This is a genomic window from Nocardioides terrae (assembly GCF_900112345.1).
Lineage (GTDB): Bacteria > Actinomycetota > Actinomycetes > Propionibacteriales > Nocardioidaceae > Nocardioides > Nocardioides terrae.
In genome coordinates, this window is sequence record NZ_FOLB01000009.1 from 55,362 (window position 1) to 169,859 (window position 114,498).

The 114,498-nt window shown below is 72.8% G+C and carries 100 protein-coding genes, 1 tRNA gene, 1 other RNA gene and 1 pseudogene (2 of these 103 running past the window's edge); 35 read left to right on the forward strand and 68 right to left on the reverse strand.

The features are described 5' to 3' along the window. Positions 1-915 carry the 5' portion of a zinc-dependent alcohol dehydrogenase gene (locus BM236_RS12860; RefSeq protein ID WP_091124421.1) on the reverse strand. It extends 234 nt beyond the left edge of the window, so 915 of the gene's 1,149 nt are visible here — the first part of the coding sequence; its start codon is at positions 913-915; its stop codon lies beyond the left edge, outside the window. Between the two features lie 262 nt (positions 916-1,177). Here BM236_RS12860 and BM236_RS12865 point away from each other — a divergent pair, with 262 nt between their 5' ends. Beyond that, entirely contained in the window at positions 1,178-1,906 is a 729-nt protein-coding gene (locus tag BM236_RS12865; protein WP_091124423.1) for a DUF3159 domain-containing protein, read from the forward strand. Positions 1,907-1,932: 26 nt separating this feature from the next. Here BM236_RS12865 and soxR read toward each other — a convergent pair whose 3' ends face one another. Further along, positions 1,933-2,421 (reverse strand): redox-sensitive transcriptional activator SoxR, encoded by a 489-nt coding sequence (soxR, locus tag BM236_RS12870; RefSeq protein WP_091124426.1) that lies wholly within the window; start codon positions 2,419-2,421, stop codon positions 1,933-1,935. A gap of 57 nt (positions 2,422-2,478) precedes the next feature. Between soxR and BM236_RS12875 the strand changes: the two genes are divergently transcribed. The 4 genes from BM236_RS12875 (at position 2,479) to BM236_RS12890 (ending at position 7,783) form a co-directional block, all read left to right on the forward strand. Continuing rightward, complete coding sequence (locus tag BM236_RS12875) at positions 2,479-3,177, forward strand: SDR family NAD(P)-dependent oxidoreductase (protein WP_091124428.1); 699 nt, start codon at positions 2,479-2,481, stop codon at positions 3,175-3,177. Continuing rightward, positions 3,174-4,244: an S-adenosylmethionine:tRNA ribosyltransferase-isomerase gene (locus BM236_RS12880; RefSeq protein ID WP_091124430.1), complete on the forward strand. Its 1,071-nt coding sequence runs from the start codon at positions 3,174-3,176 to the stop codon at positions 4,242-4,244. The genes BM236_RS12875 and BM236_RS12880 overlap by 4 nt, the downstream gene beginning before the upstream one ends. A gap of 129 nt (positions 4,245-4,373) precedes the next feature. Then, positions 4,374-5,861 (forward strand): aldehyde dehydrogenase family protein, encoded by a 1,488-nt coding sequence (locus BM236_RS12885; RefSeq protein ID WP_091124432.1) that lies wholly within the window; start codon positions 4,374-4,376, stop codon positions 5,859-5,861. Between the two features lie 134 nt (positions 5,862-5,995). Beyond that, positions 5,996-7,783: a putative bifunctional diguanylate cyclase/phosphodiesterase gene (locus BM236_RS12890; protein WP_139230107.1), complete on the forward strand. Its 1,788-nt coding sequence runs from the start codon at positions 5,996-5,998 to the stop codon at positions 7,781-7,783. Here the strand turns inward: BM236_RS12890 and BM236_RS12895 are convergent. From BM236_RS12895 to selD, 17 genes are all read right to left on the reverse strand, one after another. Continuing rightward, a complete protein-coding gene (locus BM236_RS12895; protein ID WP_091124436.1) occupies positions 7,732-8,145 on the reverse strand; it encodes a hypothetical protein in 414 nt (137 codons plus the stop codon). The two genes, BM236_RS12890 and BM236_RS12895, sit on opposite strands and share 52 nt — an antisense overlap. Before the next feature lie 71 nt (positions 8,146-8,216). Then, on the reverse strand, positions 8,217-8,747 hold the full coding sequence (locus BM236_RS12900; protein WP_091124439.1) for a DUF4334 domain-containing protein: 531 nt from the start codon (positions 8,745-8,747) through the stop codon (positions 8,217-8,219). Between the two features lie 2 nt (positions 8,748-8,749). Next, a complete protein-coding gene (locus BM236_RS12905; RefSeq protein ID WP_091124441.1) occupies positions 8,750-9,589 on the reverse strand; it encodes a slipin family protein in 840 nt (279 codons plus the stop codon). 101 nt (positions 9,590-9,690) lie between these two features. Continuing rightward, complete coding sequence (locus BM236_RS12910) at positions 9,691-13,149, reverse strand: indolepyruvate ferredoxin oxidoreductase family protein (RefSeq protein WP_091124444.1); 3,459 nt, start codon at positions 13,147-13,149, stop codon at positions 9,691-9,693. Between the two features lie 209 nt (positions 13,150-13,358). Beyond that, positions 13,359-14,462, reverse strand: coding sequence for an enolase C-terminal domain-like protein (locus BM236_RS12915; RefSeq protein WP_091124446.1), 1,104 nt, complete (start codon positions 14,460-14,462; stop codon positions 13,359-13,361). A 22-nt stretch (positions 14,463-14,484) separates the two neighbouring features. Next, entirely contained in the window at positions 14,485-16,272 is a 1,788-nt protein-coding gene (locus BM236_RS12920) for a thiamine pyrophosphate-requiring protein (RefSeq protein WP_091124448.1), read from the reverse strand. Further along, positions 16,269-19,214, reverse strand: coding sequence for an FAD-binding and (Fe-S)-binding domain-containing protein (locus BM236_RS12925; RefSeq protein WP_091124450.1), 2,946 nt, complete (start codon positions 19,212-19,214; stop codon positions 16,269-16,271). The genes BM236_RS12920 and BM236_RS12925 overlap by 4 nt, the downstream gene beginning before the upstream one ends. Next, positions 19,214-20,224, reverse strand: coding sequence for an SDR family oxidoreductase (locus BM236_RS12930; protein WP_091124452.1), 1,011 nt, complete (start codon positions 20,222-20,224; stop codon positions 19,214-19,216). The genes BM236_RS12925 and BM236_RS12930 overlap by 1 nt, the downstream gene beginning before the upstream one ends. Positions 20,225-20,361: 137 nt before the next feature. Then, a complete protein-coding gene (locus tag BM236_RS12935) occupies positions 20,362-21,123 on the reverse strand; it encodes an adenosylcobinamide-GDP ribazoletransferase (protein ID WP_091124454.1) in 762 nt (253 codons plus the stop codon). A gap of 9 nt (positions 21,124-21,132) precedes the next feature. Beyond that, positions 21,133-22,170, reverse strand: coding sequence for a nicotinate-nucleotide--dimethylbenzimidazole phosphoribosyltransferase (gene cobT / locus BM236_RS12940; protein WP_091124456.1), 1,038 nt, complete (start codon positions 22,168-22,170; stop codon positions 21,133-21,135). A gap of 39 nt (positions 22,171-22,209) precedes the next feature. Continuing rightward, positions 22,210-22,614, reverse strand: coding sequence for a ChaB family protein (locus BM236_RS12945; protein ID WP_091124459.1), 405 nt, complete (start codon positions 22,612-22,614; stop codon positions 22,210-22,212). 43 nt (positions 22,615-22,657) lie between these two features. Next, positions 22,658-23,134 carry a hypothetical protein gene (locus tag BM236_RS12950; RefSeq protein WP_091124461.1) on the reverse strand — a complete coding sequence of 159 codons (477 nt, stop codon included), beginning with the start codon at positions 23,132-23,134 and terminating at the stop codon, positions 22,658-22,660. A 26-nt stretch (positions 23,135-23,160) separates the two neighbouring features. Then, the gene (locus BM236_RS12955) at positions 23,161-25,194 is read right to left on the reverse strand and encodes a spermine/spermidine synthase domain-containing protein (protein ID WP_091124463.1); all 2,034 of its coding nucleotides are present in this window, start codon (positions 25,192-25,194) and stop codon (positions 23,161-23,163) included. A gap of 145 nt (positions 25,195-25,339) precedes the next feature. Continuing rightward, entirely contained in the window at positions 25,340-27,250 is a 1,911-nt protein-coding gene (locus BM236_RS12960; protein WP_091124465.1) for a potassium transporter Kup, read from the reverse strand. Between the two features lie 28 nt (positions 27,251-27,278). Further along, positions 27,279-28,760, reverse strand: a complete 1,482-nt coding sequence (locus tag BM236_RS12965) for an MFS transporter (protein WP_091124468.1) — start codon at positions 28,758-28,760, stop codon at positions 27,279-27,281. Position 28,761: 1 nt separating this feature from the next. After that, positions 28,762-29,046 carry a hypothetical protein gene (locus tag BM236_RS12970; protein WP_091124469.1) on the reverse strand — a complete coding sequence of 95 codons (285 nt, stop codon included), beginning with the start codon at positions 29,044-29,046 and terminating at the stop codon, positions 28,762-28,764. An 85-nt stretch (positions 29,047-29,131) separates the two neighbouring features. Then, entirely contained in the window at positions 29,132-30,124 is a 993-nt protein-coding gene (gene selD, locus BM236_RS12975) for a selenide, water dikinase SelD (protein WP_091124471.1), read from the reverse strand. A 41-nt stretch (positions 30,125-30,165) separates the two neighbouring features. On the opposite strand from selD, the gene BM236_RS12980 reads away from it, so the two are divergent. Further along, a complete protein-coding gene (locus BM236_RS12980; protein WP_091124473.1) occupies positions 30,166-30,774 on the forward strand; it encodes a flavodoxin family protein in 609 nt (202 codons plus the stop codon). Here BM236_RS12980 and nrfD read toward each other — a convergent pair. The 4 genes and pseudogenes from nrfD to BM236_RS19650 form a co-directional block, all read right to left on the reverse strand. Further along, entirely contained in the window at positions 30,759-31,709 is a 951-nt protein-coding gene (gene nrfD, locus BM236_RS12985) for an NrfD/PsrC family molybdoenzyme membrane anchor subunit (protein ID WP_217645329.1), read from the reverse strand. The genes BM236_RS12980 and nrfD overlap by 16 nt on opposite strands. A 3-nt stretch (positions 31,710-31,712) precedes the next feature. After that, positions 31,713-32,642: a 4Fe-4S dicluster domain-containing protein gene (locus BM236_RS12990; protein WP_091124474.1), complete on the reverse strand. Its 930-nt coding sequence runs from the start codon at positions 32,640-32,642 to the stop codon at positions 31,713-31,715. Next, positions 32,639-35,323 (reverse strand): annotated as a pseudogene (fdh, locus tag BM236_RS12995) (formate dehydrogenase); the annotation flags it as partial. The pseudogene fdh and the gene BM236_RS12990, both read right to left, overlap by 4 nt. A 12-nt stretch (positions 35,324-35,335) precedes the next feature. After that, positions 35,336-35,893, reverse strand: coding sequence for a dehydrogenase (locus BM236_RS19650; protein ID WP_217645331.1), 558 nt, complete (start codon positions 35,891-35,893; stop codon positions 35,336-35,338). 69 nt (positions 35,894-35,962) lie between these two features. On the opposite strand from BM236_RS19650, the gene BM236_RS13005 reads away from it, so the two are divergent. Continuing rightward, positions 35,963-36,057 (forward strand) — tRNA-Sec (locus BM236_RS13005). A 36-nt stretch (positions 36,058-36,093) separates the two neighbouring features. Further along, positions 36,094-36,621, forward strand: a complete 528-nt coding sequence (locus BM236_RS13010) for a DUF1990 domain-containing protein (protein ID WP_091124480.1) — start codon at positions 36,094-36,096, stop codon at positions 36,619-36,621. Between the two features lie 8 nt (positions 36,622-36,629). On the opposite strand, the gene BM236_RS13015 is transcribed toward BM236_RS13010, so the two are convergent. Then, a complete protein-coding gene (locus tag BM236_RS13015) occupies positions 36,630-37,106 on the reverse strand; it encodes a hypothetical protein (RefSeq protein ID WP_091124482.1) in 477 nt (158 codons plus the stop codon). 144 nt (positions 37,107-37,250) lie between these two features. Further along, entirely contained in the window at positions 37,251-38,357 is a 1,107-nt protein-coding gene (locus BM236_RS13020; RefSeq protein WP_175507679.1) for a threonine aldolase family protein, read from the reverse strand. Positions 38,358-38,454: 97 nt separating this feature from the next. Here BM236_RS13020 and selA point away from each other — a divergent pair, with 97 nt between their 5' ends. The 3 genes from selA (at position 38,455) to BM236_RS13035 (ending at position 41,838) form a co-directional block, all read left to right on the forward strand. Continuing rightward, a complete protein-coding gene (selA, locus tag BM236_RS13025; protein ID WP_091124487.1) occupies positions 38,455-39,783 on the forward strand; it encodes an L-seryl-tRNA(Sec) selenium transferase in 1,329 nt (442 codons plus the stop codon). Then, positions 39,783-41,513, forward strand: coding sequence for a selenocysteine-specific translation elongation factor (locus BM236_RS13030; RefSeq protein ID WP_091124490.1), 1,731 nt, complete (start codon positions 39,783-39,785; stop codon positions 41,511-41,513). The genes selA and BM236_RS13030 overlap by 1 nt, the downstream gene beginning before the upstream one ends. 82 nt (positions 41,514-41,595) lie before the next feature. After that, the gene (locus BM236_RS13035) at positions 41,596-41,838 is read left to right on the forward strand and encodes a DUF6458 family protein (protein ID WP_091124493.1); all 243 of its coding nucleotides are present in this window, start codon (positions 41,596-41,598) and stop codon (positions 41,836-41,838) included. Positions 41,839-41,908: 70 nt separating this feature from the next. Here the strand turns inward: BM236_RS13035 and BM236_RS13040 are convergent, their stop codons facing one another. From BM236_RS13040 to BM236_RS13070, 7 genes are all read right to left on the reverse strand, one after another. Then, positions 41,909-45,418, reverse strand: coding sequence for an ATP-binding protein (locus tag BM236_RS13040; RefSeq protein ID WP_091124496.1), 3,510 nt, complete (start codon positions 45,416-45,418; stop codon positions 41,909-41,911). Continuing rightward, positions 45,415-46,161 (reverse strand): DUF4194 domain-containing protein, encoded by a 747-nt coding sequence (locus tag BM236_RS13045; RefSeq protein ID WP_245750315.1) that lies wholly within the window; start codon positions 46,159-46,161, stop codon positions 45,415-45,417. Before BM236_RS13045 ends, BM236_RS13040 begins: the two co-directional genes overlap by 4 nt. After that, on the reverse strand, positions 46,158-47,663 hold the full coding sequence (locus BM236_RS13050; RefSeq protein WP_091124498.1) for a DUF3375 domain-containing protein: 1,506 nt from the start codon (positions 47,661-47,663) through the stop codon (positions 46,158-46,160). Before BM236_RS13050 ends, BM236_RS13045 begins: the two co-directional genes overlap by 4 nt. A gap of 135 nt (positions 47,664-47,798) precedes the next feature. After that, positions 47,799-50,216, reverse strand: coding sequence for a beta-xylosidase/alpha-l-arabinosidase (locus tag BM236_RS13055; RefSeq protein ID WP_245750316.1), 2,418 nt, complete (start codon positions 50,214-50,216; stop codon positions 47,799-47,801). Between the two features lie 31 nt (positions 50,217-50,247). Beyond that, complete coding sequence (locus BM236_RS13060; protein ID WP_091124500.1) at positions 50,248-51,114, reverse strand: carbohydrate ABC transporter permease; 867 nt, start codon at positions 51,112-51,114, stop codon at positions 50,248-50,250. Continuing rightward, positions 51,111-52,127 (reverse strand): carbohydrate ABC transporter permease, encoded by a 1,017-nt coding sequence (locus tag BM236_RS13065; protein WP_245750317.1) that lies wholly within the window; start codon positions 52,125-52,127, stop codon positions 51,111-51,113. The genes BM236_RS13060 and BM236_RS13065 overlap by 4 nt, the downstream gene beginning before the upstream one ends. A gap of 11 nt (positions 52,128-52,138) precedes the next feature. Further along, a complete protein-coding gene (locus BM236_RS13070) occupies positions 52,139-53,458 on the reverse strand; it encodes an extracellular solute-binding protein (RefSeq protein WP_091124505.1) in 1,320 nt (439 codons plus the stop codon). A gap of 148 nt (positions 53,459-53,606) precedes the next feature. Between BM236_RS13070 and BM236_RS13075 the strand changes: the two genes are divergently transcribed. Continuing rightward, a complete protein-coding gene (locus tag BM236_RS13075) occupies positions 53,607-54,644 on the forward strand; it encodes a LacI family DNA-binding transcriptional regulator (protein WP_245750318.1) in 1,038 nt (345 codons plus the stop codon). Positions 54,645-54,653: 9 nt separating this feature from the next. Here the strand turns inward: BM236_RS13075 and BM236_RS13080 are convergent, their stop codons facing one another. The 11 genes from BM236_RS13080 to BM236_RS13130 form a co-directional block, all read right to left on the reverse strand. After that, positions 54,654-57,401, reverse strand: coding sequence for a DEAD/DEAH box helicase (locus BM236_RS13080; protein ID WP_245750319.1), 2,748 nt, complete (start codon positions 57,399-57,401; stop codon positions 54,654-54,656). Further along, on the reverse strand, positions 57,398-60,388 hold the full coding sequence (locus BM236_RS13085) for a bifunctional [glutamine synthetase] adenylyltransferase/[glutamine synthetase]-adenylyl-L-tyrosine phosphorylase (protein ID WP_091124510.1): 2,991 nt from the start codon (positions 60,386-60,388) through the stop codon (positions 57,398-57,400). The genes BM236_RS13080 and BM236_RS13085 overlap by 4 nt, the downstream gene beginning before the upstream one ends. 36 nt (positions 60,389-60,424) lie before the next feature. Then, positions 60,425-61,768, reverse strand: coding sequence for a glutamine synthetase family protein (locus BM236_RS13090; RefSeq protein ID WP_091124514.1), 1,344 nt, complete (start codon positions 61,766-61,768; stop codon positions 60,425-60,427). Between the two features lie 21 nt (positions 61,769-61,789). Next, positions 61,790-62,533, reverse strand: a complete 744-nt coding sequence (locus tag BM236_RS13095) for a hypothetical protein (RefSeq protein WP_091124517.1) — start codon at positions 62,531-62,533, stop codon at positions 61,790-61,792. Continuing rightward, positions 62,530-63,189, reverse strand: a complete 660-nt coding sequence (locus BM236_RS13100; protein ID WP_091124520.1) for a SatD family protein — start codon at positions 63,187-63,189, stop codon at positions 62,530-62,532. Before BM236_RS13100 ends, BM236_RS13095 begins: the two co-directional genes overlap by 4 nt. Positions 63,190-63,246: 57 nt before the next feature. Further along, positions 63,247-64,770 (reverse strand): UxaA family hydrolase, encoded by a 1,524-nt coding sequence (locus tag BM236_RS13105; RefSeq protein WP_091124522.1) that lies wholly within the window; start codon positions 64,768-64,770, stop codon positions 63,247-63,249. Further along, on the reverse strand, positions 64,767-65,690 hold the full coding sequence (locus BM236_RS13110; protein ID WP_091124524.1) for a sugar kinase: 924 nt from the start codon (positions 65,688-65,690) through the stop codon (positions 64,767-64,769). The genes BM236_RS13105 and BM236_RS13110 overlap by 4 nt, the downstream gene beginning before the upstream one ends. Next, positions 65,687-66,577, reverse strand: coding sequence for an ABC transporter permease (locus BM236_RS13115; RefSeq protein ID WP_217645332.1), 891 nt, complete (start codon positions 66,575-66,577; stop codon positions 65,687-65,689). The genes BM236_RS13110 and BM236_RS13115 overlap by 4 nt, the downstream gene beginning before the upstream one ends. Beyond that, positions 66,577-67,485, reverse strand: coding sequence for an ABC transporter permease (locus BM236_RS13120; RefSeq protein ID WP_091124526.1), 909 nt, complete (start codon positions 67,483-67,485; stop codon positions 66,577-66,579). Before BM236_RS13120 ends, BM236_RS13115 begins: the two co-directional genes overlap by 1 nt. Beyond that, entirely contained in the window at positions 67,482-68,618 is a 1,137-nt protein-coding gene (locus tag BM236_RS13125; protein WP_217645333.1) for an ABC transporter ATP-binding protein, read from the reverse strand. Before BM236_RS13125 ends, BM236_RS13120 begins: the two co-directional genes overlap by 4 nt. Before the next feature lie 68 nt (positions 68,619-68,686). After that, a complete protein-coding gene (locus BM236_RS13130) occupies positions 68,687-69,901 on the reverse strand; it encodes an ABC transporter substrate-binding protein (RefSeq protein ID WP_091124532.1) in 1,215 nt (404 codons plus the stop codon). A 197-nt stretch (positions 69,902-70,098) separates the two neighbouring features. Here BM236_RS13130 and BM236_RS13135 point away from each other — a divergent pair, with 197 nt between their 5' ends. From BM236_RS13135 to manD, 4 genes are read left to right on the forward strand one after another with little or no spacing between them, the layout of a single operon-like run. Further along, positions 70,099-71,232, forward strand: a complete 1,134-nt coding sequence (locus tag BM236_RS13135) for a LacI family DNA-binding transcriptional regulator (RefSeq protein ID WP_091124533.1) — start codon at positions 70,099-70,101, stop codon at positions 71,230-71,232. Positions 71,233-71,251: 19 nt separating this feature from the next. Beyond that, on the forward strand, positions 71,252-72,664 hold the full coding sequence (gene uxaC, locus BM236_RS13140; protein ID WP_091124536.1) for a glucuronate isomerase: 1,413 nt from the start codon (positions 71,252-71,254) through the stop codon (positions 72,662-72,664). Further along, positions 72,664-74,013, forward strand: coding sequence for a mannitol dehydrogenase family protein (locus tag BM236_RS13145; RefSeq protein WP_091124538.1), 1,350 nt, complete (start codon positions 72,664-72,666; stop codon positions 74,011-74,013). Before uxaC ends, BM236_RS13145 begins: the two co-directional genes overlap by 1 nt. After that, complete coding sequence (gene manD / locus BM236_RS13150) at positions 74,010-75,230, forward strand: D-mannonate dehydratase ManD (RefSeq protein WP_091124540.1); 1,221 nt, start codon at positions 74,010-74,012, stop codon at positions 75,228-75,230. Before BM236_RS13145 ends, manD begins: the two co-directional genes overlap by 4 nt. A gap of 27 nt (positions 75,231-75,257) precedes the next feature. Here the strand turns inward: manD and BM236_RS13155 are convergent, their stop codons facing one another. Next, positions 75,258-76,193, reverse strand: coding sequence for an AraC family transcriptional regulator (locus BM236_RS13155; protein ID WP_091124541.1), 936 nt, complete (start codon positions 76,191-76,193; stop codon positions 75,258-75,260). A gap of 82 nt (positions 76,194-76,275) precedes the next feature. On the opposite strand from BM236_RS13155, the gene BM236_RS13160 reads away from it, so the two are divergent. Beyond that, complete coding sequence (locus tag BM236_RS13160; protein WP_091124544.1) at positions 76,276-76,728, forward strand: anthrone oxygenase family protein; 453 nt, start codon at positions 76,276-76,278, stop codon at positions 76,726-76,728. 5 nt (positions 76,729-76,733) lie between these two features. Here the strand turns inward: BM236_RS13160 and BM236_RS13165 are convergent, their stop codons facing one another. Next, a complete protein-coding gene (locus BM236_RS13165) occupies positions 76,734-78,773 on the reverse strand; it encodes an NAD(+) synthase (RefSeq protein WP_091124547.1) in 2,040 nt (679 codons plus the stop codon). 141 nt (positions 78,774-78,914) lie between these two features. On the opposite strand from BM236_RS13165, the gene panB reads away from it, so the two are divergent. The 6 genes from panB to BM236_RS13195 all read left to right on the forward strand — a co-directional run bounded on the left by panB (position 78,915) and on the right by BM236_RS13195 (position 84,497). Beyond that, positions 78,915-79,766: a 3-methyl-2-oxobutanoate hydroxymethyltransferase gene (gene panB / locus BM236_RS13170; RefSeq protein ID WP_091124549.1), complete on the forward strand. Its 852-nt coding sequence runs from the start codon at positions 78,915-78,917 to the stop codon at positions 79,764-79,766. 23 nt (positions 79,767-79,789) lie between these two features. Further along, on the forward strand, positions 79,790-80,911 hold the full coding sequence (locus BM236_RS13175) for a PQQ-dependent sugar dehydrogenase (RefSeq protein ID WP_091124551.1): 1,122 nt from the start codon (positions 79,790-79,792) through the stop codon (positions 80,909-80,911). Positions 80,912-81,014: 103 nt separating this feature from the next. Further along, positions 81,015-81,944 (forward strand): ABC transporter ATP-binding protein, encoded by a 930-nt coding sequence (locus BM236_RS13180; RefSeq protein WP_091124554.1) that lies wholly within the window; start codon positions 81,015-81,017, stop codon positions 81,942-81,944. Further along, complete coding sequence (locus tag BM236_RS13185) at positions 81,941-82,771, forward strand: ABC transporter permease (RefSeq protein WP_245750320.1); 831 nt, start codon at positions 81,941-81,943, stop codon at positions 82,769-82,771. Before BM236_RS13180 ends, BM236_RS13185 begins: the two co-directional genes overlap by 4 nt. 14 nt (positions 82,772-82,785) lie before the next feature. Continuing rightward, positions 82,786-83,883, forward strand: a complete 1,098-nt coding sequence (locus BM236_RS13190; protein ID WP_091124557.1) for a sensor histidine kinase — start codon at positions 82,786-82,788, stop codon at positions 83,881-83,883. Beyond that, positions 83,880-84,497, forward strand: a complete 618-nt coding sequence (locus BM236_RS13195; protein WP_091124559.1) for a response regulator transcription factor — start codon at positions 83,880-83,882, stop codon at positions 84,495-84,497. Before BM236_RS13190 ends, BM236_RS13195 begins: the two co-directional genes overlap by 4 nt. A 192-nt stretch (positions 84,498-84,689) precedes the next feature. On the opposite strand, the gene BM236_RS13200 is transcribed toward BM236_RS13195, so the two are convergent. Together BM236_RS13200 and BM236_RS13205 are read right to left on the reverse strand one after the other, a co-directional pair. Next, positions 84,690-84,890: a hypothetical protein gene (locus BM236_RS13200; protein WP_091124561.1), complete on the reverse strand. Its 201-nt coding sequence runs from the start codon at positions 84,888-84,890 to the stop codon at positions 84,690-84,692. Positions 84,891-84,899: 9 nt separating this feature from the next. Then, positions 84,900-85,325, reverse strand: a complete 426-nt coding sequence (locus BM236_RS13205) for a tetratricopeptide repeat protein (RefSeq protein ID WP_091124563.1) — start codon at positions 85,323-85,325, stop codon at positions 84,900-84,902. 144 nt (positions 85,326-85,469) lie between these two features. Between BM236_RS13205 and rnpB the strand changes: the two genes are divergently transcribed. Further along, positions 85,470-85,836, forward strand: an RNA gene (rnpB, locus tag BM236_RS13210) — RNase P RNA component class A. An 85-nt stretch (positions 85,837-85,921) separates the two neighbouring features. Here the strand turns inward: rnpB and BM236_RS13215 are convergent. After that, the gene (locus BM236_RS13215; protein ID WP_091124565.1) at positions 85,922-86,539 is read right to left on the reverse strand and encodes an NADPH-dependent F420 reductase; all 618 of its coding nucleotides are present in this window, start codon (positions 86,537-86,539) and stop codon (positions 85,922-85,924) included. A 133-nt stretch (positions 86,540-86,672) separates the two neighbouring features. Here BM236_RS13215 and BM236_RS13220 point away from each other — a divergent pair, with 133 nt between their 5' ends. Next, positions 86,673-87,329, forward strand: coding sequence for a TetR/AcrR family transcriptional regulator (locus tag BM236_RS13220; RefSeq protein WP_091124567.1), 657 nt, complete (start codon positions 86,673-86,675; stop codon positions 87,327-87,329). Positions 87,330-87,386: 57 nt separating this feature from the next. Here BM236_RS13220 and BM236_RS13225 read toward each other — a convergent pair whose 3' ends face one another. The 5 genes from BM236_RS13225 to BM236_RS19520 form a co-directional block, all read right to left on the reverse strand. Next, a complete protein-coding gene (locus BM236_RS13225) occupies positions 87,387-88,022 on the reverse strand; it encodes a cytochrome b/b6 domain-containing protein (RefSeq protein WP_091124569.1) in 636 nt (211 codons plus the stop codon). Continuing rightward, a complete protein-coding gene (locus tag BM236_RS13230; RefSeq protein ID WP_091124571.1) occupies positions 88,015-88,701 on the reverse strand; it encodes a molybdopterin-dependent oxidoreductase in 687 nt (228 codons plus the stop codon). The genes BM236_RS13225 and BM236_RS13230 overlap by 8 nt, the downstream gene beginning before the upstream one ends. Positions 88,702-88,832: 131 nt before the next feature. Then, a complete protein-coding gene (locus tag BM236_RS13235) occupies positions 88,833-90,128 on the reverse strand; it encodes an RNA polymerase sigma factor (protein WP_091124573.1) in 1,296 nt (431 codons plus the stop codon). Positions 90,129-90,150: 22 nt separating this feature from the next. After that, a complete protein-coding gene (locus BM236_RS13240) occupies positions 90,151-90,525 on the reverse strand; it encodes a YciI family protein (protein ID WP_091124726.1) in 375 nt (124 codons plus the stop codon). Between the two features lie 133 nt (positions 90,526-90,658). Further along, on the reverse strand, positions 90,659-90,781 hold the full coding sequence (locus tag BM236_RS19520) for a hypothetical protein (RefSeq protein WP_281247658.1): 123 nt from the start codon (positions 90,779-90,781) through the stop codon (positions 90,659-90,661). A gap of 82 nt (positions 90,782-90,863) precedes the next feature. Here BM236_RS19520 and arfB point away from each other — a divergent pair, with 82 nt between their 5' ends. After that, positions 90,864-91,319 carry an alternative ribosome rescue aminoacyl-tRNA hydrolase ArfB gene (arfB, locus tag BM236_RS13245; RefSeq protein ID WP_091124575.1) on the forward strand — a complete coding sequence of 152 codons (456 nt, stop codon included), beginning with the start codon at positions 90,864-90,866 and terminating at the stop codon, positions 91,317-91,319. A gap of 36 nt (positions 91,320-91,355) precedes the next feature. On the opposite strand, the gene BM236_RS19030 is transcribed toward arfB, so the two are convergent. Next, positions 91,356-92,258, reverse strand: a complete 903-nt coding sequence (locus BM236_RS19030; RefSeq protein ID WP_245750321.1) for an AraC family transcriptional regulator — start codon at positions 92,256-92,258, stop codon at positions 91,356-91,358. Between the two features lie 110 nt (positions 92,259-92,368). Here BM236_RS19030 and BM236_RS13260 point away from each other — a divergent pair, with 110 nt between their 5' ends. Next, positions 92,369-93,085 (forward strand): class I SAM-dependent methyltransferase, encoded by a 717-nt coding sequence (locus tag BM236_RS13260; RefSeq protein WP_091124580.1) that lies wholly within the window; start codon positions 92,369-92,371, stop codon positions 93,083-93,085. A 48-nt stretch (positions 93,086-93,133) separates the two neighbouring features. Beyond that, a complete protein-coding gene (locus BM236_RS13265) occupies positions 93,134-94,618 on the forward strand; it encodes a lipase family protein (RefSeq protein WP_091124583.1) in 1,485 nt (494 codons plus the stop codon). 63 nt (positions 94,619-94,681) lie between these two features. On the opposite strand, the gene BM236_RS13270 is transcribed toward BM236_RS13265, so the two are convergent. Genes BM236_RS13270 through BM236_RS13280 form a run of 3 tightly spaced genes read right to left on the reverse strand, consistent with a single transcriptional unit; the run spans position 94,682 to position 97,647 of the window. Next, positions 94,682-95,122 carry a hypothetical protein gene (locus BM236_RS13270; RefSeq protein WP_091124584.1) on the reverse strand — a complete coding sequence of 147 codons (441 nt, stop codon included), beginning with the start codon at positions 95,120-95,122 and terminating at the stop codon, positions 94,682-94,684. Then, entirely contained in the window at positions 95,119-95,343 is a 225-nt protein-coding gene (locus tag BM236_RS13275; RefSeq protein WP_091124732.1) for a hypothetical protein, read from the reverse strand. Before BM236_RS13275 ends, BM236_RS13270 begins: the two co-directional genes overlap by 4 nt. Before the next feature lie 51 nt (positions 95,344-95,394). Beyond that, positions 95,395-97,647 carry a glycoside hydrolase family 15 protein gene (locus BM236_RS13280; RefSeq protein WP_091124587.1) on the reverse strand — a complete coding sequence of 751 codons (2,253 nt, stop codon included), beginning with the start codon at positions 97,645-97,647 and terminating at the stop codon, positions 95,395-95,397. 127 nt (positions 97,648-97,774) lie between these two features. Between BM236_RS13280 and BM236_RS13285 the strand changes: the two genes are divergently transcribed. The 3 genes from BM236_RS13285 (at position 97,775) to BM236_RS13295 (ending at position 99,558) form a co-directional block, all read left to right on the forward strand. Further along, on the forward strand, positions 97,775-98,629 hold the full coding sequence (locus BM236_RS13285; protein ID WP_091124589.1) for an oxygenase MpaB family protein: 855 nt from the start codon (positions 97,775-97,777) through the stop codon (positions 98,627-98,629). 61 nt (positions 98,630-98,690) lie between these two features. Next, positions 98,691-98,927 (forward strand): hypothetical protein, encoded by a 237-nt coding sequence (locus tag BM236_RS13290; protein WP_091124592.1) that lies wholly within the window; start codon positions 98,691-98,693, stop codon positions 98,925-98,927. 76 nt (positions 98,928-99,003) lie between these two features. After that, the gene (locus BM236_RS13295) at positions 99,004-99,558 is read left to right on the forward strand and encodes a M50 family metallopeptidase (RefSeq protein WP_091124594.1); all 555 of its coding nucleotides are present in this window, start codon (positions 99,004-99,006) and stop codon (positions 99,556-99,558) included. 80 nt (positions 99,559-99,638) lie between these two features. Here the strand turns inward: BM236_RS13295 and BM236_RS13300 are convergent, their stop codons facing one another. From BM236_RS13300 to BM236_RS13315, 4 genes are read right to left on the reverse strand one after another with little or no spacing between them, the layout of a single operon-like run. Then, complete coding sequence (locus BM236_RS13300; protein ID WP_091124596.1) at positions 99,639-100,145, reverse strand: class III extradiol ring-cleavage dioxygenase family protein; 507 nt, start codon at positions 100,143-100,145, stop codon at positions 99,639-99,641. After that, entirely contained in the window at positions 100,142-101,005 is an 864-nt protein-coding gene (gene folP / locus BM236_RS13305) for a dihydropteroate synthase (protein WP_091124598.1), read from the reverse strand. Before folP ends, BM236_RS13300 begins: the two co-directional genes overlap by 4 nt. Continuing rightward, positions 101,002-101,943, reverse strand: a complete 942-nt coding sequence (locus BM236_RS13310) for a glucosyl-3-phosphoglycerate synthase (protein ID WP_091124600.1) — start codon at positions 101,941-101,943, stop codon at positions 101,002-101,004. The genes folP and BM236_RS13310 overlap by 4 nt, the downstream gene beginning before the upstream one ends. Before the next feature lie 42 nt (positions 101,944-101,985). Beyond that, on the reverse strand, positions 101,986-102,462 hold the full coding sequence (locus tag BM236_RS13315; protein WP_245750322.1) for a flavin reductase family protein: 477 nt from the start codon (positions 102,460-102,462) through the stop codon (positions 101,986-101,988). Positions 102,463-102,544: 82 nt separating this feature from the next. Here BM236_RS13315 and BM236_RS13320 point away from each other — a divergent pair, with 82 nt between their 5' ends. Beyond that, on the forward strand, positions 102,545-103,363 hold the full coding sequence (locus BM236_RS13320; RefSeq protein WP_245750323.1) for a sulfurtransferase: 819 nt from the start codon (positions 102,545-102,547) through the stop codon (positions 103,361-103,363). A gap of 16 nt (positions 103,364-103,379) precedes the next feature. Here BM236_RS13320 and BM236_RS13325 read toward each other — a convergent pair whose 3' ends face one another. Then, positions 103,380-104,840 carry an RNB domain-containing ribonuclease gene (locus BM236_RS13325; protein WP_091124608.1) on the reverse strand — a complete coding sequence of 487 codons (1,461 nt, stop codon included), beginning with the start codon at positions 104,838-104,840 and terminating at the stop codon, positions 103,380-103,382. Between the two features lie 24 nt (positions 104,841-104,864). On the opposite strand from BM236_RS13325, the gene yaaA reads away from it, so the two are divergent. Further along, positions 104,865-105,638 (forward strand): peroxide stress protein YaaA, encoded by a 774-nt coding sequence (yaaA, locus tag BM236_RS13330; protein WP_245750324.1) that lies wholly within the window; start codon positions 104,865-104,867, stop codon positions 105,636-105,638. A 285-nt stretch (positions 105,639-105,923) separates the two neighbouring features. Continuing rightward, on the forward strand, positions 105,924-106,814 hold the full coding sequence (locus BM236_RS13335; protein ID WP_245750325.1) for a DUF559 domain-containing protein: 891 nt from the start codon (positions 105,924-105,926) through the stop codon (positions 106,812-106,814). Between the two features lie 112 nt (positions 106,815-106,926). Here BM236_RS13335 and BM236_RS13340 read toward each other — a convergent pair whose 3' ends face one another. The 3 genes from BM236_RS13340 to BM236_RS13350 are packed head-to-tail and all read right to left on the reverse strand — an operon-like array spanning position 106,927 to position 109,687. After that, a complete protein-coding gene (locus BM236_RS13340) occupies positions 106,927-108,108 on the reverse strand; it encodes a bifunctional RNase H/acid phosphatase (RefSeq protein ID WP_091124614.1) in 1,182 nt (393 codons plus the stop codon). Then, a complete protein-coding gene (locus BM236_RS13345) occupies positions 108,105-108,884 on the reverse strand; it encodes a zinc ribbon domain-containing protein (RefSeq protein ID WP_245750326.1) in 780 nt (259 codons plus the stop codon). The genes BM236_RS13340 and BM236_RS13345 overlap by 4 nt, the downstream gene beginning before the upstream one ends. Further along, complete coding sequence (locus BM236_RS13350) at positions 108,866-109,687, reverse strand: Nif3-like dinuclear metal center hexameric protein (RefSeq protein ID WP_091124616.1); 822 nt, start codon at positions 109,685-109,687, stop codon at positions 108,866-108,868. Before BM236_RS13350 ends, BM236_RS13345 begins: the two co-directional genes overlap by 19 nt. A 139-nt stretch (positions 109,688-109,826) precedes the next feature. On the opposite strand from BM236_RS13350, the gene BM236_RS13355 reads away from it, so the two are divergent. Further along, complete coding sequence (locus BM236_RS13355; protein ID WP_091124619.1) at positions 109,827-111,605, forward strand: hypothetical protein; 1,779 nt, start codon at positions 109,827-109,829, stop codon at positions 111,603-111,605. Here the strand turns inward: BM236_RS13355 and BM236_RS13360 are convergent. From BM236_RS13360 to BM236_RS13370, 3 genes are all read right to left on the reverse strand, one after another. After that, the gene (locus tag BM236_RS13360) at positions 111,598-113,130 is read right to left on the reverse strand and encodes an AMP-binding protein (RefSeq protein ID WP_091124622.1); all 1,533 of its coding nucleotides are present in this window, start codon (positions 113,128-113,130) and stop codon (positions 111,598-111,600) included. The genes BM236_RS13355 and BM236_RS13360 overlap by 8 nt on opposite strands. 85 nt (positions 113,131-113,215) lie before the next feature. Then, positions 113,216-114,394 (reverse strand): PP2C family protein-serine/threonine phosphatase, encoded by a 1,179-nt coding sequence (locus BM236_RS13365; RefSeq protein WP_091124624.1) that lies wholly within the window; start codon positions 114,392-114,394, stop codon positions 113,216-113,218. Next, positions 114,391-114,498, reverse strand: partial view of an alpha/beta fold hydrolase gene (locus tag BM236_RS13370; RefSeq protein ID WP_091124626.1) — the final stretch only. It continues 708 nt past the right edge of the window; only the last 108 of its 816 coding nucleotides appear in the window; the start codon falls outside the window, past its right edge; the stop codon is at positions 114,391-114,393. The genes BM236_RS13365 and BM236_RS13370 overlap by 4 nt, the downstream gene beginning before the upstream one ends.

Below are 114,498 nucleotides of genomic sequence, written 5' to 3' on the forward strand. Positions count from 1 at the left end.
GAAGATCGGACCGTAGGCGCCCATCACCGAGACGGTACCGCCCTTCCGGACGCTGTCGATGGCCCAGTTCAGGGCGGTCGGGGACCCGCCCTGCATCTTCAGCTTGGTGCCTGTCACCAGCTGGGTCAGGTTGCCGTCGGCCTCGGCGCCCACCGCGTCGATCACCACGTCGGCACCGAGGTAGTCGGTCTCCTTCTTGAGCCGGACCACCACATCGGGCGTCTCCCGGAAGCTGATGGTCTCCGCGTAGGCGAAGGTGCGCGCCTTCTCCAGGCGCTCCGGGACCTGGTCGACCACGATCACGCGGCCGGCGCCCATCAGCCACGCCGAGCGGGCGGCGTAGAGGCCCACGGGGCCCGCGCCGAGGACGACGACGGTGTCCCCCTCGCGGATGTCGCCCAGCTGGGCGCCGAAGTAGCCGGTGGCGAGCGCGTCGGTCAGCAGGACGGCGTCCTCGTCCTCCATCCAGTCCGGGATCACGGCCGGCCCGACGTCGGCGAACGGCACCCGCACGAACTCGGCCTGCCCGCCGTCGTACCCGCCGCAGGTGTGCGAGTAGCCGTAGATGCCGCCCACGGCGGTGGCGTTCGGGTTCACGTTGTGGCAGTTGGAGTAGAGCCCGCGCGCGCAGAAGTAGCAGGACCCGCAGTAGACGTTGAACGGCACCATCACCCGGTCGCCGACCTTCAGGTTCTGCACGGAGCCGCCGACCTCGTGGACGACCCCGATGAACTCGTGGCCGAACGTGTGGCCGACCCGCGTGTCCGGCATCATCCCGTGGTAGAGGTGCAGATCGGACCCGCAGATCGCGGCCAGCTTGACCTGGATGATCGCATCGTTGGGGTGCTCGATGCGCGGCATCGGCTTCTCCTCGACACGGATGCGGTAGGGCCCGCGGTAGACCATCGCTCGCATGGCGGAACTCCCTCAACCTCGGTGATCGAGGAGACCTCCAGCTCCTCGGCATGTGGATCGAGCAGCCGGTACCCCGGCACGGGTGGTGCCGACACGGCGCGTCCGCGTCCGTGTGTCAGTGCTTCGGCCTCTGGCCCACCTGGGCCCCGGGCCTGGCCCGAACTGACCAGGTCACCCGAGCCGAGATCGGGTGCCGGACGGGGATGGTGGTCGCTCACGATGAAGGTGGCACCCTTGGGCCACCGTCTCGGAGGAGCATCGCTTGATCATCCGCCCCGTCCTCGTGTCCGGCGCGACACCACCTGTCGTCGTCGACGAGCCGGCCGTCATCCACCTCGGCCGCCTCCGCTCGGTCCTGGTCCACGGCCTGCTGCTCGTGGGCGAGGTCGTCGTGATCCCGGGCGCGCTCCTCTACGCGCTCGTCGTCGCCGGCCACCCCATGCTCGGGCTGGTCTCGGTCCTCCTCTGGCGGGTCGGCTGCATCGGCACCCGGCTCGGTGGGGGCTCCCGCGTGCCCGCGACCTGCTGGCTGGCCTTCGGACTCTTCCTGACCCGGACCGTGGCCGGGCTGGTCGGCTCCTCGGTCGGCCTCTACCTGCTCGTGCCGACCGTCCTGTGCGCCGCCCAGGGGCTCTTCTTCCTCGGGTCCTCGCTGACGAAGCGGCCCGCGATGATGCGGCTCGCGACCGACTACGCCGGCCAGGTCCCGGACCACCCGGGCCTGCGGCGCCTCTTCGCCCAGCTCTCCAGCATCTGGGGCGGGGTCCACCTCGTCTGCGCCTGCGCCGGCGCCTGGGCGATCACGCTCTCCACCTCGCAGGCGGTCGCGCTCACCAGCGGGCTCGGCGTCGCCTGCACCGTCACGTCCATCGGCGGCTGCGTCGGCTGGGGCGTGTGGCGAGCGGCCCGGATCCCGGGCCTGCGCATCGTGTGCGGCGAGCGGCCGGTCGCGTCTCCCCCTCGGGTGGACGTGCTCCCGGCGGCCGCCTGACGCTGCACCACGGGTCAACCCCGGGGTCAGGTCGGTCCGGTCTCCCGGCGGCGCGGCAGCGGATCGCGGCGCAGCAGCCGCGGGAGGTACGCCGCCCCCTCACCGCTGCCCGCGGCGACGTCTCCGGGGTTGGCGATGCCGCAGTGCTTGAGGGACAGGCAGCCGCACCCGATGCACGAGTCGAGTCCGTCGCGCAGCCGCTCGAGCGCCGCCATCTGCTCGTCCAGCCGGTTCCGCCAGTGCCGGGAGATCCGGTGCCAGTCCGACTTCGTCGGGGTCCGCTCCGCAGGCAGGCTGTCGAGCTCGGCGCGGATCTCCTCCAGGCTCAGGCCGATGTTGCTCGCCGCCCGGATGAAGGCCAGTCGCCGCAGCACGCTGCGCCGGAACGTGCGCTGGCCGCCGGGCGACCGCTCGGCCCTGATCAGCCCCTGGCTCTCGTAGTAGCGCAGGGCCGACGCCGCGAAGCCGCTGCGTCGGGACACCTCCCCCATCGGGATGCGGTCCTGGGCGTCCATGAGATTTCTCCGATCGACCCTTGAACTCAAGTTCACTTGAACTTGAAGCATAGGCGCATGACCTCGATCCAAGGAACCCCAGTGGCCGTCGTGACCGGCGGCTCCGCCGGCCTCGGCCTGGCCCTCATCCGCCACCTCACCCAGAACGGCTGGCACGTCGTCACGGACGCGCGCGACGGGGAGCGGCTGACCGCCGCCGTCGCGGCCCTTCCCCGCGTGGCCGCCGTCGTCGGCGACGTGCGTGACCCCCGGCACCAGGAGCAGCTCGCAGCGGAGGTACGCCGGCACGGCCGGCTCGACCTCCTCGTCCACAACGCCAGCAAGCTCGGCCCGATGCTGCCGTTGGCCGACGTCCTACCTGGACAGCTCGAGGAGGTCCTCGCCACCAACGTGCTCGCCCCGCTCGCGCTCACCCGGCGCCTGCTCCCCCAGCTGCGCGGGGCCGGCGGCTCCCTCGTGGGCATCTCCAGCGACGCCGCCGTCGAGCACTACCCGACCTGGGGCACGTACGCCGCCAGCAAGGCGGCCCTCGACCACCTGGTCCTCACCCTGGCCGCGGAGAACGGCCTGCGCGGGTACGCCGTCGACCCGGGCGACCTCCGCACGGCGATGCACCAGCGGGCCTTCCCCGGCGAGGACATCTCCGACCGCCCGCTGCCCGAGACCGTCGTCCCGCACCTGCTCGCGCTGGTCACCGGAGGCGGCCCCTCCGGGCGCTACCGCGTCGCCGACCTCGTCGCGGAGGTCGCCCGATGACGCTCCTCTCCGAGCAGCCGGCCATCCGGTTCCCGGCTCCTGACGACACCACCGCCCCGGCACCTGCCGAATGGCGCGGGTACGCCCGCGACGAGGTGAGGCTGCTCGTCGCCGACCGCACCGGCGTCGTGCACACCCGCTTCCGCAGCATCGCCGACCACCTCGACCGCGGCGACCTGCTCGTCGTCAACGACTCCGCGACCGAGCCACGCGAGCTCGACGCGGTCCTCAGCGGACGGGGACCGGTCGTCCTCCACCTCGCCGACCGGCTGCGTGACGGTGAGTGGGCGGTGGAGCTGCGGACGGCTCCGGACGCCCGCCGCGCGGTGCTCGACGCGGGCGAGGGCGACGTGGTCACGGCCGCGGGCCTGCGACTGACGCTCACGGCGGCGTACCCGGACCGTCCCTCCTCGCCGACCGGGCGCGGGAACCGGCTCTGGCGTGCCACGGTCGCCGGCGACGTCGCTGCAGCGATACGGCAGCACGGGCGACCGATCGCCTACGGCTACCTGGACCGGCGCTACCCCCTCGACGCCTACCAGTCGGTCTTCGGCGTGCGGCCGGGTAGCGCGGAGATGCCGTCGGCGGCGCGGCCGTTCACGGCGGACCTGGTCGCCACCCTCGTTGCACGGGGCGTCCAGATCGCACCCGTCACGCTGCACACCGGGGTCTCCTCCCAGGAGGCGGGCGAGGCGCCGGCACCGGAGTGGTTCGAGGTGACCGCGACCACCGCCCGGATCGTGCGCGAGACCAAGAGCGCCGGCGGACGGGTGGTCGCGGTCGGGACGACGGTCACCCGCGCGTTGGAGTCCGCGGTCGTCCGCCGCGGGCGCACCGGCACCACGGTGCGGGCCGCGCGCGGGTGGACCGACCGGGTGGTCACCCCGCGGCAGCCGCCTGTCGTCGTCGACGGCCTGATCACCGGCTGGCACGACCCGCACGCCTCGCACCTCCTGCTCGTGGAGGCGGTCGCCGGCCGGGCGCTCACCCAGCGCGCCTACGACGAGGCGGTCGCCGCCGGCTACCTCTGGCACGAGTTCGGCGACGCCGCCCTGCTGCTGCCCTGACCCCCGGTCACCGGCCGGGAGATCGGCCCTTCCCGAGGATCTCGCCGGCACACCCTCCCCAGCACGTGCGCGGCGACATACCCTCGGCGTGACCGGTGAGGAGCCGGCGCCGGGCGAGAGGACGCAGCCATGACCAGCGCACAGACGGACCGCAGCGTACGGACGGGACTGTTCATCGGAGGCGAGGAGCGCTTCACCGGCGCGGTCCTCGAGATCGTCGACCCGGCCAGGCCCGGCATCGTCGTCGGCGAGGCTGCCGCAGCGTCACCGGGCGACGTCGCGGATGCGGTGGCGGCAGCGAAGGGCGCCTATCCGGGCTGGGCGGCCCTGTCCGTGCGGGAGCGGGCCGACGCCATGGCCGCGGCGATCGCCGACATCGCCGCCGACCGCGACACCGACGCCGAGATCCTGTCCCAGGAGAACGGCAAGGTCCGGATGGAGGCGTGGGTCGACGCCCTGGTCTTCGAGATCCGGTGGCAGCTCGCGCTCGCGCTGGCCGACGAGGTCGAGGAGGGCAAGGTGCTCGAGCCGGCGCCGGGCATCCCGGTGACGACACAGGTGAGCCACCAGCCGCTCGGCGTGGTCACGATCATCGTCCCGTTCAACTGGCCGATCGCGATCCTCGGCGCCTCCCTGCCGCACGCGCTCCTCGCGGGCAACGCCGTCATCGTGAAGCCGCCGCCCTCCGCCCCGCTCGCGACCAGCCGGGTGGTGCAGCGCGTCGCCGAGAAGCTCCCGCCGGGCGTGCTCAACGTGGTGAACGGCCGCGACGAGGACATGAGCGGCCTCATCCAGAGCACCGACGTCGCGAAGGTGTGCTTCACCGGCAGCGTCAACGGCGGCAAGCGGATCATGGAGATGGCAGCGAGGACGCTGACCCGGGTGACGCTCGAGCTCGGCGGCAACGACGCGGCGATCTTCACCGAGGACGCCGTGCTCGACGACAAGCACCTGGACCGGCTCTTCGCGGCGGTCTACGACACCACCGGACAGATCTGCATGAACGCCAAGCGGGTCTACGTCCACCGCTCCCGGATGCAGGAGCTCGTCGCGGGGCTGGAGAGCCGGCTGGCGCAGGTGCGGCTCGGCCACGGCCTCGACGAAGGCACCACCATGGGACCGCTCCACCAGAGCGCCCAGAAGGCCTTCGTCGACGAGATCGTCCAGGAGGCCAAGGACGCCGGCGCCGACGTACGCGAGTTCGGAGAGCTGCCCGGCGGCAAGCTCGCGGGCGGCAACTTCGTGCGCCCGGCGATCGTGGTCGATCCCGACCCCGGCCTGCGGGTCGTCACCCAGGAACAGTTCGGCCCGGTGATCCCGGTCCTGCCCTTCGACACCGAGGAGGAGGCCATCGCCGCGGCGAACGACAGCTGGGGCGGCCTCTGCGGCTCGGTGTGGACGGCGGATCCGGAGACCGCCCAGCGGATCGCGTCCCGGCTCGTCTGCGGCTACGTCTGGGTCAACGACCACGGCGCCACCCGCCTCGACCTGCGCGCACCGTTCGGCGGGATGAAGCAGTCCGGCATGGGCCGCGAGCAGGGCATCGAGGGCGTTCGCGCCTTCCAGGACAGCCGTGCGATCGCCACCCTCGACGAGGCGGCCGTGGCGGCGCACTGACCGGACCATCGCCGGACGGTCGGGGACCGCGCGCAATCCTCAGCTCGGCGGCACCCGGGCCGATGGAGCCTGGTGAGCAGCCCCCTCGGGACCGGGCCGCACAGGGAACCTCACCGAACGGACGGACCCGCGAGATGAAGTGGCGCAGCCTCGGCAGCAGCGGCGGCAGCCCTGCCGGCGCCTACCGCCGCGCGCCGGCCCTCGCCACGATGACGACGCTCAGCCGCTCCACCGGCGCCTTCTACCTGCTCGGCGGCATCGGCTCGCTGCTGCCGGACGGCGACTTCGTGGTGTCTCCGGCCAAGCAGCTCGGGATCGCCACCATCGGGTACGTCGCCATCGCGGTCGGGCTGGCCCTGCTGCTGACCGGCCGGCGCTGGCCGCGCCCGTCCTACCACGTCATCGTCGTCGGCGGCACCTGGATGATCGCCGGTTCGATCATGCTCGGGAAGGGCTCGGCGTCCGCCGAGGACCCCCTGATCCTGTTCGCGCTGCCGCTCATCGCCAGCGCCGCGTTCTTCTCGTGGCGCGGCGCTGTCGTCCAGGGCGTGATCGTCCTGGTCACGGCGGTCGTCGCGATGCTCTACGTCGGCGCGCTCCCCGCGCACATCGTCATCTTCGTCGCCGGACTGGCCTGCGTCGGCGGCGCCGTCGCGTGGCTGTCCCGGCTGAACGAGCGCGTCGAGGAGGACCCGCTCACCCGGCTCGGCAACCGGCGCGCGATGGCACGGCACCTCGAGGCCGCGGTGGACCACGCGACGCGGGGCGGCCCCGGTCTCGCGGTCGTCATGCTCGACCTCGACCACTTCAAGGCGGCGAACGACAGTGGCGGTCACGCCGCCGGCGACGACCTCCTGGTCGACTGCGCCACCCGCTGGCGCACGATCGTTCCCGACTCCCGGCTGCTCTTCCGCTACGGCGGGGACGAGTTCGCCGTCCTCCTGCCCGGCTTCGCCCTCGGCGAGGCGACGGAGCTCGCCGAGCGGCTGCGGACCGGCCTGCCCCGCGGAGCGACCGCTTCCATCGGTGTCGCCGCCTGGCAGCGGGGCGACTCGAGCTCGCTGCTGGTCGGCCGCGCCGACGTCGCCCTCTACGAGGCCAAGGCCGGCGGCCGCGACCGGACCGTCGCCTACGGCGACCCGGGCCACGGCGCCCGTGAGATCGAGGACGCGCTCAGGTCCGGCCAGTTCGTCCTGCACTACCAACCGGTCATCTCGCTCGCCGACGGCACGGTGCGTGGCATCGAGGCGCTCATCCGGTGGCAGCACCCCGAGCGCGGGCTCCTCGCGCCCGCCGAGTTCCTGGCCGTGGCCGAGCGGACCGGGTCCATCCGTGAGCTCGGCGCCTGGACGCTCGGGCAGGCGTGCACGACCGGCATGAGCGGTCCGGCGGACCACGCCGTCTCCGTCAACGTGACGATCACCGAGCTGCGCCAGCCCTGCTACGCCGCCATGGTGGCGCAGACGCTGGAACGCACCGGGCTCGACCCGCGGCGGCTGGTCATGGAGGTGACCGAGGGCGTCTACGCCGAGCACGACCAGCAGGTCATCAGCACGCTGGGCGACCTCCGAGGCCTCGGCGTGCTGGTCGCCCTCGACGACTTCGGCTCTGGCTGGTCCTCGCTGCGCTGGCTGACGAGCTTCCCCGTCGACATCCTCAAGATCGACGGATCGTTCGTGCACGCCATCGACGAGCCGGGCAGCAGGCTCGAGGTGCTCAGCGCGATCATCAAGCTCGGCAAGGAGCTGGGGCTCCACGTCGTCGGCGAACAGGTCGAGACGGAGAACCAGGCGCGCGTGCTGCGCGAGCTCGGCTGCGACAGCGCCCAGGGCTTCCACCTCGGCCGGCCCGAGCCGAGGTCGACCCGGCCCTACCCCGCCGAGCCGCCGATCGCACGCTCGGCGAGCGCCCCCACGCCGTAGTCGGCGTCCGGGTCGGGCAGCGGCGGCGAGGCCACCGTGACCGGGCCGAGGACCCGCACTCCGGCGCCCAGCCAGACCGCACCCTCGGCGGCGAGCAGGAACGGCCGGCCGAAGCGCACCTGGTAGACGCCGACGAGCCGTCGGCGTCCCTCCTCCGCCACGACGACGTCGCCGCGCTGCAGCCGTCTCGCCGGTGCCACGAGCAGCTCGGTGCCGGCGGGCCAGCCGCAGGCTGCCGTCGCGAGTCGGTGGACCACGGCTGAGTCCGCGACCGGTCGCACCGGCGGCGTACGACGCGGAGCGGTCTCGACGTCGAACGGCAGCGCGGCCTGGCCGGCGTCCGGGCGCGATCTCGAACTCACGTTCGAAGCATAGCCACCTCTGGCAGCGGGCGATCGGCACCCATGAGCCGGGGGCATCGCCCGCGCGATTCTCAGTCGCGCTGCAGGACGAAGAAGTAGGGCCGCGGGTCGCCGCGCCTGTCCATGAGACCGAGCACCGTGTCGTGGGACGCGCGGCGGAAGAGGTCGACCACCGGCAGGTGGTCGTAGACCAGGGCAGCGGTCACCACCCCGCGGTGCTCCACCCGGCGCAGCCGGGCACGGTGCTTGCGGGTGCGCAGCGCGGGCCGCAGCACTGGCAGCGCGGCGCGTCCGCGGGCGACGACCGACGTCGGCACGACGGAGGCGAGCCCGATCGGCACCTTGCGCGGGTCCACCGGGAAGACGTCGCCGCCCGCGCCGGTGACCAGCAGCGGGTGCACAGCATCGACGCCGTCGAACTGCTTGCCGTACCAGCCTGACGCCTCGAGCAGCCCGTCCAGCCGATGGCCGGTGCGCAGCTCACGGCCCTTCCAGCGACCGCTGAGCTCCTCGATCGCGACAGGGGGCAGGGCGTCGAAGAGCGCGAGCGCGTCCTCCAGCGAGCAGGCGGGCTCCAGGCCGGCCAGCGGGCCGGGCGTCACCGTCACTCCTCGACAGGCTGACCGGTGCGGGCGTCCTGTCGCCGGCCGTCGACCGAGCGAGCCGGCCGCCCGGTGGCCGGCTCGCCGGTGGCCAACGCCTCGAAGTACCGCAGCATCTCGACCGGGAACGGCAGCACGAGCGTGGAGTTCTTCTCGGCCGCCACCTCCACCATGGTCTGGAGCAGCCGGAGCTGGAGCGCGGCCGGGGTCGCCGACATCGCGTCGGCCGCCTCGGCCAGCTTCTTCGACGCCTGGAACTCGCCGTCGGCGGTGATGATGCGTGACCGCCGCTCGCGCTCGGCCTCGGCCTGGCGCGACATCGACCGCTTCATCGTCTCCGGGAGCGCGACGTCCTTGATCTCGACCCGGTCGATCTCGATGCCCCACGGCACCGCGGGGCTGTCGAGCATCAGCTCGAGGCCCTGGTTGAGGTGCTCGCGGTTGCACAGCAGGTCGTCGAGCTCGCTCTTGCCGATGATCGAGCGCAGCGAGGTCTGTGCCACCTGCGAGATAGCGTAGGCGTAGTCCTGCACCTCCACGACCGCCTTCACCGGGTCGATGACGCGGTAGTAGACGACGGCGTCCACGCGGACGGTGACGTTGTCGCGGGTGATGCCGTCCTGGGCGGGGACGGTCATCGTCACGACCTGCATGTTGACGCGCTTGAGCCGGTCGACGAACGGGAGGATCGCGGTGATCCCGGGCTGCCTGACGTCGGGCTGCACCCGGCCCAGCCGGAACACGACGCCGCGCTCGATCTGCTTCACGACGCGCGCGCTGGCCGCGGCGACCAGCCCGGCGACGAGGACGGCGATCACCAGGATCGCCAGCACCACGTCCATGGCGCCTCCCTAGCGGGAAGAGGTTGCTTCCAGAGTAGGTCGGGCGCCGCACGCACACGAGCCGCCACCGGTGCATCCCGGTGGCGGCTCGTGTCGATCGCTCAGAACGTGACGGCGATGCCCTCGGCGCGCAGCTGCTCGCGGTAGAGCTCGACGTTGCGCATCTTCACGCTCTCGAATCCGCGGACGACGTCCGGCAGCTCGGCGAGGCGGCAGGCACGGTCGTAGGACTCGACCGACAGGTCACCGGCGAGCTCGACGAGCAGGTCACGGTAGTGGGCGAGGATGGCCCGCTCGACCCGGCGTACCTCCGCACGACCGAAGGGGTCGAAGGCGGTGCCCCGGAGGAACTTGAGCCGTGCGACCGTCCGCAACGCCACCTGGCGGCGCGGACCGAAGGCCATCTTCTTCTCCCCCAGCAGCCCCTGGAACGTCGGCGGGCGCAGCTGGAAGCTGATCCTGGTCCCACCGGGCACCTGCGCCCGGATCTCCTCGAGGGAGCTCGACGCGGTGAGCAGCCGGGCGACCTCGTACTCGTCCTTGTAGGCGGTCAGCTTGAAGAGGAAGCGCGCGGCCGCCTCGCTGAACCGGGTGTCGGCCGTGACCGCACGCTCCGCCGCCCAGACGCGGTCGACGAGCTCGACGTACTCACGTGCCTTCGCCTGGCCTTGGAACTCGACCAGCTGCGGCGCCCGCACCTCGGCGAGGCGGCGCACCTCGCCGTCGAAGCGCGCCTCGGCCAGCGCGGGCACGGTGATCTCCTTGACCGGTCGCGAAGCGACGGCCGTCGCCTCGGCGAAGGCCTCCGGAGCCGCGACCGCGGCCCGGCCCCAGCGGAACGCGGCGACGTTGGCGGAGACGGCGACCCCGTTGATGCCGATCGCCTCCTCGATCGCCTCGGCGGGGATGGGCAGGGCGCCGGACTGGAAGGCGGCGCCGACCAGCAGGAAGTTCGCCGCGGCGGTGTTGCCGAAGAGCGTCTCGGCGGCGCCGAGCGCGTCGAACGCGGTGACCTCGCTGACGGCCTCGCGCAGCCGGCCCATCAGCTCGCCGTCGGACGGGTAGGCGATCGACTTGTCGTAGACCATCGGGCCGGTCGGGGTCTGGCTGGTGGAGACGACCGCCCGGGTGCGGGCCGGGTCGCCGTAGGCGAGGTTCTTGCCCTCGGCCAGCGTCAGCAGGTCGAAGCCGAGGAGCGCGTCGGCCGACCCGGGCGTGACGCGGTTCGACGGCTCGACCGTGCCGGGCCCGAACCGCAGGTGGCCGGTGACCGGGCCCGCCTTCTGGCTCATGCCGACCTGGTCGAGCGACTCGACGCCGAAGCCGGCCCGCAGGGCGGCGGTGGCCAGCACCTGGTTGACCGTGACGATGCCGGTGCCGCCGATGCCGGCGAGGAAGACGCCGACGGTCCGGTCCAGCGGGGGGTACGCCGGCGCCGGCACCTCCGGCGGCGTGGGCGTGGCCTTGCGCTCGAGCTTGACCGACGGGTCGGTCTCGACCGTCACGAACGACGGGCACTCCCCCTGCAGGCAGGTGTAGTCGGTGTTGCAGCTGGTCTGGTCGATCCGCGTCTTGCGGCCGAGCTCGGTCTCGACGGGCTGCACGGAGAGGCAGTTGCTCTTCACGCCGCAGTCGCCGCAGCCCTCGCAGACCGCCTCGTTGATGACGACGCGGGTGTTGCGCGGCGCGAGCTTGCCCCGCTTGCGCTGGCGGCGCGCGTCGGCGGCGCAGTGCTGGTCGTAGATCAGGACGGTGACGCCGGGGATGTCGCGCAGCGCCTGTTGGGCCTCGTCGAGGCGGTCACGGTGCCAGAGCCTCACTCCGTCGGCGAGGTCCCTCTTGCGGTACTTCTGCGGTTCGTCGGCGACGATGATGACCGCCTTGACGCCCTCGCTGACGAGCTTGTGGGTCAGCTTCGCCACGGCCACCGCGCCCTGCGGGTCCTGGGCGCCGGTCATCGCGACGACGTCGTTGTGGAGCAGCTTGTAGGTGATGTTCACGCCCGCCGCCACGCAGGCCTGGACGGCCAGCTGGGCGGAGTGGAAGAACGTGCCGTCGCCGACGTTCTGGAACATGTGCTCGGCGTGGCTGTAGTGGGCCTGGCCGATCCACTGCGACCCCTCGCCACCCATCTGGGTGATGCCGACGACGGCGCTGTCGGTGCGCTGGGAGGCGGTCACCAGGGTGTGGCAGCCGATGCCACCGCCGCCGAGCGAGCCCTCCGGCAGCGCGGTGGAGCGGTTGTGCGGGCAGCCGCTGCAGAAGTACGGCGTGCGCGACGTCGACAGCAGCGGCAGGTTGATCCGGCGCGGCGGCTCGGGCTTGAGGCCGACCCGTCCGTCCAGCACCCGGCGCAGCGGCGCCAGCAGGCGGCCGGCGGTCAGCTCGCCGTCCAGCGGCACCAGCGGTACGCCGGCTCCGTCGCTCTTGCCCACGATCGCCGGCGCTCCGGCGCGGCCGTAGAGCACCTCGCGGATGCCCTGCTCGATGAAGGAGGTCTTGTCCTCGACGACGAGGATCTCGTCCAGCCCGTCGGCGAACCGGTCGAGGATGGTCGGCTCGACGGGCCACATCATGCCGAGCCGCAGCACCCGGATGCCGGCGGCCTCGAGGTCGCTCTCGGAGACGCCGAGGTCGGTCAGCGCCTGTCGCATCGAGTCGTAGCAGCTGCCCGACGCGACGATCCCGAAGCGGGCGGCGGGCGCCTCGACCTCGATGGAGTTCAGGCCGTTCGCGGCGACGTACTCCTTGACCACGGCCATGCGGGGGCCGTAGAGCGAGGCCTCGGCGGCGACGATGCGGTCGGGGAAGAGCTCGAGCTTGGCCGGGGCGTAGTCGTAGGGGCGCCCCTGCCACTGGATGCTCGGGGCGACCGGGTCCAGCTCGGCGACGCGGGGACCGACGACCCAGGCGCCGTCGGCGACGTCGGCCACGATCTTGAGGGCCACCACGCAGCCGGACGCGCGGGAGAGCGCGATGCCGTGCAGGCCGAGCTCGACGATCTCCTCGGCGTTGCGGGGGAAGAGGACGGGGACGCCCAAGGCCGCGAGCGACCGCTCGCTGACCGCGGGGACGGTGGACGACTTGGCGGCCGGGTCGTCGCCGACCAGCATGAGGATGCCGCCGTTGGGGTGGACACCGTACATGTTGGCGTGCCGGATCGCGTCGGTCGCGCGGTCGACGCCGGGGCCCTTGCCGAACCAGACGCCGGTGACGCCGTCGTAGCGGTCGTGGTCGAGGGTGACGTCGGACTGACTGCCCCACACGGCGGTGGCGGCGAGCTCCTCGTTCATGCCGGGCACGACGGTGACGTCGTTGTCGGCCATCTCCTGCGGCAGCTTGAGCAGCAGCTGGTCGAGACCGCCGAGCGGGCTGCCGGGGTAGCCGGACACGAAGGTCCCGGTGCGCAGACCACGGCGGCGGTCCAGCGCGCGGTGCTCCACGAGGAGCCGGGCGACCGCCTGGACGCCGGTCAGCAGCATCGGGCTGGCACCGGACCGGTAGCGGTCGGAGAGGTCGTAGGGCGCGGGGGTGGCCCCGGGCTCGAGCACAGCGGTCATGACGGTCGCTCCTCACTCGGTTCCGGGCGGCGCAGGTGATCCGGCCGGAGTCGTCGTGGCCGCCGGGGTGTGGCAGCCGGGTCCGTGTCCGCAGGGGGTGCGCGGCCACGTGAGCGCCATCATGACTGAGGCGGTCGCGCCTGCTGCAAATCGGCGCGACCTGCGTCACACGGGACACCGCTTGCGCGTCGCGCCCGACCTGCGCCCGATCACGCCACGTGGTACCGCTCGGCCGCCTCGCGCCGCAGGGTCAGCCCGTGGCCGGGTGCGTCGAGCGGCAGGAGCGCGCCGTCCACCGGGTCGGCGTACCCGTCGACGAGCTCGCGGGCGATCCGGACGTGGTCGTGGAACCACTCCAGGTGGCGCAGCCGCGGCGTCGCGGAGGCGACCGGAGCGGTGAGGTAGGGAGCGCAGTGGGCGGAGACATCGAGGCCGTGCGCGGCGGCGAGGGCGGCGACGCGGAGCCACTCGGTGTAGCCCCCGCAGCGGGTGACGTCCACCTGGAGGCAGTCCACGACCGGCGCCAGCCGGGCGAAGGTGGCCAGGTCGTAGCCGTACTCGCCCGCCGTCACGTCAGCGGCGACGCCGGCCCGGACGGTGGCGAGGCCGGCGAGGTCGTCGGAGCTGACCGGCTCCTCGAACCAGGTGACGCCGAGCCCGTCGAAGCGGCGGCCCATCCGGACGGCCCGGCCGACGGAGTAGGCGCCGTTCGCGTCGACGTAGAGCTCGGCGCCCTCGCCCCACAGGTCGTCGAGCACCGCCCGAGCCTGCTGAGTGCGCTCGAGGTCGCGCTCCTCGTGGCCGCCCCACGACTCGCCGACCTTGATCTTCACCCGACCGATCCCCTGCTCGACCCAGCCGGCGAGCTGGGCGTGCAGGTCGTCGTCGGAGTACGTCGTGAAGCCACCGCTGCCGTAGACGGGCACCGGCCCCGGCTCGGCGCCCCACCATCGCGTGAGTGGGAGGTCGAGCAGGCGGGCGCCCAGGTCCCACAGCGCGATGTCGACCGCCGAGATCGCCATGCCGACCAGCCCGGGACGCCCGGCGTTGCGGACGGCTCGCACCATCGCCGACTGGGCGCTGCCGGGCGCCAGGGCCGAGCGGCCCTCGACCACCGGGGCGAGCAGGTCGGCGACCACCGCGGTCGCGGCCGCCGGCGCGAAGGTCCAGCCCACGCCGACCGTGTCCGCCGCGCGGGCCTCGACGACGACCATCGTCGTGGAGTCCCACGCGATCGTGCCGTCGGCCTCGGGCTGGTCGGTCGGCACGGTGTAGGCGGCGGCCGTCACCGAGCCGACCGTCGGCTCAGTCATGCTCAGTCATGGTCAGTCATGGTCAGTCATGGTGAGGAAGCATCTCCTGTGCCTTCGTCCTCAGGCCCTCCTTGATCACGCCCCATCGCGACGTGTCGCCCTTGGCCAGGGCGGCGGCGACGTTCTTCATCTGCTGGAGGTCGGCGTGCGGCGGGATCGGCGGTACGTCGGGGTCGCAGTGCACGTCGAGCACGAACGGACGGTCCGCGGCCAGCGCCTGCGCCCAGGCGCCCGGGAGCTCGGCGGGGTCGGTCACCGTGAGGGCACCGAGTCCGATCGAGGCCGCGAAGTCGGCGTACGACACCTCCGGCAGGGCCTGGGACTCGACGAAGTCGGGGGTCCCGCCCATCGCCCGCAGCTCCCAGGTGACCTGGTTGAGGTCGTTGTTGTGGAGGACGGCGACGACCAGCCGCGGGTCGCTCCACTCCTTCCAGTAGCGGGCGACGGTGAGCAGCTCGGCGAGGCCGTTCATCTGCATCGCGCCGTCGCCCTCGAAGGCGATCGCCGGCCGGTCCGGGTGGGCGAACTTGGCACCGATCACGTAAGGGACGGCCGGCCCCATCGTCGCGAGCGTGCCCGAGAGGGTCCCGCGCATCGCGCCCCGCATCCGGATCTGCCGGGCGTACCAGTTGGCCGCGGACCCGCTGTCGGCGGCGATCATCGCGTCCGAGGGCGCCACTCGGGAGAACTCGTGGAACAGCAGCATCGGGTTGATCGGCTCGGCCTCGACCTGCGCCTCGGCGTCCATCACGTCCCACCAGCGGGCGACGTTCTCCTCGACCGTCTCCCGCCAGCCGCGATCGTGCTTGCGGTCCAGCAGCGGGAGCAGCGCCTGCAGCGTGCGGGCGGCGTCGCCGACGAGGTTGACCTCGTAGGGGTAGCGCATCCCGATCAGCGCTCCGTCGATGTCGATCTGGACGGCTCGGGCCTGGTCGAAGTCGGGCAGGAACTGGGAGTAGGGGAAGTTCGAGCCGATCGTGAGGAGGGTGTCGCAGTCGCGCATCATCTCGAAGCTCGGCCGGGTGCCCAGCAGACCGATGGAGCCGGTCACGAAGGGCAGGTCGTCGGAGAGCACGTCCTTGCCGAGCAGAGCCTTGGCGACGCCCGCGCCGAGCACCTCGGCCACCTGGGTGACCTCCTGGGCCGCCCCACGGGCACCTTGGCCGACCAGGATCGCGACCTTCTTCCCGGCGTTGAGGATCTCCGCGGCCTGGCGCACGGCGGCGTCGTCGGGGTCGACAGCCGGCCAGGAGGTGCCGAGGCTCGAGGGCACCATCTTGAAGTCGTGGGTCGGGGCTGCATACTCCAGCTCCTGCACGTCGTTGGGGATGATCAGCGCCGTCGGCGCCCGGCGCGCCATCGCGACACGGAAGGCCCGGTCGAGGACGTTCGGCAGCTGCTCGGGCACCGTTACCATCTGCACGTAGTCGCTGGCGACGTCCTTGAACAGGCTGAGCAGGTCGACCTCCTGCTGGTAGCTGCCGCCCATCGCGGTCCGGTTGGTCTGACCGACGATGGCGACGACGGGCACGTGGTCGAGCTTGGCGTCGTAGAGCCCGTTGAGGAGGTGGATCGCACCGGGCCCGGACGTCGCCATGGTCACCGCCGGACGCCCGCTGAACTTCGCGTAGCCGACCGCGGAGAACGCCGCCATCTCCTCGTGCCGCGCTTGGATGAACCGCGGCTGGTCGCCGGCGCGGGAGAACGCGCCGAGGATGCCGTTGATGCCGTCGCCGGGGTAGCCGAAGACCTGCTCGACGCCCCACTCCCGCAGGCGGGCGAGCAGCTGGTCGGCGACTGTGTTGGTCATTCGGGTGCTCCTTCGTGGTTGTCGTGCTTCTCCAGTCCCTGGGCCAGGAGCTGGGCGAGGTGGAGGCCGTGATGGCCGGTCGTGTCGAGCTCGTCGATCTGGGTGCGGCACGAGAATCCGTCGGCGAGAACGACCGCGTCGGCCGGTTCGTCCCGGAGCCGCGGGAGCAGCACCTGCTCGGCGAGGGCGCGGCTGACCTCGCCGTGGCCGGCGGTGAAGCCGAAGTTGCCGGCCAGTCCGCAGCAGCCGGAGTCCAGGCGCTCGACCTCGGCGCCGGCCCGGTGGAGCAGTTCGGCATCGGCGTCCCACCCGAGCACGGCGTGCTGGTGGCAGTGCACCTGCGCGACGCCGCTGGTCGTGTCGAGCCGGGGCGGTTCCCACTCGGGCGTGTGCTCGGTGAGCAGCTCGGCGAGGGTGACCGTGTGGTCGCCGACCCGGTGCACGTCCTGGTTCTCCGGCAGCAGCTCGCGGGCGTCGGAGCGGAACACCGACGTGCAGCTGGGCTCGAGGCCGACGACCAAGCCACCGGCGCGCACGTGCGGGGCCAACGCCTCGACGGTACGGCGCAGCCGGCGCTTGGCGGTGGTCAGCTGCCCCGTGGAGATCCAGGTGAGCCCGCAGCAGAGCGGTTCGGTCGGCATCGTGACCGTCCAGCCGGCGTCCTCGAGCACCGCGACCGCCGCCCGGCCGACCTCGGGATGGAAGCGGTTGGTGAAGGTGTCGGGCCAGAGCACGACGCTGCCTCGCGTTCCGGCCGGCCGGTGGTCACGGGCGGCCCACCACTGCTGCAGTGTCGGTGACGCGAACCGCGGCACCCGGCGGTCCTCCAGGCCGGCGGCCCGGGTCGCGGCCCGGCGTACCCACCGGATCCGCGTCGCGGCGTTGACGGCGCCGGCCAGTCCGGCGCCCTCGACGAAGCGGGCGAGGTCGGGCAGCCAGCCCATGGCGTAGTCCGCGCGCGGCCGGAGCCGGTGCCGGTAGTGGTGGGCGAGGAACTCGGCCTTGTAGGTCGCCATGTCGACCCCGGCCGGGCAGTCGCTCTTGCAACCCTTGCAGGCCAGGCACAGGTCGAGCGCGTCCTTGACCTCCTCCGAGCGCCAGCCGTCCTTGATCGGGCCGTCACGGTGCCCGTCGAGCATCTCGAACAGGAGCCGGGAGCGGCCGCGGGTGGAGTGCCGCTCCTCGCGCGTCACCTGGTAGGACGGGCACATCACGGAGCCGTCCTGGTTCTTCAGCTGCCGGCACTTGCCGACGCCGACGCAGCGGTTCGCTGCCTCGCCGAACGAGCCGCCGTCGTGGGGGAAGGCGAAGTGCAGAGCCTCGGTCTGCCGGGGCGCCCAGTCGGCGCCGAGCCGGAGGTGACTGTCCAGCGGGGCCGGGTGCACCACCTTGCCGGGGTTCATCCGGTCGTCGGGGTCGAAGATGCGCTTGACCTCCTCGAAGAGGGCGACGACGTCCTCGCCTAACATCCGCGGGAGCAGCTCGCCGCGGGTCTGGCCGTCGCCGTGCTCACCCGACAGCGAGCCGCCGTAGGAGACGACGAGGTCGGCCGCGCGCTCGAGGAAGCGACGGTAGGCCGCCACGCCCTCGCTGCTGTAGAGGTCGAAGGGGATCCGCGTGTGCACGCAGCCCTGGCCGAAGTGGCCGTAGAGCGCGGGGCCGGTCTCGTCGGCGTACCCGAAGTCCTCGTAGAGCCGGCGCAGGTCGCGCAGGTAGTCCCCGAGCCGCTCGGGTGCGACGGCGGAGTCCTCCCATCCCTCGAACGTGTCCCGCTTGTGCGGCACGTGGGCCGTCGCGCCGAGGCCGGCCTCACGGACCTGCCACAGCTCGTCCTCGCGGGCCGGATCGTCGTAGAAGACGACCTGGGGGTCGTGCTCGCTCTTGCCCAGCGCGTCGAGCATGGCGTGGGCGCGGTCGTCGGCCTCCTCCTGGGTGTCGCCGCCGAACTGCGCCATGAGGAAGCCGGTGCCCTCGGGGAGCTCCTCCAGGCCCTGCTTGTTCATCCCCCGCAGCTGCTCGTCGTGGATGAGGAAGCGGTCGACGCCCTCCAGCGCGATCGGCTCGTGGTCGACGATCTGCGGGACAGCGTCGGCGGCCCTCGTGATGTCGGGGAAGCCGAGGACGACGAGCGTGCGCTCCTTGACCCGCGGCACCAGCTTCAGCTCGGCGCCGAGGACCGTGATCAACGTGGACTCGCTGCCGACGAGCAGCCCGGCGAGGTCGAACCCGTGCTCGGGCAGCAGCGAGTCGAGGTTGTAGCCGGACACGCGCCGAGGGATCTTCGGGTAGCGGGTGCGGATCAGGGCGAGGTGCTCGTCACGCAGCCGGCGCAGGTCGCGGTAGATCCCCGCGCGCCGGTCGGCGCCGGCCACGATCTCGTCGTACTCGTCGTCGCTCGTCGGCCCCACCGTCAGCCGGGTGCCGTCGTAGAGCAGCACGTCCAGGGAGACGACGTTGTCGACCACCTTGCCGGTGCGCTGTGCGGTCGCGCCGCACGAGTTGTTGCCGATCATCCCGCCGAGCGTGCAGTTCGGGTGGGTGGCCGGCTCCGGACCGAAGCGCAGCCCGGTCGGCTCGAGCCGGCGGTTGAGGTCGTCGAGCACGATGCCGGGCTCGACGACGCATCGGCGGTTCTCCGCGTCGACGGAGAGCAGCCGGTGGCAGTGCTGGGAGAAGTCGATGAGCACCGCCTCGTTGGTGCCCTGGCCGGCCAGGCTGGTGCCCCCGCCGCGCGAGAGGACCGGCAGACCGAGATCGCGGCAGGCGCGTATCGCGTCGACGGCCGCGTCCGTCGTGTGCGGGGTGATGACGGCGAGCGGGACCTGACGGAAGTTGGAGGCGTCGGTGGAGTACGCCGCTCTGGTCCCGGCGTCTGCGAGCACCTCCCCGTCCACGCGAGCGCGCAGGCGAGCGAGCACATCCGGGTCCTCGAGGACGGACATCACCGCCGCCGCGACGCGAGCGAGGCGGCCGCGACGCCGAGCGTTGCGGCGCCGACAGCACCCAGGACGCCGTGGTGCTGGGAGGCCCACAGCTGGAGCGAGCGGCTGCGTGACTGGTCGTCGAACATCCCGCGAGCGCCGAAGTCCTTCTCGGCGTCCGCCGGCTCCCACAGGTTGGCCGGCTGGTCGGGCGACCTGGGCTCGTCGGTCTGCTGGCCCTTGAACCCGGTGCGGGCGAGGTAGCGGTCGAGCACGCCCGGCGCGATCGCGTTGGCGGCGAGCGTGAGCGCGGTGCTGCCGCCCACCCAGTACTCCCGCCGCCGCGGATGGTCGGCGGCGTAGATGACCGCGTCGGCGGCGACCTCGGGCTGGTAGATCGGCGGCACCGGCTGGGCCTGACGCGGAAGCCGCGACAGCACCCACTGGAACTGCGGCGTGTTCACCGCAGGCATCTGGACCATCGTCACGTGGACGTTGCTGTGGTCGTGCAGCAGCTCGACGCGCAGCGACTCGTTGAAGCCCTGGATCGCGTGCTTCGACCCGCAGTACGCCGACTGCAGCGGGATCCCGCGATACGCCAGTGCCGATCCGACCTGCACGACCGTGCCGCGGTCGCGCGGCAGCATCCGGCGCAGGGCCGACCGGGTGCCGTTGACGTAGCCGAGGTAGCTGACCTGTGTCGTCCGTTCGAACTCCTCGGGCTCGATGTCCACGAAGCGGGCGAAGACCGAGCTGAAGGCGACGTTGACCCAGACGTCGATCTCGCCGAGCGTGGCCTCGACCTCGGCAGCGGCGCCCTCCACCGCCGCGTGGTCGGCCATGTCGACGCTGATCGGCAGGGCGCGGGCCCCCGCCGCGCGCACCTCCTCGGCGGCCGCCTCGAGCCCCGCCTCGCCGCGGGCCAGGAGCGCGACGCTGTCGCCGCGCTTCGCGAACGCCCGGGCCGTGGCCCGGCCGATCCCTCCCGACGCTCCGGTCACGACGACGACTCGCTGACGGTCTTGCGGCATGCGGGGTCCCCTCTCCTCGGCGTCGAGCGCCTCACCGCACGACGGCGCGGCCGACGGTTCGACTGGGTCGCTGGGGCCTGTACCCGATCAGGCCCGAAGGCAAAGGCCGGGCTCTGGCTCATGCCGCGGGGGCGTGGTCAGGACAGGGCGACCAGCAGGGCCGCGAGCGCGGACTCGACGGCGGCGCCGAACACGTCACCGGTCACGCCGCCGAAGCGGCGTACGGCTCGGGCGAGGAGGACCGCGACGACAGCGACGGCCACGGCGACGGCGAGCGGCCCGCGCCACCAGGCCAGACCGGCCCATCCCGTGGTGAGGGCGAGCACAGCAGCAGCGACGACCCAGAGTCCCGCCGCGAGAGGTGGCGACACCGTCTCGGCATAGGTCCGGCCCAGGCCGTCCGGCCGCGCCGGGCGCAGCCCGCGCAGGCAGCACAGCGCCAGCGCCGCCCGCGACCCGCAGACCGCGACGCCGGCGAGGACCCCACCCCGCCAGCCCTCCGCGAGCACGCCGGCCAGGCCGGCGACCTGCAGGCCCACGACCAGCACCACGGCGACCGTCCCGGCCGGCCCGGAGGCGCCGGTCTTCATCACCGCGAGCGACCGCTCCCGGTCGTAGGAGGCGGCGAGGCCGTCGGCGACGTCGGAGAGGCCGTCGAGGTGCAGCCCGCGGTTGCCGAGCGCGACAGCACCCACGGCGAGCAGAGCCACGACGAGCGGCGACAGGTCGAGCGAGTCCCCGACGACGGCGAGGACACCGACCGCCAGGCCGAGCGGGACCACCGCGAGCGGCGCCAGGAGCATCGCGAGGGCCGCCCGGCGCCGGTCGACGAGCCGGGGCGGCCGAACGGGCAGGGCGGTGAGGGTGCCGACGGCCAGCCGCCAGCCGTCAGCCCACATGAGCGGGCATCAGATGCCGAGCTCGGAGAGCAGAGCGACGTCACGCAGCAGGGCGACCGCGCTCCGCAGCACGGGCACCGCGGCGACGGCGCCCGAGCCCTCGCCCAGGCGCAGCCCGAGGTCGAGCAGCGGCTCGAGGCCGAGCTTGTCCAGGGCCAGCGACTGGGCCGGCTCGGTGGAGCGGTGTCCGGCCGCGAACCAGGCGGCCGCGCCGGGGACGATGCGGTCGGCGGTCAGCGCGCACGCGACGCTCATCAGCCCGTCGAGGAGGACCGGGACGCCCTGCTCGGCGGCGGTGAGCAGGTAGCCGGTCGCGGCGGCGAGATCGGCACTGCCGAGTGCGGTGAGGGTCTCGACGGGGTCCGACGTGCGGTCGCCGGCGCGCTTCAGGGCCGCCTCCACGAGGGCGGTCTTGCCGACCAGCGCCGCGTCGTCGACGCCGGTGCCGCGGCCGACCACCTCGGCGGCGGGCAGGCCGAGACCTGCCGCCACGAGGGCCGAGGCGGGTGTCGTGTTGCCGATGCCCATGTCGCCGCTGATGAGCATCCCGGCGCCGGCCGCGATCTCCTCGAGGGCGACCGTAGCGCCGGCGGCGAGGGCGGCACGGGTCTGGGCGGGCGTCAGCGCGTCCTCGAGGTGGATGGCGCCGCTCCCCCGCCGGACCTTGTGGGCGGTCAGGGCCTTCCGCCGGACGGTGTCGAGGTCCTCGAAGTCCTCGTCCACCGAGATGTCGAGCACGCGCACGGCGACACCGTGGGCGCGGGCCAGCGCGCTGACGCCGGCCTGGCCCGCGAGGAAGGTGCGCACCATGGCGCCGGTGATGGCGGGCGGGAACGCCGAGACGCCGTGGGCTGCGACACCGTGGTCGCCGGCGAAGATGACGAGACGGACGTCGTCGAGCGGCAGGGGCGGCACCTGCCCCTGGCAGGCGGCGACCCAGACCGCCGCGTCACCGAGGCGGCCCAGCGCTCCGGGCGGCGTGGCGAGGCCGGCGAGGCGGGCGGCCGCGTCGGTGCGGGCGGCGACGGACGGAGCGGTGATCGGCACGGGCAGCGAGCCTAGCCGCCGCGGGCCCGCCCGCGGGGCTCAGCTCCGTGCCTTGGCCGACTTCCGGCGGTTCGCCTTCTTGATCGCCTCGACGAGCTCGTCCTTGCGCATGGTCGAGCGCCCGGAGATGTCCAGCTTGCGGGCGATGTCCATCAGGTGCGCCTTCGACGCGTTCGCGTCGACGCCCTCGGCGCTCGAGCCGCCGCGCCGCGCCGCGGCGCCGGACTTCGCGGCCTGCTTGTCGGAAGGGCCCTTCTTGTCCTTCGGCTCCCAGTGGTCGCCCACCTTCTCGAAGCCGTGCTTGAGAGCGCTGAAGGCGGTGCGGTGCGCCCGCTCCCCTTCGCCGTACTCGTCCACCGCGGAGTCGTGGGCCTCGATCCACGTCCGCTGTGCCTTCTTCGACGAACGCTCGAGCGTCGAGGGGAGCTCCTGCTTGCCGGGCATGTGTGTCTCCTTCCGGGTCGGGAGGAGCCGGTACCCGACCCGTTCAGCGCGTACGCCGACCCGTGCCGCGGCTCCCCGCGACGACCGCCCCGTCGCGGACCGACCAGAGCCGCCCGGAGTACCACCGTCTCCGGCCGACGCCCGCCAGCCGCCAGATCGCCGACGGTGCCCGCCGCTGCAGGATCTCGTCGCGGTGGACCGTCCCGTAGCGCCGCCCGGCCCGGTTGTTGCGGTCGTCGGCCTCGCTGTCGCGCAGGTCGAGGGAGTGCAGCTCGTGCTCCTCGGTGACGGCGCGCGCCACCGCCTCGCCGTAGCGGGCCGCGAGCCAGGCCGACCACGTGAAGTGGCGCACCGCGTTGCGCAGCCGGGGGCGGGCGCCGGTGTTGACCAGCGCGACGAGCAGCGACCACCCCGACGCCGCGAGCACGCCGACCGCGACGCGACGCCCCGCGACCTCCCGCGCCGCGCGGTAGGTGCCGGGCACGCCGCCGAGGACCGTCCAGACGACCCGCAGACTCATCACCGGCCCAGTGTGACGGGTGTCGACTAGACCCGCGCGTTCGCGCGCGGCTTGAGCAGGAACGCGGCCAGGTAGAGGACGGCCACGACGATGAGCAGGTTGCGGTAGCCGGTGAGCAGGGCGGCGTACTCCAGGCAGCCGCCGACGATCGCACCGACCAGGTTGATGCCGAAGGCGGCCTGGGAGTCGGCGGACTCCGCGAAGCGCTTCGCGAAGGCGATGTTGGCCAGGAAGATCGGCAGGAACGCCAGCAGCGTCGCCAGGACCAGCCGCGCCCAGAACGCGAAGCCGAGCAGCCACTCCGGCTTGACGACGTACGCGATCGCCAGCGCGACCGCGATGAGCGCGAAGACGACCGGCAGCGGTGGGGTCGGTAGTCGCCGGGTCGTCTCGACGGCGGCCAGCACGATCACCAGCACACCGCCGAACACCAGCGCGTTGACCAGCCAGGTGGTGCCGAAGAGCAGCGCGAACGTCGCGATGTTCTTGGTCTCGAGCAGCAGGAACGCGGCGCCCATGAAGAACAGGTCGGCGTAAGGGCGCATCGAGCGGAACGGGCCGCCGAGCGCCCTCACCGAGATCAGGGAGACGAGCAGGATCCCGCTCAGCGCCCAGACGTAGAGCATCGGGATCATGCCGCCGCGGTAGTAGAGGAACGGCCGGTCGTCGCGGGCGGGCCTGACGTACGACGCCCCCAGCGCGTGGTTCTCGGGACCGCACTGCTGGTTCTCCGCCGACCTGGCCGCGCTGATGACGGCCGTCGCGCCTCCGAAGAGGTCGATGCACGGCGGGTGGCCGAACGCCTCCGCCGCGGTGCCGCCGAGGCGGTCGATCAGCCAGGGCTGGCGGTAGTAGTTGTACATCGCGAAGACGCCGTCCTGGCTCAGGTGGTCGCGGGCCAGCTGGAGCGCCTCCCTGGTGAAGAGGAACGACTCGAGCCGGATCTGCGAGCCGCCGCTGACCAGCGACAGGGAGTCCGGCAGCGCGAAGAGGATCAGGTCGTACTTCTTGTCGGTCCCGACCAGGAAGGCCCGGCCGTCGTTGATGTGCCGGGTGACGCGGGGGTCCTGGTAGGCCCGGTCCGGGTTGCCCTCCACCCCGATCTGGACGATCCGCGGGTCGATGTCGACGGCATCGACGTGCTGGGCGCCCTTCGAGAGCGCGATCGCGACGTCGCTGCCCGACCCGGCGCCGACGACGAGCACGTCGCGCAGCGGCGCGTCGCCCCGGCGCTCGTAGGGCGCGCCGTAGATCGCCGACGCCCGCGTGAGCTTCCACTCCGCGGAGGACATCGACTGGTGCGGGACCCCGTTGACCGAGATGTAGGTGCGCGTCCCGAAGTCCGCGTCGTGCACCTCGCGCGTGGAGATCTTGTAGTACGGCGACCACGAGATCCCCGGCGCGACCGACTCCATGACGAGCGCGCCGATCATCACGACGCCGGCCGCGGCTGCGATCAGGCGGGCGCGCCCGCGGAGCAGCGCCAGGAACGCCAGCGTGGCCAGGGTGCCCCAGACGTAGGACGGCGCCCAGGCGAACGAGAGCAGCGCGAAGAGGGAGATGCCGATCAGCGACCCGACCAGGTCCCAGCGGTACGCGGTGAGCGACGGCAGGTCCGCGAAGCACCGCCCGACCGCCTCCCCCGGCCCGGCCAGGATCGCCGCGCTGAGCACGAACACGATCGGCAGGACCAGCCAGGCCGGCGGTCCGGTCGTGTGCAGGGCCGTGAAGTAGATGACGTCGGCGTTGCTCCGGTCGACCGACACCGGCACCAGCCGCACGACCACGACGAGCACGGCGAGCAGCACCGGTGTCCAGGGCAGCACCGACCAGCTGCGCCGCGAGATCAGGAAGCCGAGCCCGACGCCGAGGAAGGACCCCAGCAGCACGAAGTTCGTGAAGTAGGACAGATGCACGATGTTGGCGCCGAGCCAGCGGATCAGGGCGAGCTCCAGGAAGAGCATCAGCGCGCTGCCGAGGACCAGGCGGGGCGCCGTACCGCCCAGTCGTGGGGGCCAGCCCTCCGAGCGCGCGGTCCTCACGTCGGTGTTGGCGACCATGGCACACCCCTGCGACCGGTTGCCGGCTGTCTCGGCCGCTACCGGGAGCGGTGCCCGCAATCGCGGTGACCATGCGGTGGGGCCGGTCGGTCGCGTCCGATCAGCGGAGGTCAGACGAAGAACTGGTGGGTTGGTCGACTCCCGCTCAGACCTCGACGTGCGCGCCCATCAGCACCGTGCGTGCCCGCGGCAGCAGGAAGTGGTCGGCCGCGTCGGCGGTGATGTGCGAGGTGGCCAGGAAGAGCCGCTTGCGCCAGGCCGGCATGTCGCGGTTCGTGCCGGCGACCAGGTCGATCTTGGAGAGGAAGTACGTCGCCTCCTCGAGGTCGATCTCGCCCTCGGTCTGGTCCGAGGTCAGCGTCGCCAGCGCTGCGGGTACGTCGGGCGTCTCGGTGTACCCGAACCGCAGCGTGACGTGGAAGATGCCGTCGTCGGCGTGCCCGAGGTCGTTGACCTCGGCCCGGTCCTCGGGCGCGACCCGGGGCACCGACTCGGTGACGATCTCGACGATCACCACGTGGCGGTGCCGCACGTGGTTGTGCTCGACGTTGGCTCGCAGCGCCAGCGGCGTCTCCCCGCCGCGGTTGAGGAAGATCGCCGTGCTGTCGACGATGTGCACCGTGTCGGGGTGCCGGCCCAGCTTGGCGACGAAGTCCGTGAGCGACCCCTCCATCGCCGCGCGGCGCGCGGTCACCAGCTCGCGACCGCGCTGCCAGGTGGTCATCAGCGTGAAGGCGCTCAGGGCGATCACGATCGGCAGCCAGGCGCCGTGGACGAGCTTGGTCATGTTGGCGGCGAAGAACAGCACGTCGAGGGTCAGCAGCACCGCCACGATCGCGACGAGGACCGGCTTCGGCATCCGCCACGTGCGGTAGGCGATGTAGCCGAAGAGGACCGTGACGATCGTGATCGTCCCGGTCACCGCCATGCCGTACGCGTAGGCCAGCGCGGCCGAGGATCGGAACGCGAAGACCAGCGTCAGCACCGCGACGAGCAGCAGCCAGTTGATGAACGGAACGTAGATCTGACCCTGGGTGTCGGTGGACGTGTGCAGGATCCGCAGCCGCGGCAGGTAGCCGAGCTGGCCGGCCTGGGACGCGACGGAGAACGCGCCCGTGATCACCGACTGGGCGGCGATCACCGTCGCCGCGGTCGCCAGGACCACCAGCAGGATCCGCGCCCAGTCCGGCGCGAGCAGGAAGAAGGGCGCGGAGAGGTTGCCCGTGTCGTGCAGGATCAGCGCGCCCTGCCCGAAGTAGCTCAGCGTGCAGGCGGGGTAGACGACGAACAGCCAGGCGATCGAGATCGGCTTGCGGCCGAAGTGGCCCATGTCGGCGTACAGCGCCTCGGCGCCGGTCACCGACAGCACCACCGCGGCCAGGGCGAAGAAGGCCAGGTGGAAGTGTCCGGCCAGGAAGCCGACGGCGTACGTCGGCGAGAGCGCCCGCAGGATGCCCGGCTCGCGAGCGATCCCTCGCGCACCCAGGCCGCCGACCGTCGTGAACCAGAGGATCATCACCGGCCCGAAGGCGCGGCCCACGGCCGCGGTACCGAAGCGCTGCACCAGGAACAGGACGACGATGATGACCGCCGTGACGGGGACGACCCACTCCCCGAACGACGCGTCGACCGTCTTGACGCCCTCCACCGCCGAGAGCACCGAGATCGCAGGCGTGATCATGCTGTCGCCGAGGAACAGCGACGCGCCGAAGATGCCGAGCGCGGCGAGCACGAGCAGCACCCGCGCCTTCGACCTCGCCGCCCACTGCCGCAGCAGGGTGATCAGGGCCATGATCCCGCCCTCGCCGTGGTTGTCGACCCGGAGCACCAGCCCCACGTAGGTGACGGTGATGACCAGCGTGACCGACCAGAAGATCAGCGACACGACGCCGTAGAGGTTGTCGACGCTGACCGGCACCGGGTGCGGGTCGTCGGGGTTGAAGACGGTCTGCAGGGTGTAGATCGGGCTGGTGCCGATGTCACCGAAGACGATCCCCAGCGCTCCGACGACGGGGGCGACCTTGAGGGCGTCGGTCGCTCGGGTGCTGCTGGTCACGGCTGAACCCTAGGTCCGGGGTCGGCGGTCAGCGCGAGCGCCCGCGCCGGAGCCGCACCGGCACCAGCGGCTCCGCGTCCTCGTCGTCCGTCGACGGCCGCAGGTGGACGGCGGTGGCCGGCGAGGGCAGCCCCTGGTCCCCGTCCAGCCACGCCTCCAGGTCCGGCGCCCGGAGCCGCGCCCCCGAGAGCGCGGGGAGCAGGATCGCCACGACCAGGGCCGCGCCCGCCACCACGGCCATCACGAGCAGTCCGGTGCGGACCGCGCCGGCCTGGTCCGAGGAGCGCGTGACCAGCGCGAGGGCGACCGGGCCGACGGCGTACGTCGCGATCGACCGGAGCAGCTGGACGAGTGCGAACCCGCGGCCGAGCTGGTCCGAGCGCAGCCCGAGACCGGTGAGGAAGAGCCCCGGGGAGACCGTGGACGCGGCGCCCAGCCCGAGCAGCAGGAGCGCCGCCCAGGTCGCGTCGCCGGTGGCCAGCAGGCAGCCGAGACCGAGGGCGACCAGACCGACGTCGACCAGCACCGGGACGAACCGGGTGCGGAACAGCGCCCAGAACGCGACCGCTCCCACCAGCGCACCGACCGGCATCGGCCAGAACGTGGCGGCGACGTCGGCGGCCGAACGGCCCTCCACCGTGCTGAGCCGGGTCTGCACGAGGTCGGTCGCCGTGACGACGACCGCACCGCCGGCCATCGCCACGAGGATGCCGGTGACCGGCAGCTGGGTGCTGAGCGCCGAGACGGGGATCAGCGGGTCGGGGCGGCGCATCTCCCACACCAGGAGCAGGACCAGCGCCGCCAGGGCGACGACCGCCAGCACGATCACCGGCCGCGCGCCGATGCCGTGGCCACTCACCAGGGAGGCGGCGATGAACCCGGTCACGGTCGTGACGACGACCAGCCCGAGCGCCGGCCCGTCGACTCGAGCCTCAGGCTCGAGGGGATCCCAGCGCTCGTAGCCGACGGCCGCGACGACCAGCCCCGCCGCGGCCAGCACCGTTGCGCCGGCGAACAGCCAGCGCCAGTGTTCGCCCCCGGCGACCAGCCCGCCCACGATCGGGCCGAACGTGCTCGCCCCGAAGATGCCGACGTTGACGATGGCAGCGCTCAGCGCGACGCGGCCGGCGCCGAACCGGGTGATGAGCGGCGGCAGCGAGCTGACGAGCATCGCTCCCGCCGCGAGGCCCTGCAGGACGAGCGCGGGGACGAGCACCGTGCCGCTCGGCGCCAGGGCCGCGGCGAGCGACGCCGCCACGAAGACCGACTCCGCCGTGACGAAGAGCCGACGCTGCACCACGAGCAGCGCCAGCTGGGCGGTGAGCACCGCGCCCACGGCGTACGCCGCGCTGCCGAGCCCGGTCGCCAGGCCGAGCGTCTCCTGACTGGTCCCGATCGAGCTCGCCACGGCGTGCCGGACCGGGACGAGCGCGGTCGACAGGACGACGTAGGGGCCGAGCCCGAGCAGCGCGATGCCGACGGCGAGCGGGTAACGACCCCGCGACGCCACCTCAGACCGGGTAGCTCGGCGCGTCGGGCAGGTCGTCGGCGGACACGCTGTGCGGCCCGTCGGACTTGTGCACCTTCTCGTTCACCTTGTCCGCCACGACGTCCTTGGCCGCGGTCGCCTGGTCCTTGGCGACGGTCGCGGCCTGGTGCCGCTTCTCCGCCACGCGCGGGTCCTGCCAGACCCGCTGGGCCCCCTCGCGGATCTGTTCGTAGCGCCCTCGGCCGGCCCGCGTCCCGAGCACGTAGCCCACGCCGACGCCGGCGAGCACAGCCAGCTTCCCCTTCATGCTGTTCCTCCCGTGGCAGTCCTGTGATGACAGCACCCAGTGCCCCGCGACCGCGGTCGGCATGACCCGGGGCCCGATCAGCGTGTCAGCGGACGACGACCACGGCGTCCCCTCGCGGCACCAGCTCGCCGATCACCGGATGCCCCGGGATCTCCCCCGCGACCAGCAGGCCGCCGGACGTCTGCGCGTCGGCGAGGAGCAGCAGCTCGTCCTCGGAGACCGACGAGGCGACGTGCGGCCGCACCCACTCGAGGTTGCGCCGGCTCCCGCCGGGCACGAACCCGTCGGCGTACGACGACCGGGCGGCCGCGAGGAACGGGACCGCCGCGGCGTCCACGACCGCCGACACCCCGCTCGCCCGGGCCAGCTTGAAGAGGTGGCCGAGCAGCCCGAAGCCGGTGACGTCGGTCGCGCAGACGACCCCGGCCGCCAGCGCCGCGCGGGAGGCGTCGCGGTTGAGCGTCGTCATCGTCTCGATCGCCTCGGGGAAGACCTCACCGGTGGCCTTGTGTCGGTTGTTGAGCACGCCGAGGCCGAGCGGCTTGGTCAGCGTCAGCGGCACCCCGGCGACGCCCGCGTCGTTGCGCAGCAGCCTCCGCGGGTCGGCGGTGCCGGTGACGGCCAGCCCGTACTTCGGCTCGGGGTCGTCGATGCTGTGACCGCCGGCGAGGTGGCAGCCGGCGGACGCGGCGAGGTCGGCGCCGCCGCGCAGCACCTCCGCGGCCAGGTCGAACGGGATCCGGTCGCGCGGCCACGACAGCAGGTTGACGGCCACCAGCGGCTCGCCGCCCATGGCGTAGACGTCGCTGAGCGCGTTGGCCGCGGCGATCCGGCCCCAGTCGTAGGGGTCGTCGACGACGGGGGTGAAGAAGTCGGTCGTCAGGACGACCGCCCGATCCTCGGAGATCCGAACGACCGCCGCGTCGTCGCCGTTCTCAGCGCCGACGATGAGGTCGCCGGAAGGCGGAGCGGTCAGGCCGGACAGCACCCGTTCGAGCTCGCCGGGCGGCACCTTGCAGGCACAACCGCCGCCGGCGGCGAACTGGGTGAGGCGCTGCGACGGGGGTGCGGTGGTCACCCGGTCAGCATGCCACCGGCGCCGAAGGGCACCAGGGAGCCATGACCGACCTGCGCGCCCTCGTCCTCGTCTGCACGCTCAAGCCGTCCCCGTCCGACTCGAGCTCCTCGCTGCTCGGCACCCAGGTGCTGAGGGCGCTGGAGCAGCAGGGAGTGCGCGGAGAGGTGGTGCGCGTGGTCGACCACGACGTCCGCTTCGGCGTGACCACCGACGAGGGCGACGGCGACGAGTGGCCGCAGATCCGGGAGAAGATGCTCGCCGCGGACATCCTCGTGCTCGCCACCCCGATCTGGATGGGGCAGCCCTCGTCGGTCGCCAAGATGGTGCTCGAGCGCCTCGACGCCGAGCTGTCCGAGACCGACGACGAGGGCCGCATGCTCACCTTCGGCAAGGTCGCGGTCGTCGCCGTCGTCGGGAACGAGGACGGCGCGCACCACGTGTCGGCCGAGTGCTTCCAGGCGCTCAACGACGTCGGCTTCACCATCCCCGCCAACGGGGTCACCTACTGGGTGGGCGAGGCGATGCAGGCGACCGACTACCAGGACGTCTCCCCCACGCCCGAGAAGACGGAGAGCACCACGCAGACGGTCGCCACCAACGCGGCGCACCTGGCGCGTCTCCTGCAGGAGGCGAACTACCCGGCGGGCTGACCCTCCGTGTGAGCGGCAGCGCCGCCGGTCTCCTTGCGGGCCAGCCGCTCCTTCTGCGGCACGACGACGTACTTCGGGTCCTTCGCCGAGGCCAGTCCGGCCTCGAAGACCCCGAAGCGGGTGGTCACCGACGAGGCGAGGTACGTCGCCCCGGCCACCGCCGAGAGCACCCTGGACCGGCCGCCGGCCAGCGCCGTCGCCCCGGACGCCACGACGCTCGCGTTGCGGGCGAACCGCATCAGCCGGCCGGGCCGTCCGATCCGGTACGGCTCGGCGACCAGGCCCTTCTTCGTGATCCGCTCGGAGGCGACGAGCTCGAGAGCAGCCCCGACGAGCGCCATCCGACGGGCCGGCGCGGCCTGGTCGAGCGGGACGAGCATCATCGCCAGCCCGCCGGCCGCCTGGGCGCCCGAGCCCGCGAAGACGAAGGGCAGCTCGCGGTGTGCCTCGTGCCAGGCCGGGATCGCGGTGTTGGCGACCAGCGCGGCGGTGTAGGTGGCCAGCGGCGGGCCGAACGCGGCCGCTCCGACGCCGGCGAGCCGGCCCAGACGGGGCAGCACCCCGGTCACCTGCGACGCGGCGGCGGCGCCGGCGAAGCTGGCGAACGGCGCCAGGATGAAGGAGCCGACCGACAGCGGCGAGGTCGGCTTGAAGACGCGCAGCATGTTGAGGAACCGCTCGGGCCGGCCGAGGTCGTGGACCAGCGCGACCGTCCCGGCGGTAGCACCGCCGGCCGCCGCCAGCCGGGCGACCCGCTCGAGCTGCGGGCGACCGGACAGCGCCGCGCCCTCGGCGAGGACGGCCGAGGCGCCGGCCAGCCCGCCCAGGAAGAGGTACAGCGGCACGTCGGGGGTCTTCCACGTCGGCGTCTTGAGGATCTGCCGGCCGTAGTAGGACTCGAACTCCGGCTCCGGCACCATCGACTGCTCGCGCACGGGCTACTTCCTCCGTCCGACGAAGGAGGCCACGCCGACGCCGAACAGCGTCGCGGCGGCGATGCCGACGTGCTTCCACACCGAGCCGATGTCGCGGGTCGGCACGACCGGGTCCGGCGGCAGGCCGTAGACCTCCGGCTCGTCGAGGAGCAGGAAGAACGCGCCGTCGCCGCCGACGCCGTCCTCCGGGTCACGGCCGTAGAGCCGGGCGACGTCCACGCCCTTCTCGTGCAGCTCCTCCAGGCGGCGATCGGCCCGCTCGCGCAGCTCCGAGAGCTCGCCGAACTGGATCGACTCCGTGGGGCAGGCCTGGGCACAGGCCGGCGTCTGGCCCTCCTTGAGCCGGTCGTAGCAGAGCGTGCACTTGAACGCGCGGCCGTCGTCCTTGCGCAGGTCGATGACGCCGTACGGGCACGCGCTGACGCAGTAGCCGCAGCCGTTGCAGACGTCCGGCTGCACGACGACCGTTCCGAACTCGGTGCGGAACAGGGCGCCGGTCGGGCAGACGTCGAGGCAGCCGGCATGGGTGCAGTGCTTGCACACGTCCGACGACATCAGCCAGCGCAGCGCACCGTCACCGGACTCGGTGGCCTGGTCCTCCCCGTGCGGGTGGGCGCCCGGCAGGTCGAAGGACGGCATGCCGAGGTCGACCGCCGGCGCCGCGCCCGCGCCGGACTTCTCGACGAAGGCGACGTGCCGCCAGGTGCTCGCGCCGAGCGCCTGGGTGTTGTCGTAGGACATGCCCGTCAGCAGGTAGCCGTCGTCGGGGACGTCGTTCCACTCCTTGCAGGCGACCTCGCATGCCTTGCAGCCGATGCAGACCGAGGTGTCGGTGAAGAAGCCCATCCGCGGCGGGTGGTCCTCGTCGTAGCCGGCGTCGTGCTGGACATCGTCGAGCCGACCCCACAGCGACCGCTCGGAGAAGATGCTCATCCGTCCGCTCCTCCGTCCTCGGGATGCGCCATGTCGACCCCGGCCCGGCGCCGGTACGCCTCGACGTAGGCCGTCAGCTCCGGACCGCGCGGTCGCCGACCCGGTCGGATGTCACAGGTGCCCACCTTGTCCTGGATGTAGACGTTGGGATCCAGCGTCAGGTTGACCAGGTCGTTGGGCGAGTCGCCGGTGGTGAGGCCGTTGCCGCCCCAGTGGTAGGGCAGCCCCACCTGCTCGACGAACCGGTCGCCGAGCCGCAGCGAGCGCATCCGATCGGTGACGAGCACCTTCGCCTCGATCGCGGCGCGGGCGGTGACGATCGTGACCCAGTCGCCGTGGGTCAGGCCACGCTCGGCGGCCAGCCGCGGCGAGACCTCGCAGAACGGCTCGGGCTGCAGCTCGGTGAGGTAGGGAAGCGTCCGGCTCATGCCCCCGGCCGTGTGGTGCTCGGTCAGCCGATAGGTCGTGAACACGTAGGGGAAGATCTCGCTGAAGCTCGGGTTGATCGGGTTGGCCGGGTGGTCGACCTTGCGGCGCGAGGGGTTGTTCTGCTGCCCGTAGAGCGGGTTGCGCACGGGGGACTCGGGCGGCTCGTAGTGCGCCGGCATCGGGCCGTCGGCCACTCCCAGCGGCGCGAACAGCCACCCCTTCCCGTCGGTCTGCATGATGAACGGGTCCTGCCCGCCGATCGCGTCCGGCCCCTTGGCCCCCTCGGGCGGCACGTAGTCCGGGGCGCGGTCCGCGATGAAGTCGGGCACGTCGGGGCCGACCCACTTCCCCTTGCCGTCGTCGGCGTCCGCGTCCCACTGGATGTAGGCCTTGCGCTCGCTCCACGGCGAGCCGTCGGGGGCCGCCGAGGCGCGGTTGTAGAGCTGGCGCCTGTTGGCCGGCCACACCCAGCCCCACTCGGAGGCCACCCAGTCCTGGTCCCAGTGCGGCTTGCGCCGGCGGGCCAGGTTGACCTCGTCCGCATAGACGCCGCAGTAGATCCAGCAGCCGCAGGCGGTCGAGCCGTCGTCCTTCAGCTCGGTGTACGACGCCAGCGCCGCGCCGTCCGGTCCGGTGCCGTTGATCTCCTTGAGCACGGCCTCGCCCTCGGGGTCGCCCTCGTCGTCGGTCGGGTAGTCCCAGGCCAGGTCGAGCAGCGGCCGGTCCATCTCGTCGGTCGAGCCGGCCAGCTTGCGGCGGATCCGCTGGCCGAGGTCGTAGTAGAACTGCAGCTCGCTGCGCGCGTCACCCGGCGGGTCGACGGCCTTGTCCCGCCACTGCAGCATGCGCTGGGTCTGGGTGAACGAGCCCGACTTCTCCACATGGGTCGCGGCCGGCAGGAAGAACACCTCGGTGCCGATCTCCTCGGTGACGAGCTCACCGGTCTCGATCTCCGGACTGTCCTTCCAGAAGGTCGCGGTCTCGATCATCTGCAGGTCGCGCACGACCAGCCAGTCCAGGTTGGCCAGGCCGAGCCGCTGCATCTTGCCGTTGCTGGACCCCACGGTCGGGTTCTCCCCCACCACGAAGTAGCCCTTGCAGCTGCCCTCGATCATCGACTTGACCGTCGTGTACGTCGAGTGGTCGCCGGTGATCCGGGGCAGGTAGTCGAAGCAGAAGTCGTTCTCCGGCGTGGCAGCGTCGCCCCAGTAGGACTTGAGCAGGCTGACGGCGTACGACCGCACGTTGCCCCAGAAGCCGGCCTTGCCCTCGTCGTCGCGCACCCACTCGTCGAGCGACTGGTGCTGGCTGGCGGTCGGCATGGGCAGGTAGCCGGGCAGGATGTTGAACAGCGTGGGGATGTCGGTGGAGCCCTGGATGCTCGCGTGACCGCGCAGGGCCATGATGCCGCCGCCGGGACGGCCGATGTTGCCGAGCAGGAGCTGGAGGATCGAGGCGGTCCGGATCATCTGCGCACCCGTGCTGTGATGGGTCCAGCCCACCGCGTAGCAGAAGGCCGTCGTGCGATCGCGACCGCTGTTGCGGGTCAGCGCCTCGGCGACCCGCTGGAACTGCTCGGGCCCGATTCCGCAGACCTCCTGCACCATCTCCGGGGTGTAGCGGGCGAAGTGGCGCTTGAGGATCTGGAAGACGCAGCTCGGGTCCTGCAGGGTCTCGTCGCGCCGGCCCTTCCAGCGCACCGGCGCGCCGCCGGAGCCGTGGCTCTCCGAGCGCGCGGACTGGTGGGACTCCTGGCTGCCCGGCGTGTCGCCATAGGCGCGGTCGCGCTCGGCGTCGTCCTCGACCTGCTGGGCCGAGTCGGGTTGGTAGGCCCAGGACGTCGGGTCGTAGTGGCCGGTCTCGGGGTCGAAGCCGGAGAACAGGCCGTCCAGGTCCTCGGTGTCCTGGAAGCGCCCCTCGATGATGTTCGCCGCGTTGGTGTAGGCCACGACGTACTCGCGGAAGTCGAGGTCGTTGCTCAGCACGTAGTTGACCAGCGCACCCAGCCAGGCGATGTCGGAGCCCGCCCGGATCGGCACGTGGACGTCCGAGACCGCCGAGGTCCGCGTGAAGCGCGGGTCGACGTGGATGATCGTCGCGCCGCGCCGCTTCGCCTCCATGACCCACTGGAAGCCCACCGGGTGGGCCTCGGCCATGTTCGATCCCTCGATGAGGATGCAGTCAGCGTTCGCGAGGTCCTGCAGGAAGGTGGTGGCCCCACCACGGCCGAACGAGGTCCCCAGACCGGGAACCGTGGAGGAGTGTCAAATGCGGGCCTGGTTCTCGATCTGGATCGCGCCCATCGCCGTGTAGAGCTTCTTCATGAGGTAGTTCTCCTCGTTGTCGAGGGTCGCTCCTCCGAGGCTGGCGATGCCCATCGTGCGCCGGGTGCGGTTGCCGTCCGCCTCCCACTCCCAGAACTGCTTGCGGGTCTTGATGACGCGGTCGGCGATCATGTCGACCGCCGTGTCGAGGTCGAGGTCCTCCCACTCGGTCGCGTAGGGCCGGCGGTAGCGGACCTTCGTCACCCGGCTGGGGCTCGTCACCAGCTGCTTGCTGGCGCTGCCCTTCGGGCAGAGCCGGCCGCGTGAGATCGGGCTGGCCGGATTGCCCTCGATCTGGGCGACCTTGCCGTCCTTGACGAAGACCTTCTGGGCGCAGCCGACGGCGCAGTAGGGGCAGACCGAGTCGACGACCTTGTCGGCCTTCACGGTGCGCGGCTCCAGCGTCTCGCTGCGCTTCGACATCGCCGCCGCGCCCCGTCCGAGACGGTCGCGTCCGGTCGCCTGGCGTATGGCCGGCCAGCCCAGGAACGCGTTCACCTCGGCTATGTAACCACGGCAGGGACGCCGGAAACAGAGGGAGCCGATCAACCGCCTAAGGTGTGTCGCGGAGGCGTACCTCGTCTGGTGACGGGCGCGGTCCTCAAAACCGTTGTGGCCCGGCATCCGGGTCAGGCAGGTTCGATTCCTGTCCGCCTCCGCCATGGGTCTTCCGCGGCGGCTGCCTGCAGAATGGCTCCGTGGGCACTTCGTTGCCGGCCGCCACCGCAGCGGCCCTCCGCGCCGCCGACCTCACCTACCCGGAGGTCGGTGCGACGACGGGTGCGCTACCGCCGGGCTACCGGCACCTCACCCGGACCCGGATCCTCGACGCCGCGGACCTGACGACCGCCGCGGACCGATTGATGACCTGGCAGGTGCACGAGCGCGCGGGGCTCCGAGTCGCCGCGTCCTCGCTTCGGGCCGAGCCAGGAGCCGTCGTAGTGATGCGCCTGGGGCTCGGGCCGCTGGCCGTCCGCATCCCGTGCCGCGTGGTCTACGTCATCGACGAGCCGGACAGGCAGGGGTTCGCCTACGGGTCCCTGCCGGGGCACCCGGAGAGCGGCGAGGAGCTGTTCCTGGTGCACCAGGACGGCGGCGGCCGGGTCCACTTCACCGTCGAGGTCTTCTCCCGCCCCGCGACCCTGCTCGCCCGGGCCGGCGGTGTGCTCACCCGGCTGTTCCAGGACCTGATGACCGCCCGGTACCTGCGCGTGATCGACAGGTAGCGCGCCCGTCAGGGGCGTTCCAGCGCGGCCATGGTCGCGGCCGCCGCGCCGGCGTACGCGAGGTGCGGGACGACGTCGGCCGCCCAGTCGACCGACCTCCACGTGCGCGGGTCGGTGACCCCGAGGACGGTCATCGGGCCATTGCCCGCCACCATGGCCAGCAGCCACGCGAGGCCGGCCGTGCCGAGGCCGCTCCGCGGGTGCCCGGTCAAGCCGCGGACGGCGCCGAGCGCGAGGCCGGTGCCGACCCCGGCAGTGGCACCGAGCAGCGATCCGAGACCGGACTCCACCGCCTCCCTCCGCTGCTCCTCGCGGGGAAGCCGGGCGCCGATGAGCTTTGCGGCCCGTTCCACCGTCTGTTGCGGTGTGCTGCTGGCCGGCCGTCGGCGGACCGCCATGTCGAGGTAGGTCGCCGCGTTCAGTGCGGTCGTGCCGACGGCACCGGCGAGAGCTCCCCAGTACAGGGTCCGTACGACCGACGTCATCTCGCCACGCTAGCTCGCCGGGTCGGACCAGGGCGGGCCGGCCCACTGTCGGGACGCAGCGGGCGAACGACGTCTGATCATCCGCGGAGCGGCTCCCTGTCTGCGTGGCTGGCACGCTGTTCCCGTTCTCGGCGCGGATCTCCTTCACGGCGCTGACGAAGAGACCCCCACGACTCCGCCGACCAGCGCGGCCATGGCAACCGGGTCGAGCGTGAGCGCTGCGGGCGTGACCACGATCTCGGTGCGGATGCGGCCGGGCTCCTGCGCCGGGAGCCAGGCCGGCAGCCCGATCCGCCGTTCGTCGACCACCGCCGCGGTGCGCTCGTTGACGGCGTCCGCGTCGCCGGCGGCGAAGAGCAGGAACTGGTTTGTCTGCGGGACCGCGGGCTGCACGGCGAGCCCGGCCGGCAGCGCGGCGGCGAAGGCGCGCGCCCAGGTGACGGTCTCCGGGACGAGCGGCAGCCGCTCGCGCAGCCCGACGAGCGCGGAGACGGCCTCAGCTGTGGACCGGTACACGGTCCCGCCCAGCCGGCGTCGCCACAGCCGGGCCTCCGCGACGACGTCCGCCGAGCCCAGCAGCGCCGCGCCCGCGAGCCCGGCGAGCCCTTTGTAGAACGAGACGTAGACGGAGTCGGTCAGGCCCGCGATGTCGGCGAAGGAGTGCTCGAGCCAGGGCTGCGCCTCCCAGATCCGGGCGCCGTCGACGTGCAGAGCCACGCCGCGGGCACGACAGGCGGCGGACAGCTCGGCCAGCTGGTCCCACGTCGGCAGCAGGCAGCCCGCCTCCCGCAGCGGCAGCTCCACCAGGACGGCTCCCAGCCGGCCGGGCACCCTCTCGAGGTGTGCGGCCGTCGCGACCTCGAAGCCACGCGTCAGGAACGAGACCTCCAGGTCGTGCAGGATGCGCGGGCCGTCCTCCTCGTGCACGAGGACGTGGCTCAGGTCGGGCAGTGCGACCCGGCGGCTCCCCGCGCCGTCGCAGTGCACCCTCAGCGCGGCCTGCTGCGCCATCACCCCGCTCGGGAAGAAGGCCGCCGCCTCGACGCCGAAGCGCTCGGCCAGCTCGCTCTCGAGTCGGGCGACCGCTCCACCGCCGCCGTAGATGTCCCACTCGTCGATCCCGAGCTCCTCGCACGCGCGGGACAGATCGGCGAAGGCCGCCGCGGGCGAGCCGGCGGGCTGGCCGGTGACGGCGGCGGTACATCCTCTCGCGGCGGCACGGACGCAGGTCAGCAGTTCCTCGGAGGCCACCGTCGAACCGTACAAGCGAGCCAGGGTCGATCCCCCTCCACCCGGGCCCTACGTTCTGTCGTAGGTTCCGTCTTGACACCGAGTCGCAGGAGGCAGCGTGGAGGACGACCCCCGCCGTCGTACGCCGCGCACCGACGCCGTGCTGGCCGACCCCGCCGTCGCGGTCGCCGCCGAGCGGCTGGGCCGCGAGCGCGTGAAGGCCGCGGTGGCCGAGGCGCTCCAGGAGTGCCGCGCCGGGCGGCTCGCGCCCGAGCACGTGGCGGCGTACGTCGTCGAGACGCTCCCCACCATCGCGACGTCGATGCGTCGCGTGATCAACGCGACGGGGGTCGTCGTGCACACCAACCTCGGCCGCGCTCCACTCTCCTCGGCCGCGGTCGACGCGGTGACCGTCGCGGCCGGGGCGACCGACGTGGAGCTCGACCTGGCCACCGGACGGCGGGGCCGGCGCGGGACGGTCGCACTGGCCGCGCTCGCCGCGCGGGTCCCCGACGCGGGCGGCGTGCACGTGGTCAACAACGGCGCCGCCGCTCTCGCGCTCGTCGCCTGCGCGCTCGCGGCCGGTCGCCGCATCGTCGTCGCCCGCGGCGAGCTGGTCGAGATCGGCGACGGCTTCCGCATCCCCGAGCTGCTCGAGTCGGTCGGCGCGACGCTGCACGAGGTGGGCGCGACCAACCGGGTGCACCTCGCCGACTACGAGGCAGCCGTCGACGACGACACCGCCTTCGTGCTGAAGGTCCACCCGTCGAACTTCCGTGTCGAAGGCTTCACGTCGTCCGTCCCGGTCGACGCGGTCGCCGACCTGTGCCGTGCTCGCGGTGTCCCGCTCGTCGTCGACATCGGCTCAGGGCTGCTGGCGCCGCACCCCCGGTTGCCGGACGAGCCGGACGCCACGACCGTGCTGCGCGACGGCGCGACGCTGGTGACCGCCTCGGGCGACAAGCTGCTCGGGGGGCCGCAGGCCGGCCTCCTGCTGGGCGACGTCGAGCTGGTCGAACGGCTCCGTCGGCACCCGCTCGCCCGCGCACTGCGCGTCGACAAGCTCACCCTGGCGGCTCTCGAGGCCACCTTGTCGGGACCACCCGCTCCCGTGGCGGTCGCGTTGGACACCCCGCCCGAGGAGCTGCTGGCGCGGGCGCGCCGGCTCGCCCTCGCGATCGGCCCCGACCTCGCCGCTGCCGTCCACTCCGACGGCCGCGTCGGTGGCGGCGGGGCGCCGGGCGTCACGCTGCCGAGCGCCGCGGTGGCGCTGCCCACCGACCTGGCCGAGCCGCTGCGTCACGCCGAGCCGCCGGTCGTCGGCCGCGTCGCCGACGGGCGGCTGCTCCTCGACCTGCTCGCCGTCCCGGCCGACGGTGACGACGAGCTCGCCGACGTCGTACGCCGGGTGGCCGGGTCCGTCGCCGCCGAGCGGACCGGCGGCTGATGCACGTCGTCGCCACCGCCGGGCACGTCGACCACGGCAAGTCGACGCTGGTCCGCGCCCTCACCGGCGCCGACCCGGACCGGCTCGATGAGGAGCGTCGCCGCGGCCTGTCGATCGAGCTGGGCTATGCCTGGACCGAGCTCGACGGCGTCGGCGAGGTGGCCTTCGTCGACGTGCCCGGGCATCAGCGGTTCCTCGCCACCACGCTCGCCGGCGTCGGGCCGGTGCCCGTCGCGATGCTCGTGGTCGCCGCCGACGACCCGTGGATGCCGCAGGCCGCGGAGCACCTGGCCGCGCTGGACGCCCTCGGCGTGCGACACGGCGTCGTGGTCGTGACCCGGTCCGACCTCGCCGACCCTGCTCCCGCGCTGGCCCGGGCCCGCGCCGAGGTCGACCGGACCGGCCTGGCCGGCGCCCCCGCCGTCGCCGTCAGCGGCCGGACCGGTGCCGGGCTCGACGAGCTGCGCACCACGCTCGCCGACGTGCTGGCCGGGCTGCCGACGCCCGACCCGGCGGCGGACGTGCGGCTCTGGGTGGACCGCCGCTTCCACATCCGCGGCTCGGGCACCGTCGTCACCGGCACGCTTCCCGCCGGGACCGTCGCGGTCGGCGACAGCCTCGCGCTGCTCGACGGGTCGCTCGCGCGGGTGCGCGGGCTCGAGGCACTCGGCCGGACCCGCGTCCGGATGACCGGGGTCGCGCGGGTCGCGCTGGACCTCGGCGGGCACGCGCCCGAGGGCATCCAGCGCGGCGAGGCGCTGCTCACCCCCGGCGCCTTCCTGCCCACGAGGACGGTCGACGTGACCGTCTCCGGCGAGGGGCGGGTCCCCGAGCGACCGCTGCTGCACCTCGGATCGGCCCAGGTGGCCGTGCACACGCGCCCGCTCGGCAAGGACTTCCACCGGCTGGTCCTCGACTCGGCCCTCGCGCTGCGCGTCGGGGACCGCGCGATCCTGCGCGACCCGGGCAGCCGCACCCTGTGGGGTGTGATCGTCCTCGACCCGCAGCCGCCTGCGCTGGGTCGGCGCGGCGCCGCCACCGCCCGCGCGGAGGCGCTCGCGGCCAGGGACGGTACACCGGCCGGCGAGCTCGCCCTGCGCGGCGTGGTGCGACGCAGCGTGCTGCGCCGGATCGGCGCGCCGCTCCTCCCCGTGCCGGACGGCACCGTCGCCGTCGGCGACTGGCTCGTCGGGCCGGCGCGGGCAGGCGAGCTGCGGTCGGCGCTGACCACGCTCGTCGAGAGCGCAGGGGTCGTCGGCGTGACGCCGGCCGCCGTCGCGCACGAGCTCGGGCTGCCCGACCCCGCCATCGTCGACGCCCTCGTCGAGGCACCCCTCTCCTCCGACGGCGGCCGGATCCGCTCGTGCGACGCCGACCTGCCGCCCGCGCTGGCAGCTGCGCTGGACGCCCTGCGCGTTCGGCTGTCGGACCGGCCCTTCGACGCTCCGACGGCCGACGAGCTCCAGTCGCTCGGGCTCGACGCCGGCGCGGTGGGCGTCCTCCACCGGGACGGGCACCTGCTCCGCCTCGCCCCCGGCGTGGTGCTGCTCCCCGACGCGCCGACCCGCGCCCTCGAGCTGCTGGCCCGGCTCCCCCAGCCGTTCACGACCAGCGCCGGCCGCCAGGCGCTCGGGACCAGTCGCCGCGTGGCGCTGCCGCTGCTGGCACACCTGGACGCTGCCGGCCGCACGGTGCGACTCCCCGATGACACCCGCCGGGTCGCGGGCTGACGCCCCGATCGTTTGACTCCTCCCTCGCTCGGGCACCGGTAGCCGTCGCCCACCAGCGACCTGGACACGAAGGAGTCATCTGATGGGTTACGGACTTGGTGCGTTCCTGCTCGCCGTGGGGCTCATCCTCGCGTTGGCGGTCAACGCTGACGTGCAGGGCGTCGACCTGCAGATGGTCGGCTGGATCCTCGCCGCCGTCGGGGCGGTCGTGATCGTGCTGACCGCGATCACGTGGAACCGTTCGCGCAACATGCGGACCGTCGCGACACGCACGCACGCCGACGGGACGCAGACCTCGGAGGAGCGCCGCACCAGCGACTACTGACAAGTCGCTCGGTCGGACAGGCCGGCGAGGATCGCACACGCGATCCTCGCCGGCCTTCCGCATCTCGGGGCTAGGAGACGGCGTCGCTGATCGGCGTGATCCAGGACTGGTGCGTCGTCGGGTTCTTGGTGATCGCGAGGAGCTCGTCCATGTGCGGCTCCAGGCCGGTCACCTTGTCGAGCGGGACGCCGATGATGAGCTGGAAGCCGAGGCCCCTCCACGCCCGCACCGCCCGCCCGGCGAACTCCGAGTCGGCCTTGACGAAGCCCTCGTCGAGGAAGACCGGGGCGAACCGCGGGCGCGACCGCATCTCGTCGCCGAGCCGGAACCGCAGCGCCGAGCCGACGATGAAGGCGACCAGCTCCTGCGACTCGCCGCCCGACTTCTCGCCGAGGGTCCGGTAGGTCGCGCGCAGCTCGCCGGAGAGGTGGTCGTAGCGCTCGGCGCTGATCTCCACGTGGCGGCGTACGTCGAGCAGCCGGTCGCGGTCGCTGAGCCCGTCGAGCGCGTGCTCCGGCCGGCGCAGCTGCTGCATGAAGCGGCTCAGCTGCGTGAAGCGTGCCTCCATGCCCGCCTCGTCGAGCTCTTGCGTGGTGCCCGCGGACAGCGTGCGCAGATCCTTCATGAAGACCTGGACATGGGCCGGGGCGAGCCGCCGCAGCCGGATGCGCAGCCGGTCGCCCGCGGCGCCGAACTCGAGCCGGCGCAGGATCGCGTTGATCGGCTCGAGCCGGTCCTCGATCTCCTCGATGCTCGCCGCCATCGCCCCGAGCAACGGGACGAGGTCCTGGCCGCTCCACTCGGTGAGGCGGCGGCGCCACTCGCTGCGCCGCTCGGCCAGACCGGTCGCGCGGATCTCGCCGAGGATGCGGGCGAAGTCGGGGTAGCTCTCGACCGTGGCGCCCAGGTTCGGCGAGTCCCACCGGAGCTTGTAGGCCCGGAAGATCGTCGTGAGATCGTCGTCGACGCGCCGCAGCTCGGCCTGCGCGTCGGTGACCGCCTGCCGCAGGCGTTCGTCCAGCCGCTGCGAGTTGGCGTGGAACCGGTCGAGGTCGTCCGGGTCGTCCGGCGCCGTCGCGGCCGCGAGCTCGGCCGCGAGGCTCGCCTCGTGCTCGGCCGTGAGGACGACGCGTCCGCTGCCCTCCATCTCCTCGACCCGGTCGTTGACGATGTCCTCGGAGTCGACCAGCTCGGCATGCTCGTCCGCGAGCCGCTTCTGCTCCTGCTCCAGGCCGAAGCGCAGCTTGCGGGCGTCCTCCAGCCGGGTCTCCAGCTCGACGATCTGGCGCTCGAGCACGGCCAGCTGGTCGTCGGCGGAGAGGAGCTCGGTCCGCCGTGCCTCGATCTCGGCGATCCGCCGGTCGCTGCCGGCGACGTCGAGGTCGTCGAAGCGGGCGACCGCGACGGCGTCGTACGACGCCCGGCGCCGGCCCAGGACGGAGAGCTCGGCGTCGAGATCAGCGATGTCGGCATCGAGCGTGGTCAGCTTCTGCTCGAGGCCGGCCAGCTCGGTGTCGATCTCGCCGATGGCCTCCTCGTTGGAGAAGCCGATGATGCTGCGCTGGTCGTTGCGCCCGTGCGAGCCGCGCCGCCCGTTGCGGGTCTGGCCCGCCTCGGTCACCCGCAGCCCCGGCCCGACGAGCTCGTCGGGCGTGGACACGCAGAGGGCGTTGCGGGCCGGCTCGGCGACGTGGGTCTGCACCCAGCCGGAGAAGCGCGACTCCTTGAAGAGCAGCTTGCCGGCGACGCGGTCCGGATCGGCGGGGCCGGGGGCGGGCAGGTCGAGCTCGACACCCTCGAAGGTGATCCGGCCGCGCAGGCGGACCCCGTCGATGCGTCGGGAGAACTCCTCGAGCCGGTCCAGCGGGACCAGCATGACCCGGGCGGAGCCGCCGAGGACCGTCTCGACGGCCGTCCGCCAGCGCGACTCCTCGGGCTTGACGTCGACGAGCTCGGCCACGAACGGCAGCTCCTCGGCGTCGAGGCCGCTGGCCCGCGCGAGCTCCGCGCGCAGCTCGTGGAGCGCGACCGGCACCCGGCCGGCCCGGCTCTCCAGCGACGCGCGCTCCCGGGTGAGCTCGCTGCGGCGCTCCTGCAGCGGGTAGCGCCGGCCGACGGTCACGTCACGCGCCGACGTCAGCTCGCGCTGCCGGGCCTCGTGGCCGGCCAGCCATTCGCGCGCCGACGCCTGGAGGAGCGCGAACTCGTCCGCCGACTCCAGGCCCGACGCGTCCCAACCGCCCTCGGGGTCGGTCACGTCGAGGATCGGCAGCAGCCGCTCCTGCAGCTCGGCGCGCCGCGCGACCCGGGCCGCGCGGGCGATCTGCTCCTGCTCGAGCGTCGCCGCGAGCGACTGCAGCGTGGAACCACCGGCGTCGCGGTGGGCCGCCTTCGCCACCTCGAGATCACGCTGGAGCGCTGCCTCTGCGGCCGTCGCGGCGGTCAGCGCCTCGGCGGTGGCGGCCCGGCCCGTCCGGTTGCGCGCGCCGGCCGCCTCGAGCAGGCGCTGGTGGGTCTTGAGCAGCCACAGCCGCAGCGGGGTGTCACCGGCGAGGGTCACGCCGTAGGCGTCGAGCTCGGCCGAGCGCGCCTCCGCGGCCACCCTCCGCTCGTGCAGCCCGGTGATCGGCTCGAGGAGCTGCAGCTTCTGCTCCTCGGTCCGCATGGCCGAGTAGGCCGAGTCGAGGTCGTCGAAGTGCTCGATGGCGCGGTCGGCGGCGGCGTAGGTCGAGGGCCGCTCGAGCACCATCTCCTTGTAGAGCTCGTCGACGCTGCGCACCTGGTTGCCGGCCTGGATGCGGGCGAGCAGCCGCAGCGCCTTGGACCCGTCGCCGTTGGCGCCGATGCCGAGCCGCGCGTGAAGGACGGCGGCGAACTCGGCGTACGTCTTGTGCACGCGGATGCCGGGGAAGAGCTTCTTGAGGGTGTTGGCGTGGAAGCGCTCGGCGACGGCGACCTCGAGCGACTCCAGCGACAGGGCGCCCTCGAGCGAGGCGAGCTGCATCTGCACCTCGCCGGAGCGGGTGGCGCGGCGCGGGACGTAGTAGGTCCGCAGGGCGGTGAAGCGGCGGCCCTGGTCGTTGACGAAGGTCATCGCCACGGCGCCCCAGGTGTCGGCGCCCCTGCCGCGCAGGAGCTTCTCGACCGGGCGGCCGGTGCGTGGGTCGTCGATGACGTCGACGGCGCCGCGCAGGTAGGAGAGCAGGTTGCGCTGGCCGGCGCTGCGCGCGCGACCGGCCACGGCGTCGTTGGAGGCGCCGTTGAACTTGGTGTCCGACGGCATCATCAGTGCGGTGTAGGCGTCGAGGATCGTCGACTTCCCGACCCCCGAGGCGCCCGAGATCATCGTGGAGTCGCCGTGCAGCGGCACCCGGGTGAGCCCGACGAAGCCACCCCAGTTGACGAGCTGGAGGAGCTCGGCCCGCCACTGCACGGTGTCGTCGGCCGGCGTGGCGACGCTCGCCCGGTCGAAGAGGCCCTCGTTGGCGGTGCCCTCGTCGAAGTCGGGGTCGACGTTGACGCCACCGAGTCCGCCGAGTCCGCCGAGTCCGGCCGTGGCGTCGAGGGCGTCGGTCGTCACTGCTCGGTCTCCTGCTCGTCGAAGAGCTCGGCGTCGACCTCGTCGGCCCGGTCCTCGGCCTCGCTCCCGTTGGCCCGGCGCAGCGCCTCGAGCAGCTCGGTGAGCAGCTCGAGCGGCAGCAGCGGCTCGACCGCCTCGCTGACCTCGAAGCGGTCCTCGTGCGAGCCGGGGATGAGCAGGCCCGCCTTGGCCAGGGAGGTGATGGCGTTGCGCGCGCGCTTCTCGTCACCGGCTTCGTCGGTGGCGTGGGGCGGGCGGAAGGTCGCGACGTGGTCGACCAGGTCGTCGCGGTCGACCAGGACCCGGCCGTCGCCGGCCGCCGCGCCCGCGCGCAGGCGGTCGCGCAGGTGGACGAGCAGGATGGTCTCCTCGCGGCTCCACGCGGCGTCGTAGAGCAGCGTCGGGAACCGGTCGCCGGCCTCCCCCTTCGCCTGCCGCTTCCAGGCGACCTCGCGGCCGTGGTCGACGGCGAGCTCGAGGAAGAGGTCGTTGAGCCGTGACTCGATGACGCGCGTGTGCTCGACCAGGACCTGCCAGTCGCGCGGGTGCGTGCGCGCGCTGATGAAGCGCTGCTTGAGCAGCATCACGAGGCAACGGCGCTGAGCGAAGTCGAGCCCGCCCTCGTCGCCCTCCCACAGCGAGACCGACGAGCCGTCGGCCAGGTCGGCCTCGAAGTCACCCATCGCCTCCACGGACACCGACTCCTGCGCCCAGTCGACCGCGCTGTCGTCGTCGAGGGTCATCGGCTCTTCTCCAGGTCGGTGTCGCGGGCAGGGGCAGGGTCGTGGTCGGGCAGCGGCAGTCGCGGGACGTCGAAAGTACGACGACTGCCGTCGGGTCTCAGCGCGGCGTAGGCCTCGACGTCGTCCTCGACGTCCCAGCCGCGGTCGGCCGCGAGGTGCAGCAGCCCGAAGATCTCCACGGGGCGGCGCAGCGACGGCTCGAGGGTCTCGAAGAGCTCGCCGAGCGACGAGGCCGGGTCGGTGCTGGCCAGCGCCGCCTCCAACCGCTGGCGCAACGAGGGCAGCTGCGGGCCGCCCTGCGCGATGAGGTCAGCGAGCGCGAGCCCGGGCGACTCCGAGCCGTCGGCCACGGCGATCCGCTCGGGGAGGACGTCGTCGGCGGGGTCGTAGAACCGCTCCCGCAGGTGCTCGACCGACGCGCGGGGCGGGAGGAGCGGCACGTCGTGGCTGGCGCGAGGGCCGGTCCGCGCCACCCACGACATCAGCTCCGACTCGACCTCGCGCAGGGTCTGCGCCAGCTCGCGGTCGCGGGCGGCGTCGTGGGAGACGATGTAGTCCTTCAGCGTCGCGGTCACCTTCGAGCGCTGCGCGAGCACCCGGTCGAGCCCGTCACGGACCAGCTTGACCGTCCCGCGGAGCTCGGCGCGGTCGGCCTCGCCGAGGATCCGGTCGGAGACCGGGTGCTCGAGGAGCGCGGTCAGGTCCTCGCGCAGCCGGGTGACGAGCGCGTCGTCCCGCAGCAGCGCGAAGGCGCCCTCGAAGGCGCGCCCCTCCTGGGTGGAGGTCATCAGCGCGTCGGCCCGGGCGAGGTATTCGTCGATGACCTGTCCGGCCGGGCGGTCCTCGGCGCGGAACGCCCCGAGGATCTCGCCGCGGATCTGCGCGAACCGCTCCTCGACGCGGGCGAAGTCGGCCGGCAGCGCCGAGATCAGGGAGAGGAGCTCGGTGAAGCCCTCGGCCATGTAGTCGTCGGTGGCGCTCACCATCTCGGCCCCGTCGACCAGGCGGTCGCGCTCGGCCTGCAGCCGCGCGATCTCGGCGTTGAGGATCGTCACCCGGGCACCGCGGTCGGGGTTCGCCTCGGAGTTGAAGCGGCGGACGGTGCCGAGGATCGTGGCGATCCGGTGCTCGCTGAGGGTCGCCCGGTCGCGGGAGAGGTTCTTGACCAGCTCGAGCGCCTGCTGGGCGTGGGAGGTGAGCGAGTAGACCTCCTGGTCGCGCTCATCGAGCGAGCGGACCAGCCACTGACCGCGCATCCAGCGCTGGCACAGCTCCTTGCCGGTGCCGTGGGGCACCTCCGACTCCCCGGCCAGCCGGATCTCGGCGAGGTGCTCCTCCACCTGCGTGTGCAGGCGCGCGGTCGGGATCGGCCGGTTGTTGCGGCCGAACGCCGCCCGGAAGACGCTGATGACGACGGGCGCCTGGCGCTGGTGCAGCAGCGTCAGCGTCGGCTGGGCGAAGGCGCCCTTGACGCGCGCCAGCTCGCCGGCGATCTCGCTCATCGTCTCCCCGCTCGCTCGTCCCCCACCGGTGCGAGGAGACAGCATCCCAGACGGGGCCGACACCGCCCGATCGACCCCGCCCCGCTGCTGCCAGAAGGTCATCGCGACCTTGTGGCCGACACCCTGGGACAGGTCTCAGCCGGGCACGACCTCGGCACTTGCCTGGCGGCGGTCGGCCGCGGTCACCCGGTGCACCTCGCCGGTCAGCCGGACCACCGCGCGGTCGACCCGCGAGCCGGTGACCGGCGCCGCCGCCGCGTCGGCTGCCGCGGCGCTGTCGGCGATGCCCTCGGCGACGGCCGTGGCGACCTTCTCGCCGGCGGACGCGGCGACCCAGACCTCGACGTCGCCCGGCTCCACCACGCGGTCGAGGGCACGGTCGGCGAAGGCGAGCCGCGTGGTGGGGACGCTGAAGCACACCACCGCCGACTCCCCCGGGCCGAGCGTCACCCGCTGGTAGGCCAGCAGCTGCGACACCGGGCGCACGACCGAGGCGACCAGGTCGCGGGCGTAGAGCTGGACCACGTCGGTGCCCGCCACGGGGCCGACGTTGCTCACCCGGACACTGACGTCGAACGAGCCGTCGGTCGGCGCCTCCGCATCCGCCGTCAGCTGGCTGTAGGCGAAGGAGGTGTAGGACAGGCCGAAGCCGAACGGCCGCACCGGCGTCGGGTCGGTCGAGGTCACCTCGGAGGGACCGCCGAGCAGCGGCTGCAGGTAGGTGTACGGCTGGGCGCCGGCACCGCGGGGCAGGCTCACCGGCAGGCGGCCGGACGGGTTGACCGCCCCGGTCAGGACGTCGGCCAGCGCCGCGCCACCCTCCTCGCCCGGGAAGAACGCCTGCAGTACGGCGGCGGGCAGCCCCGCGTTGGAGCCGGACCCGTCCAGGGCCCAGCCGGCGGCGTACGGCCGGCCGGTGACGAGCAACAGCACGACCGGCGTACCCGTGGCGACGACCGCCTCCACGAGCTCGCGCTGCACGCCGGGCAGCTCGAGCGAGTCCGCGTCGTTGCCCTCGCCCACGGTGCCCCGGCCGAAGAGGCCGGCCTGGTCGCCCATCACGAGGATCGCCACGTCGGTGCCCTCGGCGGCGGAGACGGCGGCCGGGAAGCCGCTGCGGTCGTCGCCCTCGACGGCGCAGCCCTCGACGACCGTGAGCTCGGTCTCCGGCAGCCGACTGCGCAGCGCCTCCGCGACGGTCGGCACCTCGAAGCCGAGCGGGACGTCCGGCTGGTGGGCGAGGACGTGGTTGGCGAAGGAGTAGCAGCCCATCAGCGCCTCGGAACGGTCGGCGTTGGGACCGATCACCGCGACCCGCGCCGGCACACCGCCACCGGTGCGCAGCGGCAGCACGCCGTCGTTGGCGAGGAGCACGACCGACTCGGTCGCGAGCCGGCGAGCGATCTCGCGATGCCGCGGCGAGTCGAGGTCGATCACCGCCGGCGGCTCGCCGAGCCGCTCCGCGAAGTCGGGGTCGAGCAGGCCGAGCTCCTCCTTCTGCGACAGCGCGCGCAGCACGGCCCGGTCGACGAGCGCCTCCTCGACCTCACCGGAGCGGATCAGCTCGGCGAGCGGCTCGAGGTAGGCGTCGCCGCTCGGCAGCTCGACGTCGACGCCGGCCCGGAGGGCGAGCGCCGCGGCGTGGCCGCGGTCGGCCGCGACGGCCTGCATGACCGCGAGGAAGGCGACGCCGAAGTAGTCGGCGACCACGACGCCGTCGAAGCCCCACTTCTCCCGGAGCAGCCCGGTGAGGTGCTCGTCGGAGGCGTGCTGGGGGACGCCGTCGACGTCGTTGTAGGCCGCCATCACCGAGCGCGCGCCGCCGTCGAGGATGGCCATCTCGAACGGCGGCAGGAAGACGTCGGCGACCTCGCGCGGCCCCGCCGACACGGGGGCGTGGTTGCGGCCCGCTCGCGAGCCCGAGTAGGCGACGAAGTGCTTGAGCGTCGCGTGGACGCCGGCGGCCTGCAGGCCCTTGACGTACGACGTCCCGATGGTGCCGACCAGGTAGGGGTCCTCGCCGATCGCCTCCTCGGTGCGTCCCCAGCGCGCGTCGCGGATGACGTCGAGCACGGGCGCCAGGCCCTGGTGGATGCCGAGGGCGTGCATGTCCGAGCCGATCAGCTCGGCCATCTCCTCGACGAGGGTGGGGTCGAACGTCGCGCCCCAGGCCAACGGCGTCGGGAAGGTCGCGGCCTGCCAGGCCGCGAGGCCGGTGAGGCACTCCTCGTGCACGAGGGCCGGGATGCCCAGCCGCGTCTCGGTCACGAGTCGACGCTGCTCGGCCCACAGCCACGCCGCGCGCTCGGCCGGGTCGACCGGTCGGGTGCCGTAGACGCGGGCATAGTGCCCGATGCCGTGCTCGGTGATCTCGGAGAGCTGGGTGCCCTCGCGCGAGTTGTTCATCTCGCCGGCCATGGGCGCCACGACCTCACCGCCGTGGTCGAGCCAGTAGCCGACGATCTGCGCCAGCTTCTCCTCGAGCGACATGCGCGCGTGGAGGTCGCGCACCCTCTCCGAGACGCGAGGAGGGGCAGGCAGGGATCCGGTCACGTGTGCGACTCTCTTCTCGAAATACTGGGGCTCAGCCCTTGACCGCACCCTGCAGACCGCTGACGATGCGGCGCTGCAGCGCGAGGAAGAGGATCAGAGCGGGGATCATCGCGATGGTGGTGAACGCGAGCACGCCGGCGGTGTCGGAGGAGTGCTCGGTGGAGAAGTCCGCGACGCCGAGCGGCAGGGTCCGCATGTCGTCCTGCAGCAGCAGCAGCGGCAGCAGGTAGGCGTTCCACGAGCCGACGAAGGCGAGCACGCCGACGGTGATCAGGCCCGGCGTCGTGAGCGGCAGGATGATCCGCCAGAACAGGCCGACGCGCGAGGAGCCGTCGATCATCGCGGCCTCCTCCAGCTCCTTGGGCAGCGCCATGAGGAACGGCCGCAGGATGACCACCGTCATCGGCAGCGCGAAGGCCGCCTGGGGCAGGGCGACGCCCCACCACGAGTTCCCCAGGCTCAGGTCGCGGGTGACGATGATGAACAGCGGGATGATGGCGACGGCGGCCGGGAACAGCAGCCCCAGCACGAACACCAGGAACAGCGGCTCGCGGCCCTTGAACTCGTAGCGCGCCAGCGGGTAGGCCGCCATCACCCCGAAGAGCACGGTGACGGCGGTGGTGATCGCCGCGATGACCGTCGAGTTCAGGGCGTAGCGCCAGAACGACGACGTGGTCAGCACGTGCTTGTAGTTGCCGAACACCCACGGGTCGGGCAGCCCGGCGGGCTTGTCGGCCAGCTGGGCGTTGGTCCGGAAGCCGCCCATGGCGCCGTAGATGACCGGGCCGACGGTGATCGCGACGACGATCAGCGCGATCAGGTAGACCAGCGGGCTTCCCCCGCCGAACGTGCTTCCGCGTCCGCGCCGCTTGGGCGCACCGAGAGAGGCGTCGCTCATGCCTTGACCTTCTTCCTGGCCTTGCGCGACTCGTCCTGCGTGTCACGGCGCAGGATGAAGATCTGGTAGAGGATCGCCATCACGAAGGCGATCACGAAGAGGATCACCGAGGCGGCTCCGGCGATGCCGTAGTTGTGGCTCTTGGTGCCCTGGTTGATGAGGTACGTCGCCATGGTGGTCGTGGCTCCGGCGGGGCCGCCGCCGGTGAGGATCCAGACCATGTCGAAGAGCTGCAGCGAGCCGATCATCGACAGGAAGCACCAGGTGCGGATCGTGGGGCCGAGCAGCGGGATCGTGATCTTGCGCTGCACCTGCCACCAGCTGGCGCCGTCGAGCTGGGCGGACTCGTAGAGCTCCTCCGGGACGCTCTGCAGGCCGGCGAGGAAGAGGATCACGGCGAGGCCGAGGTACTTCCAGGTCAGCACCGCCAGGACGGTCCACAGCGCGTACTCGGGGGTGCCCAGCCAGCCCTGCTCGGGCGGCGTCAGGCCGACCTTGCCGAGGATGGCGTCGACCATGCCGTATTGCGGCTGGAGCAGCTGGTACCAGACCACGCCGGCGACGACCTCGGCGAGGACGTAGGGCACGAAGATGATCGTGCGCAGGATGCCCTGGCCCCACATCTTGCGGTTGAGCAGCAGCGCGATGCCGAGGCCCAGCGGCAGCTGCACGATGATCGAGCCGGCGACGATCGTGAAGTTGTGGCCGACCGCGTGGAGGAAGTCGGGGTCCTGCAGGACGAGTCTGTAGTTGTCGAGGCCGACGAAGTCGGCCAGCGGCCCGAAGCCCTTCCACTTGTAGACCGAGAATCGCACCGCGTAGAAGACCGGCCACGCGATGAACAGCGCGATCAGGACCAGCGCGGGCGTGATGAACAGCGCGATCTCCAGACGCTTCCGCCACGCGTCCGAGCGGCCGGCCGGCCGCTCCGGACGACCGGGCGCCCGGCGTGCCTGCGCACGCCGGGCGACCGGGGCGTCGTGTCCGGACACCGCGGTAGCGGTTTCCGTCACTTCTTCCGTCACTACTCCTGGTCAGCGGCCTTCTGCGTGGCGTCGACCACCTGCTGCGGGGTGGCCTGGCCGGCGAAGAGGTTGACGATCGCGTCGTTCATCGCGTTGCCGACGTTCGTGCCGAAGGCGGTGTCGAAGTAGAGCTGGATGAACGGCGCGGAGTCGCGCACCTGGAGGAGCTGGGCCATGGCCGGGTCCTTGACGGCACTGCCGGCGGCCGGGTTGGTCGGCAGACCCATGTTCTTCGCTGCGAATCCGGTCTGGACCTCGTCGGAGAGGAGGTACTTCACGAAGTCGACCGCCGCCTCGGGCGCGTCCTTGGAGACGGCCCAGGCGTCGCCGCCGCCGAGCTGGGCGCCGGGGTCACCCGCACCACCGTCGACCGCCGGGAACGGGAACCAGCCGAGCTTGTCGCCGCTGAGGCCGGTGCCGTCCTTGACGAGACCGGCCATCACACCGGGCTCCCAGTGACCGGCCAGCTCCATGGCTGCCTTGCCGGTGGCAAGCAGCGACGAGGCGCCGTTGGTGCCCGTCTGGCCGGGGGTGGACAGGAAGCCCTGGTTGAACGGCTTGGCGTCGACGATCTGCTTGAGGACCTCGCCGCCCTTGACGAAGCACGGGTCCGAGAAGTCGAGCGACTTCACGGCGGACTGGAGCGTGTCCTGGGAGCAGGAGCGCAGCACCGTGTAGTACCACCAGTGACCGGCTGGCCACTTGTCCTTGACGCCGACCGAGACCGGGACGATGTCGGCGGCTTTGAGCTTGTCGACGTCGGTCAGCCACTCGTCGAGGGTGGTCGGCGCGGCGGTGATGCCGGCCTGGGCGAAGAGGTCCTTGTTGTACCAGAAGCCGACGACGCCCATGGAGAACGGCAGACCGTAGGTCTTGCCGTCGACCTGCCAGCCGGCGACCGAGGCGCCGAGATTGGAGATCACGTCGGCAGCGTCGTCGGAGATGTCCTTCGTGATGCCGGCCTCGACGTGGGAGACCAGCTCGCCGCCGCCACGCTCCATGTAGATGTCCGGCATGTCACCGCTCTGCATCGCAGCGTCGAGCTTGGTGAGCATGTCCTCGTGGGCCATGGCGCTGATCTTGATGTCAACGTCCGGGTGGGCCTTCTCGTAGTCCGCGGCGACCTGCTCGTAGTAAGCCTTGCCACCGCCGGTGACCTTGTCGGTCTCGTTGGAGTTGTGCCACCACGTGACCGTGGTCTTGCCGCCGCTCGAGCCCCCGTCGTTGCTCGAGTCGCTTCCGCCACATGCGGCGGTGGTGAGCAGCACGCCGGCGCACAGTGCGGCCAGCGCCGCTGCGCCTCGTGTCTTCCTCGCCATGTCGACCCCTTTATTCGTCTCGGAACAGGTTGTGACGCACAGCACGTCGAGGCCCGAGACTCCCAGAGCGCCGGACCGATGTCAATCGTTATCGATAACGTTTTCGTGGCTTCGGTCACAGCGCCGCCGATGGGCTAACGTCAGCGCCGTGACCGCACCCGACCAGCCGGCCCGCGAGGGCCGAGCGACCATCGTCGACGTGGCCCGCGAGGCCGGCGTCTCCGTCGCGACGGTCTCCAAGGTGATCAACGGACGCTACGGCGTCGCGGAGGCCACCAGCGAACGGGTGCTGGCCGTGATCGACGACCTCGGCTACGAGTCGTCGCTGATCGCCAGCAGCCTGCGACGCAAGCGCACAGGCGTGATCGGCGTCCTCGTCGCCGAGTTCGAGCCCTACTCGGCCGAACTGCTCAAGGGCATCTCCTACGGGCTGGCCGGCACCGGCTACGAGCTGCTCGCGCACGCCGGCAGCACCGACACGCACCTGCGCTCGGGCTGGGAGCGGCGCTCGCTGTCGCGACTGGGCCGGACGCTCATCGACGGTGCGATCGTCGTGACGCCCACGATGGTGATCAACGACCAGGCCGGCATCCCCGTCGTCGCCGTCGACCCGCACACCGGCCCGGAGGGGCCGGCGACGGTCGACTCGGACAACATCCACGGCGCCCGGGTGGCCGCGGAGCACCTGTTCTCCCTCGGCCACCAGCGGATCGCGTTCCTCGGCGGCCGCCCGGACCTGCGGTCCGCCCAGCTGCGCGAGGAGGGCTTCCGCGCCGCGTTCGCCGCCCGGGGGCTCACCCCGGAAGCCGAGTTCATGAAGGTCGCGGGCTACGACCCGGAGCTCGCCGAGGCGCCCGCCCGCGAGCTCCTCAGCCTGCCGGCCGACCGGCGGCCGACCGCCATCTTCGCGGCCAACGACATCTCCGCCATCCGGGTGCTCCGGGTCGCGGAGCAGATGGGCCTGCGGGTGCCCGAGGACCTGTCCGTCATCGGCTACGACAACGTCCCGGACGCGATGAGCAGCACTCCCCCGCTCTCCACCGTCGCGCAGCCGCTCCAGGAGATGGGGACGACCGCCCTACGCGTGCTCCTAGCCCTGCTGTCCGGCCAGCAGGAGGTCGAGCGTCACGTCCGGCTCCCCACCGAGCTGGTCGTCCGGGCCAGCACCGCTCCCCCGCCGGCCTGATCGCGCCGCTCACGACCAGTGCCGACGGATCACGGTCGTGACGTCGAACGGGTCGGAGCCGCGCTGCGCGGCCAGCACACCGGCTCCCTCGGGCGACCCCGTGTACAGGGCCGGGCCGCCGCCCACCCAGTGGTCCCAGGCGTCGGCGAACCGGCGGGCGTTCTCGGCGCGGGTGCCCAGGGTGGTCGGGACCGCGTGCCAGACCACGCCGTCGGCCGGCACCTGCTTGCGCGAGCCGATGCGGGCCAGCTCCCGCCAGCCCCGTGCCCGGTCGCTGACCACCCAGCGGGGCACCACGTAGCGCGGTGAGGAGAGCGGCGCGAGCACCTCCTCGAGCGACGTCGCGAACAGCGCCGACTCGGGCTCGGTGGCACCTGCGAGGTGCACCCGGTACTCGCCGTCCGGCTCGACCTCCACGCCGACGCGGTCCGCCCCGGCGCCTGTCGACCCGGCGGCGTGCAGCGCGTCGGCCACCGCCGACGCCATCTGGGCGATCGACGGCGCACGACGCGCCTCGTCGAGCAGGCGTCGGCCGGCGTCGCGGCGGGAGACGGCGCGGCCGGCGTACGCGGCGGGGACGGTGAGGGCGCCGGCGAGCACGGTCCACGTGGAGACGACCCCCAGCGGGACCGCGGCGACGGCCGCCGCCCAGCCCACCGGCACCCCGGCGCCCGCCCCGAACCTGGCCCAGAAGCCGGGTCGCGTCGCCGCGCGCACCTCCAGGGCCTGCTCGCGGACCACCACGGCCGGCGGGCCGGGCGTCGTCCCGAGCGCGTCGGCCCGCTCCGGCCGGATGCGCAGGGTACGACCGGCCAGGTCGTCGTACGGCGTCCCGACCTGCCAGCGCTCGCGGATCCCGTCGCGGTCCTCGGCCCGCACCGCCATCCTGGCGTTGAGGCGGTCGAAGTCCGCGGCGGGCGGCGGTGCGTAGGGCGAGAAGGCCGGGTCGATGTGGCCGACGCCGTCGACCACCGTGCCGTCCTCGTCGACCCCGAAGAAACCTGAGTGCTTGCGGACCAGGCGCAGCCAGTCGTTGTCGCCGCGCGGGTGGTGCTCGGCCACGCAGACCAGCGACCAGTTGATCGCCACCTTCTCCGGGTCGGACGGGTCGATGCGGAGCGCCCGCCCGCGGGTCTGGACGACGGCGGTCGTGGTGGTGACGGTGGTCAGGTCGACGACGCCGGTCACCCGGCGCGCGTCCCAGCCCTCGCCGAGCAGGCCACGGGTCCCGACGAGGACATGGCAGCCGCCGGCCTCGAAGAAGCGGGTCACGTGACGGGTCCAGCGGCGGCTCGACCACGGTCCGACCAGCAGCGAGGCGACGGGCCCGTCCTCGACGGTGAGCGCGGCAGCGAGGTCGGGCTCGCTCGCGGCGATGTGGTCGACCAGGGCGGCCAGCGTGCGGGGAGCGCCCGCCACGGTCGCCCCGGTCACGAGCAGGGCGTCGGGCGCCTCGGGGAGCACGGCACCGAGCGCGGCGTACGCCGACCCCGCCTGCTCCGAGAGGACGCCGTCGAGGTCCGCGGGCAGAGTCGCCGTCGCGTGCTCGTGGTCGCACAGCACCAGGAGGCGTAACCGGTCGCCGAGGGCGAGATGCTCCAGGCGGACGATCTCGGCGGTGGCGCTCGTCTTGGCCTCCGACCGGGCGAGCACCCGGTCGACCGGGGACCGCCCGGGGCGGATCCCGCGACGGGTCAGCACATGCCCGACGGAGGGCAGGGCCCGCCGGAGCCCGTCGAGCACCGGCTTGTCGGCGGGGTCCTCCGAGCGCAGCAGCGCCCCGGTCGTCCAGTCGTCGAGCAGCCGGACCCAGTCGTCAGCGGTGGGGTCACGCCGATGCTCCTCGGTCATCACGCCACCAGGAGGCAGCGCGAGGAGGCCGGCGTGGTGCAGGCGCAGCGCAGCGGCGGCCAGGTCGGGCTCCGCCGTGGCGAGGCCCGCCCAGCTCGGTGCGTCCCCGGGACGCTCGACGAAGCGCCGGTCGGCCCAGGTCAAGAACGGCACCGAGCCGAAGGATGGATCGGTCAGCGCCGTGACGAGCTCGGTGAAGCGGAGGGCCGACTCGGCCAGCCACTCCTTCTCGGCCGCCGTGGGCTCGGTGAGCCAGACGAGCTCCGCGAACGGTGCGAGGTCGCCCTCGCGCACGACGGCGGGGATCGAGGTCTCGAAGACCGGTGTGCCGAACAGCTCCCCGACGAGCTCCGCCTCATCGCTGGTCAGCGCGTCCGGCGGGGTGGCGGTCAGCCCGAGGACGCGGGCATCCGGGAGCTCGTCGAGGACCTCGGCGAGCAGCCGGCCCCAGACCTCGAGCAGGTGGTGGCACTCGTCGAGGACGAGCAGCAGCGGCCCGACGTCGCGCAACCGCTCGACCAGCGCGCGGCCGTTGTCGTGGAGCCGGGCCAGCAGCTGCTCCTCCCGGCCCTCCTCGCTCACCTCGCGGTCCGCGTCGAACACGGCCAGGGACTGGTAGGTCAGCGACGTGAGTGGCCGGGCCAGCCCCCGGTCGTCGCCGGCGTCGACCCCCGCGACGGCGGCCTGGTCGACCCACTGGCCGCTGATGGCGGTGTTCGGGCCGAGCACCACGACCTTCGCGACCCTGCCGTCGGACAGGAGCCGCCGCGCGGTCTCCAGCCCGACGAGGGTCTTGCCGGCGCCCGGCGGGAGCACCACCCACGAGCGGGTCCGCTCCGTCGCCCACGCGGCGTCGAGCGCCTCGAGCGCACGCCGCTGATGGGTGCGCAGTCGCAGCCCGCTCACTGCCAGAAGACGGTGTCGACGACGCCGTGGGCGAGGCGGGTGGCGCGCAGGTAGTCGTTGACGAGCTCGTCGGAGGACCCGGGCGGGTAGCCCAGGATCGAGGCGACGGCACGACGCTCGCGCGCCGCCTGGGGCAGCTGGTCGGAGGCCCGGCCGCGCACGAGCGTGACGGCATTGCGGATCCGGCTGACGATCCGCCACGCCTCGTCGAGCAGGGCGCCGTCGCGCTGGCCGACCAGGCCGGCCGACCGGGCCGCGGCCAGTGCGTCGAGCGTGCTGGTGGTGCGCAGTCCCTCGACCTCGTGCGCGTGGCGGAGCTGCAGCAGCTGCACCGTCCACTCGATGTCGGCCAGACCTCCGCGCCCCAGCTTCAGGTGGGTGGCCGGATCGGCGCCGCGCGGCAGCCGCTCGGCGTCGACCCGGCCCTTGATCCGCCGGATCTCGTGCACCTCGTCGTCGCCGACGCCGCCCGCCGGATAGCGCACCGGGTCGATCAGTGCCGTGAACGCCGCCCGCAGATCGGGATCACCGACCACCGCATCGGCCCGCAGCAGGGCCTGCTTCTCCCACACCGAGTGCCACTTGCCGTAGTAGGCCGCATAGGCGTCCAGCGTCCGCACGAGCGGGCCCGAGCGACCCTCGGGCCGCAGGTCGGCGTCGACCTCGAGGGCCGGATCGGGACCGGCCAGGCCGAGCAGCCGGCGCAGCTCGGTCGCCACGGCCAGCGCGTAGGACGCCGCCACCTGCTGGTCGGCGCCCTCGACCGGCCGGTGCACGAACAGTACGTCGGCGTCGGAGGCGTAGGACAGCTCGAAGCCGCCGTACCGCCCCATCGCGACGATGGCGAGCGCGGTCGGCGCCTCGGTCAGGTCGCGCTCCGTCCGCACGGCCTCCCCCACCACCTGCAGGGTGGCCTCGAGGGTGGCGTCGGTCAGCCGGCTCAACCCTTCGCTCACCGCCCTCACGTCGGTGAGCCCGAGGACGTCGCCGGCCGCGATCCGGAGCAGCTCGCGTCGTCGTACGGCTCGGATGGCGCGTACGCCGGGCTCGGCGTCGTCACGCCGACGGCCGGTCGACAGCATCTCCTCGACGACCGGCTCGGTGGCCCGCGGCTGCAGGTCGCCGCCGAGGATCCGCACTCCCTCGGGCTCCCGCTCGAGCAGAGCCGTGGCGTAGCGGGAGGTGGACAGCAGCCGGGCCAGTCGCTCGGCGACCATACCCTCGTCGCGCAGCGTGCGGAGGTACCAGTGGGTGGTGCCGAGCGCCTCGCTGATCCGGCGGAAGCCGAACAGGCCCGCGTCGGGGTCGGGCCCCTCGGCGAACCACTGCAGCATCGCGGGCAGCAGCGCACGCTGGATGTCGGCCGCCCGGCGCACCCCCTGGGTGAGCGCCTCGAGGTGGCGCAGGGCGGCCGCGGGGTCCTCGTACCCGAGCGCGGCGAGGCGGCGCTGGGCCGCCTCGGGCGAGAGCCGGGCGACCTCGCCGGGGATGCGGGCGACGGCGCTGAGCAGCGGTCGGTAGAAGAGCTTCTCGTGCAGCCGCCGGACCTCGCGGCGCTGTCGCTGCCACTCGGCCAGCAGGGCCGGGACCGGCTCCTTCAGGAAGCCCATCCCCCGGCCGAGCCGGCGCAGCGAGGCCTCGTCGTCGGGCACGACGTGGGTCCGCTGCAGGCGCTGGAGCTGGATCCGGTGCTCCAGCGTGCGGAGGAAGGAGTACGCCGCGTGGAGCGTCTCTCCGTCCTCGCGGCCGACGTAGCCGCCCTCGGTGAGCGCCCGCAGCGCGGGGAGGGTCGCGGGTGAGCGCAGCCGGTCGTCGGCGCGGCCGTGCACCAGCTGCAGCAGCTGGACGGCGAACTCGACGTCGCGCAGGCCGCCCTCCCCCAGCTTCAGCTCGCGGTCGGCGTCCTTGGCCGGGATGTGTGCGACGACCCGCCGACGCATCGCCTGGGTGTCCTCGACGAAGCCCTCGCGCTCGGCGGCGTGCCAGATGTAGGGCTGGACGAGTTCGACGAACGCACTCCCCAGCGACAGGTCCCCGGCCGCCGGGCGGGCCTTCAGCAGCGCCTGGAACTCCCAGGTGCTCGCCCACCTCTCGTAGTAGCCACCCATCGCCGCCAGGGTGCGGCTCAACGGCCCGGCCTTGCCCTCCGGGCGCAGGTTGGCGTCGACCGCCCAGATCCGGCCCTCGGCGGTGAGGTCGCCGCACACGGCGATGAGCTGGCCGGCCAGCTGGGTGGCGGCGCGCAGGGCGGTCTGGTCGTCGACCGGGTCGTCGGGGCGATCGGCCGGCTCGTGCACGAAGATCACGTCGACGTCGGAGACGTAGTTGAGCTCGTGCCCGCCGGTCTTGCCCATCGCGAGCACCGCGAGCCGGACCGCCGAGGCGTTCGGCACGACGCTGCGGGCCACGGCCAGCGCTGCGTCGAGGGTGCCGACGGCGAGGTCGGAGAGCTCGGCCGCGACGTCGGTGACGGGCAGGTCGTGCGCGATGTCCCGCGCGGCGAGACGCAGCAGGATCCGCCGGTACTCGACGCGCAGCGCGTCGAGGGCCTCGGGCCGCGCGAGGGTCGCGACGGCCACCTCATCGGCAGGGTCGGCCCCGACCGCGCGCAGCAGGCTCTCGCGCATGGCGTACGCCGCCGGGCGGCTCGACCCCAGGGTCGGGTCGGTGAGCTCGCGCCAGTGCTCGGGGTGGCGGGCGAGGTGGTGCCCGAGCGCCTCGCTGGCGCCGAGCACGCCGAGCAGCCGCATCGCCGAGCCCTCGTCGTCGACGAGGGCGTCGAGCAGCTCGCCCGCCTCGGCCTCGCCCGCCGACCCGACCAGCCGGACCAGGCCGGTCAGCGCCAGGTCAGGGTCGGCGACCAGCCCGAGCATGGCGAGGATCGGCTCGGCCGCCGGACCGAGCCGGGTCAGGGACGCCTGCGCCGACTCGGGGTCGACGAACCCGAGTCGCAGCAGCGTGGCCTTGCCGCTCGATGGTCGGACCATGTGGTCAGTGGTGCGGCTGGGCGGTCGCGGCGGCCATCAGAGGATCGGAAGCATCCGGTCGCGCTCGAACGGCGACACCACGCCGCGGTACTCCTGCCACTCCGCCCGCTTGTTGCGCAGGAAGAAGTCGAAGACGTGCTCCCCCAGGGTGTCGGCCAGCAGCTCGGAGCTCTCGGCCAGCGAGATCGCCTCGGCCAGGCTGGTGGGCAGCGCGTCGAGGCCGAGCGCGCGCCGCTCGCGGTCGGTGAGCGACCAGACGTCGTCCTCGGCCTCGCGCGGCAGGTCGTAGCCGTCCTCGATGCCCTTCATGCCGGCGGCCAGGACTGCGGCGAAGGCGAGGTAGGGGTTGCAGGCGGCGTCGATGGTGCGGACCTCGACCCGGGTGGACTGGCCCTTGAGCGGCTTGTACATCGGGACCCGGACCATCGCGGAGCGGTTGTTGTGGCCCCACGACACGTGGGTCGGCGCCTCGCTGCCGGTGATCAGGCGCTTGTAGGAGTTGACCCACTGGTTGGTGACGACGCTGATCTCGGGCGCGTGCAGCAGCACCCCGGCGATGAACTGGCGGGCGGTCTTGGACAGGCCGTACTCCGCGCCCGGCTCGTAGAACGCGTTGGCGTCGCCCTCGAACAGGCTGACGTGGGTGTGCATGCCCGAGCCGGGGTGCTCGGTGTACGGCTTGGGCATGAAGCTGGCCCAGATGCCCTGGCTCAGCGCGACCTCACGGATGACCGTGCGGAAGGTCATGATGTTGTCGGCCGTGGACAGGGCGTCGGCGTAGCGCAGGTCGATCTCCTGCTGGCCGGGCCCGCCCTCGTGGTGGCTGAACTCGACGCTGATCCCCATCTGCTCGAGCATCGTGATCGCCTCTCGGCGGAAGTCCGACCCCATCGACTGGGCGGTGTGGTCGAAGTAGCCGCTGCGGTCCACCGGCAGCGGCGACTTGCCCTTCTGCGGGACGTCCTTGAAGAGGTAGAACTCGATCTCGGGGTGCGTGTAGAAGGTGAACCCCTTCTCGGCCGCCTTCGACAGGGTCCGCTTCAGCACGAAGCGCGGGTCGGCGTACGACGGGCTGCCGTCGGGCATGACGATGTCGCAGAACATGCGCGCCGTGGCCGGGCCCGAGACGGTCTCCCGCCACGGGAGGATCTGGAAGGTCGACGGGTCCGGCTTGGCCAGCATGTCGGACTCGTAGACCCGGGCGAAGCCCTCGATGGCCGAGCCGTCGAAGCCGATGCCCTCCGCGAACGCCGCCTCGAGCTCCGCCGGAGCGACGGCGACCGACTTGAGGAAGCCGAGCACGTCGGTGAACCACAGCCGGACGAACCGGACGTCGCGCTCCTCGAGCGCGCGCAGCACGAAGTCCTCTTGCTTGCCCATGGGCGTGAGCCTAGTGGGAGGTCATCGGACGATCGCGAGCGTCCCGAGACTGACCAGCCAGGACACGAAGCTGCCGACGAGGAAGTATTCGGTCACCTCGTCGATGGTGGGTCCGTCGGGCCGCCCGTCGCCGTCGCGGAAGGACTGGAGCTCGGGCCAGCGGATCAGCGCCTTGGCCGCGATCACCAGGCTCGCCGCGGTGACGTGACCGCCCAGGCCGAGGCCGAGGATCACCAGGCGCTCCATCGGCCCGAGCAGCCGGCCGCCCTTCAGCCGCACGCTGACGTCGTGGCTCGGTCGGGCCGGGTTGACGGTGTCGGTCGCGGCCAGCACCAGGCGTACGACGACGTTGCCGGTCGAGAGCTGGACGAGCAGCCCGCCCAGGACCAGCAGCGCGCTGTCGGGTCGGGTGCCCGCGACGCGTGGCCACGGGACGGCGGCGAGCCAGTCGGCGAGCGGTCCGTCGACGCTGCCCGCGAGCGGTGAGACCGCGACGGCGGCGACCAGGGTGCCTCCGAGCAGCGCGAGCGGCCACTCGGGGCGGCGTACGCCGAACCCGACCCGCACCACCCGTCCCCAGCCGATCACGACGAGCGCGATCACCAGCCAGGCCAGCACGTCGCGCGCGTCGGTGAGACCGCCGACCAGACCGAGCACGACGACGACGGCCGCGGCGACGCACTCCGGGACCCAGCGCACCGGCCGCAGCGAGTGGCCGAGGTCGGCGACGCCAAGCCCGATGAGCAGCAGGCCGAGCCAGCTCACCTCAGCCCACCCAGCAGCTCGTCGGCCCGGACCAGCGCGCCGAGCCCGTCGCGGCGCACGCGCTGCGACACCGCCGACGCGGTCACACCGAGCTCGGCGGCGATGTCCTTCTGGGTCATGCCCGCCAGCATTCCAGCGAGCACCGACAACGACTCGGGCCCCACGCCGTGGAGCAGCTGGTCGCGCAGCGTGAGGGCGGCGTTCACGGCAGCGGGGTCGGGTCCACCGGCATCCCCGGTGTCCTGCCGGGTGTCCTCAGCGGCCGCGTACGCCGTCCGCAGGCCGCGCAGCGCCGCCCGGCGCTCCTCGGTCTCGACGCTCTCGATGGCCTGGCGCGCCGACCACCAGGCCGGCCCGTCCTCGACGCGCGGCTGCTCGCTCAGTACCGTGATCGACCCCCGCCCGACGCCATGACGGGCGTCCACGTGCGGCAGCAGCGCGAGCCGCAGCCGCAGCGTCGCCTGCAGGGCGGGGCCGAGGTGGTCGTAGACGCCTTGGTACTCGTCGCCGACGGTGACCCGGAGAGGCACGGCGGCCGGCACGTCGGTGTTGACCCGGTCGAGGGCCGCGGCCAGCCTGGCGTGGACCTTCGCCCGCTCGCCGGCCTCGCGCGAGGCGACGAGATCCCCGATCAGCGCAACCTTCATCTGCGTCATATGAAGACTATACCTTCATTTGGATCGAATGCAGCAGGAGCCTTCATTCACGCGACGTCACATCACCGCGCCCAGCTGCCAGGGGACGAACTCCTCCTCGCCGTAGCCGAGCTCCTCGCTGGCGGTCCGCTCCCCCGACGCGACCGCGACGACCCGATCGAACACCTCCCGGCCGACCTGCTCCAGGGTCGCCTCGCCGGTGAGCACCCGACCGCAGTCGAGGTCCATGTCGTCGCGCATCCGGGCGAAGATCTCCGAGTTGGTGGCGAGCTTGACCGACGGCACCGGCTTGGCACCGAAGGCGGAGCCGCGGCCGGTCGTGAAGCAGACGACGTTGGCCCCGCCGGCGATCAGCCCGGTGACCGACACCGGGTCGTAGCCCGGCGTGTCCATGAAAGCCAGACCCGGCCCGCGGACCTGCTCGGCGTACTCCACCACCTCGGCGAGCGGGCTGCTGCCCGCCTTGGCGACCGCACCCAGCGACTTCTCGAGGATGGTGGTCAGGCCGCCGGCCTTGTTGCCGGGCGAGGGGTTGTTGTCCATCGAGCCACCGTTGGCGGCGGTGTAGCGCTCCCACCAGTGCAGCCGCTCCAGCAGCCGCTCCCCGACCGCCTCGTCGACGCATCGCGAGGTGAGCAGGTGCTCGGCGCCGTAGATCTCCGGCGTCTCCGCGAGCACGGCCGTCCCGCCCTGGCGGACCAGCTCGTCGGCGGCCAGGCCGAGGGCCGGGTTGGCACTGACCCCCGACCACCCGTCGCTGCCGCCGCAGTTGAGGCCCAGCACGAGCCGGCTGACCGGCACCGGCTCGCGGCGGACCCGGTCGAGGTCCGGCAGCAGGTCGCGCACCATGCCGACGCCGGCGTCGGTCGTCGCGCGCGTCCCGCCGAGGTCCTGGATGGTCAGCGGCAGCAGCGGCGTCCCCGGCGGCAGGTCGATGCCCGAGGTGAGGGCCTCGATCTCGTTGACCTCGCAGCCGAGGCCGACCACGAGGAGCGCGCCGAAGTTCGGGTGCCGCGCATAGCCGGAGAGGGTCCGCCGGAGCAGCTCGAGGCCGGCGCCGTCGGACGCCAGCCCGCAGCCGGTCCCGTGCGCCAGCGCCAGCACGCCGTCGACGTGCGGGTGGTCGTCGAGCAGGCCGGAGCGGGCCACCTGGTCGGCGATCCGCTTCGCCGTCGTGGCCGCGCAGTTCACCGTCGTCAGGACGCCGATGTAGTTGCGCGTGGCGACCTCACCGCTCGGCCGGACGATGCCGGCGAACGTGGTCCGCTCCGCGACGGGCACCGGCTCCACACGAGGTACGACGGACACGCGGCCGCCGTGCTCGAGGTCGGCCATGGCCAGGTTGTGGGTGTGCACGTGCGAGCCGGCGGCGACCGGCACGGTGGTGACGCCGATGACCGAGCCGTACTTCCGCACGGCGGCGCCGGCCGACAGGTCGTGCAGCGCGACCTTGTGGCCGGCGGGCACCTCGCCCATCAGCCGGACCCTCACGTCGCCGCCGCCGGCCGTCTCACCGGCGACCAGGTCGCGCCGGGCGATCCCGACGTCGTCGCCGGGCCGGAGCACGAGGAGGTCGTTCATGCCGTCACCCCCAGGTGCGACCGCATCTGCGCGAGTGTCGGCACGAGTCCGGTGCCGCCCCTTCCGCCGAGGACGAGGGAGGCTGCCGCCGTCCCGAGCCGGACCGCCTCGTCGAGGCTGTCGCCCAGCACGAGCCGGGCGGTGAGGGTGCCCGCGAGGCTGTCGCCCGCACCGGTCTGGTCGACGAGGCGGGGGGCCGGGACCGCGGGGACCTCGCGGGGACCGGCGGCGTCGACGACCAGCACCCCGTCACCACCGCGGGTGACGACGGCCGCCTCGGCGCCGAGCCCGAGCACGATCCGGGCTGCCAGGCCCGGGTCGTCGGTGCCGAGCAGCGCCGAGCTCTCCCCGGGCGCCGCCGGCGTCACCACCCGGGCGCGGGGCGCGAGCGCCCGCAGCACGCCGGCGGCCTCCGCCGCCGTCGTCAGCCGGGGCCGGAAGTTCGGGTCGTAGACGAGGCACGAGGCGCGCTGCGCCACCTCGTAGACGGCCGCCCGCGCCGAGGTCGACAGGGCGGCCGTCACGCCGGTGGTCAGGACGGCGCCGGCGGACTCGAGCCCGGCCGCGACGACGTCCTCGGGCGCGAGCGTCGACCCGGCACTCCCCCGGCGCAGGTAGACGAACTCGCGCTGCCCGTGCGGGTCGGCGTGGACGACGTAGGCGCCCTGCTGGCCGCGCACCCGACGCACCAGCGAGGTGTCGATCCCGAGCTCGGCGAGCCGCGCCTCGATCACGTCGCCGAGCTCGTCGTCGGCGATGCGGGCCAGCACCGCCGTCCGCGCTCCGGCGGCAGCGGCGGCCGCGGCGGCGTTCACCACGTCTCCCGAGATCCCGAGGGTGAGCGGGACGCCGTCACCTAGCGCCCGGTCGGAGGCGAGCTCGACGAGGACCTCGCCGACCACCACCACGTCGAAGGTCATTCGGTCGGCTCCTCACGGACCCGCGTCACCAGCTGGGTCGGGTTCACGAAGCGCAGCGCGACGATCAGCAGCACCATCATCGACGCCGTGTAGATCGTCGCCATCGCGTCGACGGACTGGTTCGCCCGGATGCCGGCGGCGAAGACCGCGTTGTAGAGCGACACCACGAGCGTCGTGCTGCTCGGGCCGGCGGTGAGGAAGGTCAGCTCGAACATCCCCACGGTCCGGACCAGCACCAGGATGCAGGCGGCCAGGATGCCGGGCACCAGCAGCGGCGTGAGGATCCGGGTGAAGACCACCCGCGTCGGGGCCCCGCACATCCGGGCCGCGGCCTCGATCTTGGGGTCGATCTGCTCGATGAACGGCGTCATCGTCAGGATCACGAACGGCACCGCCGGGACCAGGTTGGCCAGGATGACGCCGGTCATCGAGCCGGCGAGGTGCCAGCGGTAGAGCAGCGTCGCGAGCGGGATGCCGTAGGTGATCGGCGGCACCAGGATCGGCAGCACGAAGAGCAGCATCAGCACCCGCTTGCCCGGGAAGGACCGGCGAGCGAGGACGTACGACGCCGGCACACCGATCAGCACCGAGACGACCACGACCGCCAGCGCCACCTCGAGGGTCACGAGGAGCACGTGGGAGAGGGCGAACTCGTGCCACGCGTCGGCGTACCAGTGGGTCGTGAAGCTCTCCGGCAGCCACGTGCCGAACCACCGGGTGCCGAAGGAGTCGACGACGACCGAGAGCACCAGGGCGGCCAGGTTGACGAAGAGGAAGGCGACCACCAGCCACAGCAGGACGGTCCACCCGCGCGGACGGGTCCGCGGAGTCGCGTCGGGCGAGGTCCGGGCCTCGGGCTCGGTCACCGGCCGGGTCATCGTGGACATCAGCCCTTCCCTCCTGTCGCACCCCGGTAGAGCGTGGCGCGCCACACCATGACCAGGGCGATGACGATGAGCATGATGACGGCCATGATCATGGCGATCGTCGAGCCCATCGAGTAGTCGAACTTCTGGAACGCCGCGTCGTAGGCGGCGATGGAGATGACCCGGGTGGCACCGGTCGGCTTGCCCACCATCTGCGCCGACGGGAAGACCGAGAAGGCCAGCACGAACGCGAGCGTGAACGTGATCGCCAGGCCGGGGGCGAGCAGCGGGAGCGTGATCTTGCGGAACCGCTGCCACGACCCGGCGCCGAGCGTCGCGGCCGCCTTCTCCAGGGCCGGGTCGATGCCGGACAGATAGGACAGCGTGAGCAGGAACGCGAACGGGAAGCCTGTGATCACCAGGCTGAGGAAGACGCCGGTGTAGTTGTGCACCAGCACCACGGGCTGGTCGATGAGATGGAGACCCGTCAGCGTCCGGTTGAGCCAGCCGCGCGGGCCGGCGTACATGATCAGACCCTGCGCGGTGAGGACGGTGCCGAGCGTGATCGGGATGACCAGCAGCGTGGTGATGGTCCGCTTCCCGCGGACCCTCCCGCGCATCGCGTAGGCCACGGGCACCGACGCCGCCACGTTGAAGACGGCCGCCGGCAGCGCGAGCCGCATCGTCTTCCAGATCGTGTCGCGCAGGTAGGGGTCGGAGAAGAACTCCTTGTAGTTCGCGAACGCGCCGCCGCCCTCCAGCGGCTGGAAGGACAGCTCCAGGCCGTAGATGAACGGGTAGACGAAGAGGACCAGCACGAACGCGGTCGCCGGCAGCACCAGCCACAGCGTGCGGTCGATCCCCCGATCGGCGAGCCGGTGGCGGAGGGTACGCCGGGGCGCGGCCGCCCGGTCGAGCCCGACGGTCATGACTCCAGCCCCGCGCGGACCGCCTCCCGCGCCGCTGACGCGTCGCCGAAGACGAGCACCCGGTGCCGGGGTACGCCGAGCACGACCCGGTCGCCCGGGGCGACCCGCTCAGGCGTGCGGAAGTAGATCGACCTGCCCTGCTCGGTCGTGGCTTCGACCGACAGCTCGCGGCCGTGGTACTCCGCGATCCGGACCGTGACCTCGATGCCGTTGCCGTCGGTCTCGCCGATGACGAGGTCCTCCGGGCGGATGGCGGCCACCGCGGCGCCGGAGCGGACGCCGCGGTTGGCGCCGGTCAGCCGCAGCCCGCCGCCCTCGACGACGGCGTGCTCAGCGTCCCCGCCGGTCACGTCGACGTCGATCAGGTTGCGGTAGCCCATGAACCCGGCGACGTAGGAGTTCACCGGCTGCTCGTAGACCTCCTGCGGGGTGCCGACCTGCTGGATGACCCCCTCGCGCAGCACGACCAGACGGTCGGCCATCGACAGCGCCTCCTCCTGGTCGTGGGTCACGTAGACGGTGGTCAGGCCAAGGTCCTGGTGCAGCCGGCGGATCTCCATCCGCATCTCCAGGCGGAGCTTGGCGTCGAGGTTGGACAGCGGCTCGTCCATCAGGACGACCGGCGGGTGGAGTGCGATCGCCCGAGCGATCGCGACCCGCTGCTGCTGGCCGCCGGAGAGCTGGCCGGGCATCTTGTGCTGGTGCTCGCCCAGCTGGACCAGCGCGACCGCCTCGTCCACCCGCCGGGCGACCTCGGCGCGCGCCACCTTCTGCATCTGCAGGCCGAAGGCGATGTTCTTGCGCACCGTCATGTGCGGGAAGAGCGCGTAGTTCTGGAACACCATCCCGAAGCCGCGCCGCTCCGGCGGGAGGGTGTCGATGCGGCGGTCGTCGAGGTGGATGCTGCCGGTGGTCAGCGGCAGCAACCCGGCCAGGCAGTTCAGCGCCGTGGACTTGCCGCAGCCGGAGGGACCGAGCAGCGCGACGAACTCCGAGCCTTTGATCGAGAGGCTGAAGTCCTCGAGTGCTGTCTGCGCGCCGTAGCGCCGGCCCACGCCCTCGAGTCGCAGCTCCGCGAAGCGGGAGGTGCTGGGTCCTGCCGGGCTCGTTCCCGAGCTCACTCCTGCGGTCACTGCTGGGCTCACTTCCGAGGTCGCTTCCGAGGTCACTTCCGGGCTCGCTTCCGCGCCGACTCCGGTGCTCACTTCTGGCTCCCCACCTCACGGTCCCACGTGTCGAACGCGGCGACCTGCTGGGCCGACGGGAGCGACGTCTGGACCGGGTTGTCGGCGATCAGCGCGTCGTACTCGGGCCGGCCGAACCTCTTGATGACGTCCTGGCTCGCCTGCGGCGCCATCGAGAGGTCGACGTCCTTGACGGCCGGGCCCGGGTAGAAGTAGCCGGAGTCGTAGGCGATGGCCTGCTGGTCGGGCTTGAGCATCCACTTGATGAGGGCCAGGTCGGCCGCGACGACGTCGGAGGAGACACCCTTGGGGATGAGGACGTACTGGGCGTCGGAGACCCACGTCATGTTGTCGAACGCGGCGATCTTCATGTCGGCGGGGACGGTGCCGAGGGCGCGGGGGTTGATGTCCCACCCGGTCGTGGACAGGACGATGTCGACGGTGCCGTCGGCGAGGTTCTTCATCGTCTCGGTCGTGCCCGAGGCGTAGTCGGCGGTGTACTTGCCGAGCTCCTTGAGGTAGGCCCAGGTCTTGTCCCAGCCCTTCTCGGGGTCCTTCGGGTCCGTGTCGCCGAGCAGGTAGGGCAGGCCCATCAGGAAGGTACGGCCGGGCCCGGAGTTGGCCGGCTGGGCGTACTGCACCTTGCCCGGGTGCGCCTTGGCGTAGTCGAGCAGCTCCTGCGGCGTCTTGGGCGCGGTCTTCACCTTCGCGGGGTTGTACTCCATCAGCGGCCCGGACGGGTAGTAGACGACCGCGACGCCGTACCCGTCGGCGAGCTTCTGCATGTTGGCCGCGGGCTCGAGGTAGTTGTCCATCAGGCCGGGCAGCCGCTCGTCGAAGTCCGGCGTGATCTTGCGCAGCAGCTTCTGCTGGATGCCCGCCGAGAGGCCGTCGGTGCCGCTGAGCACGAGGCTGGTGGTGGAGCTGCCGCCCTGCTGCTCGGCCTTGAGCTTGCCGGCCATGTCCGGGGCGGGCGCCGTCGCGTAGGTGACCTTCGAGACGACGTCGGGGTTGGCCTTGGCGAAGTTCTCGATCATCCCCTTGGTCAGCTGGAGGTTGCCCGCGATGTCGAGGATGTTGAGGGTGACGGCCTTCTTCGGCTTGTCCGGCACCTTCGAGGAGCTGACCGTGTCGGTGTCGTCGGACGGGGCGCCGGCACAGGCGGACAACGCCAGCGCGAGAGCGGCCACGCTTCCTAGAACGGCGGCGCGGCCACGGCGAATGGTGCTCATGGGCTTCTCCTCACGGTCTTCGGCACGCCCGCTGTCGGGAACGACAGCCACAGTGACGTGCGCCATACGCGGCATTCAGACAGCGGCCCGAACGCGGCGGCAAGCGGTTGCCATTAGTTGCCGCGGGACCTACGGTCTCGTGACGGACGCCACAAGCCCCATGAGCCAACGTCCTCGCCGACACCCGCAGGAGACCCGTGACGCCGAGCCCTGAGCAGCCCGCCCGACCTGCCGCCGCGGAACCGCGGCGGCGCTCGTCGGCGCGGTCCACGCCGACGATCTACGACGTCGCGCGGGCCGCGGGCGTCGCGTCCTCGACGGTGTCGCGCGCGTTCTCCCGGCCCGACCGGGTCAACGCCGAGACGGCCGCCCGGATCCGGGCCGTGGCCGCCGATCTCGGCTACCGCACCAACCCGCTCGCCCGCGCGCTTCCCACCGGCCAGACGTCGATGATCGCCCTCGCCACGGCCGACATCACCAACCCCTACTACTTCGAGCTGATCCGTGGCGCGCAGGCCGCGGCCGCCGAGCGCGGCTACACGACGCTGCTCGCCGACGCCCAGGAGTCGGTGGCCATCGAGCGGGAGGGCCTCGAGCGGGTCATCCCGACCGTCGAGGGGATCGTGCTGGCCAGCACGCGCATGTCCGACAGCGCGATCCGGATGCTCGCCAAGCAGCGGCCGGTGATCGCCGTCAACCGCGACATCTCCGACGTGCCCAACGTCGTCACCGACCACGCCATGTCGATGCGCCAGGCCGTCGACCACCTCGCCGACCTCGGCCACCGCCAGATCACCTACCTGTCCGGGCCCGAGGCGGCGTGGGCCAACGGGATGCGCTGGCGCTCGCTGAGGCTGTATGCCGGCGAGCGCGGCATCCACGTGCGCCGGATCGGCCCCTACGCACCCACGGCGGGCGGCGGGGCACGAGCGGCGGCGGACTTCCCCGCGGTGCGCAGCAGCGCCGTGATCGCCTACAACGACCTGGTCGCGATCGGCTTCATGCGGCGGCTGATCAGCTTCGGCGCCCGCATCCCGGGCGACGTCAGCGTGGTCGGCTTCGACAACATCTTCACCTCGGCGCTGACCTCCCCCGAGCTGACGACGGTCGCTCCTCCCCTGCGCACGCTCGGCTCGATGGCGGTGCACAACCTGCTCGCCCTCATCGGCGGGGCCAGCCCGACGACGGTGCGGCCGCTGGCCCTGCCGACGCGGATCTACGTGCGCGCCTCGACCGCCGCGCCGGCCACCCGGCGGCGCTCGTGGCGTGACGCTCCGGCGCCACGGGAGCCCGCGACAACTCGTGGCAACCGATTGCCGTCATCCGGCTGACGCCCGAACGATGAGCCCCATGCCGAGCCCCCTCCGACTCCATCCGGACCGGCTCCTGCCGGCCGAGCCGGGCCTGCGCGCCATCGCCCGCGAGCTCTACGCGGCGGTCCGTGAGCTGCCGATCCTCTCGCCGCACGGACACGTGCCCGCCCAGCTCCTCGTCGACGACGAGCCCTTCCGCGACCCGGCCGCCCTGTTCGTGACGCCCGACCACTACGTCACCCGACTGCTGCACGCCGACGGCGTCTCGCTGGCCGACCTCGGCGTGGGCCGTGGGCCGCTGACCGAGCCGGCGGCGCGGGCCGTGTGGCGGGTGCTGTGCGAGCGCTGGCCGCTCTTCCGCGGCACGCCGGTGCGGTTCTGGCTCGACACCGAGCTCGCCGACATCTTCGGGGTGACCGAGCGACCGTCGGCCCAGAACGCCGACGCGCTCTACGACCGGGTCGCCGAGCGGCTGGCCGGCGCGGACTACCGCCCCCGCGCGCTGTTCGAGCGGTTCGGCATCGCGTTCCTCGCCACCACCGACGACCCGGCCGACGACCTCGCGGCCCACGCCGCGCTCGCCTCGGACCCGACCTGGACCGCCCGGGTGGCGCCGACCTTCCGGCCGGACCGCTACCTCGAGCCGGACCGCGCCGACTGGTGCAAGGCCGTCGACCACCTCGGCGAGGTCGCCGGGATCGAGACCGGTGACTACGCCGGCTACATCGCCGCGCTGGAGGCACGTCGCCGGTACTTCGTCGAGCACGGCGCCGTCTCCGCCGACCACGGCCACGACGACGCCGTCGCCGAGCCGCTCGACGCCCGTGACGCCGAGCGCATCTACCGGTCGGCGTACGCCGGGCAGGTGACCGCGGCCGAGGCGCTGGCCTTCCGCCGCCACATGGTCGTGGAGATGGCGCGGATGTCGTGCGACGACGGCCTGGTGATGACGCTGCACCCGGGGTCGAGCCGCAACCACCACGCGCCGAGCTTCCACGCCTACGGGCCCGACACCGGCTCCGACATCCCACGGCGCACGGAGTACACCACCGCGCTGCGGCCGCTGCTGGAGCGCTACGGCACGCACCCCGGCCTGCACCTGGTGCTCTTCACCCTCGACGAGACGGTCTGGTCGCGCGAGCTCGCGCCGCTGGCCGGGTTCTACCCATCGGTCTACGTCGGCGCACCCTGGTGGTTCCTCGACGCGCCCGACGCGATCACCCGCTTCCGCGAGGCGGTGACCGAGACGGCGGGCTTCAGCCGGACCTCGGGCTTCGTCGACGACACCCGCGCCTTCTGCTCCATCCCCGCCCGCCACGACATGGCGCGCCGGCTGGACGCGGCCTACCTCGCGCGGCTCGTCGGCGAGCACCGGCTCGACCTCGACGAGGCGCTCGAGACGGCGGTCGACCTGGTCGACGGGCAGCCGCGACGGGTCTTCCGGCTGTGATGGGACCGTCGCGGTCGGGCCCGGCCGCGCCCGTCGCTGCCGCGCACCTCGGGCTGGGGGCGTTCTTCCGTGCCCACCAGGCGGCCTACACCGCGCTCGCCCCCGACGCCGAGGAGTGGGGCATCGCCGCCTTCACCGGGCGCAGCCTGCTGCTGGCCGACCAGCTCACCGCCCAGGACGGCCTCTACACGCTGCTGGTCCGCGGGCCCGACGGCGACGAGGCCACCAGCGTCGGCTCCGTCAGCAGTGCCCACCCGGGCGCCGACACGGCAGCCTGGCTGGCCACGCTGGCCAGCCCCGAGGTCCGGCTGCTGACCCTGACGGTCACGGAGGCGGCGTACCACCGCACGGCCGCGGGCGGACTGGACCTCGACTCCCCCGACGTCGCCGCCGACGTGGCGACGCTGCGCGGTGGCGCGCGGACCGGCTTCCGCACGGTGCCGGGCCGCCTGGTCGCCGCGCTGGCGGCCCGGGCCGCGAGCGACGCCGGACCACTCGCCGTGGTGCCGTGCGACAACCTGCTCGGCAACGGCGCCGCGGTGCGCCGCGTGGTCACCGAGCTGGCGGCCGAGGTCTCCTCCGACGTGCTCGCGTGGCTGGAGGCGAACGTGTCCTTCGTCGACACGGAGGTCGACCGGATCACCCCGCGCACCACGCCCGCCGACATCGAGGCCGTGCGTCGCCTCACCGGTCTCGACGACGCCTGCCCGGTCGTCACCGAGCCCTTCACTGAGTGGACGCTGGCGGGCTCGTTCCCCGGCGGACGGCCGGCGTGGGAGAAGGCCGGGGCGCTCCTCGTGGACGACGTGACCCCCTACGAGACCCGCAAGCTGTGGCTGCTCAACGGCTCGCACTCGCTGCTCGCCTATGCCGGCAGCGTCCTCGGCCACCGGACCGTCGCCGACGCGATCGCGGACCCCCACTGCCGCGGCTGGGTCGAGGAGTGGTGGGACGAGGCGTCGCGCCATCTGGCCCTGCCCGGGCTCGAGCACTACCGCGCCGCCCTGTTGGAGCGCTACGCCAACCCCTCGATCCGGCACCTGCTCGCCCAGATCGCCTCGGACGGCTCGCAGAAGCTGCCGGTCCGGGTGCTGCCGGTCGTCCGGGCCGAGCGCGCCGTGGGCCGGATGCCGCACGCCGGTGCCCGGGCGCTCGCCGCCTGGGTCGCCCACCTGCGCGGGCACGGCGCACCGGTCGCCGACCCGCTGGCGGCCGAGCTGCAGGCCGCGGCGGCCGGACCGCTCGCCGAGGCCGTCCCCCGCGTGCTCGCCGCGCTGGACCAGTCCCTGGCAGACGACCGGGACCTGACCGCCGCCGTGCTCGACCACAGCAAGGAGCTCACCCGATGAGGATCACCGACGTCGACGTCGTCGTCACCTGCCCGGGCCGCAACTTCGTCACCGTGCGGATCACGACCGACGAGGGGGTGACCGGAGTGGGCGACGCGACCCTCAACGGGCGCGAGCTCGCGGTCGCGTCCTACCTGCGCGACCACCTCGCGGCCCAGCTGGTCGGCCGCGACCCGCTGCGCACCGACGACACCTGGCACTACCTCTACCGCGGCGCCTACTGGCGACGCGGCCCGGTTACGATGACCGCGATCGCCGGCGTCGACACCGCGCTGTGGGACATCAAGGGCAAGGTCGCCGGCCTGCCGGTCTACCAGCTGCTCGGCGGACGCGCCCGCGACGGCGTGACGGTCTACGGACACGCCTCCGGCGACACGGTCGAGGCGGCCGTCGAGGACGCCGCCCGCTTCCTGGACGAGGGCTACCGCGCGGTCCGGGTCCAGTCCGCGATCCCGGGTCTGGAGTCGACGTACGGCATCGGCGGCGTGAGCACCGCCGGCACGCACGCCTACGAGCCGGCGGACGCGGCCGTCCCGACCGAGAACGTCTGGGACACCGAGGCCTACCTCGACCACACCCCCCGGCTCTTCGAGGCCGTACGCCGGGAGCTGGGACCGCTGCCCCGGCTGCTGCACGACGTGCACCACCGGCTCACCCCCAACGAGGCCGCCCGACTCGGCAAGGAGCTCGAGCCGTTCCACCTGACCTGGCTGGAGGACCCGGTCCCGGCCGAGCTGCAGGACGGCTACCGCCACCTGCGCCAGCACACGACGACCCCGATCGCGACCGGCGAGGTGTTCAGCTCGATCTACGACTGCGAGCTGCTGATCCGCGAGCGCCTCATCGACTACATCCGGACCACCGTCGTGCACGCCGGCGGCATCACCCACCTGCGCCGGATCTTCGACCTGGCCGCGCTCTACGACGTGCGCAGCGGGTCCCATGGCGCCACAGACCTCTCCCCCGTCTGCCTGGCCGCCGCGCTGCACGTGGACACGGCCATCCCCAACTTCGGGCTGCAGGAGTACATGCAGCACACCCCCGAGACCGACGCGGTCTTCCCGCACTCCTACCACTTCGAGGACGGGATGCTGCACGTCGGCGAGGAGCCCGGGCTGGGTGTCGACATCGACCTGGAGAAGGCCGCAGAGTACCCGTACCAGCCCGCCTCCCTGCCCGTGAACCGGCTGCGCGACGGGACGATGTTCCACTGGTGACGGCCGCGATGGGTCGCGGGTCCGCCGTCAGCCGACCCGCGTCCGGAACTCTCGCGGGCTGACGCCGTACTCGCGCTTGAAGGCGCTGCTCAGCGCGAAGGGGGTGCTGTAGCCGACCTGCCGGGCGACCGACTCCAGGGTGCGCCCGGGGTCGGCGAGCAGGTCGGCGGCGAGCGCCAGCCGCCACCGCGTCAGGAAGGTGAGCGGCGGCTCACCGACGAGCGTGGCGAAGCGTCGCGCGAACGCCGCCCGCGAGACGTTGCAGGCGGACGCGAGGACCTCCACCGACCACGGGTCGGCGGGCCGCTCCTGCATCAGCCGCAGCGCGGGGCCGGCGACCTCGTCGCCGAGGGCGAGGTACCAGCCCGGCGCCTGCGCGTCCGGCCGGGAGAACCACGCTCGCAGGACCGCGATGAGGAGCAGGTCCAGCAGCCGGTCGAGGACCGCGTCCTGTCCCGGGTCGGCGCGCACGATCTCGGCGTCGAGCAGCCCGATGAGCGGTGAGCCGAGCTCGGCCTCGTTGACCACGAAGAGCGGCGGCAGCGCGCGGAGCAGCCGGCGGCTGACCTCGCCCTCGAGCAGGTAGGAGCCGCTGAGCATCACGGTGTCGCCGGACGCGTCGTTGCCCCAGCTGCGGACGCCGAGGTCGAAGGCCTCGGTGAGCCGGCTTCCGTCGGGCGCGTAGCACTCCTGCCCCGGCCGGATCGTCGCCGTCACGGCCGTCGTCGGGCCGTCCGCGATCGTCCAGTGCGGCTGCCCGAGAGCGACCACGACGTCACCGGGGCGGAGGGGGATCGGCGGCTGCGCGTCCGGCACCGCCCACGGCTCGCCCCGGACGACGGCGGTGAGGCTCAGCGGCACCTCGTCGGCGATCCGGATCGCCCACGGAGAGCCCATCAGGCAGCGCACCAGGAAGGCCCCGTGCGCGCGGGGCCCCTCGAGCACGGCGGAAAGTCCGTCCATCGGCGATGAGCGTAGACGATCGCGTATGTCGTCGCGTGGCGTGACGATGTCGGCGTACGCCGGACCCGGCTGGACTGGTCCCATGACCTTCCGCACTCTCGTCCTGCTCCTCGCCACCGTCGCCGCCGGCCTGCAGGCCGGCACCTACTACGTCTGGGCGTGCGGGGTGATGCCCGGGCTCGCGCGCGCCGACGACAAGACCTTCGTGACCGCGCTGAACCACATGAACGCCGCGATCGTGAACCCCGTCTTCATGCTCACCTTCCTCGGCGCGCCGCTGCTCGCCGGAGTGGCCCTGGTCGTGGGGCCCGGCCGCGGCTGGATCACCGCCGGGCTGGTGCTCGCCGTGCTCACGTTCCTCATCACCGTGGCCGGCAACGTGCCGCTCAACGACGCGCTCACCCGAGCCGGGTCGGCTCACCCCGGCGCCGCCCGGGAGGCGTTCGAGAGCGCGTGGGTGAGGTGGAACGTGGCTCGCACGGTCACGTCGACCGGCGCGCTCGCCGCCCTGGGCTGGGCGGCGTTGCGCGCGTGAGGACGTCAGGCGATCGGTACGTCGTCGAGGTCGGCCAGCCAGGCCGCAGGGGAGGCGTCCGACGGCATCCGCCAGTCACCCCGCGGGCTCATCGTGCCGCCGTTGCTGACCTTCGGGCCGTTGGGCAGGGCCGACCGCTTGAACTGGTTGGCGAAGAACCGCTTGATGAACACCTCGAGCCACGACCTGATCTCGCCGAGGTCGTAGGCGACGTGCTTGGCCTCGGGGTAGCCCGGCGGCCACTCGCCGCGGGCCGTGTCGTGCCAGGCGTGCCAGGCGATGAAGGCGATCTTGCTCGGCCGGGAGCCGTTGCGGACCAGGTGGAAGAGGTTGAAGTCCTGCAGCGCGTAGGGGCCGACCTTGTCCTCGGTGCTCTGCGGCTTCTCGCCCTTCTCGACCGGCACCAGCTCGGGGCTGATCTCCTGGTCGAGGATCGTCTGCAGCACCACGTCGGTGCGCTCGTCGAACTGCTCGGTCGAGATCACCCAGCGGATCAGGTGCTGGATGAGCGTCTTCGGCACGCCGGCATTGACGTTGTAGTGGGACATCTGGTCGCCCACGCCGTAGGTGCACCACCCGAGCGCGAGCTCGGAGAGGTCGCCGGTGCCGAGCACGATCCCGCCGCGCTGGTTGGCCGCGCGGAAGAGGTAGTCGGTCCGCAGGCCGGCCTGGACGTTCTCGAAGGTCACGTCGTAGACCGGCTCGCCGCCCGCGAACGGGTGGTCGAGGTCGTGCAGCATCTGCTTGGCCGCAGGCGTGATGTCGATGGTCTCGTAGGTCGTCCCGAGCGCCTTCATCAGCTCGACGGCGTTGCCCTTGGTCTCGTCGGAGGTGGCGAACCCGGGCAGGGTGAAGGCGAGGATGTCGCTGCGCGGCCTCCCCAGCCGGTCCATGGCGTTGGCCGCGACGATGAGTGCGTGGGTGGAGTCGAGGCCGCCGCTGACCCCGATGACGATCTTCGGGTCCCCCGGGATCGAGCGGAGCCGCTGCTCGAGGCCGGAGACCTGGATGTTGTAGGCCTCGTAGCAGTCCAGCGCGAGCCGGTCGGCGTCGTCGGGGACGAACGGGAAGCGGTCGACCTTGCGGCGCAGGCCGATGTCGCCCGCCGGCGGCGACAGCGTGAAGTCGACGACGTGGAAGCCCGCGCTGGTCGGCTCGTTGCTCCGGCGGTTGTCGTCGAAGGTGCCCTGGCGCAGCCGCTCGGCCCGGATGCGGGCGAGGTCGACGTCGGCGACGGTGCGGCGCGGACCGTCCGGGAACCGCTCGGACTCGCCGAGCAGGTCGCCGGCCTCGTAGACCATCGTCTGCCCGTCCCAGGACAGGTCGGTGGTCGACTCCCCCGGGCCGGCGGCCGTGTAGAGGTAGGCGGCCATGCAGCGGAGGCTGGAGCTCTGCACCAGCTGGCGGCGGCTCTCGCTGCGGCCGACGGTGACCGGGCTGGCGCTCAGGTTGCAGAGCACGGTGGCTCCGGCCAGCGCCGCCTGCGCACTCGGCGGCACGGGCACCCACATGTCCTCGCAGACCTCGACGTGGACGGTCAGGCCGGGGACGTCGGTGGCACGGAAGAGCAGCCGCGGGCTGATCGGCACCTCCAGGCCGCCGACCTGGACGACGTCGTCGATGTCGTCACCGGGCGCGAACCAGCGGCGCTCGTAGAACTCGCGGTAGGTGGGCAGGTTCGACTTCGGCACGACACCGAGGATCTCGCCGCGGTTGATGACGACGGCGGCGTTGAGCACCCGGTTGCCGTAGACGATCGGCGCGCCGACGACCACGACCGGCAGCAGCGACGCGGTCTCGGCGACGATCCGCACGAGCGCCGTCTCGACGGCGCCCAGCAGGGTGTCCTGGAGGAAGAGGTCGTCGATCGCGTAGCCCGACAGGCACAGCTCGGGGAAGACCGCGACGGCGACGCCCTCCTCGTGGCACTCGCGGACCTGGTCGATGACCGTGGCGGCGTTGGTCGCCGGGTCCCCGACCGCGATCGGAACGGTGACCGCCGCGACGCGGGCGAAGCCGTGGGCGTAGGCCGAGTAGAAGTCCACGTGGGGAGTCTAGGGACGCGCCCTCGCCGGCCGCTCGGCGTGACCACCGACACAGCGCGCGAGGGGTGGTCCCGGGGCTAGCGTGGACAGCGGTCCGTGGACTCCAACAGGGAGCCGCGAGATGTCACGAGAGGCTCGACGATGAGCACTGAGGAATCCGCTCCCTACGGCGGTGCGAGCGCGCCCGCCGCGCCGTCGGTCAAGAGGGTCCGCACCCACCACCTGCGCGAGTGGAAGGAGACGGGCGAGAAGTTCACGATGCTGACGTCGTACGACCTGATGACGGCGCGCATCTGGGACGAGGCGGGCATCGACACGATCCTGGTCGGCGACTCCGGCGGCAACACCGTCCTCGGCTACTCCTCGACCGTTCCGGTCACGCTCGACGAGATGATCGTGATGGCGCGCGGCGTGGTGCGCGGCGCCAAGCGGGCACTGGTGATCGGCGACCTGCCGTTCGGCACCTACCAGGCCTCGCCCGAGCAGGCCTACCACTCCGCCGCCCGCCTCATGAAGGAGGCCGAGGTGGCCGCTGTGAAGCTGGAGGGCGGCGTCGACATGGCGCCCCAGATCCAGAAGCTCACCCGGGGCGGCATCCCCGTCTGCGCCCACATCGGCTTCACGCCGCAGTCCGAGCACACCCTCGGCGGCTACCGCGTCCAGGGCCGCGGCGCCGGCGCGGAAGGCGTCCTCCAGGACGCGCGGGCGGTGCAGGACGCCGGCGCCTTCGCGGTCGTCCTCGAGATGGTTCCGGGCGACGTGGCCACCGAGGTCACCAAGGAGCTCGCCATCCCCACGATCGGCATCGGCGCGGGCAGCGAGACCGACGGCCAGGTGCTCGTCTGGCAGGACGCCTTCGGCCTCAACACCGGCCGGGTGCCACGGTTCGTCAAGCGGTACGCCGACGTGAACTCGGTCCTCCTCGATGGCGCGCGCACCTACGTCTCCGAGGTCAAGGACGGCAGCTTCCCCGCACCCGAGCACACCTTCTGACCGAGCCTGGGTACCGACAGCCCATGCGGATCCGTCTCGGGCTCGTCCTCATCGCCCTGGTCAGCGGCATGCTGACCGCCGCCCCGCCGGCCGACGCGGCGCTCCCGACGCTGCGGGTGAGGGTCGTCGCCGGCGGTCTCGACCATCCGTGGGACGTCGCGCCGATCACCAAGGGACGCCTTCTGGTGACCGAGCGGTCGCGCAAGACGCTGAGCGTCGTACGCCACGGGCACAAGCGGATGATCCCGCTCGTCGGCGAGCGGATCTGGAGCAGCGGTGAGACCGGGCTGATGGGCCTGGAGGTCGATCCGCATTGGCGCCGCAACCACCGCATCTACACCTGCCAGGGCTGGGGCACCGACGCGTCCCACGACGTGCGGGTGATCGCGTGGCGGCTGACCAGGCACCTCAAGCAGGCGCGACCGGTCCGGACCCTCGTCGCGGGCCTGCCCTCGACCAGCGGCCGCCACGGCGGGTGCCGCCTCCTCATCGCACGCGACGGCTCGCTCCTGATCGGCACCGGCGACGCCGCGACGGGGACCAACCCGCGCAGCCTGACCTCGCTCGGGGGCAAGACGCTGCGGGTCGACCGCTTCACCGGTGCGCCGTGGCGGCGCAACCCGTTCCTGAGCAGCCCGGACCCCAGGACGCGGCTCATCGACACCTACGGCCACCGCAACGTGCAGGGCCTGGCCCAGCGCCGCGACGGCTCGCTGTGGTCGGTCGAGCAGGGCACCTTCCGCGACGACGAGGTCAACCGGCTGGTCCGCGGCGGCGACTACGGCTACAACCCGGTGCCCGGCTACAACGAGTCGGTCCCGATGACCGACCAGTCGCTGCCCGGCGCGCAGGTGGCCGCGGTGTGGTCGTCCGGTCCCAGCACCGACGCGACGAGCGGCGCCACCTTCATCCCGAACCGGCGCAGGTGGAAGGGCTACCGCGGCTGGCTCGCCGTCGCGGTCCTCAAGAACGAGAAGCTCATGCTGCTCCACCTCAGTCGCTCGGGGCGGCTGCTCGACGAGCGCACGGCGCTGACCGGGCACGGTCGGCTGCGGACCGCTGCGGTCGCGCGCAACGGCGACCTGCTGGTGACCACCGACAACGGCGGCGGGCGCGACGTCATCCTGCGGGTCCACCCGCACTGAGCCGCCACTCGCCGGCCGAGGACCAGCCGCCCTGACAGATGTCATGGCACCGACATGGCAAACGCTCTACGCGACTGATCCATCGGGACGCGATGCTTGAGGCATGACCACTCCTGCCGTTCGCCTGACCGGCGTGACGAAAGACTTCGGCCCCGTCCACGCGGTCCGCGGGATCGACCTCGAGCTCGCCCAGGGCGAGGTCGTGGCGTTCCTCGGCCCCAACGGCGCGGGCAAGACGACCACCATCGACATGATCCTCGGCCTCTCGCAGCCCACCAGCGGTGCGGCCGAGGTCCTCGGCATGGCGCCCCGCCAGGCCGTCGCCCACGGCCTGGTGTCCGCCGTCATGCAGACCGGCGGCCTCATCAAGGACCTCACCGTCCGCGAGACGGTCGAGTACACCGCCAGCCTCTTCGCCGACACCCTCCCCGTCGACCGGGCGCTCGAGAACGCCGGCATCACCGCGATCGCCGACCGCAAGGTCGGCAAGTGCTCCGGCGGTGAGCAGCAGCGACTCCGGTTCGCGATGGCGCTGCTGCCCGACCCGGCGCTGCTCCTGCTCGACGAGCCCACGACGGGCATGGACGTCGAGGGCCGCCGCACGTTCTGGAGCGCCATCCGCCAGGACGCGGAGAAGGGGCGCACCGTCCTCTTCGCCACGCACTACCTCGAGGAGGCCGACCAGTACGCCGACCGGATCGTGCTGATCAGCCAGGGCCGCATCGTCGCCGACGGCAGTGGCGCCGAGATCCGTGCCCTGGCCGAGGGTCGCACCGTCCGGGCGACCTGGCCGCGGGAGACCGGCGAGCCCGACCACGCCGCACTCGCGGCCCTGCCGGGCGTCGACCAGGTCGACGTACGCGGGGAGCAGGTGCTGGTGCATGCCGCCAAGCAGGGAGCCTCCGACGAGGTCGCCCGGTTCCTGCTCACGCGGACGCCGGCACGCGACCTGGAGATCACGTCCAAGAACCTCGAAGAGGCGTTCCTGAGCCTGACGGCCGGCGCCGAGCAGACGCAGGAGGCCACCCGATGAGCGCCATGACACCCGCAGGGACACCCGCAGCGACACCCGCAGCGACACCCGCCGCGAACGACGTACCCGCCCGCCGCGTCCCGCCCCTGGGCGCCTTCAACGTGACGCTGCTGCGCATCGAGCTCTTCCGGATGCTGCGCAACCGCCGCACGATCGTCTTCACCCTCGTCCTGCCGGCGGCGCTGCTGCTGACCGTCGGCAACCAGGACGGCTGGGACGACAAGGCCGGCGCGGGCAACGTCGCGGCCTACATCCTCATCTCGATGGCGCTCTACGGCGCCGCCCTGACCGCCGCGGCCACCGGGTCCATGGTCGCCATGGAGCGGGCGCTGGGCTGGTCGCGCCAGCTGCGCCTCACTCCCCTGCACCCGATCGCATACATCCTCACCAAGGCGCTGGTGGCACTCTGCATGGGCGCCCTGGCGATCGCCATGGTCAACCTCGTCGGCGTCCTGCAGGGCCGCGCCGTGATGCCGACCGGCGTGTGGGTCGGCGCCGCGTTCGTGACGCTCTTCTGCACCATGACGTTCGCCGCGCTCGGCGTCTTCATCGGCTACCTGGTGCCCGGTGAGAACGCGATGCAGATCCTCGGCCCGGGTCTGGCCCTGCTCTCCTTCCTCGGTGGCGTCTTCATCCCGATCGACCAGTACGCCGAGGTCGTCCGTCAGGTCGCCTACTGGACCCCGATGTACGGCGTCGCCGAGGTCGCCCGCTCCCCCCTGACGCACGAGCTGCCGTGGTTCGCGATCGTCAACGCCGTGGGCTGGTTCGCGGTCTTCGTGCTCGGCGCGGCGTGGCGGATGAGCAAGGACACGGCGCGGGTGTGACTAACCTTCGCGCCATGAGCGAGCAGCGGACCGGGCCGACCCAGGTGGGTCGGCTCGGCCCGTTGTTCGCGGGCGTCTGGCTCTTCTTCCTGCTCGACCCGCTGACCGAGGGCTGGCGTCATCGCGACGAGGTCCGAGGTGTCCTCGGCATCGTCGCCACGGTGGCCTTCGCGGCGTTCTACATGGTGCTGTGGAGCCGGGCGCGACACGTCCGCGGCCGGCTCACGGTGTCCGACGCGCCGGTGTCCTTCGCGCTCCCCTACCTCGGCGGCATGACCGCACTCGGCGCCGCGATGGTGGCCTGCCTGGGCGAGACCGGCCTGGCGTGCACCGTCTACATCGCCGTCGCCGCCGTCATGACGCTGCCGCTCAAGCGCGCGGTGGTGGTGGCCGCTCTCCTGATCGCCGCGTCGCTGGCCCTGAGCGCCGCCAACGACTGGGGCGGCCAGATCGGGCTGGTGTTCGGGATCACCGCGGCCACGGTCGCCATCTTCGGGATGCGCACGGTCATGCGGCGCAACCTCGACCTGCTGGACTCCGAGCAGGAGAACGCCCGGCTCGCGGTCGAGAACGAGCGCAACCGCTTCGCCCGCGACCTCCACGACATCCTCGGGCACTCGCTCACCGTCATCACGGTCAAGGCCGAGCTCGCCCAGCGGCTCGTCGACATCGACCCGGAGCGGGCGCGCGCCGAGCTGGCCGACCTGGAGCGGCTCTCCCGCGATGCGCTGGCGGACGTACGCCGGGCGGTGAGCGGCTATCGCGAGCTGACCCTGCCCGGGGAGCTGGCCCGGGCCCGCGAGGCTCTGGCCGCGGCGGGCATCGAGTCGCGGCTGCCGCAGTCGACCGACGACGTGCCGTCGCAGCTGCGGGAGCTGTTCGCCTGGACGGTGCGGGAGGGCGTCACCAACGTCATCCGGCACTCGGGCGCCCACTCGTGCGAGATCGTGCTGACGCCCACCAGCGCCGAGATCCGGGACGACGGCCGCGGGCCGGAGGTGGCCGACGACGGCTCCGGGCTCACCGGCCTGCGTGAGCGCTCCGCCGCGGTCGGCGCGACGCTCGTGACGCGGTCGCTCGAGCCGGGCTTCAGCCTGCAGGTGAGTGCATGAGCGATCCGGTGATCCGCCTGCTGCTCGCCGACGACCAGGCGCTGGTCCGCGGCGCACTCGCCGCGCTGCTCAACCTCGAGCGGGACCTCGAGGTGGTGGCCGAGGTCGGCTCGGGCGACGAGGTCCTGCCCGCGGTGCTGGAGCACCGGCCGGACGTGGCACTGCTCGACGTCGAGATGCCCGGCATGGACGGCATCGCCGCCACCGCCCTGGTGCGCGCGAAGGCGCCCGGCACGCGGGTCCTGATCGTGACGACCTTCGGCCGGCCCGGCTTCCTGCGCCGGGCGCTGCAGGCCGGTGCGCACGGCTTCGTCGTGAAGGACACTCCTGCGGCCGAGCTCGCGGACGCGGTTCGCAAGGTCCACCGCGGCTTGCGCGTCGTCGACCCGCAGCTGGCGACGGACAGCCTCGTCGCCGGCGAGTCGCCCCTGACGCCCCGGGAGACCGAGGTGCTCCGTGCGGCGCGGGACGGATCCACCGTGGCGGCGATCTCGAAGCGGCTCTTCCTCTCGGAGGGAACCGTCCGGAACCACCTGTCGGCGGCGATCGGCAAGACCGGCGCGACCACTCGTGCCGAGGCCGTGCTGACGGCCGAGGGGAACGGCTGGCTCTAGCCGCTCGAGGTGTGACTCAACGGCCACAACGGCCTCTGCAGCCACAGCAAAGAATACGCCCCGCCGTCTGCGTGAGTCGGCGGGGCTGAGCCCTCGGTACCCGGCAGCGCCGCCGGCATGCGCGGCTCGGCAGAAAATCTGCGCGAGGTTCTGCTGCCGCGGGTGCCGACCGCGGCGCTTCGGCGCTGACTCCTACTGCTCGGGATCGGCGCCGTCGTCGTCGTTCCAGTCGGGGTCGTGCTCCCACGCCTCGTTGCGCTCCTCGACCTTGCCGAGCGCCTGCTCGGCCTCGGCCGCGGTGTCGTAGGGGCCGAGCCGGTCCTTGTTCGGACATCCCTCGGGGCCCTCGACGGTGTGGTGCTTGAGACAGAACCAGAAGCCACCTTCACTCATGCGGTGAAGTTACCCGTTCTGGGGCCTCGTCAGCAGCAGCCGCTCCACGCGCAGCATCGCGAGCTCGTGCTCGATGTCGCCGCTCATCACCGCCGCCATCCTCAGGTGCGGCAGCGCCTCCTCGAGCCGGCTCTGCCGCTCGAGCACCCGGCCGAGCGCGTGCCGCGACCAGACGTCGTCGGGCGTCTCCTCGACGAGGGAGCGCAGCTCCGCCTCGGCCTTCTGCAGCTGCGCGCGGATCATGAACGCCCACGCCCGCAGGCAGCGCAGCCCGGTGTTGCGCGGGTCGTGCGCGAGCGCCTGCTCGATGAGGTCGAGCGCCTCGTTGGGGGCGCGACGGGCGAGCAGGTCATAGGCGGTGCGGTACGCCGACTCCGGGCCCTGACCCGGGAAGACGATCGCCGGCGCGGTGAGCTGGAAGTCGTTGTCGGTCACGGCATGAGAACGCTTCTCATTGTGTCGTCATTCCCGCGCCGCGGTACCGACGGCCGTCACGTCCTCGCCCGCGGCGATCGCGCCGGCTTTGAGTCACCGACGTGCGCCCGCGGTCCGCACGGCCGTACTGTTGCTCACGCGTGACGGGCTGGCCGGGCGACCGCGTCGCCTTCCACACGAAAGGGAGGCGTCGAGGAAAGTCCGGGCTCCACAGAGCAAGGTGGTGGGTAACGCCCACCCGGGGAGACCCGCGGGACAGTGCCACAGAAAGCAGACCGCCGTGCCTCCGGGCGCGGTAAGGGTGAAACGGTGGTGTAAGAGACCACCAGCGCCCCAGGTGACTGGGACGGCTAGGTAAACCCCACCTGGAGCAAGGTCAGACAGGATGCGTTCGAGGGCGGCTCGCCCGAGCATCCGGGTAGACCGCTGGAGGCCGCCGGCAACGGCGGTCCGAGATGGATGGTCGCCCCTCTTCGGAGGACAGAACCCGGCTTATGTGCCAGCCCGTCACGCACCTCGGCTGACGCCGGCGAGCCCGGTTCGGGCGGACGGACGGGACGGGCAGCGAACTGCCCGCCCCGTCCGCTTGGCTACCGTCAGCCGACGTCCGCGCGCAGCGCGACGTTCCACCCGGCGCCGTTGCGGGCCAGTCCCATCAGGAGGATGGCCGTCCACTCGAGGACGTAGGTGCTCTCGAGCCCGCCGGTGTCGAGCGGCCGCATGCCGAGGCTCGTCACGAGCTCCGCGAACCGCGCCCGCGCCTCGGGGCTGTCGCCGGCGAAGAGCACGTCGTGCGGCCCTCCCTCGGCGAGCACGTGGCCGAAGATCGTGTTGAACGCCTTGATCACGTGCGTGCCGTCGGGGACCGCGGCGGCGATCTGCTGGGTCATCGAGTGGCCCTCGGTCGTCAGGATGCCGGTGCCGTCCGCGTTGAACGGGTTGGTGATGTCGACGAGGACCTTGCCGGCCAGCCCGGCGCCGTAGTGGGCGACGACGTCGAGTGCGGCCTGGTGGAGGACGGCCAGGACCACGATGTCGCCCGCGGGGACCGAGCCGTAGGTGCCGGCCACGGCGCCGTTGCCGATCCGGTCGGCGGTGGCCTGCGCATGAGCCGGGTTGCGGCTCATGATCTCGACGGTGTGGCCGCTCTCAGCCGCCCGAGTGCCGATGGCAGTGGCCATGTTGCCGGCTCCGATGATGGTGATGGTGCTCACGAGGTGGCCTTCTTCCGTGACGGGATCAGTGGAGGGCCCAAACGTGAGGCACCCCTCCGGTTCGCTCGTAACAACGGAGGCACCCCTCACCTTATTCCGGAGGGGTGCCTCAAATCGGGGTACGATCCGAGGCATGGGAGCGAATGGCGTCGAGCGAAGACCGCTGCGCCGTGACGCGCAGGAGCGTCGCGACCGCCTCGTCGAGGCGGCCCGACGCGAGTTCGCCAGGCATGGCGTCGATGCCTCCCTGGAGAAGATCGCCCGCGAGGCGGGTGTCTCGATCGGCACGCTCTACCGCCACTTCCCGACGCGCATGGACCTCCTCATGGCCGCCTTCCGGCCGCGGCTGGACGAGTTCATGGCCGGCGCCGCCGAGGCGCTGGCGATCGAGGACCCCTGGGACGGATTCGTCCACTACCTGGAGAACCTCTTCGCCATGCAGGCCGGTGACCGGGGCTTCAACGACTTCCTCTCCCGCCGGTTCACCGACAACGCCGAGACCGAGCGCATCCATGACCAGATGTGCCGACACATCGGGGACGTCCTCGCTCGCGCGCAGGACGCCGGCCGGGTGCGCGCCGATCTCAGCCAGGGCGACATCGTCAACCTCATCTGGTCGAACGGCCGGATGATCGACGCCACCAGCACCACCGCGCCCAACGCGTGGCGACGGCACCTCCACCTCATGCTCGACGCCTACCGCGCGGAGCGGGCCCACCCGATCCCCGAGCCGCCGATGACCGACCAGCAGCTGTACGACGCCATGGTGCATCTCAGTCAGGTGGACTGAGCCCGGCTGGCGCTCACGACCCGCTTGAAGCCGGTGACCTCACGAAGCGGGCGACGCTCACGGGGCAGCGCGCCGGTAATCGCCCTCGGCGTCGGCGATCTCGTCCGCCCACGCAGTGTGCTCGGCCCGCGCCCAGCGGGCGGTGACCCGTCCGGTGCGCATCCCGCGGCGGGCCTCGGGGTCCCGGAACGCATAGACGATGTGGCCGATCACCAGCAGCCCGAGCGCGAGGGCGGACCAGTCATGGACGAAGGTCGCGCCCGAACGGAACGCCAGGCGGACCAGCCCGGTCCAGTACATGAGGACACCGGTCCCGAGCAGGACGCCCGTCGAGCCGGCCACCAGCCACGCGTTGACCTTCTGGCCGGCGTTGAACTTGCCGACACGGATCGTGCCGTCGCGCCTCGACCGGCTGCGCAGCCAGGTCCAGTCGGAGGGAGTGAACCGGTTGAGCCGTCGTACGTCGAACCGGTAGGCCGCAGAGGCGAGGCCGGCCACCATCGGGATCGGCAGCGCGAGGCCGCTCCAGACGTGCACCGTCTCGACGACGTGGCGGTGGCCGACCATGAGCATCAAGGAGCCGTTGTAGAGGATCGCGGCGGTGACCAGGCACGAGACCATGAGGATCGCGACGAGCAGGTGCACCGCTCGCTCGGCCCTGGTGAACCTGGCGAGCTCGAGCGCGTCACTCATCGATGATCCCGTTCAGCGGATAGCCGCGGTCCTCCCAGTAGCCCGGCCGGTTGTCCGGGGTCACCTCGATGCGGGAGAGCCACTTGGTCGACTTGTAGCCGTACATCGAGCCGGAGTAGATCCGCACCGGCCCGCCGTGGGCGTGGGTGACCGGCTTGCCGTACATCGCGAGCGCCACGATGACGTCGTCCCGGCGCGCCTGCTCGAGCGTCATGTTGACCGAGTAGGTGCCGTCGAAGGAGCCGAAGCGCACGCCCACCGCGTCGGCGGCGGGCGTGGCCGTCGCGAGCAGGTCGGCCACCCGGACCCCTGACCACGGCACCTCGGGCACGCGCCAGCCGGTCACGCACTGGAACGTGTCGGTGAACGAGGTCTGCGGCAACGCCTTCAGATCGGCCAGCGAGTACGTCGCCGGGTGGTCCACCAGGCCGGAGATGCCCAGGGCGTACGACGCGGCGTCGCGCGGGGTGACCGCGCCGGTGACGGAGTAGTAGCGCCAGGTGTCGCCGAGCGGCACCAGGCCGGTGAGGCCGGTGGGGTCGCGCAGCTGCAGCGGGGTCAGGAGGTCGCTCAGGCCGGCCTGGACCTTGCTGCCGGTGACCACGCCGACGGCCCCCAGGCCGAGCAGGCCGAGCACGACCCGGCGGCCGACCGGGGCCCCCTCAGGGCTTGCGGCCACGGCTACCCGCCCACCGGAGACCGAGGAGCACGAGGACGACTCCGACGACGACCCGCACCGGTCTGGCCATGGACCAACTCAACCACGCAGCTGGTGGGCGGCGTCGTCGATCGGCTCGACGCCCGGCGGGCTCACGGTGACTGCGCGGCTCGAGCCAGGTTCGCCGCGGCGCGCCGGCGCAGGAGCGCTCGCTCGCTCTCGTTGCTGGAGCGCTGGGCCGCCTCGGTGAACGCCTCGTGCGCCTGCGCGTGCAGCCCGGCCCGCTCGAGCAGGTCTCCACGCACGCTGGGGACGAGGGGCGAGTCGCCGAGAGCGCGGGCGCCGAGCTCCGCCAGCACGGCGAGCCCTGCGTCCGGGCCGAACGCCCGCCCGTGCGCGACGGCCCGGTTCACCTCGACCACGGGGCCCGGCGCCGCACCGGCCAGCACGTCGTACAGCATCGCGATCCGGCGCCAGTCCGTGTCCTCGGCCCGCTGCGCACGGGCGTGCTGAGCGGCGATCGAGGCCTGCAGGAAGTACCTCCCGACCGGCTTCCCGCGCGCGGCGAGCGCCTCCGCCTGCTCGAGGGCACCGAGCCCGCGCCGGATCAGCAGCTGGTCCCAGCGGCTCCGGTCCTGCGCCTCGAGCAGAACAGGAGCGCCGTGCTCGTCGAGCCGGGCCGGGATCCGCGAGCCCTGGATCTCCAGCAGCGCCTGCAGCCCGAGCACCTCGGGCTCGTCGGCGGCGACGACGGCGAGCATGCGCGCCAGCCGCATCGCCTCGTTCGCCAGGTCCGGACGCATCCAGTCCTCGCCCGCGGTGGCGGCATAGCCCTCGTTGAAGATCAGGTAGACCACGGCCATGACGTCGTCGAGCCGCTCGGTCCGTTCCTGGCCCATGGGCAGGTCGAACTCGGCGTGCGCCTCGGCGAGCGTCTTCTTGGCGCGCGAGATCCGCTGGCCCATGGCGGACTCGCTCGCGAGGAACCCCCGCGCGATCTCGCCGGTCGTGAGGCCGCCGACCAGCCGGAGCGTCAGCGCGGCCCGGGACTCCGGGGTCAGCGAGGGGTGGCAGCACAAGAAGACGAGGCGCAGGACGTCGTCCTCGATGTGGTCGACCTGGCCGTCGAGGTCGGGCATCTCCTCCTCCTCCCCCGCCTGGGCGTGCTCGAGCTCCGCCAGCTTGCGACGAAGGGTGTCGGCGCGGCGGAACTGGTCGATCCCCCGCCGCTTCGCGGTCGTCATCAGCCAGGCGGCGGGGTTCTCGGGTACGCCGGCCGCGGGCCACTGCTCGAGGGCAGCGACGAGCGCGTCCTGCGCGAGGTCCTCGGCGAGGCCGACGTCACCGGTCATCCGGGTCAGGGCGCCGACGAGGCGGGCCGAGCCGGCCCGCCACGCGGCGTAGACGGCCCCGGTCGGGTCCTCGGCGCTGGTCTCGTCTACCGGCACGGGGCCAGCGTAGGAGGTCCGTTCACTCGCCGGGCGCCTCCGGGCCCGTGGAGATCTGGCGCATCGTCGAGATCACGGTGACCTCGGGCCAGTGCTTGGCGTGCAGCTCGGCGAACACCTGCTGGTCGGCCACGGCCTCCTCGAGGGTGTCGTACTGCATGATGGCCCATCCCCCCACGACCTCCTTGGCCTCGGCGTACGGACCGTCGACCCGGGTGACCTCACCCTGGCGGACGACGAAGTTCACCGCGTCCTCGGTGCCGTAGAGACCGCCGCCGTCGAGGAACACACCCTTGGCCGCCTGCTCGGCGATGTAGGCGTCCATCGCCTCGAACAGCGACTGCGGCGGCGTACCGACGCCCTCTTCCATCCTGACGAATCCCATGAAACGCGGCATCTCGATCACTCCTAGTCGTTGGCGGTGAGGTACTTCTCGCACGTATGTCGAACGCTCGTCCAGCGTTTCGACATCGACATCTGAAGTTTCTCCCGCGGCCCGAGGGAGTGGTCGGGTCGTGGATTCGCCGCGCTCAGCGACGCGGCGGGTCGTCGGGGTCGGGCTCGGCGCCCGGTCCCGGCTCGTGACCGGGGTCGATGGGGTCGCTCTCGGGCATGGACTCCGGGTCGTCGGGCCAGGTCGGCACCTGTGTCATGTGGTCCCGGTACCCATCGACCGGCCCTGCTCCCTGCGGTCGGCGATACGGTCGGAGATGCGGTCGGCGATACGGTCGGGGCATGAGCGAGCCAGGGCAGGACCTCGCGGTGCCGGCCGGCCCCGGGCTTCCGTCCGGTGCCACCATCCCGGCGGGTGAGCTGGTCGAGCGCTTCTCCCGCTCCGCCGGGCCGGGTGGGCAGTCGGTCAACACCACCGACACCCGGGTCGAGCTGCTCTTCGGGCCCGCGACCTCCACCGCGTTCACCGACGCCCAGCGCAGCCACCTGCTCCGGAACCTGGCCGACTCCATGACGCAGGGACGAGTCTCGGTCGTGGCCTCCGAGCACCGTTCCCAGCTGCGCAACCGCATCGCCGCCCGCGAGCGGCTCGTCGCCCTGCTGCGCGAGGCGCTGGCTCCGCCGCCACCGCCACGGCGGCCGACGAAGCCCAGCCGGGCCTCGCAGCGCCGGCGCGTCGAGGCGAAGAAGCAGCTCGGACGGACGAAGGCGTTGCGGGGCCGGGTCCGCGGCGACTGAGCGGTTGGCCGCGTCACCCCGCACCACCCCGCGCGACTAGGCGGAGCGCTGGCTCCGCCGCCAGGCCTCAGGGGTGGTCCCGTAGCGGCTGCGGAAGCGGCGGACGAGGTAGGACGCGTCGCGCAGGCCGGTCCGGGCCGCCACGAGGGCCAGCGGCAGGTCGGTCTCGCGCAGCAGCCGACGTACCTCCGTCATGCGGCGCTCGGTGATCCACTCCAGCAGCGGGCGGCCGGTGGACCGCCGGACCAGTGTCGTCAGGTGACCCGGCGTGTAACCCAGCGCACGGGCGACGTCGGCTGCGGAGACCGGCTCCCGGAACGTCGCCTCGATCTCCTCGAAGACCCGGGCCACCAAGGGGTCGGGGACGCTCGGGACCGCCGGCGCCAGCCGGGCGGCCGCGACGAGGACGCTGGTCAGCAGCCCGGCTGCGGCCTCGCCCGCGCCCAGCCGCTCAGGGTGGGCGAGCTCGTCGTCGAGGTCGGTGAGCCACCGCGTCCAGCGGTCGCGTTCCGTCTCCGGCACCACTGCTTGACCCGCGCCGGGCGCGAAGAGGGCCAGGAGCGGATGATGAGCGCGCATCAGGGGTGACACCGACGCGAGCGCCGGGACGGCGTCAGGGAGGAACGCCAGCGACCAGGCCCGGCAGCGGGCGATGTGGGCGGGAGCGGCCGGGCCGATCACCTCGCCCTGCGAGACGGCCTGCACGCCGCCCGCGCGGAGCTCTCGTGCGACGCCGTCGACGTGGAACTCGCCTTCGCCCTCCTCGACGTGGACCAGGACGAGGAAGTCGTGCGCGTGACGATGGCTCGGCGGGAGATCGCTCCCATGGGAGGCGAGGTCGAAACGGAAGACGGACATGGGCGGCCGGCCCGCGCGTTGGTCGTAGCGGTAGACCGGCGTGCCGTCGGACCGGACGGTCCGGAGGGCAGAGGTCGACACGCGGCTCGCGACCGAAGAATGTCTCATGGCTACCGACTTCCGTCCGACCCGGGAACGTCGATCCGTCCAATGCTGGAGGTGACAGCAGCAGGTCTACCACAGGAGCACCGATGACGACCCGACCCGACGTACACATCCTCGACCAGCGCACCCCCGAGGAGCGTGCCCGCAGCTTCCTGCCCGGCATGGGGCGGACGTGGCTGCTCCCGCTCTACGACGTCTTCACGCGAGCGGCCGGTGTCGGAGCGCTGCACGCCCGAGCCGCCGAGCTGGCCGACGTCCGGCCCGGTCAGTCGGCGCTCGACGTCGGCTGCGGGACCGGCAACCTCGCCCTCGCCGTGCTCGCCCGTCAGCCCGCTGCGCGCGTCACCGGGCTGGACCCGGACGGTGACGCGCTCCGCCGAGCGGCGCGCAAGGCCCGTCGCCGTGGCGTGTCGCTCACGCTCGACCAGGGGTACGCCGACCGACTGCCCGCCGAGGACGCCTCCCTCGACCACGTGCTCTCGTCGCTGGCCCTGCACCACCTGGACGACGACGGCCGGACGGACTTCGCCCGGGAGGCGCTCCGCGTCCTCCGACCCGGTGGGCGCATCACGATCGTCGACCTCGGCGGAGGGAGCCACGACCACACCGGCGGACGCGCATCCGGACACTCCGGGCTGCACGGGCTGATGTCCCGCGTCGTACCGGCGCGCGCCGTCGCCCACAACCACGGCAGCGCTGTCCCCGAGCTGCTCCTGGGTGCCGGGTTCTCCGACGCGCGGGAGGTCGCCCACGTCGATCACCGGTTCGGGAGGGTCACCTTCGTGCAGGCGACGCGCGCATAGGTCGCGAATCGATGCACGCGGCGCCTGCGGGTCTGTGATGATCCGCACATGTCACTTCGCATCAGGGCCGCCTTCACGGCAGCGGCCGCCACCGCCGTGCTCGCGCCGAGCATGTTCACCGCCGCGAACGCGGCCCCCGTCCCGCCCCCGAGCCAGGACCCCTTCTACGCCACTGCCGCGCAGCCCGATGCAGCGCCCGGCGACGTGATCGACCATCGCGACGTCGCGCTCCCCGGTCTCGGTAGCGCGACCCAGCTGCTCTACCGCACCACCGACGAGCAGAGGCACCCCAGCACGACCGTGACCACGGTGCTCAACCCCGCGGGCGCCGCCACCAAGGGCATCGTCGCCTACCTCAGCTTCTACGACGGCCTGGGCGAGGTGTGCGACCCCAGCTACACGCTGCAGGGCGGTGGCAACGGCCCCGGCCAGGAGGCGCAGGTCATCGGCCTGCTCGTCCAGCAGGGGTACGCCGTCACCGTCCCCGACTTCGAGGGCAGGGATCACCACTGGGCGGCCGGCGACGAGTCCGGCTGGAGCACGCTCGACGCGATCCGCGCCACCGAGCAGCAGCTCGGCGTCAGCGCCTCCACCAAGGTGGCCCTCGCCGGCTACTCCGGCGGGTCCATCGCCGGCGAGTGGGCGACCGAGCTCGCCCCGACGTACGCCCCGGAGCTCAATCTCGTCGGCACGGCGATCGGCGGCGTCCCGGCCGACCTCGGCCACGTGGTGAGCTACACCAACGGCAGTGCGGCATGGGCCGGTGTCATCCCGGCGGCCATGGTCTCGCTGGGCCGAGCGTTCGACATCGACTTCACGCCGTACCTGACGCAGCGCGGCCTCGACGACACCGACGCGATCAAGGACTCCTGCATCGCGGACTTCAACGCCGCCGAGTCCGGCGTCAGGCTCAGCGACCTGCTCAAGCCGGAGTACGCCTCCTTCCTCGACATCCCGGTCGTGGACGGCATCGTCAACCACCTCCGGATGGGCACCCACGGCACCCCGAAGGCGCCGATGATGATGGTGAACGGCAACGCCGACGGCACCGGCGACGGCGTCATGGTCGCGGCTGACGTGAAGGCCCTCGCCGACCGCTACTGCGCGAAGGGCGTCACGGTCAGCTACACCGAGCTGCCGGGTGCGACGCACACCGCAGCCGGCCAGACGTTCGTCTTCTCGGCGCTGGCCTACATCGCCGACCGGTTCGCCGGGAAGGCCGCTCCGTCGACCTGCCCCGTGCCCGCGCCGAAGCCGGCCGGGCCCAAGTCAGTCACCGCGAGCATCAAGGGTCACTCGAAGGCCCACCGGGACGTCGTCGTCGTGACGGCGCCGGGAGCGGTGGGCGCCAAGGTCGCCCTCACCCGCTTCGGTCGGCGGGGCCCGGTGGCCCGCGGCACGATCGGGGCCGACGGGACCGCGACGATCTCGGTCGCCGACCACAACGGCTCGCGCAGGACGCGCTACCGCGCGGTCGTCGGAGCCACGTCCGCCACGCGTGGCACCACGACCCGTGTGCTCAAGCTCCGCTGAGCCCACCTGACCCGCGTACGACGGCCCGTGCCGGACACCTCGTGTCCGGCGCGGGCCGTTGCGCTACCGCTGGAGGTCGTCGGGCCGGGCCTCGTGACCGGGCCGCCCGTGGGTGCGCCGGTCCTCCTTCATCTCGGCCTCGTAGAGGTGACGCCTGCCGGCGGCGAGCTGATCGCGGGCGTCCTGCTCGAGCGTCTTGAAGTAGGAGTAGTAGTTGTCGTCGTAGCCCTCGACGATCTGGAACGTCCAGTGCCCGGGGATGACGTTGCGGCCGAGCAGCTCGGTGTCGACGCGCTCGGCGAGGTCCTCGTGCCCGGCGTCGCGCAGCAACTTCACGGCGTCCCCCAGCATCAGGTCGGCCGTGCCGGTGCGCCGGTGGAAGGCGTAGAGGTGGCCGCGCGCCTCCTCGACGGCCTCGAGCGCCTCGGACAGCTTGCCCAGCGCCTCGACCGTCGCGTCGTCGAGCCCCTCGGGCCGACGGTGGGCGGCGTCCGGCCCGCTCACGAGGACAGCACCTCCTCGGCGGACACCGCGCCGTGCCGGCTCTCGATCGCGTCGGCGAGCCTCGTCACGTCATCGGCGGAGACCTCCACCCCTGCCTCGCCGAAACCCTTGCTCAGCTCATCGGCGACGGTTCCCTCGGTCGCTCCGTCCTGCCACGACGTGACCCGGTCGACCACCGCCTGGATCGCTTCCCACCTTGCGCTGTCGTTGCTCTCGGTCATGGCGTGCATTACCCACGGCGAGCGCCGCCCAAGCGCGAGGGGAACGAGCCGCTAGGGGAGGTACCTCCCCGTCACGATGTCCTGCTGGTCGACCGGCCGACCCTGCTGGATCGTCCACGCCAGCCGGATCAGCGCGGCGTGCGACCACACCAGCGGCGTCGCGGCGCGGGTGCCCTCCCCCGGCTCGCAACAGGGACGCCCGGTCGGCGGCCGGCCGTCCCAGACCTGCTCGGAGATCATGTCGCTGGGGTTGGCGGCCGCGGCCACCGAGGCCAGGTACGACGCGCCGGAGCGGCCGGCCGCGACCTCGTACTCACCCCGCTCGGCGGCGAGGATCGGCCAGCCGCGCCAGAAGGTCATGAACGTGCCGGGGTCGGTGATCGTCCACTCGCCACCCGTCGTCGTCTCGCCGTACCCGTCGTAGCTGAAGCGGTGCCAGAACGCCCCGTTCGGCGTCTCGAACCTCAGCTGCTGGTCGACCACGTCGAGCGACGAGGCGATCGCAGGGTCGAACGAGGGCAGGATGCCCATCAGCGGGAGGGCCAGGAAGCTGGGGTCGACCACCAGGCGCTGGTCGACCGAGGCCGGGCCGCCGTCGCCCATCTGGTAGGGCGACGGGGTGTTCGGCTGGCCGTTCTTCGTCAGCCGCAGGAAGTACGGCGACGCCGACAGCGGACCGTTGGTGGTGACCGTCCAGCCCTTCACGTTCGCCGCCCAGGTGTCGGCCGTGGCGAGCCAGCTCTGCGCGAGCTCGGGGTGGCCGTTGCGGGTGGCGATGTCGGCCGCGGCCACGAGGCCGGCGATCTGCGCGGCAATGGAGTTGGGCGAGTACCCCGACTGGTTCTCCCACCGCTCCTGCGGTGAGAACGGCGCGGCCAGGCCGGTGTCCGGGTCGTGGAAGCCGACGAGGAACTCGGCGGCCCTCCTGACCCCGGGCCAGGTGCTCGGGCCGGTCCGTCCGACCAGGTGCGCCAGCACGATTGGCAGGGCGACCTCGTCGAGCTGCAGCGAGCCCCAGACGGGTGTGCCGTCGACGTCGGAGTTCTGCGGGAAGGAGCCGTCGGCCTTCTGCTGGTGGCCGAAGAGCCAGTCGACGACCCGGCGGGCGGCGGCCTGGTCCCCGTCGGCCCACAGGGCGGTGCCGAACTGGTAGGAGTCGCGCGCCCAGACCAGGTGGTAGGCGCCTGACGGCGAGGAGAGGTCGGGCTTCTTGTCGCCCCACACCCAGGGGGCGCTCGGCGAGGCGACGATGGCGCCCGGGTTGCGCTTGTCCTCGGCCGCGGCGATGACCAGCGCCGAGGCGCGGTACTGCCGCGCGACGGACGCGGCGCTCGCCGGCACCGGCCGCAGCGAGGACAGGTAGCCGTGCCAGCCGCGGTCGTAGCGACGCGCCGCCCGCGTGTACCCGGCGTGCAGCGAGCGGGTCGCGGCCGCCCGGGCAGTGCGGGTCGAGCCCCCGAACCCGAGCGCGATGGTCGCCGTCCGGTGCCCGCGACGCCCGTCGAGCCGGCTGATCCGGGCCGCCTGGACGACGTTGCCCGGCCCGGCCGAGCGGTAGCGCTGCGTGAGGTCGCGCGAGCGGCGCAGCTGGCGGATCGGCGCACCGGCCCGGCCGGCGTACGCGTTGGTGAGACGGGTCAGGCCGGGCCTCGCCTCCAGCGCCGTCGCCACGCTCCCGTCGGTGGCGAGCAGCGTGTGTCCGGCGGTCCGGCCGCGGTCGTCCGTCCCGTCGTTGCCGAGGGCCGGGTCGTAGACGGCGTAGACGCGGTAGCGGCGGCCGTCGAGGGAGGTGAGCCGGACCCGGAGGGCGAGCGTGTCGCGACGGGGGTCGGTGACGACCTCCTTGACGAGCCGGTAGCGGCCCGCCCGGCCGCCGACCTGCCGGAACCGCAGGCTGCTCGGGTCCGGTCGCGACGTGCGGAGGCGCATCCGGGTCTCGCGGTCGGTGAAGCGCGAACCGTCGGTCACCACCAGCTCGAGGCTGCGCACGCTCGGCGTCGAGAGGTCGGGGTAGAACACCTCGCTCACCCGGCCGTCCTGGAGCGTGAACCACACGTTGCTGCGCCGCGTGCGAGCCGTGCCGAAGCCGCTCTTGTCGGCCTCGGTCCACGTGCTCTTGACGCCCGGGCCGCCCGGAGCGGTGCGGGAGGCTACCGCGCCGGACGCGTGGTCGGCCTCCGGGGGCGCCGCCCCGGCGGGTACGCCGGATCTGACCGTCCCCGAGACGGCCAGGGCCGTCGCCAGGCCGGCGGCGAGCGTCGCCAGGCGGAGGGGTGCGTGCTGCAGAGCGGTGCGAGTGGTCATGGGTGCGCCTCCGCCATAGCCGGTGGCCCGGTGACGCCGGTCACAAACGCCTCCGCTGGTGTCGCATGACGTCCGCCGCAGCGGATTCGGCAAGGACCGGGCAACGGGCCCGACGTACGCTCGCACCATGGCGCTTCTCGACAGCGTGCGCACGAACCTGGCGGCGGCGCTCTTCGAGCGTGTGGCAGGCCCGGACGGCGCCGAGCACCGCGACCGGATCCACTACCGCGAGGGCCCGCGGTGGTTCGAGCCGGACAGTCCGATCATGCGTGTGCACGGCGACGCGTCGATGTTCGTCGGTGGGATCCGCGCGCTGCTGCTGCAGTCGCTGCACCCGGCGGCCATGCGCGGCGTCTCGGAGCACAGCGGCTACCGCGGCGACATGTGGGGACGCCTCGCCCGCACCAGCAGGTTCATCGCCGTGACGACCTTCGGCCACGTCGAGGACGCCGAGGCGGCGGTCGCGCTCGTGCGGCGCATCCACGAGCACGTCAACGGCTCGATGCCCGACGGAACGCCCTACACGGCAACGGACCCGCACCTGCTCGGCTGGGTCCACGCCGCGGAGATCGACAGCTTCCTCACGGCGCATCAGACGTACGGCGCCCGGCCGCTCGATCAGGCGGAGCGGGACGTGTACGTCGCCCAGACGGCCGAGATCGCCCGGCGGCTCGGCGTCCTCGAGCCGCCGACCACCGAGGAGGAGCTGCGGCAGTTCCTGGCGGCCTATCGCCCGGAGCTGCGCGCCACCCCGGAGGCCCAGGAGGCGGTGGGCTACCTGCTCTTCAAGCCGCCGCTGCCGGCCGCCGCCCGGGTGCCCTACGGCGTGCTGGTCGCGGCTGCGGTCGGGCTGATGCCGCGCTGGACGCGCCGGCCGCTCCGACTGCCCTGGCTGCCGGTCGCCGAGCGGACCGTCGTGCGCGCCCTCGGCGGACTGGCGACCGGAACGATCCGCTGGGCGATGGCGGCTCCTGCGGCCTGACGTCACACTTCTGCCGGCCCGTCCGTCAGCAGGACGAATCAACCGTAGAAGGAGTGTTCCGATGAAGACGATGACCTGCCAGCAGCTCGGCGGACCCTGCCAGCTCGCTCACCACGGCGCGACCGCCGACGACGTGATCAAGGCCCAGGACCGGCACCTCAAGGAGATGGTCGACCGCGGCGACGAGGCGCACGTCCCCGCCCGCAACGACATGAAGGACCGCTGGAAGCACCCCATCGCCGGCATGGGCTGGTACCGCGACGCCAAGAAGACCTTCGCGGCGCTGCCCGAGGACTGACCGCGGGCCTACCCAGAATCGGGTCGATCGGCCGCTGACCGGTTTTGTCGGCGCCATGGTCGGGCAAGGCTGAGGCATGGAGTCCGGGACCCGTCGAGGCGCCGTCGTGCTGCGCGTCGGGCACTTCGCGATCGAGATCCGGCGGTCGTGGGCCGTGCTGCTGACGGCGTACCTCATCGGAGGCTGCGTCACCGCCCTGGCCGGCGGCCACACCGAGGTCGGCGGACGCGACGGCATCGTCGTGGCTGCCCTGGCGTTCGCGGTGCTGGCGTTCGCGGCTGCACTGTTCCACGAGGTCGGGCACGCGCTCGCCGGGGCGGCGTTCGGCCGTCGCGCGGTCGGGCTGGTCCTCAAGGCGGGCGCTGCCGTCCGGATCGAGGAGGCCGCGCCCGGCTCGCGCGGAGCGACGGCGTGGGCGGAGAGCCTGGTCGCGCTGAGCGGCCCGCTGGCCAGTGCGCTCATCGGGCTGGCCTACTACAACGTGAGCTCTGCGGTGACGTCGCCGTTCGCCTGGGCCGCCCTGCTCGCCTTCGTCGACGGGCTGGTCAACCTCGTCCCGGTCGTGGCGAACAGCGACGGGAACCGCGTCCTCCTCGCGCTGACCCGCTCCCGGCCGCGGTTGGTCGACTGAGGGGGCCGCTGGATGCGGCTGGAGCGCACGACACGCCGCGAACGTCGGCGTGTCGCGGTTCGGAGCCGCAGCGAGGGGCCCTACGGCCGCTCCCAGCGCATCACCCAGTACTGCACGCCGTAGGGCGCGTCGGCGTAGTCCACCGACACGAGCTCCGCACCGGCCAGGGCGTCGACCAGCGCGGGCAGCGCCTCGACGTCGGCCAGCAGCTCGCGGCCCAGCTCGAGGTCGACGTCCTTGAGCGCGGCGAGGTCCGGCCCGGCCAGCGCGGCGCCGAGCAGGGCGTCGTACGCCTCGGCGCGCGGGTCGAGGTAGCCGGGCGCCTTCTCCGTGCGGCACGCCGAGCCGTTGAGAACGACGAGACGGTCGCGGTCGCCCGGCTGCGCCGGCGCGCCTGCTCGAGCCACCTCGTCGAGCAGCGCGGCGCCCACCCGGCGCCCGGCATCCGACCCGACCACCTCGACGTCCGGCCCGAGCCACTCGACCGCGGAGAGCGCGGCGACGCGGAGCGGGGCGACCGGGTCACGCAGGGACGCGTACGCCGGCAGCAGGGCGAGGCACCCAGGGACGACCGCGATCCGGCTCACTGGATGCCCCTGATCGCCTGGGCCGGACGGCGGCGGCCGGCGATCGACCACACCATGTCGACGGTCTGCCGCGTCTCGAGCACCTGGTGGACGCGGTAGATCCGGGCGCCGGCCAGCGCGCAGACCGACGTGGCCGCGAGCGTGCCGAGCAGCCGCTCGCCGACAGGCACGTCGAGGGTCTCGCCGACGAAGTCCTTGTTGGACAGCGACACCAGGACGGGCCAGCCGGTGTCGACCATCTCCGAGATCCGGCGGGTCACCTCGAGGGAGTGGAAGGTGTTCTTGCCGAAGTCGTGCGCCGGGTCGATGACGATCGACTCGCGCGCGACGCCGGCCTCCAGCGCTCGCGAGGCATAGGCCTGGGTGTCGGCGAGGACGGCGGCCATCACATCGTCGTACTCGATCCGGAAGGGCCGCGTCCGCGGCGTCACTCCCCCGGTGTGCGTGCAGACGATCGCGGCGCCGTGCGCGGCCGCGACGTCGACCAGCTCCGGGTCGGCGCCGCCCCAGGCGTCGTTGAGCACGTCGGCGCCGGCTTCGCACACCGCGTCCCCGACCTCCGCCCGCCAGGTGTCCACCGAGATCACCAGGCCGGGGAACTCCGAACGGACCCGCGCGACGAAGTCGACCACGCGCGCCTTCTCCTCGGCGACCCCGATCTCCTCGCCGGGGGCCGCCTTGATGCCGCCGATGTCGACGATCTCGGCCCCCTGCTCGACGACCAGCCGGACGCGGTCGAACGCGGCCTGCTCCGCCCAGGTCGCGCCCTTGTCGAAGAAGGAGTCGGGGGTCCGGTTGACGATCGCCATCATCAGGGGCTGGTCGTCGGCGAAGGAGTGCCGTCGCAGCCGCAGCGTCATGCGTGGACCTCCGTCTCGCCGACCTCCGCCGGGACGTCCCTCGCCGGCGGCCGCTCGCCGACCAGCACCTGCTTGGTGGTGCTGGTGATCGCGCCCTCGCTCGGGACGAACTGCTGCAGGCTGACCGCGGCCCCCGGGCCAGGCTCGGCCACGAGCCCGCTCCGGCGGCCGGCGGCCGCCACGATCTGGGTCGCCATCAGACCGAGGTCGAGCAGCTCCTGGTGGCGGTGGCTGCGCCGGCCGAGGTCGACCTGGGCGATCGCGTCGAGCCCGCGCAGCCGCAGCGTGTCGACGAGGGCGGCCAGCTCGACGGCGTACCCGGTCGGGACCGACAGCGACGAGAAGAGCGAACGCCGCACCGCCCACTCCCCGGCCAGCGGCTGGACCAGGCCGGCGAGCTCCGGGAAGAGCATGGCGACGAGCGGCCGCGCGACCAGCTCGGTGACCCGGCCGCCGTCCAGCCCGTGGCTGCCCGGGCGCCGGTAGAAGCCCTTGACCAGCTCCACCTCGGGGCGGGTCAGCAAGGGGCCGAGCAGGCCGGGGACGAAGTGGGTGTCCCACTCCTCGAGGTCGGCGTCCATGAAGACGATCAGGTCGCCCGTGGTGACGAAGAGCGACTTCCACATCGCCTCGCCCTTCCCCGGCACCGAGCCGAGGTCCGGGCGGATCGACGCCGACGCGTGGACGCGGGCGCCGGCGGTGGACGCCACCTCGGCGGTGGCGTCGGTGGAGTCGGAGTCGATGACGACGATCTCGTCGACGAGCCGCGCCGTGTCTATGAGCGCCTCGCGGACCCGGCCGACGATGAGGCCGACCGTCGCCGCCTCGTTGCGGGCGGGGACGACCAGGCTGACGCGCGTCTCCCCCTTCGCCTCGAGGAGGGACGCCAGGGTCCAGTCGCCCGCCTCGTAGGTGTTGGCCTCCGCCCAGTTCGGCACGGATGCGAACCTACCGGTTGGACCCACGGCGCAAGCGCAGGGTCAGTGCGGCAGGTGCGTGCCGTAGAGCCGCTGGTGGTAGACCAGCGGCTCGCGGGTGTCGTGGGCCGCGCCGACCACATCGGCCAGGACCAGCGTGTGGTCCCCCGCCGGGATGAGCGAGCTCACCCGCGTGGCCACCCACGCGTGCGTGTCCGAGAGCGCGGGGCAGCCGTCGCGCAGCTCCCACCCGATCGCCGCGAAACGATCGGCGCCGCGGGTGGCGAACAGCGTCGCGACGTCGCTCTGACCGCTCGCCAGGATGTTGACGCCGAGCGGTGAGCCGACGCGGAGCCGGGTGAGCAGGGTGGCCCGGTTGTCGAGGGAGACGAGCAGCATCAGCGGGTCCATCGACAGCGACATGAAGGCGCTGACGGTGCTGCCGTGCGGTCGCTCGCCGTCGTACGTCGTCACGACCGCGACCGGACTGGCCACGTTGCGCATCGCCGCACGGAACTCGGCCTCGAGCGTCTCTCTCACACTTCCCCCAACTCGGTCTGCACGGCGCAGGATTCCACCTCGCCCGTCCCCAGGTGTCCGCGGGGGCTGCCAGACTCACCTCGTGGAGGTCCTGATCACTGCACCCGAGCTCGCCGCCGCGCTCGGATCCGCCCGCCCGCCCGTCGTCCTCGACGTGCGCTGGAAGCTCGGCGGGCCGCCCGGCCACGAGGACTATCTGCGCGGCCACGTCCCCGGCGCCGTGTACGTCGACCTCGACTCCGAGCTCGCCGCCCACGGTGAGCCGGCCGACGGCCGCCACCCGCTCCCCTCGGTCGACGCCCTCCAGGCCAGCGCGCGCCGCTGGGGGATCGCCGACGACCTCGTCGTGGTCTACGACGGCGAGGGCAACCTCTCCGCCGCCCGGGCGTGGTGGCTGCTGCGCTGGGCCGGCCACCCGGCCGTTCGCCTGCTCGACGGTGCGCTGCCGGCGTGGGTGGCGGCCGGGCTCCCTCTGGCCACCGACGACGTCACCCCCGCCCCCGGGACGGTGACGCTGTCCGGCGGCGCACTGCCGACCCTGACGGCCGACGACGCCGGCGCCTTCGACGGCGTCCTGCTCGACGCCCGTGCGGCGGAGCGGTTTCGCGGCGAGGTCGAGCCGATCGACCCGAAGGCCGGTCACATCCCCGGCGCGGTCAGCGCCCCGACCACCGCCAACCTGACCGGCGACGGTCGGTTCAAGAGCGCCGAGGAGCTGCGCGGTCGCTTCGCCTCCGTCGGCGCGGACGGCAGCCGGCCGGTCGGCGCCTACTGCGGCTCGGGGGTCACCGCTGCCCACGAGGTCGCGGCGCTCGCCATCGCGGGGATCGACGCGGCGCTCTACCCCGGCTCGTGGTCGCAGTGGAGCAACCTCGACCTGCCTGTCGCGACCGGCGACTGAGGCGCTGCCGCGGCGGTCAGCGCAGCTCGAAAGCCACCTTGCGGGCGGCCACGTCGGCCTGGGTGAGCGTCACGGTCACGTCGGTCCCGAGCGGCAGCGGTGACGGGCCGGTCACCTTCGCCTCGACGGCCGGGTCCTGGATGGTGACCGTGCCCTTGCCCTCGTCACGGTCGTCGAGGTCGACGATCACGCCGGCGAAGGTCGACCCGACCTGTGGGGCGAGCATCCCCGCCTCGACCAGGTCGACGATGCCGTGCTCGTAGGCGCTCGCGCGGTGTGCGGAGTCGCGCATGGTCTGGGGCAGGTCCGGCAGCGCCGCGTGGACCCAGTCGGGCACGGGCTGGTCGCCGCAGAGCGCAAGGCAGACCTCGCCGCCGTACCGGTCCACGAGACGGCGCAGCGGCGCCGTGACGTGGGCGTACTCCGAGGCGAGCGCGCTGTGCTCGGTCAGCTCGGGCAGCTGGCCGTCGAACGTGGCGTAGCCGGCGCCGCGCAGCAGCCGCGTGCAGGCCACGACCATCGCCGCCTGCTTGGGGTCGCCGGGGTCGAGGGTGCGGATGAAGTCGGGGTAGAGCTGCTCGGCCGGCCAGTCCAGGCCCAGGGCCCGGGCCGTGCGGTGCAGCCGCTGGACGTCGCGCGGGTCCGGCGGCGGCAGGGTGCGCAGCACGCCGACCTCGGCGTAGACCATCAGCGAGGCTGCACCGAAGCCGGTCAGCAGCGAGATCTGGGCGTTCCAGCCCTCGACCGGCAGCAGGCTGCGGTACTCCGTCCGCCAGCGGTCGCCCTCGATCGCGATCTCCTGGTCGGGCAGCGGCAGGTTGACCCCACCGCGAGCGACCTCCAGGGCCTCCCGCTTCTCGCCGATCTCCTTGAGCAGCGGCAGCGAGTCGGCGTACGCGCCGTCGAAGGAGCCGGAGTCGAACATCTTCTGCACGCCCTCGTAGGACAGCTTGGCCACCGAGCGGACCAGGGCCCGCTCGACGTGCACGCTGGTGCCGTCGCCGGTTGCGTCGAGCGCGATGGTCCACAGCAGGGCCGGCCTGACCTGGTCGGGCAGCAGGGAGGCGGCGTCCTCGGAGAGCACCTTCGGGTGCAGCGGGATCTTGGAGTCGGCGCCGTAGAGCGACTCCCCCCGCTTGTGCGCCTCCACGTCGACGGGGTCGCCGGGCGACACGAAGGCGGCGACGTCGGCGATCGCGTAGTGCACGGTGTAGCCGTCGCCGGCCCGCTCGAGGTGCAGCGCCTGGTCGAGGTCCATCGAGCTGGCCGGATCGATGGTGACGAAGGGCAGGTCGGTGCGGTCGAGCTCCGGCAGCCGCGGGTTCGTCGCGGCCTCGCGTGCGGCCGCCTCGACCTCGGGCGGGAAGTCGGCGCTGACGCCCAGCTCCTCCTGGATCGCCTCGACCCCACTGCGCAGCGTGGCCGCGGCCACGCCGCCCTCGACTGACCTGACCCGGATGATCTGTCCGCTCGGCATGACGGCACCATATCCAGGGTGCTGATGCTGCTCCCCCCTTCCGAAGGCAAGTCGGCCCCATCTCGAGGCAAGTCGCTCGATCTCGACGCGCTCTCGCTGTCGGCACTGACGAAGGCTCGCGAGGCGGTCATCGACAGCCTGGTCGCCCTGTGCAGCGGCGACGCAGCCCTCGCCGCCGAGGCTCTCGGCGTGCCGAAGACGCAGCCGGAGCTGATCGGCCTCAATGCGTCGCTGAGGACCGCGCCCACGGCCCGTGCCGACGCGATCTACACCGGGGTCCTGTACGAAGCCCTCTCGCTCGCGACGCTCTCGCCGGCCGCCAGGCGGCGCGCGACCTCGCGGGTCCTGGTGACGTCGTCCCTCTTCGGGCTGGTCTCCCCCGCCGACCGGATCCCGCCCTACCGGCTCTCCGGCGACACCACGCTCCCCGGACTCGGCGGGGTCGCCGCCCACTGGCGCGGCCACCTCGACGAGACCGCCCGCGAGGCGCTCGGGAGCGGCCTGCTCGTCGACCTGCGCTCGGGCACCTACGCCGCCTTCTGGAAGCCCGCGCCCGACCTTGCGCGCCGGGTCGCCACCGTGCGGGTCCTGCACGAGGCCGGCGGCGCCCGGAAGGTCGTCAGCCACTTCAACAAGGCCACCAAGGGCCGGATCACCCGCGCCCTGCTCGAGGCGGGCGCCACTCCCCGCACCCCTGCCGCCCTGGCCGCCACCCTCCGCGACCTCGGCTGGACCGTCGAGGTCTCCGACCCCGGCCGGTCCGGCACCCAGCTCGACGTGGTCGTCAGCGAGCTCTGACCGCTCCCCGAGGAGTCAATCCCTCACCCCCGAGGAGTCAATCCCTCACCCCCGAGGAGTCGATCCCTCACCCCCGAGGAGTCAATCCCTCACCCCCGAGGAGTCAATCCCTGATGTCCGAGGCGTCGATCCCTCGGCATCGACGAGTCACTTCTCAGGCCACTTCCCGCCCACAGGCCTGTGCGGTGACGCGGCCGTCCACAGGCGCGAAGGACCGTCGTTCTCGTCGGCGTCGTCCGACTGGACCGTGTGCCCATGACTGCAACCGACCTACCATCGCGCCCGTTGAGACGCGCCGAGCTCCACGCGCTCGGCCTGACCACCTACACGATCTCCGAGATGCTCACCAACCGACTTGTGCGTGAGCCGTTCCGAGGGGTGTACGTCGACGCGGCACTCCCCGACACGACCCAGCTGCGCGTCGAGTGCCTAGCGACAGTCGTCGACGAGCACCACGTCGTACGCGACCGCACCGCGGCGGCGATCCACGGCATCGACGTGCTGACGATGGCCGAGCACGAGGTACCGACGGTTGTCGAGTCATCCGCCAGGAACGGCCGGACCCGCACTCGACGCCCCGGGGTGAAGGGCGGCCGCCGGACGCTCCTCGACCGCGATGTGATGCGGGTCGGCACGGTGTGGGTGACGACGCCCCTCCGTACCGCGCTCGACCTGGGCTGCAACCTCCGCCGCCGCGACGCCTACGCGGCGCTCAACGAGTTCGCTCGCCTGCACGGCATCACCGCCGAGCAGCTGCTCGGCGAGCTTCCCCGACTTCGCGGACGGCGAGGGGTCCGTCAGCTGCGCGAGCTGATCCTGCTGATCAACCCGCTCATCGAGTCGCCGCGGGAGAGCTGGGTCTACCTCGAGCTCATCGACGCGGGCATCCCGGCGCCGCAGGCGCAGGTCTGGGTCGAGAAGAACGGCGTGAAGGCCTACCGGTTGGACTTCGCCTATCCCCACCACCGGATCTGCATCGAGTATGACGGCTTCGACGACCACCTCGCCGATCCGGCGCAGAAGGAGCGCGACGACAAGCGACGCGGTTGGCTCCGCGACCAGGGCTGGACCGTCGTGGTCGTCCGATCCGGAGACTTCACCGGGAACAGGCTGGAGAGGTGGCTCGACGAGGTCCGGGAGGCACTCGCCAACAGCTACAGCAACCGGAGATGGTGACGGATCGACTCCCCGGTGCTCAGGGATTGACCCCTCGGTGCTGACGGATTGACTCCTCGGTGCTGACGGATTGACCCCTCGGCGCGCAGGGATTGACCCCTCGGCGGGGGATTCACCAGGTCGTGGGGGCGGTGTCGAACCCGCTGCGGCCGGGGGGCAGCGCGTTGTAGAGCCGTAGCGAGGCGCGGTCCGGCTCGCCGGGGCTGGCGTAGAACGACACCACGCTGACCGCCGCGGGGGCGAGCTCCAGGCGGAACACCGACTCCAGTGGCGCGTCCAGCACGTGCGACACGATCGTCTTGATCGGGGTCACGTGGCTGACGACGAGGACCGTCCGGCCGGCGTACCTCTCCCTGAGCGTGGCCAGCGCGCCGAGCACGCGCTTCTCGACGTCGCGGAACGACTCGCCGCCGCCCGGCTGGTAGTCGAGCGACGAGCGCCACTCCGCCATCTCCTCGGGGAACCGATCGGCGACCTCGGCGAAGGTCATGCCGTCCCAGCGGCCGAACTCCATCTCCGCGATGCCCGGCTCGGTCTCGAGCCGCAGCCCGAGCCGGTCGGCGAGGATCTGTGCCGACTCCTGCGTCCGACGCACCGGCGAGGCGAGGACGACGACGACCCGCTCTTCCAGGGGGGCCAGCCACTCGGCCGTCATGCGGACCTGGGCGCGGCCCTCGTCGGAGAGGCCGGGATTCGACCCGCCGAGCCCGCCGGAGAAGCGCTTCCCGGTCGTGTGCGGCGTGACGCCGTGACGAACGAGCACGAACGTCGTCGGAGGCGCGGGCTCGACCGCTCCACCGCGCGCGAGCGGCGGGGCGGGATCCTGGATCTCCTCCAGCAGCGAGGAGTCGGCGTCGCCGGCGACCGTCACGCCGCTGCGCAGCCCGTCGAGGGCCTCGTTGGCCAGCCGGTCGGCGTGCGAGTTCTGCGCCCGCGGCACCCAGGTGTACGTCGTCCCGGCCGGCGCGATCTCCGCGGCCGTCGCGGCGAGCGGCTTCATGTCGGGGTGCTTGATCTTCCAGCGCCCCGACATCTGCTCGACGACGAGCTTGGAGTCCATCCGCACCTCGACGGTCGCGCCGGGGGCGTGCTCGGCGGCCAGGCGCAGGCCGGCGATGAGGCCGGAGTACTCCGCGACGTTGTTGGAGGCGACTCCGATCGCGGTGCCGTCCTCGGCGATCACCTCACCGGTCGCCGCGTCCTTGAGGACGGCTCCGTAGGCCGCCGGGCCGGGGTTGCCGCGCGAGCCGCCGTCGGCCTCGACGACGACCGACGCGGGCCCGGCCTGGCTCACAGCCCGGACTCGGCGGTCCGGACCAGGATCCGCGAGCACTCCTCGCAGCGCACGACCTCGTCGCTGGGCAGCGTCCGGATCCGGTTGAGCTCGGCGTTGTCGAGCTCGAGCTGGCAGCCGCCGCAACGCCGCGCACGCAGCTCGGCGGCGCCGATGCCCTTGGCGGTGCGGATCTTGTCGTAGAGCGCCAGCAGGTCAGCGGGCAGGCCCTCGACGGCACCCGGACGATCGGCTTCGATCGCGGCGAGCTGGGCGTCGAGCTCGGCGGTCCGGCTGTCGCGCGCCACGGCCAGGTCGGCCAGGCGGTGGTCGAAGCCGGTGAGCCGCTGCTCGAGCTCGGCCAGCGCGGACTGGGCCGTCTCGAGCTGCTCCATCACCTCGAGCTCCTCGTCCTCGAGCACGCTGATGCGGCGGTCCAAGGTGGCCAGCTCGTGCTGCATCCGCTCGAGGTCCTTGGGGTTCGAGACCGCACCGGAGTCCATCCGCTCCTGGTCGCGACGGCGGCGCAGCCGCACGTTCTCGACGTCGGTCTCGGCCTTGGCCTGCGTGGCGGTGAGGTCGTCGACGACGACGCGGGCATCGCGGACCTTGTCCTCGACCTCGCGGCGCTCCCCGGTGAGCTCGGCGATCTCGGCGAGCTCGGGCAGGCTCGCCTTGGCGTGCCGAAGCTGGGCCGTGCGCGAGTCGAGCCCGGCGACGTCGAGCAGCTTCAGTTGGGCGAAGGGGTCGGCTTTCAGCGCAGGCTCCTGGGTCGGGTTCAGATGCGGAACGTCCACGGGTCGGTCACGGTGGTGCTGACCCTTGTCTCCAGCCTATTGCCTGGCCCGGTCGCGAGTGCATCGGCGAGCTTCGCGGCGACTACCGGCAGCCAGGTCCACTCGGCCGCCCAGTGCGCGACGTCGACGAGAGCGGGCCCCTCCTGCTCGAGGAACTCCCCCGCCGGGTGGTGCCGCAGGTCGCTGGTGACGTAGACATCGGCCCTGGACGCGGCGAGCTGGTCGAGCAGGAAGTCACCGGCCCCGCCACACAGGGCGACGGTGCGGACCGGTCGGTCCGGGTCCCCCGCCACGCGTACGCCGTGGGCGGTGCGCGGCAGCGCCGCCGCGACGGTCTCCGCGAACCCCCGCAGCGTCGTCGGGGCGACCGTGCCGATCCGGCCGGTGCCGGTCCCGGGCCGCTCGGCGGGCACCAGCGGGCGCTGGTCGGCCAGGCCGAGCGCGTCGGCCATCGCCTGGGAGACGCCGTCGACGGCCTGGTCGGCGTTCGTGTGCGCGGTCAGCAGCGCACAGCCCGCGCGGGCCAGGGTGGTGAACGTCCTGCCCTTCGGCGTCGTGGCGGCGACGCCGTGCACCCCCTTGAGGAAGAGCGGGTGGTGCACGACGAGCAGGTCGGCGCCCCACTCCGCGGCTTCCTGGGCGACGACCGGCGCCGGGTCGACGGCGAAGAGCACCCGGCGGACCTTGTCGGCCGGGTCGCCGCCGACCAGTCCGACGGCGTCCCAGCTGTCGGCGGTGTCCGGTGGGTACCACTCGTCGAACAGGGCGACGACGTCGGCGAGGGTCGGCACCAGGGTCGGCATGAGCCACAGGCTAGCGAGCGAGCCGGCGAGCGACGCAGCGGCGGCGCGTCCGGTTGGGGCTGAGGAGCGTCGGCGTGTTGACTTCTCTCCGTCATGCGCGCGAGCGCCCACCCCGCCGACCGTCCAGGAGCCACCACCGATGGCAGCCACCTCCGTCGAGGCGCCCGACCCGGGCGGAGCCCGAAGCGCCACGCGCGGCTGGTGGGTCGCCGCCTGGGTGTGCGTGGCGGTCGCGGTCCTCGGCCACGTCTGGGTGCTGCGCAGCTCCTTCGCGGCCGGCACACCGTCCTTCAACCTCGACGAGGTCGCGAGCCTGATGCCCGGCCGGGCCCTGCTCGGCCTGGCCACCCCGGAGGTGGGCGGAGCCGGCTACTTCCCCCTGTCGGCCATCCTCGTCTCGCCGATCTGGTGGTTCACCTCCGACCCGGCGACGTTCTACCGGGTTGCGCTGCTGGTCAGCACCGCGATCGGGCTGGTGGCGCTGTGGCCGTTGACCCGGATCGCGACCCGGTTCGGCCTGACCACGCCCCAGGCGCTGGCGGTGGCCGGGATCGTGATGGCGGTGCCGGCGCGCACCGTCCAGGCCGAGTACCTGCTCGCCGAGAAGCCGCTCTTCCTCGTCGTCGCGCTGGCCATGCTGGCGGTGGTCCGCCTCAGCGAGCGGCCGACGTACGGCCGGGCGCTGCTGGTCTCGCTCCTCGTGGCGCTGAGCTACTTCACCCACGCCCGGATGCCCACGCTGGTCGTCGCGACGGCGGTCTGGTTCGTGCTCCTCGCGGTCCGCCACCTGCGCATCGGTCTCGTCGGCCTGGTGTCGGTGCTGGTCATGTCCGGGATCGCCCGCTGGACGGCGCTGCGCATCGTGCGGCTGGCCAGCGGCTTCCACCAGGGCGGGAGCTTCGGCGGGGCGTTGCGGCCGGGGCTGCTCGCCCGCACGATCGTCGGCGAGTCCTGGTCGCAGCTGGTCTCGACGTTCGGGCTGGTCTCCCTCGGGGTGGTCGTGATCGCGGCGCTCGCGTTCGGCGAGGCCCGCCGCCGGATCGCCGGTCCGGCTCTCTTCCTCGTCCTCGCGGTCGGCGCGATGTTCGCGGGCAGCGCGATCGACTGGGCCCAGCCGAAATGGCTCCACCCGACCACCCGCCTGGTCCGCCTCGACGTCTGGATCTACGGGCGGTACGTCGACCCGCTGTTCGCCCTGGTCCTGCTGGTCGCCCTCGCCGCGGTCGTGCGAGGCGCGCGCCGGTGGGAGGTGCGGGCGAGCGCCGTACTGAGCCTGGCGGTCGTGGCGGTCACCCTGCTCTGGCTCGCGCCGCAGGCTCCGACCGGCGGCTCGGTCACGCCCGCCCACGCCCCCGGCGTCGCCGCGTTCCACTGGGCCCGGCCTGACCACCCCGTCCCGACCGGGACGCTGCCGACCTTCACCGACGACACCCGGTTCTGGCTGATCGCCAGCCTCGTGGCGCTGGTGCCCGTCGCCCTCCTGCTCGTGGCCAGGCACCGCCCGGCGGTCGTGCTCGGTGCGGTGCTGGTGCTCGGGGCGGCGGGGACCGCCAGCGCGAACGTCGCCTCGGACGCCTTCCACGAGCTGCGCAACCCGGCCGCCCCCGTCCGGGCCATGGTCGTGGGCATCGTGCACGACCATCCCGGCACGTCGGTCTCCTACTTCAAGGAGTGCCCGGGCCGCAGCGACGAGGAGAAGGGCCTGCGCAACCGGTTCGCCTGGCTGCTCCTGCCGACGGTCCTCGGCTCCGACCGCGACGCCGACGTGGTGGTCGCCTGCGAGACCTCCCCCGCGGCAGGCCGGCCCGGGTCGGTCCCGCTGCAGGCTCGGATGGACGGGTTCTACCTCGTCTGGATCCGGCCGGGGCCGCTCCAGGACGCCCTGCGCGCCGAGGGGCTGCTCCAGCCGGTCAGTTGACCTGCCGGCCGTAGCCCTCCCAGTAGGGCGCACGCAGCTTGAACTTCTGCAGCTTGCCGGTCGCCGTACGCGCCAGCTCGTCGCGGAACTCCACGGACGTCGGCGCCTTGTAGCCGGCGGCCTTCTCCTTGCACCAGGCGATCAGCTCGTCCTCGGTGGCGGACGCCCCGAGCGCGAGGACCACGAGCGCCTTGATCGTCTCCCCCCACTTCTCGCTGGGCACGCCGATGACGGCGACCTCGGCGACGGCGGGATGGGAGAAGAGGACGTCCTCGACCTCGATGGAGCTGACGTTCTCGCCGCCGGTGATGATCACGTCCTTCTTGCGGTCGCTGATCGTGAGGTAGCCGTCCTCACCGATCGTGCCGCCGTCGCCGGTGTGGAACCAGCCGTCCTTGAGGGCGCGGGCGGTCTCCTCGGGCTGCTCCCAGTAGCCCTCGAGCACGACGTTGGAGCGGGCGAGCACCTCGCCCTCGGGGTCGACGGACAGCGTGCAGCCGAGGGCGGGTGCGCCGGCCCGGGTCAGCCTGACCGCCCGCTCGTGCGCGTCGAGGTCGTCCCACTCGGCACGGGTGCGGTTGATGGTGAGCAGCGGCGAGGTCTCGGTGAGCCCGTAGATCTGGACGAACTCCCAGCCGAGCTCCTCCTCGACCCGCACGACCGTCTTCGTCGGCGGCGGGGCGCCGGCCATGATGATGCGCACCCTGTCGCGCCCGGGGATCTCGCCCTCCCAGTCCTGGGCGGCGTCGAGGACGGCGGCGGCGACGGCAGGAGCGGCACACAGGTAGGTGACGCCGTGGTCGCGGACGCGCCGCAGGATCTCGGCCCCGTCGACCTTGCGCAGGATCACGTGCTTGACGCCGAGCCCCGTGGCCGCGAACGGCATGCCCCACCCGTTGGCGTGGAACTGCGGCAGCGTGTGGAGGTAGACGTCGCGGTCGTTGACCCCGGCGTGCAGGGCGAAGGTCACCGCGTTGGTCCACAGATTGCGGTGGGTGATCTGCACGCCCTTGGGGCGGGCCGTGGTCCCGGAGGTGTAGTTGATCGTCGCCGTCGCGCTCTCGTCGTGCTCCCAGGGCCGGGGCTCGACACCGGGCGCGGCGTAGAGGTCGTCGTCCTCGCCCAGCACGAAGCGGTGCTGCGCGGTCACGTCGGCGAGCGCCTCGTCCAGCTCGGGGTCGACGTAGAGGACCTTGGCCCCGCTGTGGCCGACGATGTACTTCACCTCGTCGGGCCGGAGCCGGAAGTTGATCGGAACCAGGACCCGGCCGTAGCCGGACACGCCGAAGAACGACGTCAGCAGCCGCGCGCTGTTGTGGCTGACCACCGCGACCCGTTCGCCGAAGCCGACGCCCAGCTCGTCGAGCTTCGCGGCCTGCCGCCGCGCCAGCTCCCCGATCTCGCAGTAGGTCAGCTCACCGAGTGAGGCGGCCGGCTGGTCGGGCTCGTCGATGACACCGACCCGGTCGCCGTACACCTGCACGGCCCGGTCGAGGAAGTCGTTGACGCTGAACGGGACGAACACGATGACCTCCGGAAGGGCGTGACGCGGCTCACTGTCGAGGGCAGACTAGCCCGGCCTCAGGAGCCGCCCCAGGGGTGCCCGGAACTCAGGGCAGGGCGCCGAAGCTGACGATGGCGATGTCGTCGCTGGCGTCGCCGTGCTGGTAGGCGAGCACCGCGTCGGCGATGCCCTCGGTGATCTCGGCCGGGCCGGGAGGGAGTGACGCGAGCAGGTCGCCCAGGCGCAGGTCGCCGTAGAGCCGGCGCCGGTAGCGCGCCTCGGTGACGCCATCGGTGTAGAGCGTGACCGTCTCGGCGCCGAGCCGGTGCTCGACGGTGTGGAACTCCGGGTCGTCGAGCAAGCCGACCGGGCTGCCGAACGCGCCGAGCTCCACGACCCGGCCGTCGGGGTCCCGGAGCAGGGCGGGCGGATGGCCGGCGAGGCTGAGCCGGATCGTCCAGCCGTCGTCGTCCCGGGTGAGGTTCGCAAGGACGAGGGTGCAGTAGCGCGTCGTCTCGTGGGCGTGCAGCGCCCGGTCGAGGGACCGCAGGATGGCCGCCGGGTCGCGGAGCCCGACGGTCAGCGCGCGCACCGTGTAGCGCACGAACGAGGTCACCACTGCCGCCTCGACGCCCTTCCCGCTCACGTCGCCCAGCACGATCATCCAGCTGGCGGCGTCGATCTCGAAGAAGTCGTAGAAGTCACCGCCGACGGTGGTGCCGTCGCCTGCCGGCCGGTAGGTCGCGGCGACGGAGAGGTGCGGGATCGCCGGTGGGGCCGGCGGGATCAGGGTCTGCTGGAGGGTCTGGGCCAGCCGGGTGGCTTCGAGCCGCGCCTGCTCGGCCGCCGCCGTGGCGGCGAGCAGGTCCTGCTCGTAGCGGTGCCTGTCGCGCGTCTCGAAGAAGACCGCGCGCAGCGAGAGGTCCGCGGACCCCGCCGACCGGTCGATGGTGGCCGCGTTGAGCAGCACGGGGACGCGCACGCCGTCCGGGCGGACGAGGTCGAGGGAGACCTCACGCACGGAGCCGTCGTACGCGATCACCGGGAGGAGGTGGGTCTCGAGGTAGATCCGGGCGCCGACCGGAAGCAGCGACGCCAGCGTCCGCCGGCCGACCAGCTCATCGTGGTCCAGCCCGACCAGGCGCAGGAACTCGGCGTTCGCGGCGGTGACGAGGCCGGTCCGGTCGGTCAGGAGGTAGCCGCAAGGGGCGTCCTCGAAGAGGTCCACGTCGACGTCGGGGGGCTGGGTGACGTTGCGACCGCCGCCTCCGCGGCGGTCGGTCATGCCGTTCGCTCCGTGCGGGCCCTTCCGACGAAGGAGCGCAGCGCCTTCGCCGTCTCCTCCGGGGCGGTGAGCTGCGGGCAGTGGCCGAGGGTCTCCAGCACCTC

Excerpts from the sequence above, each read along its gene's own strand:
- soxR (WP_091124426.1), bottom strand. The coding sequence starts at position 2,421 with ATGGACGCCCAGGACCGCATCCCGATGGGGGAGGTGTCCCGACGCAGC.
- BM236_RS12875 (WP_091124428.1), top strand. The coding sequence starts at position 2,479 with ATGACCTCGATCCAAGGAACCCCAGTGGCCGTCGTGACCGGCGGCTCC.
- BM236_RS12880 (WP_091124430.1), top strand. The coding sequence starts at position 3,174 with ATGACGCTCCTCTCCGAGCAGCCGGCCATCCGGTTCCCGGCTCCTGAC.
- BM236_RS12885 (WP_091124432.1), top strand. The coding sequence starts at position 4,374 with ATGACCAGCGCACAGACGGACCGCAGCGTACGGACGGGACTGTTCATC.
- BM236_RS12890 (WP_139230107.1), top strand. The coding sequence starts at position 5,996 with ATGAAGTGGCGCAGCCTCGGCAGCAGCGGCGGCAGCCCTGCCGGCGCC.
- BM236_RS12905 (WP_091124441.1), bottom strand. The coding sequence starts at position 9,589 with ATGGACGTGGTGCTGGCGATCCTGGTGATCGCCGTCCTCGTCGCCGGG.
- BM236_RS12910 (WP_091124444.1), bottom strand. The coding sequence starts at position 13,149 with ATGACCGCTGTGCTCGAGCCCGGGGCCACCCCCGCGCCCTACGACCTC.
- BM236_RS12915 (WP_091124446.1), bottom strand. The coding sequence starts at position 14,462 with ATGACTGAGCCGACGGTCGGCTCGGTGACGGCCGCCGCCTACACCGTG.
- BM236_RS12920 (WP_091124448.1), bottom strand. The coding sequence starts at position 16,272 with ATGACCAACACAGTCGCCGACCAGCTGCTCGCCCGCCTGCGGGAGTGG.
- BM236_RS12925 (WP_091124450.1), bottom strand. The coding sequence starts at position 19,214 with ATGTCCGTCCTCGAGGACCCGGATGTGCTCGCTCGCCTGCGCGCTCGC.
- BM236_RS12930 (WP_091124452.1), bottom strand. The coding sequence starts at position 20,224 with ATGCCGCAAGACCGTCAGCGAGTCGTCGTCGTGACCGGAGCGTCGGGA.
- BM236_RS12935 (WP_091124454.1), bottom strand. The coding sequence starts at position 21,123 with ATGTGGGCTGACGGCTGGCGGCTGGCCGTCGGCACCCTCACCGCCCTG.
- BM236_RS12945 (WP_091124459.1), bottom strand. The coding sequence starts at position 22,614 with ATGCCCGGCAAGCAGGAGCTCCCCTCGACGCTCGAGCGTTCGTCGAAG.
- BM236_RS12950 (WP_091124461.1), bottom strand. The coding sequence starts at position 23,134 with ATGAGTCTGCGGGTCGTCTGGACGGTCCTCGGCGGCGTGCCCGGCACC.
- BM236_RS12955 (WP_091124463.1), bottom strand. The coding sequence starts at position 25,194 with ATGGTCGCCAACACCGACGTGAGGACCGCGCGCTCGGAGGGCTGGCCC.
- BM236_RS12970 (WP_091124469.1), bottom strand. The coding sequence starts at position 29,046 with ATGAAGGGGAAGCTGGCTGTGCTCGCCGGCGTCGGCGTGGGCTACGTG.
- BM236_RS12980 (WP_091124473.1), top strand. The coding sequence starts at position 30,166 with ATGACCGACCTGCGCGCCCTCGTCCTCGTCTGCACGCTCAAGCCGTCC.
- BM236_RS12990 (WP_091124474.1), bottom strand. The coding sequence starts at position 32,642 with ATGAGCATCTTCTCCGAGCGGTCGCTGTGGGGTCGGCTCGACGATGTC.
- BM236_RS13015 (WP_091124482.1), bottom strand. The coding sequence starts at position 37,106 with ATGACGTCGGTCGTACGGACCCTGTACTGGGGAGCTCTCGCCGGTGCC.
- BM236_RS13030 (WP_091124490.1), top strand. The coding sequence starts at position 39,783 with ATGCACGTCGTCGCCACCGCCGGGCACGTCGACCACGGCAAGTCGACG.
- BM236_RS13035 (WP_091124493.1), top strand. The coding sequence starts at position 41,596 with ATGGGTTACGGACTTGGTGCGTTCCTGCTCGCCGTGGGGCTCATCCTC.
- BM236_RS13045 (WP_245750315.1), bottom strand. The coding sequence starts at position 46,161 with ATGACCCTCGACGACGACAGCGCGGTCGACTGGGCGCAGGAGTCGGTG.
- BM236_RS13050 (WP_091124498.1), bottom strand. The coding sequence starts at position 47,663 with ATGAGCGAGATCGCCGGCGAGCTGGCGCGCGTCAAGGGCGCCTTCGCC.
- BM236_RS13060 (WP_091124500.1), bottom strand. The coding sequence starts at position 51,114 with ATGAGCGACGCCTCTCTCGGTGCGCCCAAGCGGCGCGGACGCGGAAGC.
- BM236_RS13070 (WP_091124505.1), bottom strand. The coding sequence starts at position 53,458 with ATGGCGAGGAAGACACGAGGCGCAGCGGCGCTGGCCGCACTGTGCGCC.
- BM236_RS13085 (WP_091124510.1), bottom strand. The coding sequence starts at position 60,388 with ATGGTCCGACCATCGAGCGGCAAGGCCACGCTGCTGCGACTCGGGTTC.
- BM236_RS13090 (WP_091124514.1), bottom strand. The coding sequence starts at position 61,768 with ATGGGCAAGCAAGAGGACTTCGTGCTGCGCGCGCTCGAGGAGCGCGAC.
- BM236_RS13100 (WP_091124520.1), bottom strand. The coding sequence starts at position 63,189 with ATGACGCAGATGAAGGTTGCGCTGATCGGGGATCTCGTCGCCTCGCGC.
- BM236_RS13105 (WP_091124522.1), bottom strand. The coding sequence starts at position 64,770 with ATGAACGACCTCCTCGTGCTCCGGCCCGGCGACGACGTCGGGATCGCC.
- BM236_RS13110 (WP_091124524.1), bottom strand. The coding sequence starts at position 65,690 with ATGACCTTCGACGTGGTGGTGGTCGGCGAGGTCCTCGTCGAGCTCGCC.
- BM236_RS13115 (WP_217645332.1), bottom strand. The coding sequence starts at position 66,577 with ATGTCCACGATGACCCGGCCGGTGACCGAGCCCGAGGCCCGGACCTCG.
- BM236_RS13120 (WP_091124526.1), bottom strand. The coding sequence starts at position 67,485 with ATGACCGTCGGGCTCGACCGGGCGGCCGCGCCCCGGCGTACCCTCCGC.
- BM236_RS13130 (WP_091124532.1), bottom strand. The coding sequence starts at position 69,901 with ATGAGCACCATTCGCCGTGGCCGCGCCGCCGTTCTAGGAAGCGTGGCC.
- uxaC (WP_091124536.1), top strand. The coding sequence starts at position 71,252 with ATGCCGAGCCCCCTCCGACTCCATCCGGACCGGCTCCTGCCGGCCGAG.
- BM236_RS13145 (WP_091124538.1), top strand. The coding sequence starts at position 72,664 with ATGGGACCGTCGCGGTCGGGCCCGGCCGCGCCCGTCGCTGCCGCGCAC.
- manD (WP_091124540.1), top strand. The coding sequence starts at position 74,010 with ATGAGGATCACCGACGTCGACGTCGTCGTCACCTGCCCGGGCCGCAAC.
- BM236_RS13155 (WP_091124541.1), bottom strand. The coding sequence starts at position 76,193 with ATGGACGGACTTTCCGCCGTGCTCGAGGGGCCCCGCGCGCACGGGGCC.
- BM236_RS13160 (WP_091124544.1), top strand. The coding sequence starts at position 76,276 with ATGACCTTCCGCACTCTCGTCCTGCTCCTCGCCACCGTCGCCGCCGGC.
- panB (WP_091124549.1), top strand. The coding sequence starts at position 78,915 with ATGAGCACTGAGGAATCCGCTCCCTACGGCGGTGCGAGCGCGCCCGCC.
- BM236_RS13175 (WP_091124551.1), top strand. The coding sequence starts at position 79,790 with ATGCGGATCCGTCTCGGGCTCGTCCTCATCGCCCTGGTCAGCGGCATG.
- BM236_RS13180 (WP_091124554.1), top strand. The coding sequence starts at position 81,015 with ATGACCACTCCTGCCGTTCGCCTGACCGGCGTGACGAAAGACTTCGGC.
- BM236_RS13185 (WP_245750320.1), top strand. The coding sequence starts at position 81,941 with ATGAGCGCCATGACACCCGCAGGGACACCCGCAGCGACACCCGCAGCG.
- BM236_RS13190 (WP_091124557.1), top strand. The coding sequence starts at position 82,786 with ATGAGCGAGCAGCGGACCGGGCCGACCCAGGTGGGTCGGCTCGGCCCG.
- BM236_RS13195 (WP_091124559.1), top strand. The coding sequence starts at position 83,880 with ATGAGCGATCCGGTGATCCGCCTGCTGCTCGCCGACGACCAGGCGCTG.
- BM236_RS13200 (WP_091124561.1), bottom strand. The coding sequence starts at position 84,890 with ATGAGTGAAGGTGGCTTCTGGTTCTGTCTCAAGCACCACACCGTCGAG.
- BM236_RS13220 (WP_091124567.1), top strand. The coding sequence starts at position 86,673 with ATGGGAGCGAATGGCGTCGAGCGAAGACCGCTGCGCCGTGACGCGCAG.
- BM236_RS13225 (WP_091124569.1), bottom strand. The coding sequence starts at position 88,022 with ATGAGTGACGCGCTCGAGCTCGCCAGGTTCACCAGGGCCGAGCGAGCG.
- BM236_RS13240 (WP_091124726.1), bottom strand. The coding sequence starts at position 90,525 with ATGCCGCGTTTCATGGGATTCGTCAGGATGGAAGAGGGCGTCGGTACG.
- BM236_RS19520 (WP_281247658.1), bottom strand. The coding sequence starts at position 90,781 with ATGACACAGGTGCCGACCTGGCCCGACGACCCGGAGTCCATGCCCGAG.
- arfB (WP_091124575.1), top strand. The coding sequence starts at position 90,864 with ATGAGCGAGCCAGGGCAGGACCTCGCGGTGCCGGCCGGCCCCGGGCTT.
- BM236_RS13260 (WP_091124580.1), top strand. The coding sequence starts at position 92,369 with ATGACGACCCGACCCGACGTACACATCCTCGACCAGCGCACCCCCGAG.
- BM236_RS13265 (WP_091124583.1), top strand. The coding sequence starts at position 93,134 with ATGTCACTTCGCATCAGGGCCGCCTTCACGGCAGCGGCCGCCACCGCC.
- BM236_RS13275 (WP_091124732.1), bottom strand. The coding sequence starts at position 95,343 with ATGACCGAGAGCAACGACAGCGCAAGGTGGGAAGCGATCCAGGCGGTG.
- BM236_RS13280 (WP_091124587.1), bottom strand. The coding sequence starts at position 97,647 with ATGACCACTCGCACCGCTCTGCAGCACGCACCCCTCCGCCTGGCGACG.
- BM236_RS13285 (WP_091124589.1), top strand. The coding sequence starts at position 97,775 with ATGGCGCTTCTCGACAGCGTGCGCACGAACCTGGCGGCGGCGCTCTTC.
- BM236_RS13290 (WP_091124592.1), top strand. The coding sequence starts at position 98,691 with ATGAAGACGATGACCTGCCAGCAGCTCGGCGGACCCTGCCAGCTCGCT.
- BM236_RS13295 (WP_091124594.1), top strand. The coding sequence starts at position 99,004 with ATGGAGTCCGGGACCCGTCGAGGCGCCGTCGTGCTGCGCGTCGGGCAC.
- folP (WP_091124598.1), bottom strand. The coding sequence starts at position 101,005 with ATGACGCTGCGGCTGCGACGGCACTCCTTCGCCGACGACCAGCCCCTG.
- BM236_RS13325 (WP_091124608.1), bottom strand. The coding sequence starts at position 104,840 with ATGCCGAGCGGACAGATCATCCGGGTCAGGTCAGTCGAGGGCGGCGTG.
- yaaA (WP_245750324.1), top strand. The coding sequence starts at position 104,865 with ATGCTGCTCCCCCCTTCCGAAGGCAAGTCGGCCCCATCTCGAGGCAAG.
- BM236_RS13350 (WP_091124616.1), bottom strand. The coding sequence starts at position 109,687 with ATGCCGACCCTGGTGCCGACCCTCGCCGACGTCGTCGCCCTGTTCGAC.
- BM236_RS13355 (WP_091124619.1), top strand. The coding sequence starts at position 109,827 with ATGGCAGCCACCTCCGTCGAGGCGCCCGACCCGGGCGGAGCCCGAAGC.
- BM236_RS13365 (WP_091124624.1), bottom strand. The coding sequence starts at position 114,394 with ATGACCGACCGCCGCGGAGGCGGCGGTCGCAACGTCACCCAGCCCCCC.